Source organism: Pseudomonas sp. AK181, from assembly GCF_051122975.1.
Classification (GTDB): Bacteria; Pseudomonadota; Gammaproteobacteria; order Pseudomonadales; family Pseudomonadaceae; genus Aquipseudomonas; species Aquipseudomonas lactis.
In genome coordinates, this window is the sequence record NZ_CP146348.1 from 5,029,858 (window position 1) to 5,145,200 (window position 115,343).

General features: G+C 60.6%; 92 protein-coding genes and 2 tRNA genes (2 of these 94 only partly in view). 40 read left to right on the top strand and 54 right to left on the bottom strand.

What is annotated here, in order from left to right:
- The 4 genes from V8689_RS23005 to edd form a co-directional block, all read right to left on the bottom strand.
- Positions 1-442, bottom strand: the beginning of a protein-coding gene (locus tag V8689_RS23005) for an ATP-binding protein (protein ID WP_056789187.1). It extends 1,028 nt beyond the left edge of the window; 442 of the gene's 1,470 nt are visible here — the first part of the coding sequence; its start codon is at positions 440-442; its stop codon lies off the left edge, out of view.
- Positions 432-1,166, bottom strand: coding sequence for a response regulator (locus V8689_RS23010; RefSeq protein WP_003193918.1), 735 nt, complete (start codon positions 1,164-1,166; stop codon positions 432-434). Before V8689_RS23010 ends, V8689_RS23005 begins: the two co-directional genes overlap by 11 nt.
- 138 nt (positions 1,167-1,304) lie before the next feature.
- The gene (locus V8689_RS23015; protein ID WP_060766102.1) at positions 1,305-2,261 is read right to left on the bottom strand and encodes a glucokinase; all 957 of its coding nucleotides are present in this window, start codon (positions 2,259-2,261) and stop codon (positions 1,305-1,307) included.
- Complete coding sequence (edd, locus tag V8689_RS23020; protein ID WP_056789179.1) at positions 2,258-4,084, bottom strand: phosphogluconate dehydratase; 1,827 nt, start codon at positions 4,082-4,084, stop codon at positions 2,258-2,260. Before edd ends, V8689_RS23015 begins: the two co-directional genes overlap by 4 nt.
- A 221-nt stretch (positions 4,085-4,305) precedes the next feature.
- On the opposite strand from edd, the gene gap reads away from it, so the two are divergent.
- From gap to V8689_RS23055, 7 genes are all read left to right on the top strand, one after another.
- Positions 4,306-5,307, top strand: coding sequence for a type I glyceraldehyde-3-phosphate dehydrogenase (gap, locus tag V8689_RS23025; protein WP_003193921.1), 1,002 nt, complete (start codon positions 4,306-4,308; stop codon positions 5,305-5,307).
- Positions 5,308-5,509: 202 nt separating this feature from the next.
- Positions 5,510-6,028 carry an RNA polymerase sigma factor gene (locus V8689_RS23030; protein WP_003193922.1) on the top strand — a complete coding sequence of 173 codons (519 nt, stop codon included), beginning with the start codon at positions 5,510-5,512 and terminating at the stop codon, positions 6,026-6,028.
- A 74-nt stretch (positions 6,029-6,102) separates the two neighbouring features.
- Entirely contained in the window at positions 6,103-7,071 is a 969-nt protein-coding gene (locus V8689_RS23035) for a FecR family protein (protein WP_056789177.1), read from the top strand.
- 115 nt (positions 7,072-7,186) lie between these two features.
- On the top strand, positions 7,187-9,751 hold the full coding sequence (locus tag V8689_RS23040) for a TonB-dependent receptor (RefSeq protein ID WP_056789174.1): 2,565 nt from the start codon (positions 7,187-7,189) through the stop codon (positions 9,749-9,751).
- A 138-nt stretch (positions 9,752-9,889) separates the two neighbouring features.
- Positions 9,890-10,498 (top strand): biliverdin-producing heme oxygenase, encoded by a 609-nt coding sequence (locus V8689_RS23045; protein WP_003193925.1) that lies wholly within the window; start codon positions 9,890-9,892, stop codon positions 10,496-10,498.
- A 169-nt stretch (positions 10,499-10,667) separates the two neighbouring features.
- Positions 10,668-11,069, top strand: a complete 402-nt coding sequence (locus tag V8689_RS23050; protein ID WP_056789171.1) for a YbaN family protein — start codon at positions 10,668-10,670, stop codon at positions 11,067-11,069.
- A 138-nt stretch (positions 11,070-11,207) separates the two neighbouring features.
- Positions 11,208-13,346, top strand: a complete 2,139-nt coding sequence (locus V8689_RS23055) for a methyl-accepting chemotaxis protein (RefSeq protein ID WP_056789168.1) — start codon at positions 11,208-11,210, stop codon at positions 13,344-13,346.
- 142 nt (positions 13,347-13,488) lie between these two features.
- Here the strand turns inward: V8689_RS23055 and V8689_RS23060 are convergent, their stop codons facing one another.
- Positions 13,489-14,052: an NAD(P)H nitroreductase gene (locus tag V8689_RS23060; protein WP_056789161.1), complete on the bottom strand. Its 564-nt coding sequence runs from the start codon at positions 14,050-14,052 to the stop codon at positions 13,489-13,491.
- A 140-nt stretch (positions 14,053-14,192) separates the two neighbouring features.
- On the opposite strand from V8689_RS23060, the gene V8689_RS23065 reads away from it, so the two are divergent.
- From V8689_RS23065 to V8689_RS23075, 3 genes are read left to right on the top strand one after another with little or no spacing between them, the layout of a single operon-like run.
- Positions 14,193-15,632 (top strand): di-heme oxidoredictase family protein, encoded by a 1,440-nt coding sequence (locus tag V8689_RS23065; protein WP_056789158.1) that lies wholly within the window; start codon positions 14,193-14,195, stop codon positions 15,630-15,632.
- A 31-nt stretch (positions 15,633-15,663) separates the two neighbouring features.
- Positions 15,664-16,728: an imelysin family protein gene (locus V8689_RS23070; RefSeq protein WP_003193930.1), complete on the top strand. Its 1,065-nt coding sequence runs from the start codon at positions 15,664-15,666 to the stop codon at positions 16,726-16,728.
- 2 nt (positions 16,729-16,730) lie between these two features.
- A complete protein-coding gene (locus V8689_RS23075; RefSeq protein ID WP_056789239.1) occupies positions 16,731-17,828 on the top strand; it encodes a DUF1513 domain-containing protein in 1,098 nt (365 codons plus the stop codon).
- A 272-nt stretch (positions 17,829-18,100) separates the two neighbouring features.
- Here V8689_RS23075 and V8689_RS23080 read toward each other — a convergent pair whose 3' ends face one another.
- From V8689_RS23080 to colR, 5 genes are all read right to left on the bottom strand, one after another.
- Positions 18,101-18,328, bottom strand: coding sequence for a hypothetical protein (locus tag V8689_RS23080; protein ID WP_003193932.1), 228 nt, complete (start codon positions 18,326-18,328; stop codon positions 18,101-18,103).
- Positions 18,325-19,044 carry a lipopolysaccharide kinase InaA family protein gene (locus V8689_RS23085; RefSeq protein WP_003193933.1) on the bottom strand — a complete coding sequence of 240 codons (720 nt, stop codon included), beginning with the start codon at positions 19,042-19,044 and terminating at the stop codon, positions 18,325-18,327. The genes V8689_RS23080 and V8689_RS23085 overlap by 4 nt, the downstream gene beginning before the upstream one ends.
- A gap of 4 nt (positions 19,045-19,048) precedes the next feature.
- On the bottom strand, positions 19,049-19,729 hold the full coding sequence (locus tag V8689_RS23090) for a class I SAM-dependent methyltransferase (RefSeq protein ID WP_003193934.1): 681 nt from the start codon (positions 19,727-19,729) through the stop codon (positions 19,049-19,051).
- Positions 19,730-19,917: 188 nt separating this feature from the next.
- Complete coding sequence (locus V8689_RS23095) at positions 19,918-21,198, bottom strand: sensor histidine kinase (protein ID WP_056789155.1); 1,281 nt, start codon at positions 21,196-21,198, stop codon at positions 19,918-19,920.
- A complete protein-coding gene (colR, locus tag V8689_RS23100) occupies positions 21,188-21,871 on the bottom strand; it encodes a two-component system response regulator ColR (protein WP_003193936.1) in 684 nt (227 codons plus the stop codon). Before colR ends, V8689_RS23095 begins: the two co-directional genes overlap by 11 nt.
- A gap of 200 nt (positions 21,872-22,071) precedes the next feature.
- On the opposite strand from colR, the gene V8689_RS23105 reads away from it, so the two are divergent.
- Both V8689_RS23105 and V8689_RS23110 read left to right on the top strand, forming a co-directional pair.
- The gene (locus V8689_RS23105) at positions 22,072-24,021 is read left to right on the top strand and encodes an LTA synthase family protein (protein ID WP_056789152.1); all 1,950 of its coding nucleotides are present in this window, start codon (positions 22,072-22,074) and stop codon (positions 24,019-24,021) included.
- A 49-nt stretch (positions 24,022-24,070) separates the two neighbouring features.
- Positions 24,071-24,784, top strand: coding sequence for a phosphatase PAP2 family protein (locus V8689_RS23110; protein WP_056789150.1), 714 nt, complete (start codon positions 24,071-24,073; stop codon positions 24,782-24,784).
- A gap of 905 nt (positions 24,785-25,689) precedes the next feature.
- Here V8689_RS23110 and ltrA read toward each other — a convergent pair.
- From ltrA to V8689_RS23140, 6 genes are all read right to left on the bottom strand, one after another.
- The gene (ltrA, locus tag V8689_RS23115; RefSeq protein ID WP_071534438.1) at positions 25,690-27,381 is read right to left on the bottom strand and encodes a group II intron reverse transcriptase/maturase; all 1,692 of its coding nucleotides are present in this window, start codon (positions 27,379-27,381) and stop codon (positions 25,690-25,692) included.
- 1,034 nt (positions 27,382-28,415) lie between these two features.
- Positions 28,416-30,059 (bottom strand): chaperonin GroEL, encoded by a 1,644-nt coding sequence (gene groL, locus V8689_RS23120; RefSeq protein WP_032895444.1) that lies wholly within the window; start codon positions 30,057-30,059, stop codon positions 28,416-28,418.
- Between the two features lie 50 nt (positions 30,060-30,109).
- Positions 30,110-30,403 carry a co-chaperone GroES gene (locus tag V8689_RS23125; protein WP_003193940.1) on the bottom strand — a complete coding sequence of 98 codons (294 nt, stop codon included), beginning with the start codon at positions 30,401-30,403 and terminating at the stop codon, positions 30,110-30,112.
- 247 nt (positions 30,404-30,650) lie between these two features.
- Positions 30,651-31,127, bottom strand: a complete 477-nt coding sequence (locus tag V8689_RS23130; RefSeq protein WP_044270904.1) for an FxsA family protein — start codon at positions 31,125-31,127, stop codon at positions 30,651-30,653.
- A 66-nt stretch (positions 31,128-31,193) separates the two neighbouring features.
- Positions 31,194-31,925: a HugZ family protein gene (locus V8689_RS23135; RefSeq protein WP_056789148.1), complete on the bottom strand. Its 732-nt coding sequence runs from the start codon at positions 31,923-31,925 to the stop codon at positions 31,194-31,196.
- 102 nt (positions 31,926-32,027) lie between these two features.
- Positions 32,028-33,035 (bottom strand): DUF481 domain-containing protein, encoded by a 1,008-nt coding sequence (locus V8689_RS23140; RefSeq protein ID WP_003193943.1) that lies wholly within the window; start codon positions 33,033-33,035, stop codon positions 32,028-32,030.
- A gap of 145 nt (positions 33,036-33,180) precedes the next feature.
- Between V8689_RS23140 and V8689_RS23145 the strand changes: the two genes are divergently transcribed.
- The 4 genes from V8689_RS23145 to V8689_RS23160 all read left to right on the top strand — a co-directional run bounded on the left by V8689_RS23145 (position 33,181) and on the right by V8689_RS23160 (position 38,032).
- The gene (locus tag V8689_RS23145; RefSeq protein WP_056789145.1) at positions 33,181-33,543 is read left to right on the top strand and encodes an MGMT family protein; all 363 of its coding nucleotides are present in this window, start codon (positions 33,181-33,183) and stop codon (positions 33,541-33,543) included.
- Positions 33,544-33,586: 43 nt separating this feature from the next.
- The gene (locus V8689_RS23150; protein ID WP_056789142.1) at positions 33,587-35,128 is read left to right on the top strand and encodes an AmpG family muropeptide MFS transporter; all 1,542 of its coding nucleotides are present in this window, start codon (positions 33,587-33,589) and stop codon (positions 35,126-35,128) included.
- Positions 35,129-35,342: 214 nt separating this feature from the next.
- Positions 35,343-37,058: a proline--tRNA ligase gene (locus V8689_RS23155; RefSeq protein WP_019817246.1), complete on the top strand. Its 1,716-nt coding sequence runs from the start codon at positions 35,343-35,345 to the stop codon at positions 37,056-37,058.
- 20 nt (positions 37,059-37,078) lie between these two features.
- Positions 37,079-38,032, top strand: coding sequence for a hypothetical protein (locus tag V8689_RS23160; RefSeq protein ID WP_056789139.1), 954 nt, complete (start codon positions 37,079-37,081; stop codon positions 38,030-38,032).
- 654 nt (positions 38,033-38,686) lie between these two features.
- Here V8689_RS23160 and dinB read toward each other — a convergent pair.
- Positions 38,687-39,745, bottom strand: a complete 1,059-nt coding sequence (gene dinB / locus V8689_RS23165) for a DNA polymerase IV (protein WP_056789137.1) — start codon at positions 39,743-39,745, stop codon at positions 38,687-38,689.
- 278 nt (positions 39,746-40,023) lie between these two features.
- Here dinB and V8689_RS23170 point away from each other — a divergent pair.
- The 4 genes from V8689_RS23170 to V8689_RS23185 all read left to right on the top strand — a co-directional run bounded on the left by V8689_RS23170 (position 40,024) and on the right by V8689_RS23185 (position 44,546).
- Positions 40,024-40,100, top strand: a tRNA-Met gene (locus V8689_RS23170).
- Positions 40,101-40,266: 166 nt separating this feature from the next.
- A tRNA-Met gene (locus V8689_RS23175) sits at positions 40,267-40,343 on the top strand.
- A gap of 280 nt (positions 40,344-40,623) precedes the next feature.
- Positions 40,624-43,266: a bifunctional lysylphosphatidylglycerol flippase/synthetase MprF gene (gene mprF, locus V8689_RS23180; protein WP_003193949.1), complete on the top strand. Its 2,643-nt coding sequence runs from the start codon at positions 40,624-40,626 to the stop codon at positions 43,264-43,266.
- On the top strand, positions 43,266-44,546 hold the full coding sequence (locus V8689_RS23185) for a virulence factor family protein (protein WP_056789135.1): 1,281 nt from the start codon (positions 43,266-43,268) through the stop codon (positions 44,544-44,546). The genes mprF and V8689_RS23185 overlap by 1 nt, the downstream gene beginning before the upstream one ends.
- Positions 44,547-44,767: 221 nt before the next feature.
- On the opposite strand, the gene recJ is transcribed toward V8689_RS23185, so the two are convergent.
- Both recJ and V8689_RS23195 read right to left on the bottom strand, forming a co-directional pair.
- On the bottom strand, positions 44,768-46,477 hold the full coding sequence (gene recJ / locus V8689_RS23190) for a single-stranded-DNA-specific exonuclease RecJ (RefSeq protein ID WP_056789133.1): 1,710 nt from the start codon (positions 46,475-46,477) through the stop codon (positions 44,768-44,770).
- A gap of 149 nt (positions 46,478-46,626) precedes the next feature.
- Entirely contained in the window at positions 46,627-47,169 is a 543-nt protein-coding gene (locus V8689_RS23195) for a YaeQ family protein (RefSeq protein WP_003193952.1), read from the bottom strand.
- Positions 47,170-47,306: 137 nt separating this feature from the next.
- Here V8689_RS23195 and V8689_RS23200 point away from each other — a divergent pair, with 137 nt between their 5' ends.
- A complete protein-coding gene (locus V8689_RS23200) occupies positions 47,307-48,506 on the top strand; it encodes a CaiB/BaiF CoA transferase family protein (RefSeq protein ID WP_056789130.1) in 1,200 nt (399 codons plus the stop codon).
- A 170-nt stretch (positions 48,507-48,676) separates the two neighbouring features.
- Here V8689_RS23200 and V8689_RS23205 read toward each other — a convergent pair whose 3' ends face one another.
- Positions 48,677-48,961 carry a DUF3509 domain-containing protein gene (locus V8689_RS23205; RefSeq protein ID WP_020301357.1) on the bottom strand — a complete coding sequence of 95 codons (285 nt, stop codon included), beginning with the start codon at positions 48,959-48,961 and terminating at the stop codon, positions 48,677-48,679.
- Positions 48,962-49,168: 207 nt separating this feature from the next.
- On the opposite strand from V8689_RS23205, the gene V8689_RS23210 reads away from it, so the two are divergent.
- Positions 49,169-49,831, top strand: coding sequence for a response regulator transcription factor (locus V8689_RS23210; protein WP_056789127.1), 663 nt, complete (start codon positions 49,169-49,171; stop codon positions 49,829-49,831).
- Here V8689_RS23210 and V8689_RS23215 read toward each other — a convergent pair.
- The 6 genes from V8689_RS23215 to xerD form a co-directional block, all read right to left on the bottom strand.
- Positions 49,800-51,044, bottom strand: coding sequence for an EAL domain-containing response regulator (locus V8689_RS23215; protein ID WP_056789125.1), 1,245 nt, complete (start codon positions 51,042-51,044; stop codon positions 49,800-49,802). The genes V8689_RS23210 and V8689_RS23215 overlap by 32 nt on opposite strands.
- Before the next feature lie 774 nt (positions 51,045-51,818).
- Positions 51,819-55,391, bottom strand: coding sequence for an ATP-binding protein (locus V8689_RS23220; RefSeq protein ID WP_056789237.1), 3,573 nt, complete (start codon positions 55,389-55,391; stop codon positions 51,819-51,821).
- A gap of 266 nt (positions 55,392-55,657) precedes the next feature.
- Positions 55,658-57,067 (bottom strand): threonine synthase, encoded by a 1,410-nt coding sequence (gene thrC / locus V8689_RS23225; RefSeq protein ID WP_056789122.1) that lies wholly within the window; start codon positions 57,065-57,067, stop codon positions 55,658-55,660.
- Positions 57,068-57,134: 67 nt separating this feature from the next.
- Positions 57,135-58,439, bottom strand: a complete 1,305-nt coding sequence (locus V8689_RS23230) for a homoserine dehydrogenase (RefSeq protein ID WP_003193959.1) — start codon at positions 58,437-58,439, stop codon at positions 57,135-57,137.
- A gap of 128 nt (positions 58,440-58,567) precedes the next feature.
- Positions 58,568-59,299: a thioredoxin fold domain-containing protein gene (locus V8689_RS23235; protein ID WP_056789118.1), complete on the bottom strand. Its 732-nt coding sequence runs from the start codon at positions 59,297-59,299 to the stop codon at positions 58,568-58,570.
- 148 nt (positions 59,300-59,447) lie between these two features.
- The gene (xerD, locus tag V8689_RS23240; RefSeq protein WP_047711700.1) at positions 59,448-60,344 is read right to left on the bottom strand and encodes a site-specific tyrosine recombinase XerD; all 897 of its coding nucleotides are present in this window, start codon (positions 60,342-60,344) and stop codon (positions 59,448-59,450) included.
- Positions 60,345-60,451: 107 nt separating this feature from the next.
- On the opposite strand from xerD, the gene V8689_RS23245 reads away from it, so the two are divergent.
- Positions 60,452-62,260 carry a cation:proton antiporter gene (locus V8689_RS23245; protein WP_056789116.1) on the top strand — a complete coding sequence of 603 codons (1,809 nt, stop codon included), beginning with the start codon at positions 60,452-60,454 and terminating at the stop codon, positions 62,258-62,260.
- Here V8689_RS23245 and V8689_RS23250 read toward each other — a convergent pair whose 3' ends face one another.
- From V8689_RS23250 to ffh, 6 genes are all read right to left on the bottom strand, one after another.
- Positions 62,261-62,674 (bottom strand): acyl-CoA thioesterase, encoded by a 414-nt coding sequence (locus V8689_RS23250; RefSeq protein WP_003193963.1) that lies wholly within the window; start codon positions 62,672-62,674, stop codon positions 62,261-62,263.
- A gap of 82 nt (positions 62,675-62,756) precedes the next feature.
- Complete coding sequence (gene rplS, locus V8689_RS23255; protein ID WP_003175895.1) at positions 62,757-63,107, bottom strand: 50S ribosomal protein L19; 351 nt, start codon at positions 63,105-63,107, stop codon at positions 62,757-62,759.
- A 45-nt stretch (positions 63,108-63,152) separates the two neighbouring features.
- Positions 63,153-63,926: a tRNA (guanosine(37)-N1)-methyltransferase TrmD gene (gene trmD, locus V8689_RS23260; protein WP_153475158.1), complete on the bottom strand. Its 774-nt coding sequence runs from the start codon at positions 63,924-63,926 to the stop codon at positions 63,153-63,155.
- Positions 63,908-64,444, bottom strand: coding sequence for a ribosome maturation factor RimM (gene rimM / locus V8689_RS23265; RefSeq protein ID WP_003175898.1), 537 nt, complete (start codon positions 64,442-64,444; stop codon positions 63,908-63,910). The genes trmD and rimM overlap by 19 nt, the downstream gene beginning before the upstream one ends.
- 5 nt (positions 64,445-64,449) lie before the next feature.
- Positions 64,450-64,701, bottom strand: coding sequence for a 30S ribosomal protein S16 (gene rpsP, locus V8689_RS23270; protein ID WP_003175899.1), 252 nt, complete (start codon positions 64,699-64,701; stop codon positions 64,450-64,452).
- A 250-nt stretch (positions 64,702-64,951) separates the two neighbouring features.
- Complete coding sequence (gene ffh, locus V8689_RS23275; protein ID WP_003193965.1) at positions 64,952-66,328, bottom strand: signal recognition particle protein; 1,377 nt, start codon at positions 66,326-66,328, stop codon at positions 64,952-64,954.
- A 232-nt stretch (positions 66,329-66,560) separates the two neighbouring features.
- On the opposite strand from ffh, the gene V8689_RS23280 reads away from it, so the two are divergent.
- The 3 genes from V8689_RS23280 to V8689_RS23290 all read left to right on the top strand — a co-directional run bounded on the left by V8689_RS23280 (position 66,561) and on the right by V8689_RS23290 (position 70,333).
- Positions 66,561-67,373, top strand: coding sequence for a cytochrome C assembly family protein (locus V8689_RS23280; protein ID WP_003193966.1), 813 nt, complete (start codon positions 66,561-66,563; stop codon positions 67,371-67,373).
- A 12-nt stretch (positions 67,374-67,385) separates the two neighbouring features.
- Positions 67,386-68,633, top strand: coding sequence for a transporter associated domain-containing protein (locus tag V8689_RS23285; RefSeq protein WP_434520634.1), 1,248 nt, complete (start codon positions 67,386-67,388; stop codon positions 68,631-68,633).
- Between the two features lie 389 nt (positions 68,634-69,022).
- Positions 69,023-70,333, top strand: coding sequence for an MFS transporter (locus V8689_RS23290; protein WP_056789110.1), 1,311 nt, complete (start codon positions 69,023-69,025; stop codon positions 70,331-70,333).
- Positions 70,334-70,378: 45 nt separating this feature from the next.
- Here the strand turns inward: V8689_RS23290 and purT are convergent, their stop codons facing one another.
- From purT to V8689_RS23315, 5 genes are all read right to left on the bottom strand, one after another.
- On the bottom strand, positions 70,379-71,560 hold the full coding sequence (purT, locus tag V8689_RS23295; RefSeq protein WP_017139720.1) for a formate-dependent phosphoribosylglycinamide formyltransferase: 1,182 nt from the start codon (positions 71,558-71,560) through the stop codon (positions 70,379-70,381).
- Positions 71,561-71,630: 70 nt separating this feature from the next.
- Complete coding sequence (locus V8689_RS23300) at positions 71,631-72,098, bottom strand: preQ0 transporter (RefSeq protein ID WP_003193971.1); 468 nt, start codon at positions 72,096-72,098, stop codon at positions 71,631-71,633.
- Positions 72,099-72,246: 148 nt separating this feature from the next.
- Positions 72,247-72,462 carry a DUF1289 domain-containing protein gene (locus V8689_RS23305; protein WP_003193973.1) on the bottom strand — a complete coding sequence of 72 codons (216 nt, stop codon included), beginning with the start codon at positions 72,460-72,462 and terminating at the stop codon, positions 72,247-72,249.
- The gene (locus V8689_RS23310; protein ID WP_044272404.1) at positions 72,459-72,983 is read right to left on the bottom strand and encodes a gamma carbonic anhydrase family protein; all 525 of its coding nucleotides are present in this window, start codon (positions 72,981-72,983) and stop codon (positions 72,459-72,461) included. Before V8689_RS23310 ends, V8689_RS23305 begins: the two co-directional genes overlap by 4 nt.
- Positions 72,984-73,018: 35 nt before the next feature.
- Complete coding sequence (locus tag V8689_RS23315; RefSeq protein ID WP_032895425.1) at positions 73,019-73,621, bottom strand: CoA pyrophosphatase; 603 nt, start codon at positions 73,619-73,621, stop codon at positions 73,019-73,021.
- A 147-nt stretch (positions 73,622-73,768) separates the two neighbouring features.
- On the opposite strand from V8689_RS23315, the gene V8689_RS23320 reads away from it, so the two are divergent.
- From V8689_RS23320 to nagE, 7 genes are all read left to right on the top strand, one after another.
- The gene (locus V8689_RS23320; RefSeq protein WP_003193976.1) at positions 73,769-74,317 is read left to right on the top strand and encodes an NUDIX hydrolase; all 549 of its coding nucleotides are present in this window, start codon (positions 73,769-73,771) and stop codon (positions 74,315-74,317) included.
- A gap of 36 nt (positions 74,318-74,353) precedes the next feature.
- Positions 74,354-74,857, top strand: coding sequence for a L,D-transpeptidase family protein (locus V8689_RS23325; protein ID WP_014719790.1), 504 nt, complete (start codon positions 74,354-74,356; stop codon positions 74,855-74,857).
- A gap of 262 nt (positions 74,858-75,119) precedes the next feature.
- Positions 75,120-75,866, top strand: coding sequence for a GntR family transcriptional regulator (locus V8689_RS23330; protein ID WP_056789109.1), 747 nt, complete (start codon positions 75,120-75,122; stop codon positions 75,864-75,866).
- Between the two features lie 22 nt (positions 75,867-75,888).
- The gene (gene nagA, locus V8689_RS23335) at positions 75,889-76,995 is read left to right on the top strand and encodes an N-acetylglucosamine-6-phosphate deacetylase (RefSeq protein ID WP_056789105.1); all 1,107 of its coding nucleotides are present in this window, start codon (positions 75,889-75,891) and stop codon (positions 76,993-76,995) included.
- Entirely contained in the window at positions 76,976-77,998 is a 1,023-nt protein-coding gene (locus V8689_RS23340) for an SIS domain-containing protein (RefSeq protein ID WP_155717281.1), read from the top strand. Before nagA ends, V8689_RS23340 begins: the two co-directional genes overlap by 20 nt.
- Positions 77,999-78,028: 30 nt before the next feature.
- Positions 78,029-80,539 (top strand): phosphoenolpyruvate--protein phosphotransferase, encoded by a 2,511-nt coding sequence (ptsP, locus tag V8689_RS23345; protein WP_056789099.1) that lies wholly within the window; start codon positions 78,029-78,031, stop codon positions 80,537-80,539.
- Positions 80,540-80,565: 26 nt separating this feature from the next.
- The gene (gene nagE / locus V8689_RS23350) at positions 80,566-82,263 is read left to right on the top strand and encodes an N-acetylglucosamine-specific PTS transporter subunit IIBC (protein ID WP_056789097.1); all 1,698 of its coding nucleotides are present in this window, start codon (positions 80,566-80,568) and stop codon (positions 82,261-82,263) included.
- Positions 82,264-82,488: 225 nt separating this feature from the next.
- Here nagE and V8689_RS23355 read toward each other — a convergent pair whose 3' ends face one another.
- The 5 genes from V8689_RS23355 to purL form a co-directional block, all read right to left on the bottom strand.
- Positions 82,489-82,752: a DUF6124 family protein gene (locus V8689_RS23355; protein ID WP_032895417.1), complete on the bottom strand. Its 264-nt coding sequence runs from the start codon at positions 82,750-82,752 to the stop codon at positions 82,489-82,491.
- Between the two features lie 481 nt (positions 82,753-83,233).
- On the bottom strand, positions 83,234-83,680 hold the full coding sequence (locus tag V8689_RS23360) for a hypothetical protein (protein ID WP_056789094.1): 447 nt from the start codon (positions 83,678-83,680) through the stop codon (positions 83,234-83,236).
- Between the two features lie 227 nt (positions 83,681-83,907).
- Complete coding sequence (locus tag V8689_RS23365) at positions 83,908-84,171, bottom strand: DUF6124 family protein (protein ID WP_056789092.1); 264 nt, start codon at positions 84,169-84,171, stop codon at positions 83,908-83,910.
- A gap of 475 nt (positions 84,172-84,646) precedes the next feature.
- Positions 84,647-84,958: an NGG1p interacting factor 3 protein, NIF3 gene (locus V8689_RS23370; protein ID WP_044268045.1), complete on the bottom strand. Its 312-nt coding sequence runs from the start codon at positions 84,956-84,958 to the stop codon at positions 84,647-84,649.
- Between the two features lie 4 nt (positions 84,959-84,962).
- A complete protein-coding gene (gene purL, locus V8689_RS23375; RefSeq protein ID WP_056789089.1) occupies positions 84,963-88,859 on the bottom strand; it encodes a phosphoribosylformylglycinamidine synthase in 3,897 nt (1,298 codons plus the stop codon).
- 286 nt (positions 88,860-89,145) lie between these two features.
- On the opposite strand from purL, the gene mltF reads away from it, so the two are divergent.
- On the top strand, positions 89,146-90,606 hold the full coding sequence (gene mltF, locus V8689_RS23380) for a membrane-bound lytic murein transglycosylase MltF (protein ID WP_032895413.1): 1,461 nt from the start codon (positions 89,146-89,148) through the stop codon (positions 90,604-90,606).
- Between the two features lie 140 nt (positions 90,607-90,746).
- On the opposite strand, the gene V8689_RS23385 is transcribed toward mltF, so the two are convergent.
- From V8689_RS23385 to treP, 5 genes are all read right to left on the bottom strand, one after another.
- On the bottom strand, positions 90,747-91,025 hold the full coding sequence (locus V8689_RS23385) for a PTS transporter subunit EIIB (protein ID WP_056789088.1): 279 nt from the start codon (positions 91,023-91,025) through the stop codon (positions 90,747-90,749).
- A 2-nt stretch (positions 91,026-91,027) separates the two neighbouring features.
- Entirely contained in the window at positions 91,028-93,562 is a 2,535-nt protein-coding gene (ptsP, locus tag V8689_RS23390) for a phosphoenolpyruvate--protein phosphotransferase (protein ID WP_056789085.1), read from the bottom strand.
- 221 nt (positions 93,563-93,783) lie between these two features.
- Positions 93,784-95,004: a maltoporin gene (locus V8689_RS23395; protein WP_056789083.1), complete on the bottom strand. Its 1,221-nt coding sequence runs from the start codon at positions 95,002-95,004 to the stop codon at positions 93,784-93,786.
- Between the two features lie 164 nt (positions 95,005-95,168).
- Positions 95,169-96,815 carry an alpha,alpha-phosphotrehalase gene (gene treC / locus V8689_RS23400; protein ID WP_056789080.1) on the bottom strand — a complete coding sequence of 549 codons (1,647 nt, stop codon included), beginning with the start codon at positions 96,813-96,815 and terminating at the stop codon, positions 95,169-95,171.
- Positions 96,816-96,937: 122 nt separating this feature from the next.
- A complete protein-coding gene (treP, locus tag V8689_RS23405; RefSeq protein WP_056789077.1) occupies positions 96,938-98,380 on the bottom strand; it encodes a PTS system trehalose-specific EIIBC component in 1,443 nt (480 codons plus the stop codon).
- A 254-nt stretch (positions 98,381-98,634) separates the two neighbouring features.
- On the opposite strand from treP, the gene treR reads away from it, so the two are divergent.
- The gene (gene treR, locus V8689_RS23410) at positions 98,635-99,339 is read left to right on the top strand and encodes a trehalose operon repressor (RefSeq protein ID WP_032895407.1); all 705 of its coding nucleotides are present in this window, start codon (positions 98,635-98,637) and stop codon (positions 99,337-99,339) included.
- A gap of 3 nt (positions 99,340-99,342) precedes the next feature.
- On the opposite strand, the gene V8689_RS23415 is transcribed toward treR, so the two are convergent.
- Together V8689_RS23415 and V8689_RS23420 are read right to left on the bottom strand one after the other, a co-directional pair.
- Positions 99,343-99,654, bottom strand: coding sequence for a hypothetical protein (locus tag V8689_RS23415; RefSeq protein ID WP_081089432.1), 312 nt, complete (start codon positions 99,652-99,654; stop codon positions 99,343-99,345).
- The gene (locus tag V8689_RS23420; RefSeq protein ID WP_150073500.1) at positions 99,647-100,444 is read right to left on the bottom strand and encodes a hypothetical protein; all 798 of its coding nucleotides are present in this window, start codon (positions 100,442-100,444) and stop codon (positions 99,647-99,649) included. Before V8689_RS23420 ends, V8689_RS23415 begins: the two co-directional genes overlap by 8 nt.
- Before the next feature lie 72 nt (positions 100,445-100,516).
- Here V8689_RS23420 and V8689_RS23425 point away from each other — a divergent pair, with 72 nt between their 5' ends.
- The gene (locus tag V8689_RS23425; RefSeq protein WP_056789071.1) at positions 100,517-101,287 is read left to right on the top strand and encodes an APH(3')-II family aminoglycoside O-phosphotransferase; all 771 of its coding nucleotides are present in this window, start codon (positions 100,517-100,519) and stop codon (positions 101,285-101,287) included.
- Between the two features lie 61 nt (positions 101,288-101,348).
- Here V8689_RS23425 and V8689_RS23430 read toward each other — a convergent pair whose 3' ends face one another.
- The 5 genes from V8689_RS23430 to V8689_RS23450 form a co-directional block, all read right to left on the bottom strand.
- Entirely contained in the window at positions 101,349-102,803 is a 1,455-nt protein-coding gene (locus tag V8689_RS23430; protein ID WP_056789068.1) for a TrkH family potassium uptake protein, read from the bottom strand.
- Positions 102,804-103,046: 243 nt separating this feature from the next.
- A complete protein-coding gene (gene guaA / locus V8689_RS23435; protein ID WP_003193997.1) occupies positions 103,047-104,624 on the bottom strand; it encodes a glutamine-hydrolyzing GMP synthase in 1,578 nt (525 codons plus the stop codon).
- An 80-nt stretch (positions 104,625-104,704) separates the two neighbouring features.
- Positions 104,705-106,174 (bottom strand): IMP dehydrogenase, encoded by a 1,470-nt coding sequence (gene guaB / locus V8689_RS23440; RefSeq protein WP_034128014.1) that lies wholly within the window; start codon positions 106,172-106,174, stop codon positions 104,705-104,707.
- A 271-nt stretch (positions 106,175-106,445) separates the two neighbouring features.
- Positions 106,446-106,994 (bottom strand): hypothetical protein, encoded by a 549-nt coding sequence (locus tag V8689_RS23445; RefSeq protein ID WP_005791157.1) that lies wholly within the window; start codon positions 106,992-106,994, stop codon positions 106,446-106,448.
- 137 nt (positions 106,995-107,131) lie between these two features.
- The gene (locus V8689_RS23450) at positions 107,132-107,899 is read right to left on the bottom strand and encodes a sulfite exporter TauE/SafE family protein (protein WP_056789066.1); all 768 of its coding nucleotides are present in this window, start codon (positions 107,897-107,899) and stop codon (positions 107,132-107,134) included.
- A gap of 100 nt (positions 107,900-107,999) precedes the next feature.
- Between V8689_RS23450 and V8689_RS23455 the strand changes: the two genes are divergently transcribed.
- The 4 genes from V8689_RS23455 to V8689_RS23470 all read left to right on the top strand — a co-directional run.
- On the top strand, positions 108,000-108,890 hold the full coding sequence (locus tag V8689_RS23455) for a LysR family transcriptional regulator (protein WP_056789064.1): 891 nt from the start codon (positions 108,000-108,002) through the stop codon (positions 108,888-108,890).
- A 10-nt stretch (positions 108,891-108,900) separates the two neighbouring features.
- Entirely contained in the window at positions 108,901-110,280 is a 1,380-nt protein-coding gene (xseA, locus tag V8689_RS23460) for an exodeoxyribonuclease VII large subunit (RefSeq protein ID WP_056789061.1), read from the top strand.
- A gap of 3 nt (positions 110,281-110,283) precedes the next feature.
- On the top strand, positions 110,284-111,105 hold the full coding sequence (locus V8689_RS23465; RefSeq protein WP_056789059.1) for a peptidoglycan DD-metalloendopeptidase family protein: 822 nt from the start codon (positions 110,284-110,286) through the stop codon (positions 111,103-111,105).
- 140 nt (positions 111,106-111,245) lie between these two features.
- Positions 111,246-115,343, top strand: the 5' portion of a protein-coding gene (locus tag V8689_RS23470) for a membrane-targeted effector domain-containing toxin (protein ID WP_056789056.1). The gene runs 42 nt beyond the window's last position; only the first 4,098 of its 4,140 coding nucleotides appear in the window; the start codon lies at positions 111,246-111,248; the stop codon falls past the right edge of the window.

The window sequence follows — 115,343 nt, forward strand, 5'->3', positions numbered from 1 at the left end:
TGCGCAAGTCTTCGGCGCTGACGAACTCCACCGAGATATGCACGTCGGCCCCCAGGGTCTGGCGCAGCACTTCATCCACCGCCACCAGCACCGCTTGTTTGCGCGGGGTTTCGGGCAGTATTTGCATGTCCAGCGGGCGATCGTTGAGGGTCACCACAAAACGCGTGCCGCCCATGCTGCGCAATTGGTCCAGCACCAAGGGGCGATAGGCCACCGGCAGCGACCGGAAATAACTCACGCTGGCGGTCATTGAATGCGCCAGGCTGCGGGCGCTGGTGACCAGGCCCTCAAGCTGGGTGGCGCGCAGTTGCGACACCCAGATCACGCTGGACAGCGCCTGGGCGAACAGCACCGCCAGCAAGGTCAGCAGTAACATGCGCCCCAGCAGCGAGCGGGGTACCGGCAAGCGGCGCCGGCGTTCGTTCAGCGGTTCAGTGGGCATTGCCGGCAACCACGCTGGCTGCCAGTTGATAGCCGCTGCCGCGCACGGTGCGGATCAGTCGCGGTGGTTTCTCGGTGTCGCGCAGGCGCTGGCGCAGGCGGCTGACGGCCATGTCGACGATACGGTCCAAGGGCATCAGGTCGCGGCCACGGGTGGCGTTGCCGATGGTGTCGCGGTCGAGGATCTGTTGCGGGTGGTCGAGAAACAACTTGAGCAAGGCGAAGTCGGCACCGGAGAGGATCACCTCTTCACCATCCACATGAAACAAGCGGTGGCTGATCATATCCAGGCGCCATTCATCGAACACCCACACATCACCGCCGCTGCTGCGCTCCTGGCCGAATTGGCAGCGGCGCAGCAGTGCCTTGATACGCGCCTGCAATTCGCGGGGGCTGAACGGCTTGCCGATATAGTCATCGGCGCCCAGCTCCAGGCCGATCACGCGGTCGGCTTCGTCGGAACTGGCGGTGAGCATGATGATCGGCACCTGCGCCTGGCGCGGGTGCTGGCGGATCCAGCGGCACAGACTGAAGCCGTCTTCGTCTGGCAACATGACATCGAGGATGACCAGGTCGCACGGCGCCTCGTTCATGGCCTGGCGGAACCCCGCACCGTCGGACACGCCACGGACCTGGAAGCCGGCGCGACTGAGGTAAGTTTGCAGCAATTCGCGGATTTCCTGGTCGTCGTCGACGAGGAGAATGGATTTACTGATTACGCTCACGGGGGCCTCCTTGTTGTTATGGCCTGGCTTAAATCATCGGGTGCCCTTTAGGCCGCCATCGCAGGCAAGCCAGCTCCCACACTTGGAATGCATTCCAGACGGTGGGAGCTGGCTTGCCTGCGATGGCGCCATTATGACCTATGCAAAGGCTTGCTCAAGCGCCACACCCGCCCCAGTCAACCCGGAATATGGCGCCGTCACTAACCACACCGGAATACCTTTGAAGTAGTCGCTCATGCAGCCTTTATCCGCAAAGCTCTTGGCGAAACCGCTGTTGATAAAGAAGTCGGCAAACCTCGGTATCACACCGCCCACGATATACACACCGCCACGCCCGCCCGTGGTCAGCACGTTGTTACCCGCCACCCGGCCCAGCCAGATGCTGAACTGGTCCAAAACTTCCATAGCCACCGAGTCACCGGCCAGGCCCGCCGCCGTGATGGCTTCGGGGGTGTCGAGCACCGGCTCGTGCCCATCCACCGCACAAATCGCCCGGTACAGCCGTGGCAGGCCGCCACCGCTTAACGCGGTTTCGGCGCTGACATGCCCGATCTCGCTGTAGATGTGTTGCCACAGCTGGGTTTCCCGTGGGCTGCTCAGGGGCAGGTCGACATGCCCACCCTCCCCCGGCAATGCTGCCCAACGGCCTGCGCCGAGGTCCAGCAAGGTGCCGACGCCAAGGCCAGTGCCCGGGCCGATCACCACGGCCGGGCGCAAGGGTTCCGGCGTGCCTTCGCAGACCACGCGAAATTCGTCGGGCTTGAGCCGGGTCATGCCCAGGGCCATGGCTGAGAAGTCGTTGACCAGTAACAGTTCATCCACCTGCAGGGCCTGGCAAAACGCGGTTTTGCTCAGGCGCCAGTGGTTGTTGGTGAACTTGAATTCATCGCCGCTCACCGGCCCGGCCACCGACAGGCACACCGCACCGATGTCGCCGATTTGCAGGCCTTCTTCTTTGAGATAGACCTTGATCGCCTCTTCAGGGCTGCCATGATCCGCCGTGGCATGCACGCGGATCGAATGCAGTTCCTGATCCCGCCATAACGCAAAACGGGCGTTAGTCCCCCCGATGTCACCGACCAGCGCAAGCTTCACTTAAGCGTCTCCAAGGCAGAGGTAAAGGCGCTGGCGCCCTGCTCTGCGGAGCTTGCGGCCAAGCGCATGAATGCAAACAGCTCGCGACCGGCCCCCACGTTATTGCCCAACAGGCCCGTGGCAGGCGTGCGCGCTGCAAATACTTCGGCGTCCACCTTAAGCTCCAGGGTGCCGGTAATGCCATCCACACGGATGATATCGCCATCCTGGACCCGCGCCAGCGGCCCGCCGCTCTGGGCTTCGGGGTTGACGTGGATCGCGGCAGGGATCTTACCCGACGCGCCGGACATTCGCCCATCTGTCACCAGCGCCACCTTGAAACCACGGTCCTGCAACACGCCCAGGAACGGGGTCATCTTGTGCAGTTCCGGCATGCCGTTGGAGCGCGGCCCCTGGAAGCGCATCACCGCGACAAAGTCTTTTTCCAACAGGCCAGCCTTGAAGGCATCGGCCAGGTCCTGCTGGTCCTGGAACACCACCGCCGGCGCTTCGACAACCTGATGCTCCGGGGCCACCGCCGACACCTTCATCACGCCACGGCCAAGGTTGCCTTCCATCACGCGCAAACCGCCTTCCGGCGAGAACGCACGGGCCACGGGGCGCAGGATGGTTTCGTCGAGGCTTTCGATCGGGCCGTCGCGCCAGACCAGTTCGCCATCCACCAGGAAAGGTTCCTGGATATAGCGGCTCAGGCCCTTGCCGGCCACGGTGTTGACGTCTTCGTGGAGCAGGCCGGCTTCCAGCAGTTCGCGGATCAGGAACGACATACCGCCCGCCGCCTGGAAGTGGTTGATGTCAGCCTTGCCATTTGGATACACGTGGGACAGGGTCGGCACCACCTCGGAGAGGTCGGCCATGTCCTGCCAGGTCAGGATGATGCCTGCCGACATGGCAATGGCCGGCATGTGCAGGGTGTGGTTGGTGGAGCCGCCAGTGGCGTTGAGCGCAACGATGGAGTTGACGATGGACTTCTCGTCGACAATCTCGCCAATCGGCGTGAAGTTGCCATTGGCCTTGGTCAAGCGCGTGACCTGGTGCGCAGCTTCACGGGTCAACGCATCCCGCAGCGGCGTGTAAGGGTTGACGAACGAAGCGCCGGGCAAGTGCAGGCCCATGACTTCCATCAGCAACTGGTTGGTGTTGGCGGTGCCGTAGAAGGTGCAGGTGCCGGGGCTGTGGTAGGACTTCATCTCCGATTCCAGCAGCTCTTCGCGGCTGGCCTTGCCTTCGGCATAGCGCTGGCGCACATCGGCCTTCTGCTTGTTGGAGATGCCCGACGGCATCGGCCCGCCCGGCACGAAGATCATCGGCAGGTGGCCGTAGCGCAGCGCGCCCATCATCAGGCCCGGGACGATCTTGTCGCAGATGCCCAGCATCAGCGCGGCGTCGAACATGTTGTGGGACAGCGCTACCGCCGTGGACATGGCGATGACTTCACGGCTGAGCAGGCTCAGTTCCATGCCCGGCTCGCCCTGGGTCACGCCGTCGCACATGGCGGGGGTGCCGCCGGCGAACTGGCCGACCGAGCCGACTTCGCGCAGGGCCTTTTTGATTTGTTCGGGGAAATGCTCGTAGGGCTGATGCGCCGAGAGCATGTCGTTATAAGAAGAAACAATTGCCACATTGGCGGCATTCATCATGCGCAGGCTGTTTTTGTCTTCGGTGCCGCAACCGGCCACGCCGTGGGCGAAGTTGGCGCATTGCAGCTTGCCGCGCATCGGACCGTCGCTGGCTGCGCCGCGAATGAGCGCAAGGTAAGCCTCGCGGGTGGCGCGGCTGCGGGCGATAAGCCGTTCGGTGACCTCAAGAACGCGGGGATGCATGTATAGAACTCCAGGCTAACGGATGTGGCGACCTGAGAGTCTATGCTGATCAAACGCCCACGGCTCATGGGATGGCAGGGGGTCGTTTGGATCATCGGACCAGTTGATTCAGGTCACTCGTTGTAGATTGAACAAAATATTGCCACTAAAAAGGCTTGTTTTCTATTTTTATGCGAATAATCTTGTAATTCTTACAACAAATCGACGACAGGCACTTTCCGATGACTCTTCGAATCGCAATCAATGGTTTTGGCCGTATCGGCCGTAATGTCCTGCGCGCACTGTATACCCAAGGCTATCGCCAGGATTTGCAGATCGTCGCCATCAACGATTTGGGCGACAGCTCGATCAATGCCCACCTGCTCAAGTACGACACCGTACACGGCACTTTCGACGCAGAGGTTGCCCACGATCAGGAAAGTCTGACCGTCAACGGTGACCGGATTGCCGTGAGTGCCATTCGCAACCCCGCCGACCTGCCGTGGGCTGCGCACAAGATTGACGTGGTGTTCGAATGCACCGGCCTGTTCACCGACCGTGACAAGGCTGCCGCGCATATTAGCGCCGGCGCGCGCAAGGTGATCATCTCCGCCCCGGCCAAAGGCGCTGACGCCACGGTGGTTTACGGGGTAAACCATGACATTTTGCGTCAATCCCACCAGATCATTTCCAACGCATCGTGCACCACCAACTGCCTGGCGCCAGTGGCACAGGTGCTGCATCGCGAACTGGGCATCGAAAGCGGGCTGATGACCACCATCCACGCCTACACCAACGACCAGAACCTCACCGACGTCTACCACACCGACCCGTACCGCGCGCGTTCGGCCACCCAGAACATGATCCCGAGCAAGACTGGCGCCGCTGAAGCGGTGGGCCTGGTGCTGCCGGAACTGGCAGGCAAGCTGACCGGCATGGCGGTGCGTGTACCGGTGATCAACGTGTCCCTGGTGGACCTCACCGTGCAGCTGAAAAAAGAAGCCACGGCCGATGAGGTCAACGCCCTGCTCAAACACGCCAGCCAGCATTCGAAAATCCTCGGCTACAACACCCTGCCGCTGGTTTCCAGCGACTTCAACCATAACCCGCTGTCGTCGATCTTCGACGCCAATCACACCAAGGTCAGCGGCAAATTGCTCAAAGTGCTGGCGTGGTATGACAACGAGTGGGGCTTCTCCAACCGTATGCTGGATAACTGCCTGGCGCTGTGCAACGCCGAATAAGCCCACAGTATCGTTCCCACGCTCTGCGTGGGAATGCCGCCTAGGACGCTCCGCGTCCTGCTGTTAAAACCGTGACGCAGAGCGTTACAGGATGCGTTCCCATGCAGAGCATGGGAACGAGCGGCAATCCGCAGAAATAGCCACTTGCCATTTCAGTTGATGATAAGCATTATCATTCACTGCAAATCGGTCTGGTATCACTGTGAGCCAATCTCGCTTCAACCACGTCTTCCTCACCCAACGGGTGATCCTGCTACGAACTCTGCAACGCATGGTGCATAACCACAGCACTGCCGAGGACCTGTTGCAGGAAACCTACCTGCGCGTGACTCGGGCCCTGAGCGAGCGGCCAATCGACCACCTTGAACCTTTTGTCTACCAGACAGCCCGTAACCTGGCGCTGGATCATTTGCGCTCGCGCAGGATTCAGGCGCGTACCCTGCAGGAGGATGTGCCACTGGATGTCCTGCAAAGCGTCGCCGCGCCGGCCAGCACGCCCGAGGAAGCCACCCAGGCCGAGCAACTGCTGGAGCACCTGAGTGTCAGCCTCGGCCAGTTGAGCGCCCGCCAGCAGCGGATTTTCATCCTCAGCCGCCTGCACGGTTGCAGCTATCAGGAGATTGCCGATCAGTTGGGTGTGTCCTTGAGCACGGTGCAAAAGGAACTCAAATTGATCATGGCTATCTGTGTGGGTGTGGCCGAACGGCTGGATCAGCCTTAAGCTTCACCCGACAGAGGTGTCGATCCAAGCTGTAGGAAAAATGAATAGAACGTGGCGAAGACCCGAGGAACACCGTGACGGACCCGAATAAACTGCGCCCCCATGCGTTGGCTCATGAGGTGTTGCAAGACGCGGCCATGGACCAAGCCCTCGATTGGCTGATCGCCTTGCAGTGCCCGCAACCTGGGCAGCAGGCCGCGTTCGACGCCTGGCTGGCCCAGGACCCGGCGCATGTCCACGCCTTCAGCAAGGCCCAGGCCGCCTGGGGTGACGCGCCGGTACACAGCGCCGCCGTGGCCCTCGCCGCACCGCGCAAGCCCAGCGGCTGGCGCCGGATCAAACCGCACTGGAAACCCCTGGCCACCGCCGCCGTGTTGCTGGTCGGCCTGTTCAGTTTCAGCAACCTGCCGGTGCGTTTACAGGCCGACCATCTGACGGTGGTGGGCGAGCGCCAGCGCCTGCAACTGGACGATGGCTCCAAGGTGCTGCTGAACACCAACTCGGCATTTTCCAGCACTATCAAGGACCATCAGCGCATTGCCCGCCTGTACCAGGGCGAAGCATTCTTTGAAATAGCGCCCACCCGTGGCCTGCCCTTGGAAATCGACGCCGGCCCGGTGCGCGCCAGCGTGCGTGACACCGCCTTTGCCGTGCGCTACCTCAATGGCGAAGCCCAGGTTCAAGTGCAGCGCGGCGATGTCGACCTGAGCAACACCTTCGACGATGCCCGTGTGCGCCTGAGCGCCGGTGAAAGCATCCGCATCGGCCCCAAGGGTTTCGGCCAACCGGCCAAGCTCGATGCCAGCAAAGACCTGGCCTGGGTCCAGGGCCGGCTGGTGTTCGAAAACTGCCCGATGAGCGAAGTGCTGGCTGAGCTTCGCCGCTATTACCCCGGCTGGATCGTCAACAACAACGAGCAGTTGGCCAGCGTCGCCGTCACCGGCAACTACCGCCTCGACCAACCTCTGGACGTGGTGCGCTCCCTGGCTCACATCACCTCGGCCAAGCTGTCGGAGTACCCGGCGCTGGTGATCCTGAACTAAATGAGAATTATTTTTACTCGATGTTAACCGGCGATACGTCTCGTTATAGCCAATGCAACTGATTCCTATTTGGTTCGGTTCGCAACTATAAGATTCGTATCCCGGAGCGCTCTCGATGTCCTCTCGTTTCAACCGCCGGTCTGCTTCGCCCGTTTTGTCATTGCTGACCGCTGCAATCCTGCTGGCTGGTGCGCCCGTCATGAGCGCCAGCGCCGCCGAACCTGCCGCTCGCAGCCACGCCAATTACACCTTCAGCATTGAACAGCAGCCGCTGGTATCGGCACTCAACGCCTTTACCGCAGTGACCGGCTGGCAAGTCGGCCTGCCGGCCGAACTGGGCCAGGGCGTGTCGTCCCCGGGCGTGCGCGGCCCGCTGCCGGCGGAAAAAGCCCTGGAGCGGCTGTTGGTGGGGACCAACCTGAGCTATCGCAAACTGGGCAACAACAACATCGTGCTGGAAAAACGTAGCGCCGGCAGCGCCCTCGCCCTGCAACAGGTGACCATCAGCGCCACCCGCAATGAACAGGATGTGAACAGCGTACCGAGCACCGTCAGCGTGCATGATCGCGAAGAGCTGGACCGCCAGAACGTCAACAACATCCGTGAACTGGTGCGCTACGAACCCGGCGTCTCTGTAGGCGGCGCTGGTAGCCGCTCGGGTAACGCCGGCTACAACATTCGTGGTATCGACGGCGACCGCGTCCTCACCCAGGTGGATGGCGTCGAAGTGCCGGATAATTTCTTCAACGGCCCTTACGCCAAGACCCGTCGCAACTACGTCGACCCGGAAATCGTCAAGCGCGTGGAGATCCTGCGCGGCCCGGCCTCGGCCCTGTACGGCAGCAGTGCCATCGGCGGCGCGGTGAGTTATTTCACCCTCGACCCGGACGACATCATCAAGCCAGGCCAGGACGTCGGCGCCCGCCTGAAGACCGGCTACAGCTCCGCCGACGAGAGCTGGCTGACCTCCGGCACCTTCGCCGGGCGTGTGCAGGACTTCGACGGCTTGCTGCACCTGAGCCAGCGCAATGGCCACGAAACCGAATCCCACGATGGCAACAACGCCACCGGCCTGGCCCGCACCGGCGCCAACCCGGAAGATGCACGCACCACCAACGTGCTGGCCAAGCTGGGCTGGAACTATGGCGATGACAACCGCCTGGGCCTGACCTACGAGAAGTTCAAGGATGACCGCGACGTCAATCTGAAAAACGCAGTGGGCGGCCCGTTCATCGGTGGCCGGGGCATGAACCTGTACCGCGACCGCCGGGGTAATGACACCATCACTCGCGAGCGCTTCGGCCTGGAAAACACCTTCGCCCTGGAATCGCCGATTGCCGACCGCATCAAGACCAGCCTCAACTACCAGATCGCCAAGACCGACCAGACCACCGCCGAAATCTACCAGGCCGGCCGTCGCGTCTTGCGTACCCGCGACACCCTTTACGAAGAAAAACAGTGGGTCTTCGACGCGCAACTGGACAAGGCTTTCAGCTTCGGCGAAACCGACCACCAAGTGACCTACGGCACCACCCTCAAGCAGCAGAAAGTCACCGGTTCACGCGAAGGCTCGGCCTCGTGCCTGGCCATTGGCGCCGGCTGCACCGCCATCGGCGGGCCCAGCCCGTCAGCCGGCGACAGCGTGAAGAAGGCCAGCGACTTCCCCGACCCGACCATCAACACCTACTCGCTGTTCGCCCAGGACCAGATCACCTGGGACAAATGGACCTTCCTGCCCGCCGTGCGTTATGACTACACCCGGCTCAAGCCCAAGCTGACCCAGGAGTTCCTCAACACCGTCAACCCGACCGGCGAGTATGCCGTCGACGGCAAGGACAAAACCTGGAACCGCGTCACGCCCAAGTTCGGCCTCACCTACGCCCTGACCGACAACTACACCTGGTTCGGCCAATACGCCGAGGGCTTCCGCACGCCGTCGGCCAAGGCCCTGTATGGTCGCTTCGAAAACCTCAACATCGGCTACACCGTCGAACCCAACCCCGACCTCAAGCCCGAAACCAGCAAAGGCATCGAAACCGGGATTCGCGGCAAATTCGACGAAGGCTCCTTCGATATTGCGGTGTACTACAACAAGTACCGTGACTTTATCGACGAAGACAACGCCGTGGTCGGCGGCACCGTGGAGCAGTTCCAGGCCGTCAACATCAAGCGCGCCACCATCAAGGGCGTGGAAGCCAAGGGCCGCCTGAACCTGGATACCTTCGGCGCGCCGAAGGGCCTGTATACCCAAGGCTCGGTTGCCTACACCTACGGTCGCAACGACGACAATGGCGAACCGCTGAACAGCGTCAACCCACTCAAGGGCGTGTTTGGCCTGGGCTACGACCAGGACAACTACGGCGGCCTGCTGAGCTGGACCTTGGTGAAAAAACAGGACCGCGTCGACAGCACGACCTTCCACGCGCCCGACGGCGGCACTGATGGCCCGTTCAAGACCCCGGGCTTCGGCATCCTCGACCTGACCGCCTACTACAAGGTGAGCAAAGACGTGACCGTCAACGGTGGCCTCTACAACCTCACCGACAAGAAGTACTGGAACTGGGATGACGTGCGCAGCTACGACAGCGTCGGCGAGGCCGGTGTGACCGGCCCGGCCAACCTCGACCGCCTGACCCAGCCCGGTCGCAACTTTGCGATCAACGTGATCTGGGACATCTGACCCATCCGCCTCACTTCGCCGCCCGTGCATCTGCGGCGAGGTGAGGATTTTTTACTGTGCCGCGTCTTCTTGTTCGTCTAGTTGATAACAGCTCTCTTTAAGGGCACCCAGGCGCTTCTCTTCTCAAGGACTTTTTTCATGACCGCTTCTTCCACCGCAGAACGCCCAAGCCTGCGCTCCCAACGCCTGAACCAGATCACCAACGAGCCGCACACCAAGCTCGACGCATTGGTGAAGGCTCACGCGCCGTTCGAAACCCAGGCCAACTTCGCCCGCTTCGTCGTGGCCCAATACCTGTTCCAATCGGAACTGGTAGCCCTGTACAACGATGCCGAGCTGAACCAGATCATCCCGGACCTGGCCGCCCGCTGCCGCGCCGAAGCCGCCAAGCTCGACCTGGCAGACCTGGACACCGAAATCCCGGCCCCGGTTGCCGGCGCGGTGAACAATCCCAGCAAAGCTGAAGCTTTGGGCTGGCTGTTCGTCTCCGAAGGCTCCAAGCTGGGCGCTGCGTTCCTGATCAAGCGCGCCGTGGGCTTGGGCCTGAGTGAAACCTTCGGTGCCCGCCACCTGGGCGAGCCAGCCGGCGGTCGCGCCGAGGGCTGGAAGAGTTTCACCCGTACCCTCGACGGCCTGGCATTCAGCGCCGAGGAAGAAGCCGCCGTGGAAAAAGGCGCGATTGATGCGTTTGTGCGCTTCACCGTGTTGCTGGAACAGGCGTACGCTAGCGCCCCGGAACTGGCGTAAGTATTCCGGTAGACAGCGGTTCAATGTGGGAGCTGGCTTGCCTGCGATGGCGGTGAGTCAGCTCCACATGTTTAACCTGATGCACCGCTATCGCAGGCAAGCCAGCTCCCACATTTGAGTGCATTTCATGGCTGACGATGTGTAAACCTTCCCACCAGAAAATTGCAACATGACCGGCAAACCCCAATCCTCCTCCAAAATCGCCCAGCTCCTGTTCGGCCTGCTGGCCTACGTCAGCCTGGGGATCGGCTTGGTGGCGATTGTCATACCGGGGTTGCCCACCACCGAATTCATCCTGCTCGCCGCCTGGGCCGCCACCAAAAGCTCGCCGCGCCTCAGCGCCTGGCTGGAAAACCACCGCCTGTTCGGGCCGATCCTGTCCAACTGGCGCAATGGCAAGATCATCGCCCGCCGCGCCAAAGTCAGCGCCACCGTGAGCATGTTGCTCTGCGCCGGGTTGATGCTGGTGATGCTCGATCACGGCTGGCCGGTATACCTGGCGATTGCCGGGATGAGCCTGGGCAACCTGTGGATCTGGTCCCGCCCCGAGCAGCTGGCACGGCCTGTCTAAGGCGGCGTGTAGGCGTTTTCCTACCGCTCATCGCCTATTTCTCATGAATTGATTTGTGACGCCGATGTTTCAGGCATGACGCCGAAGGGACTTGGCGCGTTTGCGTGCATTCCAACAAGTCCATTCGTGAGTGAACCTATGTTCGACACCCTCTCCATCCGCTTGAAAATCGTGTTGCTGTCCGGCCTGTGTCTGCTGGGTGTGATTGCACTGGTGGTCGGCATCAATATCTACAACACCAACCAGAACGATCGACTGGTCAGCGATTCAAGCTCACGAATGCTCACCGCCAGCGTGGAGCAACTGCTGCAATCCAAAGCGGCCGAACAGGCCACGCAACTGCAGAAGACCTTCGGCGAAAACCTGCTGGTAATCACCGCCCTTGCTGACCAGATCAAAGACTTGCGTCAGTTGGGCACCCAGCGTTCCCTTGAAGCCGGTGCCCTGCGTGAAGAACTCAACCGCAGCGTCAAAACCGCGTTCGAGCGCAACACCAAGGTGCTGGGCATCTGGCTGTCGTTCGAACCCAACGGGCTGGATGGCAAGGACAGCGAATTCATCGACGACAAGGCGCGCGTCTCCAATGAAAAAGGCCGGTTTTCCAGCTACTGGAGCCGGGCTGGCGGCGAAGGCCAGAACACCATCATGGTCGAAGATGACCTGACTAAGACCACCCTCAACCTCAGCGGTACGCCCTACAACATCTGGTACACCTGCCCACGGGACACGCGCAGCACTTGCCTGCTGGACCCGTACGAAGACACGGTGGCCGGCAAACCGGTACTGATGACCACCATTTCCTTGCCGCTGATCGTCGACGGCAAAGTCATCGGTGTGGTCGGCGTAGACATCGCCCTCACCGCCCTGCAAGCGACCACCGATGCGGCGCAAAAAGACTTGTTCAACGGCGCCGCCCACCTGGAGATTCTGTCCAGCACCGGCCTGATCGCCGCCTACAGTGGTGAACCAGGCAAAGTCGGCAAGAACCTGATCGACAGCATTGGCGCCGAAGGCAAGGAGATCGTGCAACTGCTGGCCAATGACCGCCCGGTTATCCGCGAACAGGACGACACCATTCGTGCCGTGTACCCGCTCAAGCCGATTGCCGGTGCCAAATCCTGGGGCGTGGTGATCAAGCTGCCCAAAGCGGTGATGCTGGCCGACAACGAAAAACTGCAAGCCGTGCTCGACGAAGCCCAGGCCACGGGCACGCTCAAAGCCTTGCTGGTGGCCGCCGCCGCTGGCCTGCTGGGCTTGCTGCTGATCTGGCTGACCGCTACTGGCGTGACCCGCCCTATTAATAGCGTGGCCGCCATGCTCAAGGGCATCGCCAGCGGTGACGGCGACCTCACCCAGCGCCTGGCCTACGCCAAGAAGGACGAACTGGGCGAGTTGGTGAACTGGTTCAACCGCTTCCTCGACAAGCTGCAGCCGACCATTGCGCAGATCAAGCAAAGCATCACCGAAGCCCGCGGGACGGCTGATCAGTCGTCCGCCATTGCGCGCCAGACCAGCGAAGGCATGCAGGTGCAGTTCCGTGAAATCGACCAGGTCGCCACCGCGTCGAACGAAATGAGCGCCACCGCCCATGACGTGGCCAACAGCGCCTCCAATGCCGCCAGCGCGGCACGCGGCGCTGACCAGTCGGCACGCGAGGGCATGTCGATCATCGAGCAGAGCACCCGCGATATCACCACCCTGGCCGACGAAGTCAGCAAGGCCGTGGGCGAAGTCGAAGCCCTGGCGGTCAACAGTGAGCAAATCGGTTCAGTGTTGGAGGTGATCCGCAGCATTGCCGAACAGACCAACCTGCTGGCATTGAACGCAGCGATTGAAGCGGCGCGCGCCGGGGAAAGCGGGCGTGGTTTTGCGGTGGTGGCCGACGAAGTACGCAACCTGGCCAAGCGCACCCAGGACTCGGTGGAAGAAATCCGCCTGGTGATCGAGCGTATCCAGAGCGGCACCCGTGGCGTAGTGGCGACCATGCACTCCAGCCAGCATCAGGCGCAGAGCAATGCCGGGCAGATCCATCAAGCCGTGCAAGCCCTGGGCAAGATCAGCGACGCGGTCACCGTGATCAGCGACATGAACCTGCAAATCGCCAGCGCGGCCGAACAGCAGAGCGCGGTGGCCGAAGAGGTCAACCGCAACGTCTCGGCGATTCGCACCGTGACCGAAACCCTCACCGGCCAGGCTACCGAATCAGCGGCGATCAGCAGCCAGCTCAATGCGCTGGCCAGCCAGCAGATGAAGTTGATGGATCAGTTCAGGGTCTGACGGTCCTTAAAACATTGCCCCCTGTAGGAGCGAGCTTGCTCGCGAAAAACGTCAACGATAACGCGTGCTTCCTGAATAAACGCGGCGCCTTTGAGTTCTTCGCGAGCAAGCTCGCTCCTACATAGAGCAGGACAGTGGTGAATTACCGGCCAAGCCAGGCCTGGACGAACGGCGTGAGGTCTTCCTTCGGCGCCGTACGCGGCGGGTTCTGCGGTGTGCCCAGGTAGAGAAAGCCAATCACTTCTTCATTCGCCGCCAGCCCCAGGCCTTTGGCAACGTGAGCCGAGTAGGACAATTCGCCGGTACGCCACACCGCGCCAATTCCCTGGGCATACGCCGCCAGCAGAATGCCGTGGGCCGCACAGGCGGCGGCCAGCAATTGCTCGGACTTGGGCACTTTGAAATGCTCTTGCAAACGTGCAATCACCACCACCACCAGCGGCGCACGCAGCGGGCCGTTCTGGGCTTTATCGATGGCGGCTTGCGGTGCTTCCGCGTCCTGCAGGCGGGCGGCTTCGGCCAACAGCGTGCCCATCTGCTCACGCGCTGCACCTTCCACGGTAAGGAAACGCCACGGCCGCAGTTGGCCGTGATCGGGCGCGCGCATGGCGGCGGCGAACAGCAGGTCGCGCTGCTCCTGGGTCGGTGCCGGGTCGAGCAAACGGGGCACGGAAACACGGTTGAGCAAAGCGTCGAGAGCCTGCATTGGCCACCTCCATAAAAAAATGTGCGGTCATTCTAACGGGAAAGAATCGGGATGCCACCAAACGATAATTGCTCTTATTCAATCTGCCCTGCCCTGTTAGACTTTGCGCCTTAATTTTCTGCCCTCGTCCAGGAATCTCGATGTTCCGTGCGCTTTTTTACCTGCCTGCAGCGTTGATGGCTTTAAGCCTGACTGCTTGCGATGACGCCCCTCGCTTCACGAAAGCAGAGCCGGGTGAATCGCGGGCCGGTGGCGCGGCGACGGTAAACAAGCGCGACCAGAACGCCTTTTCCCTGCCCTCGGCCAACCTGGCGCCCACGCGGCGCTTGGATTTCAGCGTCGGCAACAGCTTCTTTCGCAACCCATGGGTGATTGCGCCGTCCACCACCACGGCGCGCGATGGCCTGGGCCCGTTGTTCAATACCAACGCCTGCCAGAACTGCCATATCAAGGATGGCCGTGGCCACCCGCCACTGCCTGACGCGCCCAATGCCGTGTCGATGCTGGTGCGCCTGTCCATCCATCCTTCTAATACAGAGCAGCCAGCCTACGCCAAGCTCATCGAACAGATCGGCGTGGTGCCCGAGCCGGTCTACGGCGGGCAATTGCAGGACATGGCCGTGCCCGGCGTCGCGCCGGAAGGCAAGGTGCGGGTCGACTACACACCGGTCAACGTCCGGTTCAAGGACGGCATGCTGGTCGAGTTGCGCAAGCCCGACCTGCAGATCACCCAACTCGGCTACGGCCCGATGCACCCCGACACACGCTTCTCGGCGCGTATCGCCCCGCCGATGATCGGCCTGGGCCTGCTCGAAGCGATCAGCGATGCCGATATCCTGCGCAACACTAACCCCAAGACCGCCGACAAAGAGGCCATCGTGGGCCGCGCCAATTGGGTCTGGGATGACGCCCAGCACAAAACTGTCCTCGGGCGTTTTGGCTGGAAAGCCGGGCAGCCCAACCTCAATCAACAAAACGTTCACGCGTTTTCTGGTGATATGGGCCTCACCACGTCCCTGAGACCCTTCGATGACTGCACCGACGCCCAAGTGGCCTGCAAACAGGCGCCCAACGGCAATGGCCCCGAGGGTGAGCCGGAAGTCAGCGATAACATCCTGCGCCTGGTGCTGTTCTACACCCGCAACCTCGCAGTGCCCGCACGTCGCGACGTTGATACGCCGCAAGTGCTGGCCGGCAAGAACCTGTTCTACCAGGCCGGTTGCCAAGGCTGTCACAAGCCCACGTTCACCACGGCCGCCAACGCCGCCGAACCTGAACTGGCCAACCAGGTGATCCGCCCTTACAGCGACCTGCTGCTGCACGATATGGGCGAAGGCCTGGCCGACAACCGTAGCGAGTTCAAAGCCACCGGCCGCGACTGGCGCACCCCGCCGCTGTGGGGCATCGGCCTGACGCAAACCGTGAGTGGCCACACCCAGTTCCTGCATGACGGCCGCGCCCGCAACCTGCTTGAAGCCGTGCTGTGGCATGGCGGTGAAGCCCAAGCGGCGCAGCAACATGTGTTGTCGTTCAATGCCGAGCAGCGTGCCGCGTTGCTGGCGTTCCTGAATTCTTTATAAGCTTTGCCTCACTTACAGAAGGGAGCTCGACATGTTTCGTCCCAAGTTGTTGTTCACCAGCCTCGCCGCCCTGGCCTTGGGCGCTTGCTCGCCCCAAGACCCGCAAGCCGTGACCTCGGCAGCCATCGCCAAGCAAGTGATCCTGCCAACCTATAGCCGCTGGGTTGAGGCCGACCGTCAACTGGCCGTCAGCGCCCTGGCCTACTGCCAAGGCAAGGAAAGCCTGGACACCGCCCGCGCCGACTTCCTGCACGCACAAAAAGCCTGGGCCGAGTTGCAACCGCTGCTGATCGGCCCGCTGGCCGAAGGCAACCGGGCGTGGCAGGTGCAGTTCTGGCCAGACAAGAAGAACCTGGTAGGCCGCCAGGTCGAGCAACTGGTCAGCGCCCAGCCGCAGATCGACGCCGCCGCCCTGGCGAAATCCAGCGTGGTGGTGCAAGGCCTGTCGGCCTACGAATACATCCTCTACGACGCCAAGCCTGACGTCGCCGACGACGCCCAGAAAGCGCGCTATTGCCCGCTGCTGATGGCGATCGGTGAGCGCCAGAAAGTCCTGGCCGAAGAGATCCTCGCCAGTTGGAACAGCACCGACGGCATGCTCGCGCAGATGACCAAGTTTCCGAACCAGCGCTACGCTGATTCCCACGAAGCCATCGCCGACTTGCTGCGCGTGCAAGTGACCGCCCTGGACACCCTGAAGAAAAAACTCGGCACCCCAATGGGCCGCCAGACCAAGGGCATCCCGCAACCGTTCCAGGCCGATGCCTGGCGCAGCCAGTCGTCCCTGCAAAGCCTGGAAGCCAGCCTTGCCGCCGCTCAAACCGTATGGGTAGGCGTCGATAACAAAGGCCTGCGCGGCCTGCTGCCGGCGGACCAGAAGCCACTGGCCGAGAAAATCGACGCCGCCTACGCAGCGTCCCTGAAACTGTTCGCCAGCAACCAGCGCACTCTCAACGAACTGTTGAATGACGACGCCGGGCGCCAGCAACTCAACGACATCTACGACAGCCTCAACGTGGTCCACCGCCTGCATGAAGGCGAACTGGCCAAGGCGCTGGGCGTACAACTGGGCTTTAACGCCAACGACGGTGACTGATGATGCTCAGGCGACAGGCTTTGGCGGTGGGCAGCGTGCTGCTCAGCGCTATCACCTTGGGTGGCTGGACGCTGTTCAAGCACAAAGACAAAGGCCCGCTGCTGCTATCGGCGCGTGATGATGCCGACGGCAAGCACTACGCTGTCGGCTATCGCCTGGACGGCAAGCCGGTATTTGCCACCCAGGTCGGCCAGCGCTGCCATGACATCATCAACCACCCGACCTTGCCGATTGCGCTGTTCGTCGCCCGTCGCCCGGGCACCGAGAGCTACCTGATCGACCTGCGCGATGGCAGGCTGCTGCAAACCATCACTTCCAACGCCAACCGCCATTTCTATGGCCATGCGGTGATCCACAAGAGCGGTGACTGGCTGTACGCCACCGAGAACGACACCTCCGACCCCGGCCGTGGCCTGTTGGGTGTGTATAAGTTCGAAGGTGAGCGGCTGGTGCACAGCGGCGAAATTTCCACCCACGGCATCGGCCCGCATCAGGTCTCGTGGATGCCCGACGGCGAGACGCTGATTGTGGCCAACGGTGGTATTCGCACCGAAGCCGAAAGCCGGGTAGAGATGAACCTTAATGCCATGGAGCCGAGCCTGGTGCTGATGCGCCGCGACGGCAGCCTGATCAGCAAGGAAACCCTGGCCCAGCAGATGAACAGCGTGCGGCACATGGGTATCGCCAGCGATGGCACCATCCTCACCGGGCAGCAGTTCATGGGCCCGTCCCAGGAGCGTTCCGAGTTGCTGGCGATCAAACGCCCGGGGCAGCCGTTCGTGGCGTTCCCGGTGGCCGATGAGCAGTTGCAGGCCATGGGGCATTACACCGCCAGCGTGGCGGTGCACAGCGAACTGCGCCTGGTGGCGTTGACGGCACCGCGGGGCAACCGCTTTTTTATCTGGGACATGGACACCGCCGAACTGCGCCTGGATGGGCCCTTGCCGGACTGTGCGGGGGTGGGCGCTGTGACGGATGGGTTTGTAGTGACATCCGGCCAGGGGCGTTGCCGCTTCTATGACTGCCGCCAGGAAAAGTTACTGGCAACCCCCCTGGAGTTACCGGCGGGGTTCTGGGATAACCACCTGCACCTGGTCTGAAACTACCCTTTTGTAGCTGATCGTTCCCACGCTCTGCGTGGGAATGCAACCCGTGACGCTCTGCGTCACTGGCGCTAACGGACGAGACGCAGAGCGTCTCAAGAGGCATTCCCGCGCAGAGCGTGGGAACGATCATGAACGATAATGCGCCTATCCTGAATGAACGTGTCGTCTGCGGGTTTTTCACGAGCAAGCTCGCTCCTACAACAGTTGAGGTGTCAGGCATAAAAAAAGGGCCTTGCATCGCAAGGCCCTTTTCGGGGTCAATCGTTTCAACTTTGCGGCCTCATCGCTTGAGACATGCCGAACATGAATAACAGCAATTCATGGTCGGGCTTGGCCGCCACACTCGTCTTGGCAATGCGTGGCAGCAGGCATTGCCCGCCACCGTCTACCGCACTCAACACTTGTGTACGAGGTTGTTCCCATACCGCCAGGGCCAAGGCTGCAACACCCAATGCCCCGACCAGAAACAAACCTCGTGCTATTTCTAGCTTCATCTGGTTAAACCCTTGATAGCGCTGCCAAACGCCGTCTCGTAAAAATAGCTGAGTTTTTTCCAGTCGGTATCATTCCACGACGAATGGCGGCGCAATTGCAGCATGTCGTGGGACGCGGCCCGATAAGCGGTCAAGCGCTGGCGGCATTTCTCAAAGTCCAGCAGGGCCACTTCCACTGTCGCCGCATCAGGCTCACCGGTCACCCGCACGAAAATGTGCTTGATATACAGGCAACCGTGTTGCCAGCGGCCTTTGTGCATACGGGCCAAGGTGCCAGCCAACTCTTGCAGCAGGCGCTCATGGACCGCCTCGCCATACTGTTGGCGGCCACCGGCGGCGTACCAGTTTTCGATCTCGTCGAAACCGTCCAGGGACGCGGTCACCAACAGGGCTTTCCACTGGTGCTCGGGGTCGCGACGCGCCTCGCAAAACACCAGTTCCGGCACACGCACATCCAGCAAACGCAGGCCTTTGAGGGCATCACGTTCACGCAGCACGGTCGGACGCCCGAAGGGGTGCAGCCAACTGCGGTAAATGTGCCCGGTCTGGCGCTTGCAATAGAGCAAGCGACCGTTAGGGCTGATCACCCGCTGCACGCCACTTTCACCACCACGGCGACGGTTGGGTTCTTCCACCCATTCACCTTGCTGACGCCAGAAAAAATCAAATCGTTCTTCGGGAGCTACATGACTGCCTACTACGCACTCAACTGCCATCCTGTTACCTCTTGCGCAATACATACACTCGCCACATGGCGTAGAGCGGTATGAAGTCCAGGGATTCCTGAACACGGAAACCGGCCTGCTCGAACTCTGCCTCGACAGTAGCAGCCGGTAACACAAACCGGTTTTGGTAACCTTCCTGCTCACCTTTTTTGCGACGACGCACTTCGCTGCGCTTGCGCTTCCAGGCCTTGAAATTGCCGTCTACCCACAGCGAAATAATCACGCTGTCGCGGGTAACACGTTGAAACTCGCGCAGTATTGTCAGCCTGTGCTCCGGCTCACCAATGTGGTGCATCAAGCGCATGCAGAAAATACTGTCGACGGAATTATCTGGCAAATCGATATCAAAGGCAGACGTCTGCAAAGGGCGTACCCGTTTCACCACCTCTGCCGGTTGGGCAGCGGTGGCGATCTTCAACATCGACGCCGAATTGTCAGCTCCGATAATCACACGGTTGGGTTTTTCGGCCAGTAACGGCCAGAAGCGTCCAGCGCCACACGGCAGGTCCAACACCAGGCCCGGCTCACCGGCCATGGCCAATGCGCCGCGCGCCAACTGCTCGTCGCGTTTGTGGGACAACCGGCGAGCCAGATTGTCCTGATGCTTGAGCAAATATTTCTGCGCGTGTTGATCGTCGTACTTGTCAGAAAATTCCAGCTTGATCGGGGAAGGCATCTTACGTCTCCAGTAACTGATGCCTACGACCTTAAGCAGCGAACTGTGATCAACAGGTCAACTCGTTGTGAAAATCTTGTCCTGTCCAACCGCATACATTTCAAGACTTTACAGAAACATTCAGTAGCACCGGGCCATCTTCGCCGAAAAGCAGGCAGTCTGCATCAGCAAAACGACAGACTGAAGGGTCAGGTTTTGACTGGGTTAAGCTCCACATGAAAACGGCAGCCATTGGGCTCCATGGTACTCAGGCTTACGCTCCAGCCCTGGCTTTCGCAGATCCGTTGCACCAGCGACAGGCCGAGGCCAAGGCCCTCGCCACGTTTCTCGCTACCGCGCACGAACGGCTCGAACATCGCTTCGCGCTTCTCTTCGGGGATGCCGACACCGGAGTCCTCCACCAGGAAGCCACTGGGCTCCAGCGTCAGGCGGATAAACCCGTGTTCGGTGTAATGCAGTGCGTTGCGCAGCAAGTTGCCCATCACCGCATGCAAGAAGGTGGTGTTGTAGCGGGTGTCCAGGGGGTTACCCGGCAGGTAGATCAACGCCAGGCCTTTTTTCTCGATGGGCTCGCGCCAGATACCGAGCAGGTCTTCGGCCACCTGGGTGAGGTTGCCCTGGGGCGAACTGGCAGCGTCGTCGTGTTTGGCGCGGGCCAGCATCAGGAAAGTCTGCACCAGCTCGCGCATTTCTTCACAGGCACGGGCAATGCGCTCGACCTGGTTGCGACCACGCTGATCGATGGCTGGGTTTTCGCGCAACAGTTCGCAGGAGCTGGCCAGGACCATCAAGGGCGTGCGCAACTCATGGCTCACGTCACTGGTAAACAACTGCTCGCGTGACAACGCCTGGCGCAAGCGGCCGAGGGTGGCGTCGAACGCCACCGCCAGTTCGCCCACTTCATCGGCGGCGTAATCCGGCGCCAGGGGCGGTGCCAGGCCCAACAGTTGGTCACGATGACGGACCTGGCGGGCCAGGCGTACCACCGGCGCCATCACCTTGCGGGCCAGCACCCAGCCGAGGAACGCCGCCAGCGCCAGGCTGAGCACGAAGCCCACCAGCACCACCGCAAACAGCACGCGCTCACGCTCTTCAAAATCGCTCTGGTCTTGCAGCAACACATAACGCCGGCCATCGACCACTTCAACCATGGCGTGGTACGACAGCGCCTCGCGAAACACCTCATGAAACCCTGGGTCCAGATGGCGCAGGTCCTTGGGCAGTTCAAAATCGCCACGCCCACCGCTGAAATAAAACAGCTGGTCCGGCTCTGGCCGGTGGCTCCAGTCTTCGACATTGTCCATCAACAGCAGGCGCTGCAGGTCACCGCCCAGGCCCGCCGAGATCAACTTCTCTTCCACCAGGTGCACCGTCGCAATGATGCCCACGGCGAAGGCCCCCGCCACCAACGCACTCATCAAGGCAAAAGCGATGATGATCCGCTGGGCAAGGCTTTGCTTAAACTCCATCACGACCCTCGGCCAGGCGATAACCCACACCGTGCACCGTTTGCAGTAGCGGTTTGGCGAAAGGTTTGTCGATCACTTGGCGCAGTTGATGAACGTGGCTGCGCAGGCTGTCGCTGTCCGGGCAGTCATCGCCCCACAGGGCCTCTTCGAGAACTTCCCGGCGCAAAACATGCGGGCTTTTCTGCATCAGCACGGCGAGCAGCTTCAGGCCCACCGGGTTGAGCTTGAGCAGACGCCCTTCGCGGGTGACTTCCAGCGTATCGAGGTCGTAGTTCAGGTCACCCACTTGCAGGGCACGACGCCCGCCGCCTTGGGCACGGCGCAACACCGCTTCGATACGCGCGGCCAGTTCCGACAAGGCGAAGGGCTTGAGCAGGTAATCATCGGCGCCAGACTTGAAGCCCTGCAGCCGGTCGTCCAATTGGTCACGCGCGGTGAGCATGATCACCGGTGTGTCGCGGCGCGCGTCTTCACGCAGGCGTTTGCACAGGGTGTAGCCATCGATGCCGGGCAACATGATGTCGAGCACGATCAGGTCGTAGTGTTCGGTGGCTGCCAGGTGCAGGCCCGACAAACCGTCCTGCGCACAGTCCACTGTGTAGCCTTTGAGCCCCAGGTAGTCGGCCAGGTTGGCGAGGATATCGCGGTTGTCTTCAACCAATAGAATTCGCATGGGCAGTGTCTCCGTACGCAGTAACGGCCGTGTTGGCTCGCGCAGCTTAAGGCCAAGCGGGGCTCAGGGATAGAGGTGAGAGCCCCGTCGATAAAGGTTTTCAACTGTTTGTAAAGCCAAACAAGTTTTTCACTATAGCTTCACAAACTAACTACAGTGTCAGGACGAAGATCGCCCCCATTGATATAAGGAACTTGGACATGGGTTTTTTCAAAACAGCGCCAATGCGCTATTTGCTGTTGATCACCGGTGCCTGGTTACTGGTTTTCCTGCTCACCCGCAGCGTGCTGCTCATTACCCACCTGGATGAAGTCAGCGGCAACCTGTTGCCGGTGTTTGGCGTGGGTTTGCTCTACGACTTGGGTTTCCTGGCCTATGCAGCCTTGCCGCTTGGCCTGTATCTGCTGCTCTGCCCGCCGGCCCTGTGGCGCCGCCGTGGCCATCGCTGGTTCCTGCAAGCGGTGCTGACTGTCAGCCTGTTCGCCATGCTGTTCACCTCGGTGGCCGAATGGCTGTTCTGGGATGAGTTTGGCGTGCGCTTCAACTTTATCGCCGTCGATTACCTGGTGTACTCCGATGAGGTACTGAACAACCTGCTGGAGTCTTACCCGATCGGCAAGCTGCTGAGCCTGCTGGCGATGCTGGCGCTGATTTTGAGCGTAGCGTTGCGCAAGCCCTTTAATGCCGCGATGGCAGCGCCGTTGCCTGCACTGCGCGGCCGTTTGGTCAACGCCCTGGGCCTGCTGGTGCTCGCCGGCCTCAGCCTGCAACTGGTCAGCCAGGACAGCCCGCGCACCCAAGGCGGTAACGCATACAACAACGAGTTGGCCAGCAACGGCCCCTATCAGTTCTTTGCCGCCTTCCGTAACAACGAATTGGACTACACCCAGTTCTATAAAAGCCTACCGACCGACGTCGTCGCCAAGCAGTTGCGCGCCGAACTCAGTGAGCCCAATGCCCGCTTTATCGACCAAGACCCGCTGGATATTCGCCGTGCCATCACCAACCCCGGCACACTGCGCAAGCCCAACATCGTACTGGTGACCATCGAGAGCTTCAGCGCCAAATACATGGGCAGCAATGGCGATGCGCGCAACCTCACGCCCAATCTGGACGCATTGCGCCAACAGAGCCTGTACTTCAATAACTTCTATGCCACCGGTACGCGCACCGACCGTGGCCTGGAGGCTATTACCCTGGCAATCCCGCCGACGCCGGGGCGTTCGATCGTCAAGCGAATCGGCCGCGAAAGCGGGTTCGCCAGCCTGGGTCAACAGCTCTCGGCCATCGGTTACGACAGCGTATTTGTCTACGGCGGGCGCGGTTACTTCGACAATATGAACGCGTTCTTCAGCGGCAACGGTTATCGGGTGGTGGACCAGAGCAGCGTGCCCGAAGCAGAAATCTCATTCAAAAACGCCTGGGGCATGGCCGACGAAGACCTGTTCAAACAGACCTTGAAACTGGCCGACGCCGATTACGCCAAGCAGCAGCCGTTCTTGCTGCAACTGATGACCACCTCCAACCATCGCCCCTACACCTACCCGGACGGGCGTATCGACATCAAGTCCGGCAAGGGCCGCGACGGCGCGGTTAAATACACCGACTACGCCATCGGCCAGTTCCTCGAAGCTGCACGCCAGAAGCCCTGGTTCGATAACACCATCTTCGTGTTCGTCGCCGACCACACGGCTGGCAGCGCGGGCAAGGAAGACCTGCCGATCACCAACTACCAGATTCCGCTGTTTATCTACGCGCCCAAGCTGATCGACGCACGGGAGTCCGCTCAACTGTCCAGCCAGATCGACCTGGCGCCGACCTTGCTGGGCCTGCTCAACCTGAGCTACGAATCGACATTCTTTGGCCGCAACCTGCTGCAAGACAACCCATTACCGCCACGGGTGGTGGTGGGCAATTACCAGCACCTGGGTCTGTTTGATGGCAAGGACCTGGCAATCCTCAGCCCGCGCCAAGGCTTGCGTCGCCATGACCAGGCCCTGGGCGAGAGCCAGGAGCTGCGCGTCGGTAGCGATGACCCCTTGATCCAACGGGCGATCACCTACTACCAGGCCGCCAGTTATGGCTACAAACAGCAACTGCTGAGCTGGAAAGCGCCCAAGGAAGAGGCTCCCGTCTTAAGCAAACGCTAATCAAAAAGCCCCGCGCAGGTAGCACGGGGCTTTTTCACCAAGGTTCGAGATGAAATCCCCCTCCTCTTTACCGGTTTCCAAACCGCTTGATTTTTGGCTATGCCTGGGCCTGCCTGCCAGCGCTGCAGTGGCCTTGCTGTTGCTGGAACTGACATCCCTGGACATGGACCTGGCCAGACATTTCTACAGCGCAGAGGCGGGCGGCTTCATTGGCCGCTATAGCTTCTTTCTTGAAGACATCCTGCATGACCGTGCCAAGCAACTGGTGATCCTGTTTTCGGTACTGGCGATTCTGGGCCTGGTCGGCAGCTTCATCCTGCAGCGGCTCAAGCCTTACCGCCGTGAACTGGTGTGCCTGGTGCTATCGCTGGGCATGGCGACGGCGTTCGTGTCGCCATTGAAAACCGTCACCGCCGTGCAATGCCCCTGGAGCCTCAAGGAGTTCGGCGGCCAGGAAACCTACAGCGAACTGCTCAGCCCGCGCCCGCCTACCGATAAACCCGGCCGCTGCTGGCCCGGCGGGCATGCAGCCACCGGGTTTGCCTTGTTCGCCTGGTTCTTCGCCCTGCGGGATCGACGGCCACGGCTGGCGCGCTACGCGTTCATCTTTGCTGTCAGCCTGGGCAGCGTGTTTTCAGTCAGCCGTATGCTGCAAGGGGCGCACTTTTTTTCCCACAATGTGTGGACAGCGATCTTTTGCTGGCTGATCTGCCTGGGGCTGTACTGCTTGTTGCTGTACCGGCCTGCACGGCAACGGTCATAGCTTTCTGTAGGAGCGAGCTTGCTCGCGAAAAGCCTCAACGATAACGCGTGCTTGCTGAATGAACGCGGCGCCTTTGAGTTTTTCGCGAGCAAGCTCGCTCCTACAAAAAAGCCATTAGGGCTGCCTGCGAAAGCCAACGGTAACAACGATGCGAAGCGAGTCGCTCTTGATCTGCTCTTGATCTGCTCTTGATCTGCTTTTGATCTGCTTTTGATTTTGATCTTAAGCGCCCCGTTAAACCACGCTGGCCGGAATTCGACAGGGATTTGGGGGGTAAACCGGCAGGGATGCCGGTTTAGCCGCCCCGCGCCATGGATGGCGCGTGGCGGCGGCCCCCCAAATCACTGGCGGATTACGGGCACACCGAGCCTAGGCGAGGTGCCGAGTGGTGGGGCAAGAGCGCTTTGCTTACTTTCGCGCTTTTCGAAAGTGAGCCGCCGTCAGGGCGGAACCCTAGGTGGCCGTTACCGCAGGAATGGATATGTACACAATCCAACTGTGTCGCCTGTCAGGCCGCCTTCGCGAGCAAGCCCGCTCCCACATTGGGACCGAGGGGCGTCAGGTAGATAGGCGTCGGCTGGCAGGGCGTTATCGCAGGCAAGCCAGCTCCCACAGTTGGATCGCGGGGGTGTCAGGGAGATAGGCGTCGGCTGGCAGGGCGTCATCGCAGGCAAGCCAGCTCCCACAGTTGGATCGTGGGGGTGTCAGGGAGATCTGCGCCAGTCACGGGAGCAAGCTCCCTCGCCACAGGTCCAGCATACAGCCGTGCATAAAAAAGCCCCGCCTGCATCACTGCAGGCGGGGCTTTTTATAGTGCTGGGTAAGGCTGGCTGTCGGGTAAGAAACGGCCATTACTGACCGTCCCTCCCCTAAGAACTGTACGTGCGAGTTTCCCCGCATACAGCTCAAGCCTTTGTAAGCCCTTTCTCAGTTGAAAGAGCCGGTGCCGCACTGTGTAACTGTCGATGACAGTTGGGATGCAACAACACCAGATTGCCCAGCTCGTCGCATCCGCCCTTGTGCCGCTCGATAACATGGTGAATGTTCCACCCGCTTTCGAACGTAATCAACTGCTTGCACATCGGGCAGCGCTTGCTCTGGCCAAGCCACAGCGTCAGCGTCTTCCGCTTCCCCTCGTCCGAGCTTCGCCACGCATATTCCAGCCGTTGCTCGAAGTACATCTCGTCCTCTGGGGCGTATGGGTTAGCCTCCGCCTTGATCTTGGTGTGCCGCTTGATCGGCGTATCGCTGGCGTACAACAAGTGGAGCAGTTTGCCGCTGGGGTGTAGCCCGGAGAATACCCAACTACGTGTTCCCACGCGCTTGAAGTATTTTTCCTTGATCCAACGTTTGCAGCGATTCAGATGTCGCCGCCTGCACCATCGCCATAGCAATTTCCAGATCCTGTAATCCACGTAGTTGAAGGTCTGCTTGGCGACAATCGGCCGATGATAATTGGCCCAACCCCGAATAACTGGATTGAGCTGCTTGATCAACAGGCTGGCCGGTGCCGCTTTGTTCGCTTCAACCAACGCCTTAACCTTGGCCAGAAATGCTTTCACGTTCTTGTGGGCTGGCTTTATCAGCAGCTTGTCACCGTACTTGCGAATATTCTGACCGAGGAAATCGAACCCATCCGATACATGCGTGAACAACGTTTTCTCCACCGCAAGGCTCAACCCCCGCTCGGCCATGAAGGCTTCGACGAGTGGCTTCACCTCGTTTTCCAGCAGCTCTTTCGAGATGCCGGTGATGACGAAATCATCTGCGTATCGCACATAGTTGACCTTGGTCTTGTAGCTGGCTTTGGTATTACGCTGCCCGAACCGAGATTCGAGCTCCTTTTCCAGTCCATCAAGGGCCAGGTTGGCCAATACGGGCGAGATGATCCCTCCTTGCGGAGTTCCCGCCCCTGTCGGATTCAATCGACCGGATTCCAAATATCCCGCTTTCAGCCATTTCCTTAGAACCACTTTGTCCATCGGGACGTTAGTGATCAGCCAGTCGTGACTGATGTTGTCGAAACATCCCTTTATATCGCCCTCCATGACCCACTGCGCAGAATGCTTGCGACCGAGATTGACGAACAATTGCTCGATTGCATCTGCCGTGGAACGGTGAGGGCGAAAGCCATAGGAATTTCGGTCGGCTGTGGTCTCAGACACCGGTTCAAGTGCCAGCAGGTATAACGCCTGCATCGCTCGATCCAGCATCGTCGGAATCCCCAGCGGTCTACGCTGGCCATTTGCTTTGGGAATGTAAATCCGCCGCAGTGGCCGGGGCTTGTAGCCCCTGCGCTCTAACCGAAAAACTGCCTTCCATTTGCTTTCAGGCGTGCTCCAGGTTTCCCCATCGACGCCGGGAGTCCTGCGACCCCGGTTTTCAGTGACCCGTTTAACCGCCAATACCTTGGCGGCAAACGAGCGAACCAGCATACGCTGCAAGGTTTTCACCTGCCGCCATTGCTGATTCTTGGCTGCCTTCGCGATCCGTACCTGTAGCCCTCGCACCTGTCGATGACCTGTTTCCCAGTCTATCGAATGCCAACTGATGGCCAGATGGGAGGACGCAGGTACTTCTATTTCAGACGCACTCATCTTGCTTTTCCTCCAGAGAAGATTTCCCCAGAGGGCAGTAGACGCACGTCGCCCTTGTGGGGGAGTGAGTACACTGCCCCGCAAGGGATTTCTATGAGTTAGACGCAGCCGGTCAAACCGACAAACGTCTGTTCTTGATGGCTTTACAGGCCTTCTCGCGATCAAAGACCAGTCGGAAGTCAGCACCGTTTCCAGTCAGGGCAGAGCCCTTATCCAACCCCATTACAGGGAGGCATTCGCTTTTTCCGACATCCTCTACCCGCATTTTCAACAGTCTTCCTCACGGTCGACCTGCCTTGCCATACAGGCCAATGGCGAAAATACGGGCTTACCGAGTTCCATAACCGTCACAAGGATGGGTTAGGCCCTGCCTATTCACCGATGACTCAATGTCAGCGTGCCCCCAGATGTAAAAGGGACAACCAGTCATGCACCATTTTGGTCAAAGCCTATCAGCAACTTTGGCTCCATGCGGTTGACGGTGTTTATCAGCAGTTCACTTACGTTGGCCATACCAACCAGCCTAGCGTCTCACCCGCGTGTTGCTCGCAGGGTCTGCATGGTGCCTCGCGGCGACCACACACCACAGAATCATGGGACTACATTGTCAGGAAGCTTCGCACCCCGCCGTTACCAGCGACGCACTATCCCTAGGCTACTTTTGGCTGAACAAAAGGTCTCGCGCCCCTCTACCTTGCGGTTTCCGGGTGAGACAATGACAGCTATGGCTTGCGCCCTATAGATAGGAGCAGGCCAGCTCTTTGGACACGATTTCCCATACCTCCCTCGCAGTGATTCAAAATCTGCAAGCTCAGTACGCATATCGTTCTGATGATTTCCAGAGAGAAAATCACGATATATAGGCGACATTACGCCGAATTCTAAGCACCTTGTGAGTGCCGGAAATCCGGGTTTTGACGCCCGGACTTCGGGTTTTTTAAGCTGTTTCTGCGGGAAAGTGATCACCGGTTCAACCGGTGATCACCTAAGATGTAGCCCGCTAGGTGCTTCTACCTATAGCGACTCTCGTCGCACTACATCATGCCGCCCATGCCACCCATGCCGCCCATGTCTGGCATACCGCCGCCAGCGCCTTCAGCCTTAGGCTTGTCGGCAATCGCAACTTCGGTGGTCAGCAACAGACCAGCGATCGAAGCGGCTGCCTGCAGAGCCGAACGAGTCACCTTGGTTGGATCCAGGATGCCCATTTCGACCATGTCGCCGTATTCGCTGGTAGCAGCGTTGTAACCGTAGTTACCTTTGCCGTTCTTCACTTCGTTGACCACAACACTTGGCTCGTCGCCGCTGTTGGAAGCGATCTGGCGCAGCGGTGCTTCAACGGCACGACGCAGTACAGCGATACCGACGTTCTGGTCAGCGTTGTCGCCGGTCAGGCCAGTCAGGGCTTCCAGAGCACGGATCAGCGCAACGCCACCGCCAGGTACCACGCCTTCTTCAACGGCTGCACGGGTTGCGTGCAGGGCGTCTTCAACGCGGGCCTTCTTCTCTTTCATTTCAACTTCGGAGCCAGCGCCAACCTTAATCACTGCAACGCCGCCAGACAGCTTGGCCAGACGCTCTTGCAGTTTTTCACGGTCGTAGTCCGAGGAAGTCTCGGCAACCTGGGCACGGATCTGAGCGATACGGGACTCGATGTCGCCTTCAACGCCAGCACCGTCAACGATGATGGTGGCTTCCTTGGACAGGGTCACGCGCTTGGCGCTACCCAGGTTTTCCAGGGTGGCGCTTTCCAGGCTCAGGCCGATCTCTTCGGAGATAACGGTACCGCCGGTCAGAACGGCGATGTCCTGCAGCATGGCCTTGCGACGGTCGCCGAAGCCTGGCGCCTTGACGGCTGCAACCTTGACGATGCCACGCATGTTGTTCACAACCAGAGTCGCCAGGGCTTCGCCTTCAACGTCTTCAGCCACGATCAGCAGTGGGCGGCCGGCTTTGGCAACGGCTTCCAGTACTGGCAGCATTTCGCGGATGTTGGAGATCTTTTTGTCGACCAGCAGAATCAGCGGGCTGTCCAGCTCGGCAACCATGGTGTCTGGCTTGTTGACGAAGTACGGGGACAGGTAGCCACGGTCGAACTGCATGCCTTCTACAACCGACAGTTCGTTTTCCAGGCCCGAGCCTTCTTCAACGGTGATCACGCCTTCTTTACCGACTTTTTCCATGGCTTCGGCAATGATGTCGCCGATGGAGCTGTCGGAGTTGGCAGAGATGGTACCTACCTGAGCGATGGCCTTGGTGTCGGCGCATGGCTTGGACAGGTTCTTCAGCTCTTTGACGATGGCGATGGTCGCCTTGTCGATGCCGCGCTTGAGGTCCATCGGGTTCATGCCGGCAGCAACGGACTTCAGGCCTTCATTGACGATCGACTGAGCCAGTACGGTCGCGGTGGTAGTACCGTCACCTGCGTCATCGTTGGCACGGGAGGCAACGTCTTTGACCAGCTGCGCGCCCATGTTTTCGAAACGGTCTTCCAGTTCGATTTCTTTGGCTACGGAAACGCCGTCCTTGGTGATGGTCGGAGCGCCAAAGCTCTTCTCGATGATCACGTTACGGCCTTTCGGGCCCAAGGTCGCTTTTACTGCGTCAGCCAGTACGTTGACGCCAGTGAGCATTTTCTTGCGGGCGGAGTCGCCGAATTTAACTTCTTTAGCAGCCATGATCGATATTCCTTAAATACTTTGTAGTAACGGGAAAATGAGCGAGGAAATCAGTCTTCCAGAACGGCGAGAATTTCGTTCTCAGCCATTACCAGCAGGTCTTCGCCGTCTACTTTCACAGTGTTGCTGCCGGAGTAAGGGCCGAAAACAACCTTGTCACCCACTTTCACGGCCAGTGCGCGTACATCACCGTTCTCCAGGGTTTTGCCTGGGCCAGCAGCGACGATGACACCGTGGTTGGCTTTTTCAGCAGCCGAACCTGGCAGAACGATCCCGCCAGCGGTTTTCTTTTCTTCTTCGCTGCGACGGATTACGACGCGGTCGTGCAGAGGACGAAGCTTCATTGTCGATCTCTCCTAATTGTGTTTTTCATCGGCCGGTATCAATTCCGGCGGGTTAAATTCCGGCGGTGCCGGTCGCGGCTCGCTGGGCGAGACGCGGAAGTCTGTCTAGTGTCACCACCAGAAACCTTGCGGTGACCGTTACATAAGGGCGCCCAGGCTTATTACAAGGGGCCGGGGATGAAATTTTTTGTGCCTGCGCAAGGTTAAATGCAACACGGCACCCGAAGGTGCCGTGCCAGTGAAGCGGTTACTTGGGGTCGCGGTGTTCGAATTCGCCTTCGATCACATCACCTTCACGCCCAAGCGGTTGGCGCGGAGCCGGGCCGCCACGGGGTTGCAGGTCGTCGGCGAACGCACGCTGGCGCATCGCGGCCTCTTCGGCACGCTGGCGCATCTTGCCGGCCAGCAGCTTGCGGGTGAACGGCAGCAACAACACCAGGCCGAGCACATCACTGATAAAGCCCGGCAGGATCAGCAGGCCACCGGCCAGGGCCATCATCAGGCCCTCAAGCATGGTCTGGGCCGGCAGTTCGCCGCGGTTCAGGCTTTCACGGGCACGCAGGGCGGTCGCCAGGCCGGCGACACGCAGCACCAGCACGCCAAGCATGGAGCCGGCGATGATCAGCAGCAGCGCCGGGAAGAAACCGATCGCACCGCTGACTTTAACGAATACGAACAGCTCCAACACCGGGAACAGCAGAAAGAGCAATAAAAAAGGGCGCATCAAATGGTTCCTCAACGCAAGAATGCCTTGCCAGTTCACCTTAGATGACGTCGCCATTGCGTGAATTCAAGCAGTAGCCACGGTTTTTTTCGGCCAGACCTCGGCGTGCGCCAATGAAACCAAGGCTTCGCGTACTTGTGTCGGCGTATTGCAGGGCTCGGCAAACCCTAGCCAATGCAACGATTGGCCAATGCGCAGGTGCATGCCTTCGCTGTCGATACCGGCCAACTGTGCAGGCTCAGTGGTGGGCAGGCCGCCCAGCTCGACGTAATGGGCGATGGCCTTGGTGTGATCGCTGTTCATGTGCTCGATCATGCTGCGCTCGGCCTTGCCCGCAAACGGGTTGGCCAAGGTCAACTGGTCGATCCAATGGATCGCGCCAAACCCACCGATATAACGGTGGCGCACCGGCTTGAGCACCCAGAAATCGAAATCGTGGGCCTTGTGGTAGTTGGCCGAATCAGGGAAGTAGCGGTAGTAGCGCTCGGCAGCGGCTTCGATGGCGGCGGGGTCTTCCAGCTTCTCGGCTTCGGCCAGGTAGGTCAGGCGCCCGACGGCTTGCACATCATCGGCCTCGCGCTCACCCACCAGCAGCGAACACTTGGGGTCTTTTTGCAGGTTATGGGTGTGCTGGGCAATGCGGCTGATCAGGATAAGCGGGCGGCCCTGCTCGTCCAGGCAGTAGGGCACCACCGAGCCGAAGGGAAAGCCGGGCATGGCTTTGGACTGTGTGGCGAGCGCCCCACGGTATTCCTTGAGCAACAGCTCTCGGGCGTTCTTGGCAACCTGCGTGCTCAATATAGGATTCCTCGGATGTTCCGCGCCCCATGGCATATGGGAATGGATCTCAACACAAGGTAATCAATATCTGCGCAGGTTGCCAGAGGGGCCGACGCCGGGTTACCAGGCCACGCCAAAGCCTGCGGTGTAGCGGGTCTTGCTCAAGCTGCTGTCGGAGTCGCCGCTGATCACGTCACGCTCGGCCTTGAGGTTGAGCGATGCCCATTCGGTGACTTTGTAGCGCAGGCCCATCTCGGCATCCAGGGAGTAATCGGCCGGGCCATCCAGGGGCTTGCCCAATTCGCCGTTGGTGAAGAACTCCACGGTCTTGCCCACCAGGTAGCGGTTGTAGTTCCACTTCATGGCCAGGGAATAGAAGTTGTCCTTGCCGCCGTCGGCGTATTCGTAATCGGTGCGGTTGACCAGCGAGCCGAGGGAGAACGCGCCCAGTTCATCGTCCCAGAACTGGTAGCCAGGGCCGGTACCGACGGTGCGCTGGCGCGCCAGGTCTTCGACCTTGTCACGCTTATAGGTCAGGCGCCCCTGCCAGAACCAGTGCTCGGTGATAAAGCGGTCCAGGTCGTATTCCAGGGCCCAGTTGTCGGTGGTGGTGACGTCGTCCTGGAACTCGCGGTTGTATTCGCCCTTGCCCGTATGACGCCACTGGCCGTGACGGGCCGAGGTCTTGAAGTCGATGTCGTAGTCGTTGGTGTCTTTGTCCGCGCGCTTGTAGTCCAGCGCCAGGTCGACGTTACCCTTCCACACCAGGTCTTCGATCACCGGCTTGGGCTTCATGATCTGTTGGATACTTGCCAGTTCCACCGTCTTGGGCGCCTCGCCATTGGCCAGCACCACCTTGCCGTCATCGGCGGCCTGCAAGGACTTGGCCTTTTCACCGGTGTAGGCGTCCTGCTTGACCAGCAGTTCCTGGTCGCTTTCCAGGGTTTTGACCTGTTTCCAATCCACCGGGATGGAGCCTGCGTAGGTGGTTTGGATCAGCAACTTGCCACCGTCGAAGACTTTGATCTTGCCGGTGAGCCGGTCACCGTTTTTCAACCAGACGGTATCGGCAAGCAAGGGCGTGGAAGCACTGAGAACAGCAAGGCACAACAGGGTTCTGGACAACATAAGCAAGTACGGGGCTCAGGGTAGGCGAAAAAAGGGGCGTTATAGTGTTACATGGCTAGAACTGACTCAAGGATTTATATTGAGTTCAATGCTCGTCGCCATGTTTACAGACGTTTCTGACAAAACAACGACGATCTCAACGGATATGCCCATAGTGATCTCACCCGCCGATACGCCACAAAGCCCCGCCGAGATGCGCCGCACTGCCCTTTACCTGACGCTGTCGCAGGTGCCCGAAGGCTGCGTGGTCAGTTACGGCGAGCTGGCGCACCTGGCGGGTTTGGGGCGGGCTGCCCGCTGGGTCGGGCGCACCCTCAGCCAGTTGCCGCAGGACACGCGATTGCCCTGGCATCGGGTGCTGGGTGCCGGCGGTCGGATAAGTCTGCCGGTGGGCAGTGCCTCGGGTGACGAACAACGTGCGCGTTTACGTAGCGAAGGCGTCACTATCCTGAACAATCGTGTTGATATTCAGCGTCATGGCTGGCGCCCGGTAGAGCACAGCGGTTAGAGTGCGCGCTTTGTTTCCGCAAATCTGAGGCAGACTCCAGCCCATGCCCCGTAAAACCTGGCGCGCCGCGCTCGCCGCCTATGCCAGCCCTTCGACGTTAGTGCTGTTGTTGCTCGGTTTCGCCGCCGGCATGCCTTACATGTTGGTGTTTTCGACGCTTTCGGTGTGGCTGCGTGAAGCCGGTGTGGCCCGCGAGACCATCGGTTATGCGAGTTTGATCGGCCTGGCCTACGCCTTCAAATGGGTCTGGTCGCCGCTGCTCGACCAATGGCGCCTGCCGTTGCTGGGTAAACTGGGGCGTCGTCGCTCGTGGCTGGTGCTGGCCCAATCGCTGGTGATCCTCGGATTGATCGGCATGGGTTTTTGTGACCCGCAAAAACACCTGTCCTGGTTGATCGCCATTGCGGTGGTGGTCGCCTTCGCGTCGGCCACCCAAGACATCGCCGTGGATGCCTACCGCCTGGAAATCGCCGACGACAGCCGTCAGGCCGCCCTGGCGGCAAGCTACATGTCCGGTTATCGCATCGCCGCCCTGCTGGCCACGGCCGGTGCGCTGTTCTTTGCCGAAGGCTTCGGCTCCACCGGCTTCAACTATAAACACTCGGCCTGGACCGGCACCTATGTGCTGTTCGGCGTATTGATGGTGCCGGCGCTGCTCACCACGTTGTTTATGCGTGAACCCGATGTGCCACTGCGCACCCAACTGCAGGCTGGGCGCTACAGCTTCGCGCACCAGTTGGTGTCCGTGTTTGTACTGATCGTGCTGTTGGTCTCGGTGCCGGCGATGTTTACCCAGCTGTATAACACCGACTTTGCCAGCGTACTGTTCCAGGGCGTGAGCCTCTGGGAACTGCTGATGGAAGACCGCGCCTTCCTGCGTGCCATCCTCTATATCACCCTCACTGCGCTGTGCCTTTCGGCCATGGGCCGCCGGGGCCTGGCGCCGGTGCTGACGCCGGTCAACGACTTTATCCTGCGCTACCGTTGGCAGGCGCTGCTGCTGCTCGGGCTGATTGCGACCTATCGCATGTCCGACACCGTGATGGGCGTCATGGCCAACGTGTTTTATATCGACCAGGGTTTCACCAAGGACCAGATCGCCGGGGTGAGCAAGATCTTCGGCCTGATCATGACCCTGCTCGGTGCCGGCATGGGCGGGCTGTTGATCGTGCGGTTCGGGATATTGCCGATCCTGCTCATCGGCGGCATAGCCTCGGCCGGCACCAACCTGCTGTTCGTGATGCTCGCCGACATGGGCCCCGACCTGCAGATGCTGATTGTCACCATCTCCCTGGACAACTTCAGCTCGGGTATGGCCACCTCGGCGTTCGTGGCTTACCTGTCGAGCCTCACCAACCTCAAGTTTTCTGCCACCCAATATGCGTTGCTCAGCTCGATCATGCTGTTGCTGCCACGTTTGATCGGTGGGTATTCGGGGGTGATGGTGGAGAAGTTCGGGTATCACAACTTCTTTATGATCACTTGCCTGATGGGCGTGCCGACGCTGTTCCTGATTGCGCTGCATTGGTTCCAGGAGAACCGCCGCGCCCGGCTGAATCCCCCTGAAGAAACGGACCCCTTGTAGGAGCGAGCTTGCTCGCGAAAAACGTCAACGATAAAGCAGGCTTCCTGAATGAACGCGGCGCCTGTGAGTTTTTCGCGAGCAAGCTCGCTCCTACAGGCATCAGGGCCAGTCACGCTACAGTCAGATCCCCCGCAACGTCACGCCTGTACTCCGGCGACAAGCGCCCGTACAATCCCAAGTCATTTCAAGTCCAAGCAACCGACAACGGCCTACCATGCGTACCAGTCAATATTTGCTCGCCACACAGAAAGAAACGCCTTCCGACGCGGTTGTGATCAGCCATCAGCTGATGCTGCGCGCCGGTATGATCCGCAAACTGGCCTCGGGCCTGTACACCTGGTTGCCCATGGGCTTGAAGGTGATGCGCAAGGTCGAAGCCATCGTTCGTGAAGAAATGAACGCTGCCGGCTCTCTGGAAGTGTTGATGCCGAGCACCCAACCGGCTGAGTTGTGGCAGGAATCCGGGCGCTGGGAAGAGTACGGCCCTGAGTTGCTGCGCTTTAAAGACCGTCATGGCCGCGATTTCTGCGCCGGCCCGACCCACGAAGAAGTCATCACCGACCTGATGCGCAATGAGCTGAGCAGCTATAAGCAGTTGCCGCTGAACCTTTATCAGATCCAGACCAAGTTCCGTGATGAAATCCGCCCACGCTTCGGCTTGATGCGTGGCCGCGAATTCATCATGAAGGATGCCTATTCGTTCCACGCCGACCAGGCTTCCCTGCAAGCGACCTACGACCGCATGCACCAGGCCTACTGCAACGTGTTCACGCGCCTGGGCCTGAAGTTCCGCCCGGTTGAAGCGGACAACGGCTCCATCGGCGGTGCCGGCTCCCACGAATTCCACGTGCTGGCCGAGTCCGGCGAAGACGATATCGTGTTCAGCAACGGTTCCGACTACGCGGCGAACATCGAGAAGGCCGAAGCCATACCACGTGAAACCTCACGCCCTGCTCCCACCGAGGAGCTGCGCCTGGTCGACACCCCAGACACCAAGACCATCGCGGCCCTGGTGGAGAAATTCAATCTGCCGATTGAAAAGACCATCAAGACCCTGATCGTGCGCGCCGAAGAAGAAGGCAAGCTGATCGCCCTGGTGATCCGTGGCGACCACGAGCTCAACGAAATCAAGGCCGCCAACCAGCCTGGCGTAGCCAGCCCGCTGGTCATGGCCACCGATGCCGAACTGCGCGACGCCATTGGCGCCGGTGCCGGCTCCCTCGGCCCGCTGAACCTGCCGCTGCCGATCATCATCGACCGTTCGGTGGAGCTGATGAGCGACTTCGGTATCGGCGCCAACATCGATGACAAGCACTACTTCGGCGTGAACTGGGAGCGTGACCTGCCGGTTCCGACCGTGGCCGACCTGCGCAACGTCGTGGCCGGCGACCCGAGCCCGGATGGCAAGGGCACCCTGGAGATCAAGCGCGGCATCGAAGTCGGGCACATCTTCCAGCTGGGCAACAAGTACAGCAAGGCGATGAAGTGCGAAGTGCTGGGTGAGAACGGCAAGCCGATCACCCTGGACATGGGCTGCTACGGCATTGGCGTGTCCCGCGTGGTTGCCGCTGCCATCGAGCAGAACAACGACGAGAAAGGCATCATTTGGAGTGACGCCCTGGCACCGTTCCAGGTGGCCCTGGTGCCATTGCGTTATGAAACCGAGCAAGTGCGCGAAGCCACTGACAAGCTGTACGCGGAACTCACCGCTGCCGGTTTTGAAGTGCTGCTCGATGACCGGGACAAGAAAACCAGCCCGGGCATCAAGTTCGCTGACATGGAACTGATTGGCATCCCCCACCGGATCGTGGTCAGTGACCGCGGCCTGGCTGATGGCAATCTGGAATACAAGAGCCGGACCGAAGCCGAAGCCCAACCGTTGCCGGTGGCTGACGTGCTGTCTTTCCTCCAGGCGCGTATTCGTCGCTGAAAACCAGATCAAGAGAAGTCATGTTCAAGCGAAACACCAGAGCCCTGGGGGGCGCCGCCTTGTGCGGCGCCCTGCTGGTCAGCGGCTGCGCCAATCAGATGTCGCAACGCAGTGAGCACGAGGAGCGGGTCGAGCGTAAGTTGCTCGACCACAGCCTGCAGATCGATGTAGGCGAACCCAAAGTGCTGGAGCTGCCGCAACGCCGGGTTCGCATTCATGAGCAGAAGACCTTCGAGGTCACCGAATTCGAAGTCACCCGTCGTTACGACCGCTACACGCCCTACCAACCCTGGCGCAAACTCTATGAGATGCCGTTGGGTGCCGTGGCGCTGGTGGCGGGCGTGGGTGCCAACGTGGTGAATATCTTCGCCCTCGGCAACCTGCCCACAAGCGTGACCCGTGACTGGCTCAGCTACGGCGTGGACGGCATCAACCCGTTCATGAACGTGCAATCCCACGGCCGCGCGCAACAGAACCTGGCGGCTATCGATGAAGTCCAGCGTGACAAGCGCCTGGAGTATTCGAGCCTGCCCTGGAGCGAGCGCCCGGTACAAGTCACCGCCGGCAAGCAGACCCACGAGCTGACCACCGACCGTAACGGCATACTGCGCCTGAACCTGTTGGACAGCCCCTTTGCCGAGCAGGACCTGAACCGCGTCACCACCTTGAAGATCAGTGTGCAAGATGGCCAGGACGACGTGCATACCGACTCGACCCTGGCGGTCAGCAACACGCTGCGCAGCAAGCTGCTTGAGGCCCATGCCCTGATCTACGACGATCTGGAGGATGACGAGGTGAACCAGTGGGTGCACCGAGTCAAACGCCTGTCAGAGCTGGGCCTGGAAGAAGAAGCCAGCGAGCTGGAACAAAGCCTGATCGAACTGACGCGCAATGACCCGGAGTTGCAGCAAGAGTTTGTGCAGGCGCTGACCAAGGATGCGGGGCGGTTGGTGGCAGATCCTGGCGCACGCTGATCGCTCAATGCTTGTGAAGATCAAACTGTGGGAGTTGGCTTGCCTGCGATAGCCATAGGTATCTACACAACCTTGGTGCGACGCTGGAACTGTGGCGAGGGAGCTTGCTCCCGTGACGACCGGATAGCCAACGCTGTTCTAACTGACGCACCGCGATCCAAATGTGGGAGCTGGCTTGCCTGCGAAGACGGCCTGACAGGCAACACAGTTGGACCGGGTACATATCCGTTATTTAGGTAACGGCCACTTAGGGTTCCGCTCTGACAGCGGCTCACTTTTGAAAAGCGCAAAAGTAAGCAAAACGCTCTTGCCCCACCACTCGGCACCCCGCCTAGGCTCGGTGTGCCCGTAATCCGCCAGTGATTTGGGGGGCCGCCGCCACGCGCCATCCATGGCGCGGGGCGGCTAAACCGGCATCCCTGCCGGTTTACCCCCCAAATCCCTGACGAATTCCGGCCAGCGTGGTTTAACGGGGCGCCTAAGATCAAAAGCAAGATCAAGAGCGACTCGCTTCGCATCGTGGTTACCGTCTACCGTTACAACCCACAAAGTTGTTTAGATACCTATGCTGCGATAGCGGTGTATCAGTTACAACATTCGCGACTGACACTCCGCTATCGCAGGCAAGCCAGCTCCCACATTTGTTTCGGGTTTTTACCAGGAAAACTCGAGCTGTTCGTTGCCGCCACTCAGGTCCAGCAACCGTACGCCTATCCCCAGCAATCGCACCGGCTTGCCCCCGCGATTGAACGCCTGGGTCATCAACTGCTCATAACTCTCCAGATCCCGCCCTGCCCCGGCCTGCTCCAGCGTCGTCTGGGTAAAGTCATGAAACTTCACTTTGACGAACGGCTTACCCGCACGGTAGCTGCTGTCGATACGCTCCATGCGCCCGGCCAGGGTTTCCATCAGTTCCGGCAGTTTCGCCAGGCAACTCGGAAGGTCTGGCAGGTCCACGTCGAAGGTATTTTCCACACTGATGGATTGCCGCCGGCTGTCGTTTTGCACCACGCGGTCATCAATCCCACGGGCCAGGCTCCAGAGACGCTCGCCAAAACTACCGAATTCGCGCACCAGCGCCAGTTTGTTCCAGTCGCGCAATTGCAGGCAGTCTTCGATGCCCAGACGCGCCAGCTTGTCGGCGGTGACCTTGCCCACGCCATGCAGCTTGCTGACACGCAACTGCGAGACAAAGTCTTCGACTTGGTCCGGTGTGATCACAAACAGGCCGTTGGGCTTTTTCCAGTCGCTGGCGATCTTGGCCAAAAACTTGTTGGGCGCCACGCCGGCAGACACGGTGATATGCAGCTGGTTGGAGACCCGGCGCCGAATGTCCTGGGCAATACGTGTGGCGCTGCCGCCAAAATGCGGGCTGTCGGATACGTCGAGGTAGGCCTCATCCAGCGACAACGGCTCGATCAAGTCGGTGTAGTCGCGGAAAATCAGCTGGATTTCTTTTGATGCTTCTTTATAGGCATCCATGCGCGGCTTGACGATGGTCAAGTCCGGGCACAGCTTCAAGGCATGACGTGACGACATCGCCGAACGCACCCCATACGCCCGCGCCTCGTAGTTGCAGGTGGCGATCACGCCGCGCCGATCTGCCGAGCCACCGACGGCCAAGGGCTTTTGGGCCAGGCTCGGGTCATCGCGCATCTCGATAGCGGCGTAGAAGCAATCACAGTCGACGTGGATGATTTTGCGCTGCGTCATATAAACGGGGTGTTAACTAACGGGTGGCCAGTATCGCACTCACCCCTGTATATAGCACCAGTAGTTTGAATCTTCTGCCTGAGCGGTAGGAAATTTCGTAGATGAATATATTTTCTCAATCGAATCCAGCATCCCAATAGAGCTGAAAGCCTTGCCCTGCCTGGCTTCAAGCCTTCAAGAGGCTCCTCATCAAGCGCTAACCGATTGAAGCACAAGCGCTTTTCTTCAGTTTACGGGTTGACACACTCGCGTTCCTCTGTAGAATGCCGACACACAGACGCGGGATGGAGCAGTCTGGTAGCTCGTCGGGCTCATAACCCGAAGGTCGTCGGTTCAAATCCGGCTCCCGCAACCAAACATCAAAAAAGGCTACTCGAAAGAGTGGCCTTTTTTGTGCGCGCTTGTTTTCCCTTATACAAAGCGCCCAACACCTTGATTTCAGAATAATTAGCGCTTATTTCAGCGATCGACTCATTAACGGTTGACACCCTGCCGTTGGGCTGTAGAATGCCGCCCACAGACGCGGGATGGAGCAGTCTGGTAGCTCGTCGGGCTCATAACCCGAAGGTCGTCGGTTCAAATCCGGCTCCCGCAACCAAACATCAAAAAAGGCTACTCGAAAGAGTGGCCTTTTTTGTATCTGGCAAAAAAGTTCTTCTGAAACAATGGCATGGCATCTTTCATGAAACCGTAGACGGTTTGCAGAGTCCATCTCATTGCACGCTATGCTCACTGCTCAAGCGCTACCCCTCTACGACCAATGGCCGCAGTCGCCGCGCCCGGTGATCCGCGTTAATATTTGTAATTATTTTGTCCATAGGGATTGGTAACTTGGCTGGATACCTCCATCCTGTCGCGCACAATCCACGAGGTGATTGATGCGCGCCAACTCGTCTGAACCACAAGACACCGTTACAGCAGAACAACCGATCACTCCCACCCGTTTGCGGTGGCTGGACCTGTTGAGCAAGTACCGCCAGCCCATCGGCCTGGCCGTGACGCTCCTGCTGTTTGCAATCGCCCTGATCGCCTGCCGGCACCTGTTGCTGGAGCTGGACCTCTACGCCCTGCACGATTCGATCCTCGAAGTGCCCAAGCCCGCCCTGTTGGGTGCCTTTGCGGCAGCGGTTGCCGGCTTCATTATCCTGCTCGGCTATGAGTTCTCCGGTGCGCGGTATGCCGGCGTGCAATTGCCCGCCAAAACCCTGGCCCTGGGTGGTTTCACTGCCTTTGCCATTGGCAACGCTATTGGTTTGTCGATGCTCTCGGGCGGTTCGGTGCGCTACCGTTTATATGCACGCCATGGCATCGGCGCCTCGGAAGTGGCGCACATGACCGTATTCGCCAGCCTGGCCCTTGGCTGTGCCCTGCCGCCGCTGGCCGCGCTGGCCACGTTGAGCAACTTGCCGGCCGCGTCCACTTACCTGCATTTATCGCAAAGCCTGCTCGGCGGCATTGCCGGCGCCGTGCTGCTGTTGTCGGTGCTGCTGTGCATCGGCATCTATCGCCGCCGCCTGCCGGAGCAACCCTACCCCGACAACCTGTTGGTCAAGGCTGGGCGCCGCACCCTGCGCCTGCCTGGCCGACGCCTGACGTTCCTGCAACTGATCATCACCGCTCTGGACGTCGCCGCAGCCGCTACCGTGCTGTATCTGCTGTTGCCGGAAGCACCGCCCTTCGGCCCGTTCCTGTTGGTGTACCTGCTGGCCCTCGCCGCCGGTGTGCTCAGCCATGTGCCGGGCGGCGTCGGCGTATTCGAAGCGATCCTGCTGGCGGCCTTTGCCGACAAACTCGGTGCCGCCCCCCTGGCTGCGGCCTTGTTGCTGTACCGCATGATCTACGTGGTGCTGCCGCTGCTGATCGCCTGTGTATTCCTGCTGGTCAACGAGGCCCAGCGCCTGTTCCAGACCCAGCAAAGCCTGCGGGTGGCATCAGGGCTGGCAGCGCCAGTATTGGCCGTCCTGGTTTTTTTGTCCGGCGTGGTCCTGCTGTTTTCCGGCGCCACGCCAGAGATCGACTCACGCCTGGAAAACATCGGCTTCCTGATCCCCCATCGTCTGATTGACGCGTCGCACTTCGGTGCCAGCCTGATCGGCGTGTTGTGCCTGTTGCTCGCCCAGGGCCTGCGTCGGCGCTTGTCAGCCGCCTGGATGCTGACCATGGTGCTGCTGCTGGTCGGCGCGCTGCTCTCGCTGCTCAAAGGCTTCGACTGGGAAGAAGCCAGCCTGATGACCATGACCGCAGTGCTGCTGGCTATCTTCCGCCGCTCGTTCTACCGCGCCAGTCGCCTGACGGAGTTGCCGTTTTCACCGCTGTACCTGGTGGCCAGTGTGTGCGTGCTCGGTGCCTCGATTTGGCTGCTGCTGTTTGCCTATCAGGACGTGCCCTACAGCCATCAACTCTGGTGGCAGTTCACCCTCGACGCCAACGCCCCGCGTGGCTTGCGTTCGCTGCTCGGCGCCGCCGTGTTGCTGGTGATCGTGTCGCTGACCTGGCTGCTGCGCACGGCACGCCCGGTCATCCACCTGCCGACCCCGGAAGAACTGGAGCGCGCCAGCAAGATCCTGATGGCCTCGTCCCAACCCGACGGCGGCCTGGCGCTCACTGGCGACAAGGCGCTGCTGTTTCACCCCAACGATGAAGCCTTCCTGATGTATGCCCGTCGCGGGCGCAGCCTGGTGGCCCTGTATGACCCGATCGGCCCGACCCAACCGCGCGCCGAGATGATCTGGCAGTTCCGCGACCTGTGCGACATCCACCACGCCCGCCCGGTGTTCTACCAGGTACGCGCCGAGAACCTGCCGTACTACATGGACATCGGCCTCACCGCGATCAAGCTGGGTGAAGAAGCCCGCGTCGACCTGAAACGCTTTGACCTGGAAGCCAAGGGCAAGGAAATGAAGGATTTGCGCTACACCTGGAACCGTGGCACCCGGGACGGCCTGTCCCTGGAGATCTGCGAACCGGGCAAGGCGCCGATGGATGAATTAAAAGTCATCTCCGATGCCTGGCTTACAGGTAAGAATGTGCGGGAAAAGGGCTTCTCCCTGGGCCGTTTCAGCGATGACTACCTCAAGCACTTTCGTATTGCGATCATTCGCTTCGAAGGGCGCCCGGTGGCCTTCGCCAATTTGCTCGAAACCTACAATCATGACCTGGCCAGCCTCGACCTGATGCGTGCCCACCCGGACGCGCCCAAGTTGACCATGGAATTCATGATGGTGGGCCTGATTCAACATTATAAGAGCCACGACTACGCGCGCTTCAGCCTCGGCATGGTGCCGTTGTCGGGCTTGCAACCGCGCCGTGGCGCACCGCTGACCCAACGCCTGGGCTCGATGGTGTTCCGCCGTGGCGAGCAACTGTATAACTTCCAAGGTTTGCGCCGCTTCAAAGACAAGTTCCAGCCCGACTGGGAACCCCGTTACATGGCCGTGCCCGCAGGACTGGATCCGCTGGTGGCATTGGCCGATACCGCCGCCCTGATCGCGGGCGGCTTGACTGGATTGGTGAAACGCTGATGATTCGACGCTCCTGGCGGTATGTATTGGCTTTAGTGGTGCTGCTTGCGCTGATCGCGGCGGGTGGCTTCTGGTACTGGAACCGCCCTGCCCCGCAGCCGACCCTGGAGCATTTGCCCCAGGCCGACGGTTCGGTAATGACCCGCGTGACCCCGGCCAGCAACGCAAAAGCCCGCGTGGCCGTGGCGGTGATGGCCGACGAAACCTTGACCGACAGCCAACTGATGGCCCTGAGCCAGGGCGGTGCTGCGCAACTGGTTCAGGTGGTGCTGCCCAAAGATGACTGCGCATTGCAGGAAAAAGCCCTGCAAGGCGCCCTGGCCCAGCTCAAAGGCCCGGCGACCCTGGTCAGCGGCATCGGCCCTGGCGCCGCACTTGCCTGGCGCTGGCTGGCCACCCAGAGCGACGACAAGGCTAACGCCATTTCTGTAGGCTTCGCCCTGAAACAGGAAGGCTGTAACGACCCGCTGCCGAAAACCGCCGCCCATGGCAGTTGGCTGGTGGCGTGGAACGACAACCCCGACGATGAAAGCGCCAGTTTCGTACGTGACACACCGCGCGCTACTACCAGCATCAGCGACTACGACATTCATTACCCGCAAGTACTGAACAACGAACTGCGCAAGCAACTGGTCGGTTCGGACAACGGCGGCCTGGCGATTCCGGTGGTGGAAGTTCCCGCCGGCCAAGCCAAGGACACCGTGACCCTGTTCCTCTCCGGTGACGGCGGCTGGCGCGACCTGGACCGCGACGTGGCGGGCGAGATGGCGAAGATCGGCTACCCGGTGGTGGGCATCGACACTCTGCGCTACTACTGGCAGCACAAGACACCAGAGCAAAGCGCCAAGGACCTCACCGAGCTGATGCAACACTACCGGCAAAAGTGGGGCACCAAGCGCTTCGTGCTGACCGGTTACTCGTTCGGTGCCGACGTACTGCCGGCGATCTACAACCGCATGCCAGAGAACGAACAGCAACGGGTAGACGCAATCATCCTGCTGGCCTTCGCCCGCACCGGCAGCTTTGAAATCGAAGTGGAAGGTTGGCTGGGCAACGCCGGCAAAGAAGCCGCCACCGGCCCGGAAATGGCCAAGCTGCCGCCTGAAAAAGTCGTGTGCATCTACGGTGCCGAAGAAGTCGACGAGAGCGGCTGCACCGACAAGACCGCCGTGGGTGAAGCCATGAAGCTGCCGGGTGGGCATCACTTCGATGAGAACTACCCGGCGCTGGCCAAGCGTTTGGTGGATATTATCGTCAAGCACCAGGCCAAAGCCGAGTAACTCAGGCTTAACCTAAGGCCCAATGTGGGAGCAACTGTCTTTAAGGCTTTTTTGTAGGAGCGAGCTTGCTCGCGAAAAACTCACAGGCACCGCGTTTATTCAGCAAGCACGCGTTATCGTTGACGTTTTTCGCGAGCAAGCTCGCTCCTACAGAAGGCGATGATCGCTTAACTGACTGGTATTAGGGCAAGCCCCACAATGGTCTGTAGTGTTGATGAAAACTAACGCGGTTCGATGTGGGCAATCATCAACTGCACCGTCTCATTGCCACGAAACTCATTCACATCCAGCTTGTAGGCCAACTCCACCCAACGCACGGTCGGGTTCGGCCACACTTCGCGGTCTACGCCAAAGGCGATGCCATCGAGCTTCACCGACCCGCATTCGCTCTTGAGCACCACTTTCAAATGCCGCTCGCCCACCACCCGCTGCTCCACCAACTGAAATACCCCATGAAACAACGGCTCGGGAAAGTGCTGCCCCCACGGGCCGGCATGGCGCAGGGCGCGGGCCAGTTCCAGGTGAAACTCTTCCACGGCCAGGGTGCCGTCTGAAAGCAGGCGGCCGGTGAGGTCTTCTTCGCGCAGTTGCCGACGCACTTCGGCATCAAAGGCTTCGGCGAACAATGCGAAGTTGGCCTCGGGCAAGGTCAGCCCCGCCGCCATGGCGTGGCCACCGTATTTGGTGATCAGGTTGGGATGCTGGCTGGCGACGACTGCCAGCGCATCGCGGATATGAAAGCCCTGCACCGAGCGTCCAGAGCCCTTGAGCAGACCATCGCCGGCATCGGCGAAGGCGATAGTCGGGCGAAAATAACGCTCTTTCATACGCGACGCCAGGATGCCGATCACCCCTTGGTGCCACTCCGGGTCGAACAGGCACAAGCCGTACGGCATCGACTCCACCGGCAAGTCCTTGAGCTGGGCCAGGGCCTCGCGCTGCATGCCTTGCTCGATGGATTTACGGTCCTGGTTCATGCCGTCCAGTTGCGCGGCCATTTCCCGTGCGGCGGCGAAGTCGGTGGTGAGCAGGCATTCGATGCCCAGGCTCATGTCATCCAGGCGCCCGGCGGCATTCAAGCGCGGGCCGAGGATAAAACCCAGGTCGGTGGAGGTGATACGCGCATGATCACGCTTGGCCACTTCCAGAATCGCCTTGATCCCCGGCCGTGCCCGACCGGCCCGAATACGCTCCAGGCCCTGGTGCACGAGGATGCGGTTATTGGCGTCCAGCGGCACCACGTCGGCGACGCTGCCCAGGGCCACCAGATCAAGCAGTTCACCGATATTCGGCTGGGGCTTGTTGTCATACCAACCCAGGCTGCGCAACCGCGCGCGCAGGGCCATCAACACGTAGAAGATCACGCCGACCCCGGCCAGGGCCTTGCTGGGAAACCCGCAGCCCGGCTGGTTCGGATTGACGATGGCGTCGGCGGCCGGCAGTTCATCACCGGGCAAGTGGTGGTCGGTGACCAGCACCTGCAACCCCGCCGCCTTCGCCGCCGCCACGCCTTCGACGCTGGAGATACCGTTGTCCACGGTGATCAGCAACTGCGGCTCGCGCTGCAGGGCCACTGCGACGATTTCCGGGGTCAGGCCATAGCCGTATTCGAAGCGGTTGGGCACCAGGTAGTCAACATGGGCCGCCCCGAGCAAACGCAGGCCCAGGGTGCCCACGGTGCTCGCCGTGGCGCCATCGGCGTCGAAGTCACCCACGATCAGGATGCGCTGGCGCTGCTCCAGGGCCGTCACCAGCAAGTCCACCGCGGCGTCGATGCCCTTGAGCTGCTGATAGGGAATCAACCGCGCCAGGCTCTTGTCCAGCTCGGCTTCCGATTGCACCCCACGTGCGGCGTAAAGGCGGGTCAACAACGGCGGCAGTTCACCGAGAAAAGGCAGGACGGCGGGCAATGGGCGGGGATCGATACGCATACGGTGGTGATAACTTCTCTTTAATCATTGTAGGAGCGAGCTTGCTCGCGAAGGTGGTTAACGATGACACGTGTGCCTGGGTGATCGAGGTGCCCTGGAGTTTTTCGCGAGCAAGCTCGCTCCTACAGGGAGCCGGGCTCAGCCAAGGTTCAACCGCGTTCGCCGACCAGCCATTGCAGTTGCACTTCATGCTGGCCACGGTCGTCGGTCACAAAGATCGTGCCTTCGCTGATCATCACGTCCCACTTGATCACGCGGGGCATGTCCTTGGCCAGGGTCTCCAGCACTTCCTGGGGCACGGCGGCGATGTGTACGTTTTTCAGGTTGTTGGCCACCGGCACCACCTTGCCTTCCCACACGCGCAGGCTGCCATAGGCCAGCAGGCTGGTGCGTTCGGTGCGGCGCGAGCACCAGGTGAGGCGGTCGGCATCCGGCTGGCCGACTTCGATCCAGTGCAAAACCCGATCATCTAGGCTCTTTTCCCACAGGGCCGGTTCGTCCACATCCGACAGGCCACGCCCGAACGCCAATTGCTCGTTGTACCAGAGGGCGTAGGCCAGCAGGCGCACGGTCATGCGCTCTTCGGTTTCCGAAGGGTGGCGGGCGATGGTCTGTTTGACGCTCTCATACACCGAGCGGTCGAGGTCGGTGAGGTTGAGTTCGAATTTGTAGGTCGTGGACGGCTGGGCCATGAACGGGCTTCTAAAGACAAGGAAAGGCGGCCAGTCTAACCGATGGCGAGGGCATTGAACGAATACTGCGCTGCATCCGCGCGTCTCGCCTATGTTAAAAAGCAGTACATCATCGTCCCGCGCTTGTAAGGATCCCCATGTCGCTTAATGCCAAACCACTTGCCGGCCTGAAAGTCATCGAACTGGGCACTCTGATCGCCGGTCCGTTTGCCTCACGCATCTGCGCCGAATTCGGCGCCGAAGTGATCAAGGTCGAATCCCCGGACGGCGGCGACCCGCTGCGCAAATGGCGCAAGCTGTATGAAGGCACTTCGCTGTGGTGGTTCGTACAGGCGCGCAACAAGCAGTCGCTGACCCTCAACCTCAAACACCCTGAGGGGCTGGCGATCCTCAAGCAACTGTTGGCCGACGCCGACATCCTGATCGAAAACTTCCGCCCAGGCGTGCTGGAGAAACTCGGCCTGAGCTGGGAAACCCTGCACGCCCTCAACCCCAAGTTGGTGATGGTGCGCCTCTCGGGCTTCGGCCAGACCGGGCCGATGAAGGACCAGCCGGGGTTTGGCGCGGTGGGCGAATCCATGGGCGGCTTGCGCTATATCACAGGCTTCGAAGACCGCCCGCCAGTGCGCACCGGGATTTCCATCGGCGACTCGATTGCCGCGTTGTGGGCGGTGATCGGCGCGCTGATGGCGCTGCGTCACCGAGAGGTCAACGGCGGCCTTGGCCAAGTGGTGGATGTGGCACTGTATGAAGCCATCTTCGCCATGATGGAAAGCATGATCCCCGAGTTCGATGTGTTCGGGTTTATCCGTGAGCGCACCGGCAACATCATGCCCGGCATCACACCCTCCTCGATCCACACCACCGCAGACGGCAAGCATGTACAGATCGGCGCCAATGGCGATGCGATCTTCAAGCGCTTCATGCAGGTGATCGGCCGTGACGACTTGGCGAACGACCCAGCACTGGCCAGCAATGACGGGCGTGACACTCGCCGCGACGAGCTGTATGGCGTGATCGATCGCTGGGTCAATTCGCTGTCGCTCGACCAGGTGATTGAGCAACTGAATAAAGCCGAGGTACCCGCCAGCCGTATCTACAGCGCCGAAGATATGCTGGGCGACCCGCAATTCCTGGCCCGGGAAATGTTCCTCAATGCGCAGTTGCCAGGCGGCAAGGACTTCAAGATGCCCGGCATCGTGCCCAAGCTCTCGGACACTCCGGGCAGTTGCGAATGGGTTGGGCCGCAATTGGGTGAACACAACAGCCTGGTGCTCAATGCCCTGGGCTACGACGCCGCAGCTATCACCCGCCTGCGCGAGAACGGGGCGATCTGACAAATTGCAGGCAAAAAGAAACCCCGAGCAGTGGGGAGACAACTCGGGGTTAAACGTGGCCTACAAAGACCAGTACAGCAAGCTACAGACACCGGAGCACAATGCCTGCTCTTGCTGTTACAAACTCTGACTGAACACCTTGTAGGAAGGTTCCGAAGAAAAATAATGTTTCATGCCAGTGCGCCGCCACGGGTCTGGGAGGCATTGCGCAAGGCAGCGATGACTGAAGGTTCCAGGCGGCCTTCGGCAATTTTCAGGTCGCGAAGCAGGCAATCCACCACATCCACCAGCGCACGCTTGTCGCTCAATTGCGCACGATCAACTTCACGTTCAACCACGATGGCGCCACCGGGGTTCTTCACGGTTACCAGGCAGTCGTCGCGCATACCGGCAGAGGTCAGCGTAACCTGATAAGGGCTCAGTGCTTGGCTGAGCAATAGGTTGATACTTTCCATCTCGATCACCACTCAATCATTCGAAAAAGGTTCGAAAAACAAAAATGTCACGAAGAGGCTGACATTCAAGTGACCCGTGCTCAAAGCAGAAAGTTCTACCTTTTGTGTAATCCACTGCTTGAGGAAAACGAGCATGCACGGAAAAGATGACAGAGAAAAAACAACGGCGCACAGGCTAGAATCCCTGGATTATCCCGGGAGCCTGACTTGAGAGCTGCGTCTGAACCGCCTTTGCGTATCGTGATTGCCGACGATCACCCGATTTTCCTGATCGGCTTGCGCGCCGTGCTCGAACGGGACCCGCAGATCAGCATCGTCGGCGAGGCCAATTCACCTCAGGCCCTCAGTGCAGTGTTGCAACACTGTGCCTGCGATGTGGTGGTGACGGACTTCATGATGCCCGTCGAGCCCCAGGCCGACGGGCTGCGCTTGATCGAGCAACTGCGCCGGCACTATCCGCACCTGCCCATTGTGGTGGTGACCATGCTCAACAACGCCGGCTTGTTTCATTCCATCCTGGCATTGGGTGTGATGGGTTTGCTGAGCAAGGCCAGCCTGGCCGATGAGCTGCCCCAGGCGATCCGCCAGGTGCGCCAGCAACGTACCTACGTGGCCCAGACCATCCGCCAGGCGCTGAGCCTGGCCGGGGAAGTCGGCGCTGATCGCCTGCATTCCCAGGAGCACCTGTCACCCCGGGAGCTGGAGGTGATTCGCCTGTTGGCCAGTGGCATGACGGTGGGCGAGATCGCCGCGCACCTGCACCGCAGCAAGCAGACCGTCAGTGCACAAAAAGTCAGCGCCATGCGCAAGCTCGGGCTGGCCAACGATGCCGCCCTGTTTATTTACGTGCAGGAACACGGGCTGGCCTAGCCTGGAACGCGATCCATTGCTTGAGCGCCTTGGCCTCCATCGGCCGGGCGATAAAGCAGCCTTGCAGCCACGCCGCGCCCAGTTCGCCCACGGCGTGATAGTCGGCGGCGGTTTCCACGCCGGTGACCACTACCGCAACGTCCAGGCGCGCCGCCATGCTCATGGCGCCCGCCACCACCGCGGCCTTGCGGTCATCATTGGCCATCCCGCAGGCAAACGCCGGGGGGATTTTCAGTTCGGTAAAAGGCAGTTCCAGCAAATGCTGCAGGCTGGTGCCGCCCATGCCGAAGTCGCCGATGGACAACTGGCAACCCAACATGCGCAAGCGCAGCAAGCCGGTGACATGGGCGCTGTCGGTTTTCAGCGTCGAGGTTTCCACCAACTCCAGGGTCAGGCTATGGGCGGGCACACCGTGCAGTTGCAGCAAACCTTGCAGCACCTGGGGGAAGTGCTCGCGCTCCAGCATGCGCCCGGGAATGTTCACCGCTACCGGCAGCACCTGGCCGCTTTCGCCCATCACCTGGTTCGCCAGGCCAAGCGCCTGCTCCAGCACGTGCCAGGTAAACGCCTCTTCCATGCCGGCAAACTCCAGCACCGGCAGGAATTCGTCAGGCAGCAACAGTTCACCGCCCTGCAACTGCCAACGCGCCAGCGCCTCCACCCCTTGCAACACACCGGCCTGACTGACGATGGGCTGATACCAGACCCTGCCACACGCCGCGATAGTCGCCTGGCTGACATCCGCCGAGGGCGGCAGTTGCTCCTGCTCGCTCAAGCTCAGCAGTTGACGGACGCGCTCCCAGGACAGCACAGGTGGCCCCGGTCGCAAGTGCTCCTGGCAATCGCTCAGCACTTGCCCTATCAGCTTGGCCGAAGCCGGCTTGGGCAAGCACGCCAAGACCTTGAGCCCCAATTGCCGAGCCATGTTCGCCACGCCTTCCAGCACGTCGGGCTCGGCGTTGCTGAGCAGGATCAACACCTGGGCCAGGCGGCGCTCGGCCAACTCACGGATCAACGCCAGGCCATCGCCCTGCTCCAGGTACAGATCACAGATGGCGATATCCACCGGGCCTTTGCTGTCCAGGGACTGGCGGGCGATTTCGACCGTTTCCGCGGCGCGTACATTGAACACGCCGTTGGCATTGAGCATCTGGTGCAGGGCCATCAGTTGAAACGGGTTGTCTTCGAGGATCAGGACGTTCAGGGATCGCATGGCTAAGGGTGTCGATACAGGGAAAGTCCTGCACAGTAGCCATACGCTGCGGTGTGCCCCATAGGACGTGTCCTAAAAGCGTCCTTAAATGTGGGAGGGGCAGATCCCCTGTGGGAGCTGGCTTGCCTGCGAAGACGGTGTGTGAGTCGCTACATCTGTTACTGCACTACCGCATCGCAGCATAGGTATCTACACAATTTTGCGACGACACTGGACCTGTGGCGAGGGAGCTTGCTCCCGTGACGGCCTGACAGCCGGCGCCTATCTTTCTGACGCACTTGATTCAAATGTGGGAGCTGGCTTGCCTGCGAAGACGGCCTGTCAGCCGACCGGGATATTGGATTTGACCGAATACATATCCATTATTTAGGTAACGGCCACTTAGGGTTCCGCCCTGACGGCGGCTCACTTTTGAAAAGCGCAAAAGTAAGCAAAACGCTCTTGCCCCACCACTCGGCACCTCGCCTAGGCTCGGTGTGCCCGTAATCCGCCAGTGATTTGGGGGGCCGCCGCCACGCGCCATCCATGGCGCGGGGCCGCTAAACCGGCATCCCTGCCGGTTTACCCCCCAAATCCCTGTCGAATTCCGGCCAGCGTGGTTTAACGGGGCGCCTAAGATCAAAAGCAGATCAAGATCAAGAGCGGCTCGCTTCGCATCGTGGTTACCGTACCCACAAATTTGTGTAGATACGGCTATCGCAGGCAAGCCAGCTCCCACAGAGGATCTTCGTTGCCTTGAGCATTGCGCTCGCTAAGCTGATCGGCATTGAGGTATTAGGCATCCAGGTAGGGCTGCAGGTCTCGACGAAACGCCTTGAGCACCTCGGACAAGCGCAACCAGGGTGCTTCAAGCTCGGCGCCGCGTTGCTCACGGGCGCATTGTTCAAGGGCGACGCAGGCCTTGGCGAGTGGCAGTGCATCCACCAGCGAGCAAATGCCCTTGAGCCGGTGCAGCGAAGCATTCAAGCGTGCCATGTCACGCTCGGCCAGGGCGCCCACCAATACCTCGTGTTCGTGGTCCAGGCTTTTGGCCAGTTCCTGCAACATGCTCTGCAGCACCGGCCCGTCGGCCTGGGTCATGGTGCGCAGGGCCTGGATATCGAACGAACGCTGGGGCGCCACGCGGGCCAGTACTTGGGTCCAGTGTTCCAGGGTCACGGGCTTGACCAGCAGTTCGTCCATACCGGCGTCCTCGCAGCGGCGTTGTTCATCTTTCATGGCGTTGGCGGTGCAACCCACCAGCGCACTCCGGGGCCGTTGCTCCTCTGCCTCCAGGCGCCGGATCGCCGCACTCAGGGCATAACCGGACATGCCGGGCATCTGGCAATCGGTGACCAGCACGTCAAAACGCTGCTCACGCCAGCGTTGCAACGCGGCCTCGGCCGACTCCAGGACGACCACCTGGTGACCGAGGAACTGCAACTGCTGCGCCAGCACCAGGCGATTGGCCGCCAAATCATCCACCACCAGCACCGACAGGCTACGCCCCGTCGGTGACAACGTCGCGGTGGGCGTTGCCGGCACATCATCGGTGCTGACCCGGTCCAGGCGCAGGTCAATGCACACCACCGTCCCCTCGCCCACCACGCTGTCGAGGTGAATGCTCCCGCCCATCAATTCCACCAGTTGCTTGCAGATACTCAGGCCCAGCCCGGTGCCGCCATGCTGCGCGGCGGTCAAGGCGCTTACCTGGGTAAACGGCTTGAACACCCGCGGCTGTTGCTCGGCGCTGATGCCCGGGCCGCTGTCCTTGACGCACAGGTGCAGGTATTCGGTATCGCGCTCATCCCGCTGGCAGGTCACGCTGAGGTGAACCCCGCCCCGCTCGGTGAATTTGAGCGCATTGCCCAACAGGTTGTGCATCACCTGGCGTAACCGCAGCGGGTCGAACCAGTAATAGCCCTGAGCGGCCGGATCAAACGCCAGGGTCAGATGCAGGCCCTTCTTTTGCGCCGTGGCTTCGAACAGGCTCTGGATACCCTCGAAAAAACTCTTGAGCTCAGTGGTCTGTGGTGCCAGTTGCAGGTGACCGGCCTCGATCTTGGCCAAGTCCAGGCTGTCGCCCATCAGCGCAATCAACTCGCGCGCTGAACGATGGGCCACTTGCAGCGCCTCGGAAACCGGCTGGCCGCTTGCCAGACAACGCTCTTGCTCCAGTTCGAGCAAGCCAATGATGGCGGTCATGGGGGTGCGAATCTCATGGCTCAACGCCGAGAGAAATGCACTTTTGGCGTAGTTCGCTTCATCGGCGGCCTGGCGGGCGTCCATCAGTTGGCGCTCCAGGTCTTTGCGTTCGTTGATATCGATCCAGCCGCCCAACAACCCCTGCAAGCGGCCCTGGGCGTCGAAAAAGGGCACGGTCCACTGATAGACGTGATAAGTGCCGCCGTTGAGTTCCAGTTGCCGGTCGACAAACAGAGGCTGTTGCGTGGCCAATTGTTCCATGTGCCCGGCGTGCAGGCGCGCCGCTGTGGCGTCAGGCACGACCTTGCTCTCCATCAGCGTCAGGCCCTGGATCAGCTCCAGCCGGGTCGCCAGTTGCTGTTCATAGCTTTTGTTGCAGGTTACCAGCCGCCCATCCAGGTCGCGGACGAACAGCGGGTTGGGCATACCGTCGAGCAATGCGCGCTTGAACGCCAGCTGGTCATTGAGCCGTTGCTCGGCCTCCAGCCGTTGGCGAATCTGGCGCTTGAGCCGGCTATTCCACACTAACGACACCAACACAAACAGCAGCGCCGTGGCAACCGTCCAATAGGCCCAGGGCGGTACACGCTGCCAGACGGGCGGCGGGATCACCACGGCACCGATCCAACGCAGGCGCAAGGCACTCAACTCAGCCACCGGCAACGCCTCCAGAGCTTTGTTCAGAATGGTCAGCAATTCAGGCTGGTCCTTACGCACCGACAGGCAGTTGGACGACCACTGGCCGTCGACACTGCGGCCCATACGCAGCCCCTCCTCTGCGTAACTCTGCACTTCCACTTCAGTCTGTAGGGTGGCGGCGGCCTCGCCCCGTCGTACCAGCTCACGGGCCTGGGTGTAATTGTCCACCAGGCGCAACTTGATGCGTGGATGTTCATGGCGAATCTGGCTTTCCATGACGTGGCGCGCCGGCAATGCCAGCACCTTGCCGTCCAACTGGTTCAAGCCCGTCAAGGGCGCGGCATCGGCCCGTTCGATAAACACCCAGCCGGAGCCGCCAAAACCATGGCTGAAGTTGAGCAGCGCACTGCGCTCCTGATTCACCGCCAGGGTGGTGTTCATCTGCGCCCGGCCGGTTTCCAGCCATTCCAGGGTTTGCGCGGTAGAACCCACCTCTTCATAAATGAACTGCAAACCGGTCATGCGCGAGATGCGATTCAACAGGTCGACATTCAAGCCAACCCAGTGGCCGTCCTTGTCCCTGAAGATATAAGGCGACATTTGCTGGGCCACCACCACGACATGGGGATGCTCGCGCACCCAGGCCCGTTCCGATGTCGACAACGCAATGCGCTCACCACTGATGCCGACGCCGAGACCCGTGGTCCAGCGTGCGAGGATTTCGCGCTGCACCGACTCGTCGAGGCTTGCCAGCGCGCGGTTCATCATGGCCCCCAGCAACGGATCAGCCTGGCGGGTGGCAAAGGCAAAACCGATGGGCGCCAGCCGGCTTTGCTCCTTGATCTGCAACCCCAGGTAAGGCCGCAGCGATTTATACGCGCGCACGATCACTTCATTGCCGATAAACGCATCGACGTCGCCCTGCTTCAAGGCTTCGAGGCCGCTGTAGAGGTTGGGCGCGAGCATGATGTGGCTGTCGGGATACGCCGCGTGAACCTTCTGCACGTTGGCGTAGCCGTCGAGCAACACCAGCTTCTTGCCGGCAAGGTCGTCGCCTTGGGTATCGTCGCGGCGCAGCACCACCACTGAACGGTCGGGCATGTAGTCCGGGGTGAACTGCAGGCCGGGCACGTCACGCTCGTAGCCATTGGCACTGGTGAGAATATCGATGGTGCCGTTGCGCAGCGCCTCGACCGCCTGGGCCCGCTCGGAGAAGCCCAGCACTTGCATGGGCACGCCCAGCCGCGCGCCGACCAGGCTCAAGTAATCGGCGCTGATGCCCTGGTAGCGATTGCGGTCGCGGGTGATGTCGATCGGCTGGTAGTCATCGATCGAAATGCCCACCTTCAACGTACGATGCGCCGTCAGCCACTGCTGCTCGTTCGGCGCCAGGGGCATCGGTTCAAGCGCGATAAACGCTGGCACCAGTTTGAACGGCAGGCTGACGGCGGCCAGGCTCATGGGTACCTGGGTGAGCCACAACAGGCCCACCAGCTTCAACGTCCATTGGATCAACACCTGCACCGGTTGGGTTTCCTTGATTGGGCGAATGGGCAAGTATGGCTCGCCAGAATGAAAAAGCCCGTCACGAGGACGGGCTTGGCCGACTGCAAAAAAGCTGAATGCATACCTGTAGCAGCCTGATATCCGCCGCATGGTTAGCGGGTGAGTTAGCTGAATGTGGGAGCCGGGCTTGCCCGCGATGCAGACGCCTCGGTATTCAGTCGTACCGAGGCGCCCGCATCGCAGGCAAGCCAGCTCCCACACAAACCCGCTACCACATTCTTAAATTAGAGCGGTTTACCCCGATTGCCATGCTGGCTGACAAACGCCTGCACCGCCTTCAGGTCGTTGGCCAACACGGTGCAGCGCTCTTCGCGCTCGAACAGGTCGGTCAAATGTTCCGGCAGTTCCAGCGCCTTGCCAATGCCGGCCTTCTCCACCGCTTCCGGGAACTTGACCGGGTGCGCGGTACCAAGGATCACCATTGGAATATCCAGGCTGCGGCGGCACTCGCGGGCGGCTTTCACGCCGATAGCCGTGTGCGGGTCGAGCACTTCGCCGGTCTCGGCATAGACCTGCGCGATGGTTTCGCAGGTCTGTGCGTCGTCCACGGCCAGGGAATCGAACAGCTTGCGGGTTTCGGTCCAGCGCTCTTGCTCGACGCTGAAGCCGCCACCTTGCTTGAAGCTGTTCATCAACTCGGCCAGGGCTGCGCCGTTGCGACCGTGCATGTCGAACAGCAGGCGTTCGAAGTTCGACGACACCATGATGTCCATGGACGGCGACAGCGTGGCGTGCAGGGTTTCCTTCACGTACTGGTTGCCGCTCATGAAGCGATGCAGGATGTCGTTGCGGTTGGTGGCGACGATCAACTGGTTGATCGGCAGGCCCATGTTGCGCGCCAGGTAACCGGCAAAAATGTCGCCGAAGTTGCCGGTCGGCACCGAGAACGACACCGAACGCGCCGGGCCACCCAACTGCAGCGAAGCGTGGAAGTAGTAGACAATCTGGGCCATGATCCGCGCCCAGTTGATCGAGTTCACCGCCACCAGGCGCGTGCCCTTGAGGAAGCTCTGGTCAGCGAAGCTGTTCTTGACCATTTCCTGGCAGTCGTCGAAGTTGCCTTCGATGGCGATGTTATGGATGTTCTCGCCAAAGATGGTGGTCATCTGCCGACGTTGTACTTCCGACACGCGCTTGTGCGGGTGCAGGATGAAGATGTCGACGTTTTCGCAGTGCTTGCACCCTTCGATGGCCGCCGAGCCGGTATCGCCGGAGGTGGCGCCGATGATCACCACGCGCTCGCCGCGCTTTTCCAGCACGTAGTCGAGCAGGCGGCCCAGCAGTTGCAGGGCGAAGTCCTTGAACGCCAGGGTCGGGCCGTGGAACAGCTCCAGCACCCACTCATTGCCGTTCAGTTGGCGCAGGGGCGCGATGGCGTTGTGGGAAAACACGCCGTAGGTTTCTTCCAGAATCTTTTTGAAGTCCGCATCCGGAATGCTGCCGGTCACGAACGGGCGCATCACTCGGAAGGCCAGCTCGTAATACGGCAGGCCGGCCCAGGAAGCGATTTCTTCCTGGGTGAAGCGTGGCAGGTTTTCCGGCACATACAGGCCGCCGTCGGTGGCAAGGCCTGCCAGCAGAACGTCTTCGAAATTCAGGGCCGGTGCCTGGCCGCGGGTGCTGATATAACGCATGACTGGCTCCTCTAAAACATTCTCGAACAGGGGCCGCCGAATGGACGGGGCCCCTGGAACAAATCGGTTAGTTCAAGTGTTCGACGCGAATCCGCACCACCGGGCCCACTACGCCTTGCAAGGCTTCCAGGGCGTGGATGGCATCGTTGATGTGCTGTTCGAGCACGCGGTGGGTCAGCAGGATCATCGGCACCTGGCCGTTTTGCTCCTCGACTTCCTTCTGCATGATCGACTCGATGTTGATACCGCGCTCCGACAGGATGCTGGCCACCTGGGCCAACACGCCTGGATGGTCCTGGGCCTGGATGCGCAGGTAGTAGGCACTTTCGCAGGCTTCGATCGGCAGGATCGGATGGGCCGACAGCGAGTCCGGCTGGAAGGCCAGGTGCGGCACGCGGTTTTCCGGGTCGCTGGTCATGGCGCGAACCACGTCCACCAGGTCGGCGATCACCGACGACGCGGTCGGCTCCATGCCGGCACCGGCGCCGTAGAACAGGGTGGAACCGGCGGCGTCGCCGTTGACCATCACCGCGTTCATCACGCCGTTGACGTTGGCGATCAGGCGATCGGCCGGGATCAGCGTCGGGTGCACACGCAACTCGATGCCTGCCGGGGTGCTGCGCGCCACACCCAGGTGCTTGATGCGATAGCCCAGGGCTTCGGCGTAGTTGACGTCGGCGGTGGTCAGCTTGGTGATGCCTTCGGTGTAGGCCTTGTCGAACTGCAGCGGGATACCAAAGGCGATGGAGGCCAGGATGGTCAGCTTGTGGGCCGCGTCGATGCCTTCCACGTCGAAGGTCGGGTCGGCTTCTGCGTAACCCAGGGCCTGGGCTTCGGCCAGCACGTCTTCGAAGGTACGGCCCTTCTCGCGCATTTCGGTGAGGATGAAGTTACCGGTGCCGTTGATGATGCCGGCCACCCAGTTGATGCGGTTGGCGGACAGGCCTTCACGGATCGCCTTGATCACCGGGATACCACCGGCCACCGCGGCTTCGAACGCCACGATCACGCCCTTCTCGCGGGCCTTGGCGAAGATCTCGTTGCCGTGCACGGCGATCAGCGCCTTGTTGGCGGTGACCACGTGCTTACCGTTCTCGATGGCCTTGAGCACCAGCTCGCGGGCCACGGTGTAGCCGCCCACCAGCTCGATGACGATGTCGATCTCAGGGTTGGTGGCCACGGCGAACACATCGTTGGTAATCGCAATACCGGTCGTTTCGAACTGAGGCTTTGGCGAACGCGTGGCAATCTGCGCCACTTCAATCCCGCGACCTGCGCGGCGGGAAATTTCTTCAGCGTTACGCTGAAGTACGTTGAAGGTACCGCCACCGACGGTCCCTAACCCACAGATGCCTACTTTGACCGGTTTCACTGAAGAACTCCCCATGAAACGGCCGACGCTAGGTCGGCCGTGAAAACAGCCGCACAACTGCGGCTCTCAATTAATGACCCGCCGACGGTTCGGCGGGCCATGATCGTCAAAGGCTCAACGATAAATGCTTACTTGCTACCCAGTGCCAGTTTGGCAACTTGCGGCGCCGGCTGGTAGCCCGGAATCACCTGGCCGTCGGCCAAAACGATGGCCGGTGTACCGTTCACACCAATGGACTGGCCCAGGGCGAACTGCTTGGAAACCGGGTTGGCGCATTTGGCCGACTTGATTTCCTTGCCATCGACCATCTTGTCCATGGCCGCTTTCTTGTCGGCCGAGCACCACACTGCCTGCAACTGCTCGTCACCCGGCGAACCCAGGCCCTGGCGCGGGAAGGCGACATAGCGCACTTCCACACCCAGCTTGTTCAGCGCCGGGATCTCGGCGTGCAGCTTGTGGCAGTACGGGCATGTGGTGTCGGTGAACACGGTGATGTGGGTCTTGGTTTCGCCAATGGCGGGGTAAACCACGGTTTCAGCCACCGGGATGCCGTTGATCAGCTTGGACACGCCCAGGCGCTCGGCCTTCTCGGTCAGGTTGACCGGCTTGCCGTCCTTGAGCTGGAACAGGTAGCCCTGGACGATGTACTGGCCATCGGCACTGGCGTACAGCACGCGGCTGCCCTTGAGCTTGACTTCATACAGGCCGGCCATGGGGCTGGCGCTGATGCTTTCGATAGGCGTGTCGAGCGCCAGGTTGGCCAGGCTCTTGCGGATGGTCTGCTCGGCCGCATCATCGGCGAGCGCAAAGGTGGAAACCAACGCAATGGCTGCGGCGGCAATAATCTGGGTCAAGCGCATGGGAACTCCTGAAGGCAGAGGCAGGGACGGGAGCAGAATACTGATCTGGACCACAATGGATGCCGTCCCCTTTGCGAACCGGCAAAGCCTACCACAGTTGGGCGGGAGGGCAGCCCGCGACAGGTAAAATGGGCCATTTCTGACGGTTTTATCCGCGTGGGTGATGCTTGGCGTGCATGTCCTGCAAACGTGCGCGCGCCACGTGGGTGTAGATCTGGGTTGTGGATAAGTCGCTGTGCCCAAGCAGCATTTGCACTACACGCAAATCCGCACCGTGGTTGAGCAAGTGGGTGGCGAAGGCATGGCGCAAGGTGTGGGGCGACAGCGCCTTGCCGATCCCGGCCACTTTGGCTTGGTGCTTGATGCGGTGCCAGAAGGTCTGGCGGGTCATCTGCTCGCCGCGCTGGCTGGGGAACAGCACGTCGCTGGGGCGTCCACCGAGCAGTTCGTGGCGCGCATCGCGCATGTAGCGCTCGACCCACACAATCGCCTCCTCGCCCATGGGCACCAGCCGCTCCTTGCTGCCCTTGCCCATCACGCGCAATACGCCCTGGCGCAGGTTGACCTGTTCCAGCGTCAGGCTGATCAGTTCGGTGACGCGCAGGCCGCAGGCATACAGCACCTCCAGCATGGCGCGGTCGCGCTGGCCGATGGCTTCGCTCAGGTCCGGGGCCGCGAGCAAGGCCTCGACGTCGGCTTCCGACAAGGATTTGGGCAACGGCCTGCCGAGTTGCGGCATGTCGATTTGCAGGGTCGGGTCGACGGCGATGAGTTTTTCCCGCAGCAGGTAGCGATAAAAGCCACGCACGCCGGAAAGGAATCGCGCAGTGGAGCGCGGTTTGTAGTTCTGCTCCAGGCGCCAGGCCAGATGATCGAGGATCAGCTCGCGCCCGGCATTGATCAGCTCTAGGTTTTTCTCCTGCAGCCAGCCGTTGAACAGCGCCAAGTCACTGCGGTACGCCTGGCGTGTGTTGTCCGACAGGCCTTTTTCTAACCAAAGGGCGTCGAGGAAGCGGTCGATCAGGGGATGGTCAATGGCAGGCATGGGCACTCAAGCGACTTAGCACAAGGCAATACGCGTATTATTTAAGGAACTGTGACAAGAGCCATTAGTCTTTCATAGCCCGCTATTTCAAGGAACAGGAAGCTTTAATGAACGAACAACAGATTTTGTTGGCTTTTGGCGGTATTGGCGTGGCCGCACTCGGCTGCCAGTGGCTGGCCTGGCGCCTGAAACTGCCAGCGATTCTGTTTCTTCTGCTGAGCGGGATTCTGGCAGGGCCGATACTTGGATGGCTCGACCCGCAGGAAATGTTCGGCCCTCTGTTGATGCCGTTGGTGTCGTTGGCAGTGGCGCTGATCCTGTTTGAGGGCAGCCTGACCCTGCACCTGTCGGAATGGAAGGAAATCGGCAGCGTGGTGCATCGCCTGGTCACGGTTGGCGCCCTGTCAACCTGGGCAGTGATCACGCTGGCTACCCACTGGCTGCTGGGTTTTGACTGGATGCTGGCGCTGCTGTTCGGCACCCTGACACTGGTCACCGGCCCAACGGTGATCGTGCCCATGCTGCGTGTGGTGCGCCCCAAAGCCTCCATCGCCAATATCCTGCGTTGGGAAGGCATCGTCATCGACCCGATTGGCGCACTGCTGGCGGTAGTGGTGTATAGCTTCATCATCGCCAGTGCATCAGGCGACGGCTTGAGCCACAGCCTGCTGACCTTCGGCGGCGTTATCCTTTGCGGCAGCCTGTTCGGCATCGCCGGTGGCTGGGTACTGGGGCAGATCATGCGCCGCCAGTGGTTGCCGGAATACCTGCACAACCTGGCGACACTGGCGGGCGTGCTGGGCATCTTCATCGCCTCCAACCAGGTGATGCATGAGTCCGGCCTGCTGGCGGTCACGCTGATGGGCATGTGGATGGCGAACATGAAAGGCGTGGATGTACGGCACATCCTGCACTTCAAGGAAAACCTCAGTGTCTTGCTGATTTCCGGGCTGTTCATCCTGCTGGCGGCACGCCTGGACCTGAACGCCATGATCGCCCTGGGCCCGTTCGTGTTGATCCTGCTGTTGATCATCCAATTCATTGCACGCCCATTGAACGTGGCGCTTTCGACCTTTGGCTCCGGGCTGAACTGGCGCGAGCGCGCGCTGCTGGCCTGGATCGCCCCACGGGGAATCGTGGCGGCGGCGGTGTCAGCGATCTTTGCGATCCGCCTGGATGAGGCCGGCCACGAAGGTGCGTTGTTGCTGGTGCCGCTGACCTTCGCGGTGATCATCGGCACCGTGGTGCTGCAAAGCGCCACGGCACGCCCCTTGGCTCGCCTGCTGAAAGTCGCTGAGCCGGCGCCCAGCGGCTTCCTGATCGTGGGTGCGAACGGCCCGGCGCGGGCGCTCGGCAAGGCCTTGCAGCAACTGGGCAGCCGCGTGTTACTGACGGATTCCAGCTGGGAAAACATTCGCGCCAGTCGTATGGAAGGCTTGCCTACGTACTTCGGTAACCCGGCCTCCCAGCATGCCGAGTCCCATCTGGACCTGGTCGGCCTGGGGCATCTGCTCGCGCTCTCGCCTTCCGGCGAACTGAATGCCTTGGCCACCATGCGTTTTCGCCATGATTTCGGCCATCGCCTGTTCGCCCTGGCCAGCAGCCAGGAAAACCGTCGCACCGACAAGCACAAGGCCAGCCACGAACATCGCGGGCACTTGCTGGGCAGCCAACCCTTGAGCTACACCAAATTGGCCAGCCTGCTGGGCCAAGGCGCCGAGCTGTACAGCACCAGCCTCACCGACGGCTTTGGCTGGGAGCAGTACCAGGCGTTGCACGGGGAGCGCGCTACCTTGCTGTTTGCCCGGGACACCAGCGGCTGGGTGCACGTGGTCTCGCCAGAGAGCAACTTGAAGCCTGTAGCGGGCTGGACCTTGCTGGCAGTGATTCAACCGCAGGCCAACACCGCCGAGTAGTCAGTCAACAAACCCAGGCAGAACCGGTACAGGGCGTTTATCTGCGTCAATCGCGACGAAGCTGAACACGCCCTGGATCGCCTTTTCACGGCCATCAGCGCTCATGCTCTCGACGAACACCTCCACTTCGACCTTGAGGCTGGTGTTGCCGACTTTGATCACCCGACCGATCAGCTCAACGATAGAGCCGGCCGGGATCGCGTGGTTGAAGTCGATACGGTCGGTGGAGACCGTCACCAAAGGTAAGCGGCAGAAACGCGTGGCGGTGATGAACGACACTTCGTCCATCCACGCCAAGGCGGTGCCGCCGAACAGGGTGTTGTGGTGGTTGGTGGTGGGCGGGAACACGGCCTTGGTCACGTGGGTGACAGACAGGTCGGTGCGGCGCTGGATTTCTTCGAGGCGGGTGGTCATGGGTCAATACCAACAGATAGGCAAATTTCAGGCACAAAAAAGCAGCCCGTAGGCTGCTTTTTTCTGCATCGGGAAGCTGGACTTAAGCCAGTTTTTCCTTGATGCGAGCTGCTTTACCGGACAGGTCACGCAGGTAGTACAGCTTGGCTTTACGTACGTCACCGCGACGCTTAACGGCCATGCTGTCGATTTGCGGGCTGTAGGTCTGGAAAGTACGCTCTACGCCAACACCGTTGGAGATTTTACGAACAGTGAAAGCACTGTTCACACCACGGTTACGCTTGGCGATTACCACGCCTTCGAACGCTTGCAGACGCGAACGGTCGCCTTCCTTCACTTTCACCTGAACGACAATAGTGTCGCCCGGGGCAAAGGTAGGGATCTCTTTGGTCATCTGCTCTGCTTCGAGTGCAAGGATGATTTTGTTAGTCATGCTGTGCTCCTAAGGTAAGTCAATGGACCTACCATCGATACGTTGTTAACTATCGTCCCGCGCGAGGATGTATTCCTCGAGCAGCTTCTTCTCTTCTCCAGAAAGCGAGCGGCTTTCCAGAAGATCGGCGCGTCGTTCATAGGTCCGACCAAGGGACTGCTGTAAACGCCAACGCCGGATGTGTGCGTGATTGCCACTTAGCAATACGTCGGGAACACGCTGATCCACATACACCTCCGGACGGGTGTAGTGCGGGCAATCCAGCAAACCATCCGTGAAGGAATCTTCCTCCGCGGAGTCCGCATGCCCTAAAGCTCCGGGCAGCAGTCGTGTAACCGCATCTATCAGGACCATCGCCGGCAGCTCGCCGCCAGACAGGACATAGTCCCCAATCGACCACTCTTCATCGACATGAGCTTCAATAAAACGCTCGTCAATGCCTTCATAGCGACCGGCAATCAGGATCAAACTTTCCTCATTCGCCAGTTCGCGTACCGCCGCCTGTTTCAGCTGACGGCCTTGAGGGGACAGGTAAATTACCTTCGCCTTCTCCCCGGCGGCTGCCTTGGCCTGAACCAACGCATCTTCCAGGGGCTTGATCTTCATCACCATGCCCGGGCCACCGCCAAATGGGCGATCGTCCACAGTGTGATGTCGATCCGTCGTGTAGTCTCGCGGGTTCCAACAGGTGAGCTGCAACAGCCCCTGTTTCACCGCCCGACTGGTGATGCCGTACTCGCTGATGGCGGAAAACATCTCGGGAAACAAACTGATCACTTCAATGCGCAAATTAGCCACGCTTAGAAGTCCGCGTCCCATTCCACCTTCATCTCGCCCGCTGCCAGGTCGACGGCCAACACGCATTGCTCGGTATAGGGCAACAGGCGTTCACGGTCATCCAGGCTGCCAGCGCAAGGCTTGACCACCATTACATCATTGGCGCCGGTTTCCAGAAGATGATCGATTTTCCCCAGCAATTGCCCGAGTTGATCAATAACCTTCAGACCTTCCAGCTGGTACCAGTAGTACTCGCCGTCGGTCAATTCAGGGAACAGGTTGCGCGGCACGCAGATCTCATAACCGGCCAGAAGACGAGCTTCTTCACGGTCATCAAGACCCTTGAGCTTTGCGACCAGGAACTTGTCGCTCCCGCGTCCACTGACCAGCTCTACCTGTTTCACACTCCCTTCGCGCTTGAGCGTCCAGGTCTTGTACTGCAACAGGTTTTCAGTCGGATCAGTAAAGGAATACACCTTCACTTCGCCGCGAACGCCATGAACAGAGTAAATCTTGCCGATAACGATCAAATCATCAGCAACAGCTGGCGTCGCGTTCATATTGCTCAGGCTGCGGCCTTAGCCGAGTCCTTCAACAGTTTTGCAACGCGCTCGGATGGCTGTGCGCCAACGCTCAGCCAGTAGGCTACGCGCTCTTGGTTCACGGACAGACGAACTTCTTGACCACGAGCAACAGGGTTGAAGAAACCAACCTGTTCCTTGTGCGAACCGTCACGCGGGTTGCGGCTGTCGGTTACGGTCAAGTGGTAAAACGGGCGCTTTTTGGAGCCGCCAAGGGCAAGACGGATTGTTAGCATGTGAACATCGTTCCTGTAGTCGGTGCTGCAAATCTAAATGCACAGCGGGCATAGGTGCCCGAAAGGCCGCATATTCTAAGGAATATCCGGACTTTTGCAAATGTCTTTTTCTGGCGCCTATCAGCGTGCCATTCAGATCTGCTATAGAGCCGTCGGTTAAAACGGCGAGTCAGCGCCCGCCAACGGCGGGTTTGCTGGAGATCCCACATCCTTGTGGGGCGGAGCAAAAGCAGGCTTTTGCTCGAATTCTTTACATTTTAGGCATGCCGCCGCCGGGCAACATACCGCCCATGCCGCGCATCATCTTGGCCATACCGCCCTTGGCGGAGAATTTCTTCATCATCTTCTGCATCTGCTTGTGTTGCTTGATCAAGCGACCGATGTCCTGCACCTGGGTGCCGGAACCCATGGCGATCCGGCGCTTGCGCGAACCGCTGATCAGCTCAGGGTCGCGGCGCTCGGCCGGGGTCATGGAGTTGATGATGGCTTCCATCTGCTTGAACTGCTTCTCTGCCGCGCCCTGGGCGTTGCCCATTTGCGCCAGGTTCACACCGCCGATGTTGGGCAGCTTGTCCATCAGGCCGCCGAGGCCGCCCATGTTCTTCATCTGTTGCAGCTGGTCGCGGAAGTCTTCGAGGTCGAAGCCCTTGCCCTTCTTCAGCTTCTTGGCCAGTTTGTCGGCCTTGTCCTTGTCGAGCGTGGCTTCGGCCTGCTCGATCAGGCTGAGCACGTCACCCATGCCGAGGATGCGCGAGGCGATACGCTCAGGGTGGAACGGCTCGAGCGCTTCGCTCTTCTCACCCATACCGATGAACTTGATCGGCTTGCCAGTGATGGCACGTACCGACAGCGCGGCACCGCCACGGGCGTCGCCGTCGACCTTGGTGAGGATCACGCCGGTCAGCGGCAGTGCGTCACCAAAGGCCTTGGCGGTGTTGGCCGCATCCTGGCCGGTCATCGCGTCGACCACGAACAGCGTCTCGACCGGGTTGATCGCGGCATGCAGCGCCTTGATCTCGCCCATCATCTCTTCGTCGATGTGCAGGCGACCGGCGGTATCGACGATGACCACGTCGATGAACTTGAGCTTGGCTTCTTTAATAGCCGCGTTGGCGATGTCGACCGGCTTCTGGCTCAGGTCGGACGGGAAGAAGGTCACGCCCACTTCGCCCGCGAGCATTTCCAACTGTTTGATGGCCGCCGGACGGTACACGTCGGCCGACACCACCATCACGGATTTCTTCTTGCGCTCTTTAAGGAAGCGCGCCAGTTTGCCGGCGGTGGTGGTTTTACCCGCACCTTGCAGGCCCGCCATCAGCACGACGGCTGGCGGCACGGCGCTGAGGTTCAGGTCTTCGTTGGCCGCGCCCATCAGGCTTTCGAGTTCGGCCTGGACGATCTTCACAAAGGCCTGGCCCGGGGTCAGGCTGCGGGACACTTCGGTGCCGACCGCGCGTTCCTTAACCGAGTTGACGAAGTCCTTCACCACCGGCAAAGCCACGTCGGCTTCCAGCAACGCCATGCGCACTTCACGCAGGGTGTCTTTAATATTGTCCTCGGTCAGCTTGGCCTTGCCGGTAACGTGGCGCAGCGTCTGCGAGAGACGGTCAGTCAAGTTTTCAAACATGCGCGATCCTTTCAGGCCCTATTCATCGAAATGCAGGTAGACCGAGGTAATGGCGGCCCAGGCTGGGGGAAATAGCTATTGAAAACAGCGTTCGCCGAGCCTGCGGCGTGGGCAGGTCGCGGATTATAGCGAAGACTGCGCCCATGCACACCCGCTGTCTGGCCCGGGAGTCTTTCTTGCAACGCAGGTGTGTGCCAAACTCAACGCCTTTCGGGCTTGCCTACCAGGATTTATGCTCCCTTTGTCACCCAGTTTGCTACCCAGCCTCGCCGCCGCCATTTTGTATGCCGCTGCGACCCTCTATCAGGGCACTCGTCTGGCCCAAGGCGCCAAAGCGGACAAACGTCTGCTCGTCGGCCTTGGCGTGCTGGCCCTGCTGGCCCATGCCGCCAGCCTGTTCACCCACCTGATGACCCCGGTCGGCCTGGGCCTGGACTTTTTCAGCGCCGCCAGCCTGATCGCCGCGGCCGTCATCGCGCTGACGCTGCTGGCCTGCTACCGGATCCCGGTGGAGAACCTGCTGGTGCTGTTATTCCCCTTGGGAATGCTGACGGTGCTGCTCGCCCAGTTCACCCCCACTGGCACCGTACAGGTGATCGACGAGGAACCGGGCATCCTCGCCCACATCCTGTTGTCGATTCTCGCCTACGGCATGTTCACCATCGCGGTGTTCCAGGCCCTGCTCCTGCTGCTGCAGGATCACCAGCTCAAGCACAAGCACCCGTCCGGGCTGATCAAGAACTTCCCGCCGCTGCAAACCATGGAAAGCCTGCTGTTCGGGTTCCTGTGGGCCGGTTGGACCCTGCTGTCGCTGTCGCTGATCTCCGGCTGGCTGTTCGTCGAAAACCTGTTTGCCCAGCACCTGGTGCATAAAACCTTGCTGGCGTGCCTGGCGTGGGTGGTGTTCAGCGTGCTGCTGTGGGGGCGCAACCGCCTCGGCTGGCGTGGGCACAAGGCCATCCGCTGGACCCTGGCCGGTTTCTGCCTGTTGATGCTGGCCTATTTCGGCAGCAAGCTGGTTCGCGAATACATCCTGCATATCTGACGGGCAGTGATCATGGACAACTTGCCCTTAGGGCCGATGCTCGCCGTAATTGCCCTGCTGATTTTGTGGGCGGCGCTGTTTACTGCCATAGAAGCTGCACAACAACACCTGCTGGCCCTGCGCCCTGGCACACGTCAGGGCGACAAGGCGGCTGCGCGCCTGAGCTTCCCGCGCCATAGCCTGATCCTGTGCAACAGCCTGTGCCGCGCCGCCGTGGTGATTCTTTGCACCCTGCTGGCGATCTATGCCTGGGCAGAGAACGGGCCCTGGCTGGGCTGGCTGATTTCTTGCGCAGGGCTGCTGGTGCTGGCCGACTACTTGCCCCGCACCCTGGCCACCCGTCACCCCCAAGCAGTGCTGGGCTTTGGCAATACGTTGCTCGGCGTACCGCTGAAAATCCTTTACCCCCTGGCCTGGCTGCTCAATGGTATCAGCCTGCTGCTATTGCGCCCGTTTGCACGCAAATCCGGCGTGGTCAAAAACAGCGACGAGCCGCTGCCCGACCATGACGACGACCCAGAACCCGACACCGACGCCGACCGCACGCCCGGCCTGCCCGGCCTGCCCGGTATCCATGCCCTGGACAACATCACGGTCAACGACATCCTGGTGCCGCGCAGCGAAGTGGACGGCATCAACCTCGATGAGCCAATAGAAGACATCATCGAACAGTTGCGCACCTCGCAACGCACCCGCTTGCCGGTGTTCCACAGCGACATCAACCAGGTGCAGGCCGTGCTCAATACCCGGCAGGTCCAACACCTGCTGCCCGACGCCAGCCTGACCAAAGAGGCCCTGCTCGCCGCCTGCCACGAGCCTTACTTCGTGCCGGAAAGCACGCCATTGCAGCTGCAACTGCTGAACTTCCACAAACAGCAGCGGCGCCTGGGCATGGTGGTGGACGAGTACGGTGAAGTGCTGGGCATTGTCACCCTGGAAGATATTCTGGAAGAGATCGTCGGCGAATTCGAAAGCGATCAGGCGGTGGATAACCCGCATATCGAAGCCCAGCCCGATGGTCGCTACATCATCGACGGCGCCGCCTCGATCCGTGAACTGAACAAGAGCCTGGGCTGGCACCTGCCCAGCGACGGCCCCAAGACCCTCAACGGCCTGGTCACCGAAGCACTGGAGACCATTCCCGATTGCGCGGTGTGCCTGAAAGTCGGGCGCTATCGCCTGGAAATCCTCGAGACCGAGGACAACCGGGTGAGCAAGGTGTTGATCTGGCATACCAGCCACGTGCCAGTGGCCGCCTGACCTCAACCCGGTCAATGTGGGAGCTGGCTTGTGTGGGAGCTGGCTTGCCTGCGATAGCATCACTGCGGTGTGACTGACACACCTAAGTGCCTGCATCGCGGGCAAGCCCGGCTCCCACACAAGCCAGCTCCCACATTGATCCAGTTCCAGACCATAGATCCTCGCCAGCCCCTTGTTGGATCCTTAGCCCCCTTCCTATAATCCCTGCGGCTTACCCAAGCCCCGCCCGACCGCGTGCTATCCGCACCCAGCGTGTCCTGGCACCGCCTTACCATGTCCGACCGGTGTTTGCTCCCATCCCGAGCCGCCCCGCGCACAGCCCTGATCCATGGGTGTTCGACCAATAATAATCCGCGTCCAAACGCGCAATAACCGTCAGGGATAACGTCATGAGCACCACCTACCCAGAGGCCGCGAGCGCCGCCCCAGCCAACTCGACTGCCCGCGTCGCCACCGCGAGCATCGTCGGCACCGCCATTGAGTTCTACGATTTCTACATCTACGCCACGGCTGCCGCCCTGGTGATCGGCCCGGTGTTCTTTCCGCAGACCTCCGGTACCGCGCAGATGCTGGCGTCGTTCCTGACCTTCGGCATCGCCTTTATCGCCCGCCCGTTGGGGTCGGCGTTGTTCGGCCACTTCGGCGACCGTATCGGCCGTAAATCCACCCTGGTGGCTTCGCTGCTGCTGATGGGCGTGTGTACCACCTTGATCGGCTTGCTGCCGGGCTACGACAGCATCGGCGCCTGGGCGCCGATTCTCTTGTGTGTCTTGCGCTTCGGCCAGGGCTTGGGCCTAGGCGGGGAATGGGGCGGTGCGGCCTTGCTGGCGACCGAGAACGCGCCCAAGGGCAAACGCGCCTGGTTCGGCATGTTCCCGCAACTGGGCCCGTCGATTGGCTTCCTGGCGGCCAACGGCTTATTTCTGATTTTGGCCATGAGCCTGAATGACGAACAGTTCCGCAGCTGGGGCTGGCGCATTCCGTTCATTCTCAGCGCCGCGCTGGTGATGGTGGGCCTGTATGCGCGCCTCAAACTGCATGAGACTCCGGTATTCGCCAATGCCGTGGCCAAGGAAAAACCAGTGAAGGTGCCGCTGGTGGAACTGTTCAGCCAGCATTGGCTGCCGGTACTGCTGGGCGCCGCGTCGATGGTGGTGTGCTATGCGCTGTTCTATATCACTACGGCGTTTTCGTTGAGCTACGGCGTTTCCACCTTGGGCTACAGCCGTGAAACCTTCCTCGCCCTGCTGTGCTTTGCGGTGTTGTTCATGGGGCTGGCAACGCCATTGGCCGCCTTGGCCAGCGACCGTTACGGGCGCAAGCCGGTGCTGATCGTCGGTGCGGTCCTGGCGATTCTATCGGGCTTTACCATGGAGCCGCTGCTGACCCATGGCTCCACCTGGGCCGTGGCGCTGTTTCTGGCGTTGGAGCTGTTTTTGATGGGCGTGACCTTCGCACCGATGGGTGCCCTGCTGCCGGAATTGTTCCCAACGCGTGTGCGTTATACCGGCGCTTCGGCGGCGTATAATCTGGGCGGAATCGTCGGCGCATCGGCGGCACCCTTCTTCGCGACCAAGCTGGTGGCGATGGGCGGGCTGAGTTATGTCGGGGGGTATGTGTCGGCGGCAGCGTTGCTGAGTTTGATTGCGGTGCTGTGCCTGAAAGAGACGCGAGATAATGACTTGAACAAGGTCGCCTGACCCCATGCTCGTTCCCACGCTCTGCGTGGGAACGAGCGTGGCGGCTTAGAGTTCTACAACAACAGCCTTGGAAGCGCGGGTCGCCTTGGCCCGAGCCGCTTCAATCGACTCATCCCGCGCCAGTGCCACGCCCATGCGGCGCTGGCCGTTCACTTCAGGTTTGCCAAACAGACGCAACGCTGTATCCGGCTCGCTCAGCGCGGCGCCGAGGTTGGCGAATGCGGTCTGGGTGGACTGCCCTTCCACCAGAATCACCGCCGACGCCGAAGGCCCGAACTGACGGATCAACGGGATCGGCAGGCCGAGGATGGCGCGAGCGTGCAAGGCGAACTGCGACAGGTCCTGGGAAATCAGGGTCACCAGGCCAGTGTCATGGGGGCGTGGAGACACTTCGCTGAACCACACCTGGTCGCCCTTGATGAACAATTCCACGCCAAACAAGCCACGGCCACCCAGTGCTTCGGTCACGGCTTTGGCAACGCGTTCGGACTCTGCCAGGGCAATCGGGCTCATGGCCTGCGGCTGCCAGGATTCCTGATAGTCGCCCTTCTCCTGACGATGGCCCACCGGCGCGCAGAAGGTGGTGCCGCCGATGTGGCGCACGGTCAACAGGGTGATCTCGTAGTCGAAATCGATAAAGCCTTCGATGATCACCCGGCCCTTGCCGGCACGCCCGCCCTCTTGGGCGTAGTCCCAGGCTTTCTGCACGTCGTCGGCGCTGCGCAACAGGCTCTGGCCCTTGCCCGACGAACTCATCACCGGCTTGACCACGCACGGGAAGCCCAGGTCCTGGACGGCCTTGCTGTAGTCTTCGAAGGTGTCGGCGAAGTGGTACGGCGAGGTCGGCAGGTCCAGCTCTTCGGCGGCCAGGCGACGGATGCCTTCACGGTTCATGGTCAACGACGTGGCGCGGGCGGTGGGGATCACGGTGAAGCCTTCGGCCTCCAGCTCAACCAATGTCGCGGTGGCGATGGCTTCGATTTCCGGCACGATGAAGTGCGGCTTCTCCGCCTCGATCACCGCACGCAATGCGGCACCGTCGAGCATGTTGATCACATGGCTACGGTGCGCCACCTGCATGGCCGGCGCGTTGGCGTAGCGATCCACGGCAATCACTTCAACGCCCAGGCGCTGCAGTTCGATTACCACTTCCTTGCCCAGCTCACCGCAGCCACACAGCAAAACGCGGGTCGCGGTTGGCGACAATGGAGTTCCGATTCGGGTCATCTCAGGTCCTCAGGGGAGCGGATCATGGGGGAGAAAGGCCGGCATTTTACATGAACTGTAAAAATTGGCCTCAGTTGGCGACGGCCCGCCGGCGGATGCGCCAGGCCATGATCAGCCAGACCACGGTGACACCGGCGAACTTGGACACCAGTGCCGTGCCCGCCACCGCCGGCGTCAGTGCGCCGATCAGGCCGAAAAAGATAAAGGTATCGAGGGGAATGCTCAGCGCCGAACTTATCCACAGGCGGTCATGCAGCGGGCGCTTGGTGATGCTGAACACCAGCCAGTCGATGCACTCGGACACCGCAAACGCCGTGGCACTGGCCAGGGCGATGGACGGGTCGGAGGTGATATAGGACAGCACCAGCGCCGCCAGCATGGCGATGATTGCGCCATGGCCGAAGCGGGTTTGCACCATATCGCGCAGGATAAATACCAGGCCGCCCCAGGCGGACCAGATAACGTCCAGGTGTGGGGCGGTGGAGAAGGCGAAGTTGATCAGCACGACGCTGCTGATGTAGGCGATCAGGAAAAACATGGAGGATGGACCTGTGGGCAATGCCGCACAGGGTACACAATTACAAGGATGTCGTCTGGCAGGGCCTCATCGCAGGCAAGCCAGCTCCCACAGTTGAAGGTATTCACACATCAAGGGTGGGAGCTGGCTTGCCTGCGATGGCGGCCTGTCAGGCGCCAGATTTCCCAGGGGTCATCCACATCATCCCACTCGCCACCGCCCGTTCATGGCACAACCCCAGCACCACCCGGCGCTCGGCGTTGTCCATACGGCTCCAGCGCGTGATCTCATCCACATTGCGCTGGCAGCCGGTGCAGATATCGTCATCGTCCAGCGCGCAAATGCTGACGCAGGGCGAGGCGACCGGTCGTTCAATCGTGCTCATTCCTGCTGCTCAGCCAGGTCACGGGCATAACGCTGCGCGTTATGCACATAGTGCGCGGCGCTGGCTTCGAGCATGCGCTTTTGCGCCTCGGTCAGCTCGCGCACCACTTTGCCCGGCGAGCCCATGACCAGCGAGCCATCGGGAATTTCCTTGCCTTCACCGATCAGCGAGTTGGCGCCGATGATGCAGTGCTTGCCAATCTTGGCGCCGTTGAGGATCACCGCGTTGATACCGATCAGGCTGTAGTCGTCGACGGTGCAACCGTGCAGCATGGCGTTATGACCAATGGTCACGCCGGTGCCGAGGGTCAGCGGGTAGCCCATGTCGGTGTGCATCACGCTGCCGTCCTGCACGTTGCTGTTCTTGCCGATCAGGATCAGCTCGTTATCGCCACGCAACACCGCGTTGAACCAGACGTTGGCGCCCTCCTCCAGCTTGACCTTGCCCACCAGCGTGGCATTGGGTGCCACCCAGCTGTGGGGGTGCGTCTCGACGCGGGCGTCGCCCAGGCGGTATTTCATGGTTTTTCCTCACGGCATGCCATTTAAGCGATGGCTTATAGATTGATGAAGCTCTTTGGCGGCTGGTGCAGGCTGATCTTGGCATCGTCATAGAGCAGGTTGATCAGCTCGACGATCATGATCGCCGTCAGCCCCCAGATTTTGTATTCGCCGAACCTGTAGCTGGGCACATACCAACTGCGGCCCTGGTAATCAATGCGGTGGGTATGTTCGCGTGGGTCCTGTCGGAAAAAGTCCAGAGGCACGCTGAAAACCGCGGCGATCTCGGCGTCGTTGGCCAGGTATTCGACGTAATCGGGGATCACGCCCACATAGGGGGTCACGCGGATGCCATGCAGGGAAATCAGCGGGCTCAACGGGCCGATGACTTCAACCAGCCCCGGCGGCAGGCCGATTTCTTCTTCGGCTTCGCGCAAGGCGGTAAAGATCAGGTCCGGGTCTTCGGGGTCGCGGCGCCCGCCGGGAAAGGCCACTTCGCCACCGTGGGTCGACAGGCCGCTGGCGCGCAGGGTCAGGATCAGCTCGGGTTCGTCACTGCGGGTAATCGGCACCAGCACCGCCGCCTCGGGGAAACGCCCGTCGGTTTCCAGGGTGTGGGGGGTGTGATTGCTTACCCGGCGAAGTAGCTCGTCCAGCATGAGTCATCTCGGTCTGTTGGCTACCTTGCATCATGCACCAAAGCGTGCGAGCGCCCAACCCCAAAACCGCAGGGCTGTCGCGAAACGACAACTTGCAGGAACGCCCGGCACCGAGCCAAGATGTGCCCATTGTCCAGGAACCCCAGCATGAATTTCTGCAGCCAGTGCGGCAAACCGGTGACCCAACGCATTCCCGAAGGCGACGCACGCCTGCGCTATGTATGCGACCACTGCTCGACCATTCATTACCAGAACCCCAATATCGTCGCCGGTACCGTGCCGGTGTGGGGCGACCAAGTGCTGCTGTGCCGCCGCGCCATCGAGCCACGCCTGGGTTACTGGACCCTGCCCGCAGGCTTTATGGAAAATGGCGAGACCGTCGAACAGGCGGCCATGCGCGAAACCCTGGAAGAAGCCTGCGCCCGCGTGCGTAACCTGAGCATCTACACTCTGATCAATGTGCCGCACATCAGCCAGGTGCATATCTTCTACCGCGCCGAACTCATCGACCTGGACTTCGCCGCAGGCCAGGAAAGCCTGGAAGTGAGGCTGTTCGATGAAGCCGACATCCCTTGGTCCGAGCTGGCTTTCCGCACGGTCGGGCGTACCTTAGAATGCTTCTTCGCTGACCGTCGCCAACAGGCGTACCCGGTACGTAGCGAGTCCGTACCACCGCTGTCCAAGCCCGCCCAATAACAAGCCGGCCAATGTCGCCAAAGGGATACCGTTTCAATGCGTTGGTTGCTTGCTCTGATCTGCCTGTCGTTCGCCACGCTGTCCCCGGCCTCCACGGTGCAAACCCTTGGCGGTAAAACGGTCGAGAAAGTCCTGGTCCTCAAGTCCGCCCACCAGTTGCAGCTGATCAACGACGGCAAACCGTTCAAGACCTATCGCATTTCCCTGGGCAAGAACCCCAAGGGCCACAAGCTGATCGAAGGCGACCGCCGCACGCCCGAAGGCCTCTACTGGATCGACTGGCGCAAGACCAGCGACCGCTTCAACCTGGCCATGCACATTTCCTACCCCAACATCAGCGACGCCGCCCGCGCCCGCCGCGAAGGCGTGAAGCCGGGCAGCATGATCATGATCCACGGCACCCCCGACACCGAAGACTACCCGGAACAGTGGTTCCACACCCTGGACTGGACCGACGGCTGCATCGGCATGCGCAACGTGGATATGCGCGAAGTGTGGAACCTGGTCAAAGACGGCACCCTCATCGAGATTCGGCCGTAATCCCACGCTGTTCGTAAAATAATTCGAAAATAATTCCTGCCCCAGGCAGCGCCTGCCGGTGAATACCAGTTCACCGCGCGGGACCCTGCACTTGTGCGCGCCATAAAGACCTCTCTAATACCACTTGATGCCAAGCCCCATTAAAGCGCCCTGAAACCGGGATTCGCACCGTTTTGGTAGCATTGACATGGTATTTAAGTGGTATTAGTTTTCGGCCATTACCGGGCGACAACACTCCAATAACGCATCGGAAACCTGACAGATGAACCCCATCCTGGCCCTGCGCCCCGACGACAAGCAATCCACGCCGCTGTACCTGCAACTGGCCCGCAGCCTTGAAGCCGCGATCCATGCCGGCCAATGGAAATCCGAACAGGCCCTGCCTTCGGAACGCGTCCTCAGCGAGCAGTTGAGCATCTCGCGGGTCACCGCCCGGAAAGCGCTGGAAGTGTTGCTGGCCCAAGGCCTGATCCGTCGCAGCCAAGGCTCCGGCACCTTCATTACGCCGCGCCTGGAACAACCCTTGTCGCGCCTGTCGGGGTTCAGCGAAATGCTGCGGCTCAAGGGGTTTGTGCCCACGTCCCAGTGGCTGGAGCGCGACATCACCCCGCCGACCCATGAAGAACTGATCCGCCTGGGCCTGTCGCCCACCGACAAAGTGGCGCGCCTCAAGCGTCTGCGCAAAGCCGATGACACGGTGATGGCGATTGAAATGACCGCCATGCCGGCGTCGGTGTTGCCCCACCCCCAGGCCATCGGCAATTCGTTGTACGAATACCTGGAAAGCATCGGCAAGCCCATCGTGCGCGCCTTGCAGCACATCCAGGCGATCAATGCCTCGGACGAGTTTGCCGCGCTGGTGGGCATCGCCCCCGGCACCGCCATGCTGCTGATGACCCGCGTGGGCTACACCGCCGACAACACGCCGATCGAGATCACCGACACCTACTGCCGCAACGACTACTACGACTTTGTCGCAGAGCTGCGCCGCCATGACTACTCCGCCTGAATGCGAACTTAGAGAACTGCCCATGACTGAAGACAATATCCTCACGCCCAGCGGCTGGATGCGCGGTCGCCTGGTGCATGAACACGGCAAGGTGGTCGCCATTGACGGCACGCCGTGCGACCCGGCCGACAACGACCTGCCCTACCTGCTGCCGGGCTTTATAGACCTGCATGTGCATGGCGGTGGCGGTGCCGACATCATGGAAGGTGCCCACGCCTTCGAGACCATTACCCGTACCCACGTGCGTTTTGGCACCACCTCGCTGCTGGCCACCACCATGACGGCGCCGGTGGAGGAAATCTCCCACGTGCTCGGTGAGCTCGGCACGTTCTGCGAACAGCGCCCAGCCGGTAGCGCCCGGGTACTCGGCGTGCACCTGGAAGGCCCCTACATCAATCCGGGAAAACTCGGCGCCCAACCCAACTTCGCCCACACCGCGTTGATGCAGGAAGTGGAAGCCTACCTGCGCCTGGCGCCAATCCGGGTGATCACCATCGCCCCGGAAATCGCCGGCCACGACGGCCTGATTCGCGCCCTCAGCCAACGCGGCGTGCGCATGCAGATCGGCCACACCCTGGGCAGCTATGAAGAAGGCGTTGCCGCCCTGGCCGCTGGCGCCACCAGTTTCACCCATTTGTACAACGCCATGAGCCCGCTGCATCACCGCGAACCCGGCATCGTCGGCGCCGCGCTGGCCCACGCCCAGTACGCCGAGCTGATCCCGGACCTGCTGCATGTGCACCCCGGCGCCATGCGCGTGGCGTTGCGCTCGATCCCCTGCCTGTACTGCGTCACCGACTCCACCGCCGCCGCCGGCATGCCCGATGGCGAATACAAGCTGGGCAGCCACACCGTGACCAAATGCCTGGGTGGCGTGCGCCTGGCCGACGGTACCCTGGCCGGCAGCACCCTGACCATGGACCAGGCGCTGCGCAACCTGGTGAAAATCGGCCTGCCTATCAGTGAAGCCTCACAACGCCTGTCGCAATTTCCTGCGGACTACCTGGGCCTGGAAGAACGCGGCCGCCTGCAACCCGGCAGCTTTGCCGACTGCGTGCGCCTGGACCGCTCCCTGACACTCACCGACGTAATGGTCGAAGGAGACACCATTGACTTCAAAAATGCTTGAAGAGGCCCTGGCCTCCTGCGACGCCGTCGCGGCCCAACTGCAGCGCCTGGACCCGATGCTGGAAGAAGTTGCCGGCCGCCTGCGCCGCCAGCCGCCGCAAGTGGCGATGACCATCGCCCGCGGCAGCTCCGACCATGCCGCCAGTTACTTCGCCTACCTGGCCATGCAGCACGTGGGCATTCCGGTGGCGTCGCTGCCGATGTCGGTGGTGACCCTGTTGCAGGCGCCGATGAAAGTCAGCGGCCAGGTGGCGTTTGGTTTCTCCCAGTCGGGGCAGAGCCCGGACTTGGTCAACAGCCTGCGCCTGTTGCGCAAACGTGGCGCCCTGAGCATCTCACTGGTCAACGCCGAAGACTCGCCGCTGGAAGCCGCCTGTGAATTCCACGTGCCGCTGTGCGCCGGGCCGGAACTCAGTGTGGCCGCCACCAAGAGTTTTATCGCCACCCTCAGCGCCAGTGCACAGTTGATCGGCCACTGGAATCAGGAAGCCGACTTGCTGCAAGCCTGTAAGGCCTTGCCCGAGGGCCTGCGTGACGCCGCCAGACAGGATTGGCGCACAGCCATCGACGCCCTTAAAGACAGCCAGCGCTTGATGGTAATCGGCCGTGGCGCCGGGTTTGCCATCGCCCAGGAAGCCGCGCTCAAGCTCAAGGAAACCTCGGCGATCCAGGCAGAAGCCTTCAGCAGCGCCGAAGTGCGCCACGGCCCGATGGCGCTGATCGACGAAAACTACCCCCTGCTGGTGTTCGCCCCACGCGGCGCCGAACAGGCCGGCCTGCTGAGCCTGGCCGCCGATATGCGCCAACGCAGTGCCCGTGTGCTGCTGGCTGCGCCGGATGACATCGCCGAACGCGACCTGACGCTGAGCCGCGCCGAACACCCAAGCCTGGACCCGATCCTGGCGATCCAGAGTTTCTACGTGATGGCCGCCGGCCTGGCTGAAGCGCGTGGCATGGACCCGGACCAGCCGCGCCACCTGAGCAAAGTCACCCGCACGCACTAAAGCGGCGTTTTCCTGATGAGTACCGTGCCCATGCCCAACAACAATAATCCATTGACCCTTAGCGCCCCCTTGAGTGGGCCGGTGCTGGCCCTGAACCGCGTCCCCGACGAAGTGTTCGCCAGCGGCGCCATGGGCGACGGTCTCGCTATCGACCCGCTGAACGATTGCCTGCAGGCGCCCTGCGACGGCGTGATCATCCATGTCGCCCGCACCGGGCATGCCCTGACCCTGCGCGCCGACAACGGTGCCGAAGTGTTGATGCACATCGGCATCGACACCGTGCAACTCAATGGCGAAGGCTTTGCCTTGCTGGTGAAGGAAGGCGCACGGGTGAGCCAGGGCCAGGCGCTGGTGCAGTTTGACCTGGACCGCATTGCGCGCCAGTGCAAGAGCCTGGTGAGCCTGATCATCCTCACCAACAGCGACCGTTTTGCGCTGACGCCTCTGGCAGTGAAAACCGTCAAGGCCGGTGAGCCGTTGATGCAACTGGCCCCGCGTTCGGCCACCGCCGTGCAAACAGCTGTGGATAACTCCAGCGCCGAAGCCAGCGCAAGCGTACGTATCACCCACCGCGGCGGCCTGCATGCGCGCCCTGCCGCGCTGGTGCGCAAGACGGCGCAAGGTTTCAGCAGCCAATCGCAGTTGCACAGCGGTGATAAATCAGCGCCGTGCGACAGCCTGATCGGCCTGATGGGGCTGGGCATTGGCGAGGGCGATGAGGTACGGGTGACCTGCCGTGGCACCGATTGCGAAGCCGCGTTGCAGGCACTGGTCGCCGCGCTGTCTGTGGTGGTGCACGAGGAACATCAGGCGCCGGTCGTGGCCACACCCCGCCGCGTGAATACCGAAGCCAATGTACTGCAAGGCGTATGCGCGGCACCGGGCCTGGTGTGCGGGCCGTTATTCCGCCTGACGGGCATCGAGCTGCCGCAAGACACCGGTTCACATAACGTCGACGAGCAACGGCAACAGCTGGATGCGGCCCTTGAGCAAGTGCGCGGCGAAATCCGCAGCACCCTGGACCACGCTCGCCAACGCAAGAATGTCGAGGAAGAAGAGATCTTCGCCGCCCACCTCGCCCTGCTGGAAGACCCTGCATTGCTCGACGCGGCCACCGCCGCCATCGCGCAGGGCAGCGCCGCCACCCACGCCTGGCGCGATGCGATCCAGGCCCAATGCGCTGTGCTGTTGGCATTGGGCAAGCCGCTGTTCGCCGAGCGCGCCAACGACCTGCGCGACCTGCAACAGCGGGTATTGCGTGCGTTGCTGGGTGAAGCCTGGCATTTCGAATTGCCGGCCGGTGCGATTGTCAGCGCCCATGAACTGACGCCCTCGGACTTGCTGCAATTGAGCACGCAAAACGCAGCAGGCATCTGCATGGCCGAAGGCGGCGCGACTTCCCATGTGGCCATTTTGGCCCGCGGCAAAGGCTTGCCCTGTGTGGTGGCGTTGGGCGATGAAGTGCTCGACGTTCCCCAAGGCCAACGGGTGGTGCTCGACGCCGCCAATGGCCGCCTGGAACTGGCGCCCAGCGAAGCGCGCCATGCCGAAGTCCACCAGATTCGCGAAACACAAAAATTGCGGCGTCAGCAGCAACAGGCTCAAGCCCAGCAGGCGGCGAGTACCCGCGATGGCGTGACCATCGAAGTGGCCGCCAATGTCGCCTCCAGCAGCGAGGCCCAACTGGCGTTTGCAAACGGCGCCGATGGCGTCGGCCTGCTGCGCACCGAATTCCTGTTTGTCGACCGTCGCACCGCGCCGGATGAGCAGGAACAACGCCAGGCTTATCAGGCCGTGCTGGATGCCATGGGCGACAAGTCGGTGATCATTCGCACCATCGATGTGGGCGGCGACAAGCAGCTCGACTATTTGCCGCTGCCGATCGAGGCCAACCCGGTGTTGGGCCTGCGCGGCATTCGCATGGCTCAGGTGCGTCCGGAATTGCTCGACCAGCAACTGCGTGCCCTGCTGCAAGTCTCGCCGCTGGCGCGTTGCCGCATTCTGTTGCCGATGGTCAGCGAGGTGGATGAACTGCTGCAGATACGTCAGCGCCTGGATGAGTTATGCGTGGAGTTGGCACTGACCGAGCGCCCCGAACTGGGGGTGATGATCGAAGTACCCGCCGCCGCGCTGATGGCCGAAAAGCTCGCCGAGCATGCGGACTTTTTGTCCATCGGCACCAATGACCTGTCCCAGTACACCCTGGCCATGGACCGCGACCACGCAGGCCTGGCCGCCCGTGTCGACGCGCTGCACCCGGCGTTGTTGCGGCTGATCGCGCAAACCTGCGTCGGTGCGGCCAAACACGGGCGTTGGGTCGGCGTGTGCGGTGCCCTGGCGTCGGACCCGCTGGCCACCCCGGTGCTGGTCGGCCTGGGTGTGAGTGAGCTGTCGGTAAGCCCGCCGCAGATCGGCGAAATCAAGGACCGCGTTCGCCACCTGGACGCGGCGCAATGCCGGCAACTGAGCCAGGCACTGCTCGACCTGAGCAGCGCCAAGGCCGTTCGCCAAGCCTGTCAACACCACTGGCCGCTGAGCTGAAAACAACAAGAACAAGGAGACACGCCATGTACCAACACTTTATCGAAGGCCTGCAACGCCTGGGCCGCGCACTGATGCTGCCGATCGCGATCCTCCCGATCGCCGGCTTGCTGCTGCGCCTGGGCGACACCGACTTGCTCAATATCGCGGTGATGCACGATGCCGGCCAGGCGATCTTCGCCAACCTGGCGCTGATCTTCGCCATCGGCATTGCCGTGGGGTTTGCCCGCGACAACAACGGCACTGCGGGCCTGGCCGGCGCAATTGGTTACCTGGTGATGATCTCCACGCTCAAGGTGATGGACACCACCATCAACATGGGCATGCTCGCCGGTATCGCCAGCGGCTTGATGGCCGGCGGGCTGTACAACCGCTTCAAGGACATCAAGTTGCCGGAGTACCTGGCGTTCTTTGGCGGGCGACGGTTTGTACCGATTGTCACCGGCTTTTCGGCGGTGGGCCTGGGCGTGATCTTTGGCCTGATCTGGCCGCCGATCCAGCACGGCATCAACAGCTTCGGCGTGCTGCTGATGGAAAGCGGCAGCCTGGGCGCGTTCGTGTTTGGCGTGTTCAACCGCCTGCTGATCGTCACCGGCTTGCATCACATCCTTAACAACATGGCCTGGTTCGTGTTCGGCAGCTTTACCGACCCGGTAACCGGCGCGGTCGTCACCGGCGATCTGACCCGCTACTTTGCCGGCGACCCCAAAGGCGGCCAGTTCATGACCGGCATGTTCCCGGTCATGCTGTTCGGCCTGCCCGCGGCCTGCCTGGCGATGTACCGCAATGCGTTGCCTGAGCGGCGCAAAGTGATGGGCGGGATTTTCCTGTCGATGGCGCTGACCTCGTTCCTCACCGGGGTGACCGAGCCGATTGAATTTGCCTTTATGTTCCTGGCGCCGTTTCTGTACTTGATCCACGCGTTGCTCACCGGCCTGTCGATGGCGGTCACCGACCTGCTGAATATCCACTTGGGCTTTACCTTCTCCGGTGGGTTTATCGACATGGTGCTGGGCTGGGGCAAGTCCACCAATGGCTGGCTGGTGGTACCGGTGGGCCTGGCCTACGCGGTGATCTACTACAGCGTGTTCAGCTACTGCATCCGCCGCTTCAACCTGAAGACACCGGGCCGGGAAGATATCCAGGTGGTGCAGGCTGAAGCGATGAGTGATAACCAGCGGGCTACGGCTTATATTCAGGCGTTGGGTGGGGCTGAGAATTTGCTGAGTGTCGGTGCCTGCACGACGCGTCTGCGTTTGGACATGGTGGATCGCAACAAGGCGGTGGATACAGAGTTGAAAGCGCTGGGTGCCATGGCTGTGGTTCGGCCAGGTAATGGTGGGAGTTTGCAGGTGGTGGTTGGGCCGATGGCCGATAGCATTGCTGATGAGATTCGCTTGGCAATGCCGGGGTTTGTTGCCGTAACGCCTGTAGCCGTTGCGCCTGTGGATAAGCCGGTGACGGTGAATGTGCAAGAGGCTGAAAAGTGGCTGAATGCCCTAGGTGGTCGGGAGAATGTGCGGCATCTGGAAGCGGTAGCGATGACCCGGTTGCGGGTGGAGTTGGGGGATGATTCGCGGTTGTCCGAGGCTCAGCTGACTGTGCTCGGCTGCCAGGGTGTGAGTCAGCTTGAGAGCGGTGTTTGGCACCTGTTGATGGGTGACAAGGCATCGGGGTTGGGTGAAGCGCTGGAGCGGTTGGTGAGTCGTCCGATCAACGCCTGACGGTGCTAGATCGTTCCCACGCTCTGCGTGGGAATGCCGCCCCGGACGCTCCGCGTCCCGCCCTGCGCGAGGGTGACGCGGAGCGTCACAAGATGCATTCCCACACGGAGCGTGGGAACGATCAGAAGCGCTGGAGCGGTTGGTCATTGGCGTTGAGGTCGGTGCCAGGCTCTAGAGATGTTGTGGCTATTCTGGCCTATTCGCGAGCAAGCCCGCGAATGGGTTTTAACTGGCGCCGGAAGGTTTAAGCTCGGGCACTTCGTTCAAGTCCAACACCCGATCCACCATGAGCTGAATACCCTCCAGCATCCGGCAAATCGCCAAAACAACATCACGCTGCGCGCCAGCGACTTCAAACGCCAGCTGGCTGGTTAGCGCCTGCAGCGAAGCGATGTCCTGCGAGGTATTGGCGAGCAAGGTTTCGCTATCGATACTGCGTCGTACGCTGAATAACTGATCTGAAGGGGGATTGGGACTGTCTTTGATCATGGTAATGCTCCTCAAAAAATGGGAACTACCAACATCACTTGCAGATGATGGGTGGCAGCTGTGTGCGGGCCTGCAAGACCAAGGAAGGAGCATCCCGGGTAGACCCAAAGGTCTCCCGCACACAGCCACCATAAAGCGATGACCATGAAAAGCGCCACGATTATAGCGGCGCTTATGAGCTCCAACATAATTTCGGCGGGCTTGCAGTCCCGGTCGCTGAATTGGCAGCGACTGACGAAGGTTAGTGGTACCCGTTCTGAGGGACAACCTGAAAGGCTTGTCGGAAAGTTCTGAGGCGCCTGCACCGGCGTCATCGCAGGCAAGCCAGTTCCCACAGTGGGTTGATGCATGACAGGACAACACGATCAAACTGTGGGAGCCGGGCTTGCCCGCGATGAGGCCCTCACAGCCAACAAAAAACCCGCCGGCCAAACTGGCCCAGCGGGTTTCTTGTTTCACACACTTGTCATTTGACGTCCGCCTAGGCAGACGCTGCGCGTTGCTGCGCTTCGTAATGACGGGTCTGAAAAGGCATCAAGGCCTGAACCTTCAAACCCAGTCCCTCACTCAACCCCCAAGACATTGCCAGCTCGTCACGACGACTGCGCAACGCAACAGCGCCTTGTGGTTTCACGTATTGCTTGGACGCAGAAAACAGTTCAAGCGCCTTCAACGCTTCCTTTACCCGACTATCTGTCGCGCACGAAAAGCGCGTGAATCGCTCAAGCAAATAACCCGCGCGACGAAGCTCCAACTCACTGGAGTGTTCCTCCATGAACACCCTCACCTCGCCCACAAGATTCGTATCCGAATACCACACAGCCTTCGCTGCACTGACCAGGGCAGCATCATCAGCCTGGTTCAAAGGGCTTTTGACCAGTGTGTCCAAGGCGGACGAGAGGACTGAAACGTTAAAAGGCTTCGCCATCCGCTGTCTCCAGATAATCATGCAAGATATGTCGATCGTTCCCACGCTCCGCGTGGGAATGCATCCTGTGACGCTCTGCGTCACCCTCGCGCAGGGCGGGACGCGGAGCGTCCGGGGCGGCATTCCCACGCGGAGCGTGGGAACGATCAGAGGCGTCCGGACTGGGTGAGGCATTGGAGCGGTTGGTTACCTGCCCGATCAACGCCCTCGCCACAGAGTGAGTGTACTCAGTTACTGATGGGTACTTCCTGGAGATCCAGTACTCGATCCACCATCAACTGAATACCCTCCACCATCCGATGAATCCCCAGCACCGCATCACGGTGCGGGCCGTCGATTTCAAAAGCCAGATTACCCGCCAGTGCCTGTACGGAAGCCAGGTCTTGGGAGGCGTTGGCGAGCAGGGTTTCGCTGTTTAGGTTGGTTAGGACAGTGAAGATTTGGTCGGTAGGCTGGGAATCTGATGGGGGATTGGGACTGTCTTTGATCATGGTAAACCTCTGGTGTGAAGTAAGAACTACCAGCATCACTTGCAGATGATGGGTGGCAGCTGTGTGCGGGCCTGCAAGACCGAGAATCACCAGCAAGTCTCGGTAGACCCGAAGGTCTCCCGCACACAGCCGCCATAAATAGCGACCATGAAAAAGCGCCGCAATTATAAAGGCGCTTGTAACTAACTGGTGAGGTTTCGGCGGGCTTGCAGTCCCGGTCGCTGAATTGGCAGCGACTGGCGAAGGTTAGTGGTACCCGTTCCGAGGGACAACCTGAAAGGCTTGTCGGAAAGTTCTGAGGCGCCTGCACCGGCGCCATCGCAGGCAAGCCAGCTCCCACTCTGGGTTGATGCATGACAGGACAACACGATCAAACTGTGGGAGCCGGGCTTGCCCACGATGAGGCCTTCACAGCCAACAAAAAACCCGCTGACCAAACTGGCCCAGCGGGTTTCTTGTTTATGCAGCCTGCCGATCAAAAATCCGCCAACTGCCACACCTCATACGCCGGTGTCTCATACGGGTGACTGAGTTTCAAAGCAGCCACGACAGCCGCAATCAACTCATCCGCCACCACCAGCTCAACCTTCCACTCCTCGACCACTTCAACCTGACCCACCTGCCCGATAAACGGCTGGCTGCCGTCCAACGCACGGAATTGGCCCTGGCCCAGCACTTGCCAGGCGCAGCTGTCGTAGTCGCCGATGCGCCCGCCGCCAGCGGTGAAGACGGCGGTTTTCACCGTCTCTACATGGCTGTCGGGCACGAAGAAGGCGAGCTTGTACACGGCCTTAGTTCACCCACACGCGGGCGTTGCGGAACATGCGCATCCAGGCGCCGTCTTCGTTCCACTCTTCCGGGCGCCACGAGTTTTGCACGGCGCGGAATACGCGCTCCGGGTGCGGCATCATGATGGTCACGCGGCCGTCGCGGCTGGTAAGGCCGGTGATCCCGCGTGGCGAGCCGTTCGGGTTGGCCGGGTAGCTCTCGGTGACCTTGCCGTGGTTATCGACAAAGCGCAGGGCCACAGTGCCGGACAGGTCGGCTTCAAGCAGCGCTTCTTCGCTGCTAAATTCGGCGTGGCCTTCACCGTGGGCGATGGCGATTGGCATGCGCGAACCGGCCATGCCCTGCAGGAAGATCGAGTTGGATTCCTGCACCTGCACCATGGCGACACGGGCTTCGAACTGCTCGGAACGGTTGCGCACAAAGTGCGGCCAGAACTCGCTGCCCGGGATCAGTTCGCTGAGGTTGGACATCATCTGGCAACCGTTGCACACACCCAGGGTGAAGCTGTCGTTGCGTTCGAAGAAGCCCTGGAACGCATCGCGGGCACGGCTGTTGAACAGGGCCGACTTGGCCCAGCCTTCACCGGCACCCAGCACGTCGCCGTAGGAGAAACCACCGCAGGCCACCAGGCCTTTGAACTCGTTGAGGTCAACGCGACCGGCGAGGATGTCGCTCATGTGCACGTCAATCGCATTGAAGCCGGCGCGGTCGAACGCGGCCGCCATTTCCACCTGGCCGTTGACGCCCTGCTCACGCAGTACGGCAACCTGTGGGCGGATGCCCTTCTTGATGTAAGGCGCGGCGATGTCCTGGTTGACGTCGAAGCTGAGCATGGTGCTCAGGCCCGGGTTGTCTTCTTCCAGGATCACGTCGAATTCCTGCTCGGCGCAGTCGGCGTTGTCGCGCAGACGTTGGATCTGGTAGCTGGTCTCGGCCCACTGGCGTTGCAGCAAGCGGCGCTGACCGGTAAAGACCGTGTCGCCGTTGAACGAGATATTGACTTCGCCGTTGTTGATCGGCTGACCAATCACCGCCACGCACTCGGCCAGGCCAGCGGCGCTGAACTGCGCGAGTACGTCTGGGGTCGCGTCCTGGCGCACCTGGATCACTGCACCCAACTCTTCGTTGAACAGGATGCCGTTGATTTCGGCAGCATCCTCGGCAACGCTGTCGAGCACGATGTTCAGGCCGCAGTGACCAGCGAAGGCCATTTCGACAACGCTGGTCAGCAAACCACCGTCGGAACGGTCGTGGTAAGCCAGCAGGTGGCCGTCGGCATTCAGGCCCTGGATCACGGCGAAGAAGGCTTTGAGGTCTTCGGCGTCATCGACGTCCGGGGCCTGCTTGCCGAGCTTGCCGTGGGTTTGCGCCAGGATCGAGGCGCCCATGCGGTTCTGGCCACGGCCCAGGTCGATCAGGATCAAGTCAGTGGTGCCCTTGTCCATGCGCAGTTGCGGGGTCAGGGTCTGGCGGATGTCGGTGACCGGCGCAAAGCCGGTGACGATCAGCGACAGCGGCGAGGTGACGCTCTTGTCGGTGCCGTCTTCGTTCCAACGGGTGGCCATGGACATGGAGTCCTTGCCCACCGGAATGGTGATACCCAGCTCCGGGCACAGCTCCATGCCCACGGCTTTGACCGTGTCGTAAAGGCGCGCATCTTCACCCGGGTGGCCGGCAGCGGACATCCAGTTGGCCGACAGTTTGATGTCGGACAGCTTGCCGATACGCGAGGCGGCGATGTTGGTGAGGGTTTCACCAATGGCCATGCGGCCCGACGCCGGAGCGTCCAGCAAGGCCAGCGGTGTGCGCTCGCCCATGGCCATGGCTTCACCGGTGTACACATCGAAGCTGGTGGCGGTGACGGCAACGTCGGCCACCGGCACTTGCCATGGGCCGACCATTTGGTCACGGGCAACCAGGCCGGTGATGGTGCGGTCGCCGATGGTGATCAAAAAGCTTTTGCTCGCCACGGCCGGGTGGTGCAGCACGCGTTCGATGCTGTTGGCCAGGTCCAGCGTGCTTGGGTCGAAATCATCGCCAAGTTCGGCTTCACGGTTGGCCGAACGGTGCATGCGCGGGGCCTTGCCCAGCAGCACTTCCAACGGCATGTCCACCGGGCTGTTGCCGAAGTGGCTGTCGGTGACCGTCAGTTGTGGCTCGGCAGTGGCTTCGCCAACCACGGCAAACGGGCAACGCTCGCGTTCGCAGATGGCCTGGAAGCGTGCGAAGTCTTCAGGGCCGACGGCCAGTACGTAGCGTTCCTGGGATTCGTTGCTCCAGATTTCGTGCGGGGCCATGCCCGGCTCGTCGTTTGGAATGTTGCGCAGTTCGAAACGGCCACCGCGGTCGCCGTCGTTGACCAGTTCCGGGAAAGCGTTGGACAAACCACCGGCGCCGACGTCGTGGATGAAGCTGATCGGGTTCTTGTCACCCAACTGCCAGCAACGGTCGATGACTTCCTGGCAGCGGCGCTCCATCTCAGGGTTTTCGCGCTGTACGGAAGCAAAATCCAGGTCTGCCGAGCTGGTGCCGGTAGCCATGGAGGAAGCCGCGCCGCCGCCCAGGCCGATCAGCATCGCCGGGCCGCCGAGCACGATCAGCTTGGAGCCGACCAGAATTTCGCCTTTCTTGACGTGCTCTTCACGGATGTTGCCCATGCCGCCGGCCAACATGATCGGCTTGTGGTAACCGCGCACTTCATCGCCACGCGGGGTGGTGATGGACTGCTCGAAGGTCCGGAAGTAGCCGGTGAGCGCCGGGCGCCCGAATTCGTTGTTGAACGCGGCGCCGCCCAGCGGGCCTTCGATCATGATGTCCAGCGCGGTGACGATGCGCTCAGGCTTGCCGTACGGCACTTCCCACGGCTGTTCGAAGCCCGGGATCTGCAAGTTGGACACGGTGAAACCGGTGAGGCCCGCCTTGGGCTTGGCACCACGACCGGTGGCACCTTCATCGCGGATTTCGCCACCGGAACCGGTGGCTGCGCCCGGGAACGGGGCAATCGCGGTCGGGTGGTTGTGGGTTTCAACCTTCATCAGGATGTGCACCGGCTCCTGCACCGCGCCGTACTGACGGGTTTCAGGGTCCGGGAAGAAACGGCCGGCGACGGAGCCGACGATCACCGAGGCGTTGTCCTTATAAGCCGACAGAACGCCTTCGCTGTGCATCACGTAGGTGTTCTTGATCATGCCGAACAGGCTTTTTTCCTGGCTTTGGCCGTCGATGTCCCAACTGGCGTTGAAGATCTTGTGACGGCAGTGCTCGGAGTTGGCCTGGGCGAACATCATCAGTTCGATGTCGTGGGGGTTGCGCTTCAAACCGTTGAAGGCGTTGACCAGGTAGTCGATCTCGTCTTCGGCCAGGGCCAGGCCCAGCTCGGTGTTGGCCTTCTCGAGGGCGGCGCGGCCACCGCCGAGTACGTCAATGGCGGTGAGCGGCTTGGGTTCGGCGTGGCTGAACAGGCCGGCAGCCTGTTCCAGCTGGCTGACGATGATCTGGGTCATGCGGTCGTGCAGGCTGCTGGCGATCAGCTCGGCCTCGGCGTCGCTGAACTGGCCAGCCACGTAGAAGGCGATCCCACGTTCCAGGCGCTGGATTTTATCCAGGCCGCAGTTGCGGGCGATGTCGCTGGCCTTGCTCGACCAGGGCGAGATGGTGCCGAACCGTGGCAGAACCAGGAACAAGCGGCCAGTCGGCTCTTGAACGGGAACGCTTGGGCCGTACTTCAGAAGGCGTGCCAGCACTTGCTGTTCGTCGGCGGTCAAGACGCCGGTTACGTCGGCGAAGTGAGCAAATTCAGCGTACAGGCCTGTAACAGCTGGAACCTTCTGGCTCAGTTGCTCAAGGAGTTTGCTGTGGCGAAAGGCAGAAAGGGCAGGAGCGCCGCGCAGGATCAACATCTTCGGGACAGCCTCGGGAAGGGGTGTGCTTTGAGGCCGTGCATTCTAGCGTAAACCTTCGCCAACGGCACCCGAAACGCTACCGGTGGCCGCCGCCGAACGTCAGTTGGCACGCTTTGCCTGCGATCACGGCGTTATCCAGGGCATTGGGCGCAGTTATTTTAACCGTCACAAACGCTCGCCAAGCCCCGTTTCTGCGGGCTGCAGCACAGTTTTGCGCTGGCTAGCAGACAAGTGCGCCGCTGTCGAGATATGGCGCCGTGGGCCGTTTGCGTATACTGCGCAGATGTTCTTCCCAACTGTTTCGCGCCTGCGATGCGTCAAATGGCTCATCGCCACCTTGCTCTTCCTGATGCTCAGTGCCTGTGTTGATAAACCCAGCACACTGGAGCGAATCAAGGAGGATGGCGTATTGCGGGTGGTCACTCGCAACAGCCCCGCGACGTATTTCCAGGATCGCAACGGTGAAACCGGCTTCGAATACGAACTGGTCAAGCGCTTTGCCGACGACCTGGGCGTGAAGCTGGAAATCGAGACTGCCGACAACCTTGACGACCTGTTCAACCAGTTGAGCAAACCCAACGGCCCGGTGCTCGCCGCCGCTGGCCTGGTGAGCAGCGAGCAGCGTCAGCAGCAAGTGCGCTTTTCCCACCCGTACCTTGAAGTCACCCCGCAGATCATCTACCGCAACGGCCAATCGCGCCCCACCAACGCCGCCGACCTGGTGGGCAAGAAGATCATGGTGCTCAAGGGCAGCACCCACGCCGAACAACTGGCGGCGCTGAAAAAACAGAACCCGGCGATTGAATACGAAGAGTCCGACGCCGTTGAGGTGGTGGATTTGCTGCGCATGGTCGACGAAGGGCAAATCGACCTGACCCTGGTGGACTCCAACGAAGTGGCCATGAACCAGGTGTACTTCCCCAACGTGCGCGTGGCCTTCGACCTTGGCAATGCCAGCAACCAGAGCTGGGCAGTGGCGGCCGGTGAAGACAACAGCCTGCTCAACGAGATCAACAGTTACCTGGACAAGGTCGAGAAGAACGGCACCCTGCAGCGTCTGAAGGACCGCTACTACGGACACGTCGATGTCCTCGGCTATGTCGGCGCCTACACCTTTGCCCAGCACCTGCAACAACGCCTGCCCAAGTACGAAAAGCACTTTCGCGCCTATGCCAAGGCCGAGAAAGTCGATTGGCGGTTGTTGGCAGCCATTGGTTACCAAGAATCGCTGTGGCAACCCACGGTCACGTCCAAGACCGGCGTGCGCGGCCTGATGATGCTGACTCAGAACACTGCGCAAGCCATGGGCGTGTCCAACCGCCTGGACCCCAAGCAGAGCATCATGGGCGGCGCCAAGTACCTGGCGCGGATCAAGGATGAGCTGGACGACAAGATCGCCGAACCCGACCGCACCTGGTTCGCCCTCGCCGCCTATAACGTGGGCACCGGCCACCTGGACGACGCGCGCATATTGGCGAAAAAAGAAGGCCTGAACCCGAACAAGTGGCTGGACGTGAAGAAGATGCTGCCACGCCTGTCGCAGAAGCAGTGGTACAGCAAGACCCGCTACGGCTACGCCCGCGGCGGCGAGCCGGTGCATTTTGTGGCCAACATCCGGCGTTACTACGACATCCTCACCTGGGTGACCCAGCCGCAGCTGGAGGGTAACCAGGTAGTGGAAGGCAACCTGCATGTGCCGGGTGTGGACAAGACCAAGCCTGCGCAAGACACTCCGCAACTCTGATCACGACAGCCCGAACACTGCAAATCCCTGTGGGAGCCGGGCTTGCCCGCGATGGCGGCCTGACAGTCAAGGTATTTAGCGCCTGACACACCGCTATCGCGGGCAAGCCCGGCTCCCACATTTGATCATCGTCGCCTTCCTTATAGGCCGGTGAGCAGGTGGGCCACGCCGCCCGGCAGTACCATCACTGCGGGTATGCCCGCCGCCTTCAATGCAGACTCATCCAACCGCACGCCTTCCTTCAACTGCACGCGCACCCGCGTGAGTGCCACGCGCTGCTGTGACGTGACGTTGCCCTCCCCGCCCAATGCACTCAGCACCTCGGCCGACAACAGGCTGGGGGTCGACGCGGTAACCGTCTCGGCCACCAAATCAGGCGTCAGGGCTTTCCAGAACGCCCGCTGCAATTTCTCGAACATGCTCAGTGCTCCACGACAGGTGAGGTTTCAACGGTGGCCGCGTGGTACAGGCGCAGGGCCTCGCGCACTTGGTCGGCTTCTTCAAGGCCCAATACCTGGCGGGCGATGAGCTGGCAGTCGTGCAGGTCCAGCTCGCGCACGGTGGCCTTGATGGTGGGGATCAGCGGCACGCTGACCGACAGCTCATCCACGCCCAGGCCGATCAACACCGGCACCGCCATGGTTTCGGACGCCAGCGCACCACATACGCCCACCCACTTGCCGTGGGCATGGGCCGCTTTGACGGTGATGTCGATCAGGCGCAGCACCGACGGGTGAAAACTGTCGGCCTGGCTGGCCAGACGCGGGTGGTCGCGGTCCATGGCCAGGGTGTATTGGGTGAGGTCGTTGGTGCCGATGGAGAAGAAATCCACATGGGGCGCAAACACATCCGCCATCAGCGCCGCGCTGGGCACTTCGATCATGATGCCCAGCTTGGGCAGTTCGCTCAGGCCAAGGGCCTGTGCTTCCTCTTCGAGCATTTTGCGCGCCAGGTGCAGCTCCGACAGCAGGCTGACCATCGGCAACATGATATGCAGCCGCGCCAAGCCGGCGCTGGCAAGAATCGCACGCAACTGTTCACGCAACAGTTCGGGGCGTTCCAGGCACAAGCGGATCCCGCGCAGGCCAAGGAATGGGTTGGTCTCGCTGTCCATCGGCACATAGGCCAAAGGCTTATCGCCGCCCACATCCAGGGTACGCACCACCAGATTTCGTTCGGTGCCGAGGGCGCGGGCGATGGCGCTGTAGGTGTCGGCCTGCTCTTCTGCGCTCGGTGCACGGTTGCGTTCCAGGTAGAGAAACTCTGAACGCAGCAGGCCCACGCCTTCTCCGCCCAGGGTCAGGGACTGCTCCACTTCCTGCAACGAGGCGACGTTGGCCGTGACCTCGACGTGGTGACCGTCGCGGGTGACCGCTGCCCGTGAGGCCTGCGCCACTTCACGCTGCAGCCGCAGCTTTTGCTGTTGGCGCACCGCCTGCAGTTGCTCGATTTCGGCCAGGTTCGGCTCCAACTGCAGCTCGCCTTTGTCGGCATTGAGCAGTACCCGTTTGCCGTTGGCCAAGGCCAGTACTTGACTGGGTACACCGCAAAGAGATGGCAGGCCGAGGGCCCGGGCGAGGATGGCCACGTGACTGGTAGCGCCCCCGGCGACCGTGACAAAGCCCAGCACTTTACTGGTATCCAGGCCGGCGGTTTGCGAGGGTGTCAGTTGTTCAGCGACCAGGATGGCGCACTCCGGCAGTTCCATGGACCGCTCTGGCACGCCCAGGATCAACTTGAGTACGCGCTGGCCGACGTCGGCCAAATCCGCCGCACGCTCAGCCAGCAGCGTTTTACCCAAGCCTTCGAAGAGCCTGGCGGTTGCTACTGTGGCCGTGTTCCAGGCAAAGGCGGCGCTCTTGCCTTCGGCCAGCAGGCTATGGGCTTGCTCAAGCAGGGTCGGGTCTTCGAGCAATTCCTGGTGAGCGCGGAAGATCTCGGCCTGGGCGCTGCCGGCCGCCTTGGCCTGCAAGGCTTGCAACGCCTCGTTTGCCGCCCGCAGGCCACGGGCCAATGCGGTACGTTCGAAGGTTTCTCCCGCACCGGCTTCGGGAATCTCAAGCGCCGGTTCAGCCACTTGGACCACCTGGCCGAATGCCGAGCCAGGTGAGGCACAGATGCCTCGCAACACGGACGCCGAAGAAGCAGGCGCAGCGGGTTTGTTGATCGGCTCGACCGCTACCGGCAGCGTCTCGCCACAGCCGTCGAGCAACAACGCCACCAGCGCCTGGATCGCCGCCTCGGCATCTTCCCCCGCCGCGCTCACTTGCACGCTGTCGCCCTGGGAGGTCTGCAGCGCCATGATCGCTACAAGCGACTTGGCATTCGCGCTCAAGGTTTGCTTGTGCAGGAAAATGCTGGAACTGAACCCCTTTGCCGCCTGGGCAAACACCGCCGCAGGGCGGGCATGCAAGCCGCTGGCATTGGGCAGGGTCACTGGCTTGGAAAACAGCGCATTGCCCTCCTCCTCGTCCACCTCAGCTTTCATCTGCCCCGGTGAGACCTGCAACAGTGGCTGGCCAGACTCGACCAGCGCCTGACCGGCCACCAACGGCACAAACGGCTCGCCACTCACAATGAGCATCAAGGTCAGCAGGCTGCGTGCATTGAGCGCCACATAATCGGCATCGAACTCAATCAGCGGCTGCCCGGCCTCCACCCGTTGGCCCTCCTCGACCAGCCGGGTGAAGCCCTGGCCCGCCAGGTTCACAGTGTCCAGGCCAATATGCAGCAGCACCTGCACACCGTTATCGGCGGTGACACTGACCGCATGGCCGCTGTCCTGAATGTTGCTGATCACCCCGGCCAACGGCGCGCAGAGGGTTTGCGAGGTGGGGTCGATGCACAGGCCATCGCCAATCACGCGGCCGGAAAATACCGGGTCGGGCACCTGGTCCAACGCCAGCAAAACCCCGGACAAGGGTGCCAGCAGTTCCAGGGGTTGAGATGTGGTCATGACTTCACCTGTTTGTGTTGTTCTTTAAAAATCATTGAGTCGATGCAAGGTTGAAGATGACGAAGGTCAGTGTGGGAGCGGGCTTGCTGTGGCGAGGGAGCTTGCTCCCGCTCGACTGCGCAGCAGTCGCAGGCTTTTGGGGGCGCTTCGCACCCCAGCGCAAGCAAGCTTGCTCGCCACAACAAGCCCGCTCCCACATTAGCCCGCGTACTCCTTCCTGATTACTTCCACCAATATTCGACCTGCATGCCTATGTTCGACCCATGCCGCGCCGTGCCATAGGCGCCGGTGTCGGACAACGCCGAGCCCGCCGCCAGCTCATTGGCCGCGCGCTTGGCCGCTTTGTTCCAGGACGCATAGGTGTAATACAACCGCACCTCCGGCCGCGCCCAGAATTCAGGGCCTTTGGGCGACCAGGTCGGGGCGAAGGTAAATTTGCTCAACTTGCGCGTACCGCCGGTGGCCTCGACCTGATCGTGCCCCAGCTCAGTGACCAGTTTGAACTGCTCGCTGAGCGCATACGCCGGGCGCACACCCAGGGACATCCAGTTCTGGTCCTGACGCCCTGGGCGCACATCTTTCTGGTACACCGCCTCGACTTGCCCGCCGAAACGCGGGGTCAGCTGCCAATCAAAGAACTCCACCGCGCGGTAACTTTTGCTGCTCTTGTCCAGCGCGGTATTGCCGGTGTAGCCCAGGCCGGTGCCGGGGCCTTCGCCGTACTGCAGGGCAAACTTGTTCTTGCCACCCAGGAAGGCCGCTTGCACATGCTGCGCCGTCAGCGCCCAGCCGCTGTTGGTGTCACGGCCACCGGCCTTGGCGATGTAGCTCAAGCCCAGTTCCAGCTCGCCACCGGGGTTGGTCTTGAAACCTGCGACGTTGAAGTCGTGACGGGTGGCGTATTCCTTCTGGTACAGGTTGTCCTTGCGCGACAGGGCGTAGCTGTATTTCAAACCGCCGATCAGCACGTCCTCGATCCCGCCACCGGTGGCGCTCTGGTTCCAGTAGTAGAAGTCGGAGATATGGATATCGTTACGCTTGTAGTAACGCCGCCCGGCCCACAGCGAACCACCATTGAGGCTGGGCAGGTTGGACCACTGCGCATACATCTGCGGCATGCGCGCCGAGCCGTTGTTTTCGCCCTGGAACTTCAGGGCGCGGTCGTACTTGTTGTAGAGGGACGCCATGGCATCGACGCTGAGCACCGAACCGTCGTCGAGGGTCAGCAAATCCTGACGCAGTTCCAACTCGGCGTACTGCTCGCATTCGTTACCCAAGCGGTATTTGGTTTGCGCACCCGGCAGTTGGAAACATTGCTGCTTGCCGCTGCCCGTTGACGTGCCCACGCCGCTGCGCAAATACCCGGCAAACTCCAGGGCCTGGGCGCCGAAAGGCAGAGTGAGGCACGACGCTATAAGGCCCAGCTTTATTGTTGTTTTCATGAAGCGCTCCTTCTATTTTTATTGTTTTTCTTACAGTCTTGCGTGACGCGATCACCTGTAGGAGCGAGCTTGCTCGCGAAGAATTTGCAGCCTCCACGCCACACCTGGAGGGGCGCGTTTTCGTTGACGATCTTCGCGAGCGAGCTCGCTCCTACAGGGATGTTTCAATCAGTCAGGTGCAGCACGAAGGATTCATAAGGGCGTAGCACCAGCGTGCTTGTGTGCGGTGGGCAGTCCGCGTAGTTGCTGATCAGCAGGCGCTGCTCGCTCGCGGCATTGATCACGCCTTCGGGCAGTTGGATCTCGCACGGCGATCCATAGAAGTTGTTAAGAACCAACAGGCGCTCGCCGTGGCCTTCACGCAGGTACGCCCAGACCTGGAGATGGTCTTGTAGCAACGGGCGGTAAACGCCTTCCTGTATCAGCGGTTCGCGGCGGCGCAAGTCGATCAGCCTGCGGTAGTGATGCAGCACTGAATCGGGGTCATCCATCTGGCTTGCGACGTTGATCTGCGCGGCATTGGCGGGGATGCCGATCCAGGGTTCACCGCGGCTGAACCCCGCGTTCGCTTCGGTGCTCCACTGCATGGGCGTACGCCCGTTGTCGCGGGACTTCTGCATGATCGCCGCCATGCTCGAGGCTTCGGACTCGCCCGCATCGCGCTTGAGCCGGAAGATGTTCAGGGTTTCCACATCACGGTACTGCGAGATGCTGTCGAAGCCGGGGTTGGTCATGCCCAGCTCTTCGCCCTGATACACATACGGCGTGCCCTGCAGAAAGTGCAGCGCCGTGGCGAGCATCTTGGCCGAAACCACGCGGTGTTCGCCGTCGTCACCAAAACGCGAAACCACCCGTGGCTGGTCGTGGTTACACCAGAACAACGCGTTCCAGCCGCCACCGGCCTGCATGCCCATCTGCCAGTCGGAGAGAATCTGCTTGAGTTGCAGGAAGTCGAAGTCGGCCTTCACCCACTTTTGCAGGTTGGGGTAATCGACTTTCAGGTGGTGAAAGTTGAAGGTCATCGACAGCTCTTTCGACGCTGGATTCGAGTAGCGAATGCAGTGTTCCAGGCGGGTGGATGACATCTCGCCCACGTTGATCAGGTCATGACCTTCAAAGACTTCGCGGTGCATTTGCTGCAAGTATTCATGCACGTTCGGGCCGTCGGTGTAGAAGCGGCGGCCGTCGCTGTTGTCCTCGGGGAAATCGGCGGGCTTGGAGATCAGGTTGATCACATCCAGGCGGAACCCACCCACGCCTTTGTCGCGCCAGAAGCGCATCATCTTGAACACTTCGGCGCGCACCTGGGGTTTGTCCCAGTTGAGGTCGGCCTGGGTATGGTCGAACAGATGCAGGTAGTACTGGCCAGTCTGCGCTTCGTATTCCCAGGCCGAGCCGCCGAACTTGGATTCCCAGTTGTTCGGCTGGTCGCGCCAGATGTAGAAGTCGCGGTAGGGGTTGTCGAGGCTACTGCGCGCCTGCTGGAACCATTCGTGTTCGATGGAGGTGTGGTTGACCACGATGTCGAGCATCAGCTTGATGCCACGCTTGGCCGCTTCGCTGATCAGCAGCTCGCAATCGGCCATGGTGCCGTAGCTGGGGTCGATGGCGTAGTAGTCGCTGATGTCGTAGCCGTTGTCGCGCTGGGGCGAGCGCAGGAACGGGGTGACCCACAGGCAATCCACGCCCAGCCACTTGAGGTAGTCGAGTTTGTCCACGATGCCCAACAGGTCACCGGTGGCGTTACCCGCGTGGCTGTGGAAGCTTTTGGGGTAGATCTGGTAGATCACCGAGTGTTGCCAGGTTTGCATGGTGGGTTCCTTCAGTAGAGTTGGGGGCTGGCCCTTCTGGCCTCATCGCAGGCAAGCCAGCTCCCACACTTGAATGTGTTCACAAATCACTGTGGGAGCTGGCTTGCCTGCGATAGCGACCTTCAGGCGACCCGGTAACCAGGCCGAACGATCTTCATGCTCAACATGCACGTCAGCGCAAACGGCACGACCATCGCCACGACCATGCCAATCACGAACATCGGAATGGCGCTCGGCACGATCGAGATAAACCCGGGCAGCCCACCGACGCCGATGGCCGAGGCCTGCACTTTGTTCAACGACAGGAAAATGCTGCCCAGCGCCGAGCCCAGCAGCGCGGCATAGAACGGAAACTTGAAGCGCAGGTTCACCCCGAACATCGCAGGCTCAGTGATGCCGAAGTAAGCGGAAATCGCCGAGGTCGAGGCCATGCTTTTGTCCCGCGCATTGCGGGTCATGTAGAACACCCCGAGGGCGGCGCTGCCCTGGGCCAGGTTGGACATGACGATCATCGGCCAGATAAAAGTGCCGCCCTGGGTAGAGATAAGCTGCAGGTCGACGGCCAGGAACATGTGGTGCATGCCGGTGATCACCAGTGGCGCGTAGAGCAGGCCGAAAATCGCGCCGCCGATCATCGGGGCGATCTCGAACAGCGTCACCAAACCTTCGGTGATCAGAATGCCAAGGTGACGGGTCACCGGGCCGATGATCGCCAAGGCCAGCACGCCGGTGACGACGATGGTGGTGATCGGCACGACCAGCAGTTGAATGGCATTCGGCACCCGCGTCCGCAGCCACTTTTCGATCACGCTCATGACAAAGGCCGCCATCAGGATCGGCAGGATCTGCCCCTGGTAACCCACCTTCTCGATCTGGAACCAACCGAAGATATCGAAGTACGGCAGGCTCTGGCCGTCGAGGCCGGCGACCGCCTTGCCGTAGTTCCAGGCGTTGAGCAGGTCGGGGTGCACCAGCATCAGCCCGAGCACGATGCCGAGGATTTCACTGCCGCCGAACCGCTTGGCCGCCGACCAGCCCACCAGCGCCGGCAGGAACACGAAGGAGGTGTTGGCCATCAGGTTGATCAGGCTCCACAGGCCATCCAGGTTCGGGTAGGCCTCCAGCAGCGTCTTGCCTTCGATGAACATGCCCTTGGCGCCCATCAGGTTGTTCACGCCCATCAACAGGCCGGCGATGATCAGCGCGGGCAGGATCGGCATAAACACATCGGAGAACACCCGCACCAGACGCTGCATGGGGTTGGTCTTGTCGCCGCCGGCCTTCTTGACGTCGGCAATAGTCGAGGCGGCAAGGCCGGTCAGTTCGCGCAGGGCGGCGTAGACCTTTTCCACTTCGCCGGGGCCGATCACTACCTGGAACAGGCCACCGGTAAAGAACGACCCTTTGACCAGGTCGACCTGGTTCAGCGCACTGCTGTTGACCAGGCTGGGGTCCTTGAGCGCCAGGCGCAGGCGGGTCACGCAATGGGCAGCCTGCTCAAGGTTTTCGCGGCCCCCGAGGTTGTCGAGAATCTCGCGGGCAATCATTGAATAGTCGTGGCTCATGCTCGTTTTCCACTGTGATTGTTTTTATGGGTGGCAGTCGTTGGCAGCACGCCGAGGAGGGAAAAGTACTCGTCTGTACGAGTTAAATCAACAACTCGTCTGTACGAGTTACACTTTTGTTTATGCCTACGAGCTTTCTGTCAGATTTTTCCCAGAGTCGCACCGCTGTCCAATGGACAAACCCCACCTCTGCCACTATGGTTCCAGCCTTGAACGCGCCGTCCACCTTCATAACGCCGGGCAAGAGCCATCCCATGAGCAAATACAACCAGATCTATACGGATCTGCTTGCCAGCATCACTACCGAACGCCTGCAACGCGGTACGCGCCTTCCCTCCGAAACCGAACTGATGGACGCCTACCAGGCCAGCCGTGGCACCGTGCGGCGCGCCATCGAGCAGTTGCAGGAACGTGGCTTTGCGCAAAAAATTCACGGCAAGGGCACCTTTGTGTTGTCGCCCAACCCGATCGAGTTCCAACTGGGCGGCATCGTCAGCTTCCACGAGACCCACGCCGACCTGGGTGATGACGTACGCACCGAGGTGGTCGAGTTCACCCAGATCCCACTGGAAGGCTCACTGCTGCAACACATCGAGGCCGAGCCCGGCACACTGATCACGCGCATCAAGCGGGTACGCCGCATCGGCGGCAAACGGGTGATCCTGGACATCAACCACTTCATCAGCGACCTGATTCCCGGCCTGGACCGCGACATCGCCGAGCAGTCGATCTACGCGTTTATCGAGCAAACGCTGCAGCTGCAGATCAGCTACGCGCAACGCACCATCGAAGCCTTGCCGCGCAGCAAGGACGACCAGGCGCATCTGGATCTGGATGGGCAAAGCCATGTGATTGTGGTGAGCAACCAGACGTTTTTGCAGGATGGAAGGCAGTTCGAGTACACCGAGTCGCGGCATACGTTGGATAAGTTTTATTTTTCGGATGTGGCGCGGCGGTGAAACCTACCCAAAGGTTGGGTCGCTTGGGACGTACGGAAGGCAAAAGCAGGTGCCCGCTTTGGAGATCGCCAAGTCAGGGGAAGTCGTCATCCGGTCGCTGCCTGCCCACGGATAAAGATCACCAAACAGAAGCGCGTGGACCTTTAGAAAGTCGCGATACGTGATCGTGTTTTTCTTCGCCAAATAGGTCATCGCGTCAGCAAGGTTCGCCGTAAACAGATCATGTTCTAGTTGCTTGACGATATTGAGGTCTTTTTCACCCACAACGTTTCTGAGATAGCCCTTCGCGTCAAAGTCCTTGAATGGGTCAAACACGCTGCTTTTCCCTCAAATAGTTGGTAAGCAGGTGAACCGCTTCCAGACCGGTGACTTTTTTCTCTTTCTTAAGCGCGATGACCAAGTTCTCTATGACGTCAGTCTGAACATCATCTCCCGCCAACCGGGAAATATTTTCTGCCCACTCATCCGCGTAAGTCCGTATGTAAGCGACCTGGCATGCTTCCGCCAGATCCATCACGTAACGCCGTAGTCCAGACTTAGGAATGATCAAGGCCCCCGTTTTCGGATGACGCCGGACCGAACTTTTCGGTTTACGGGGAGAGGCGAGTTCATTGACATAAACCACTGACCGCCCACCGAGCGATAACTTGCGTCGAATTCGGCGGCTACCTTTTATGCAAATCCGTGCATCCTTTGACGCGACCAAACGCCCGGCGCCGGATTTGGCGACCTGCACCGAAGCACTCACGCCCAGCCGTTGCAATACCTCAACGGCGAGCGTTTCAAGGTTAGCGACGGGAGTCACAACGCCTGTAACAGGGTGACGAGAAGCTTTGGCGTAGATGCCAATGCCCATGCGGACGATCACGCCTTTGCGCATTAGCTCATCCAACGCTACAGAAACCTGTGAATGCCCACCAAGCGTTGCGATATCCATACGCAGGATCACGTTTCCCAGCATGCCATCAATGGCACTCTGCATACGCTCTTCCAGCTTCATGAACAGACCTCCATGATCGCGACCGCTCACAGTGAGCAATGGCATCAGCGTGTTAATTCGATCAGAAACAATAAGGTAGCTTTGCTTCATTTCGATTATGGTCAAGCTCAGGAAATTCTCCAACCCTTCCCGGCTTGAAGTAGAGTTTGTACGGGTCTCCATTGGAAAGAAAGCACCGTGAATATTCCCCAAAAATGGCGTGAACAATTCCCCCATGCGCTGATTGAACAACAGGCCATTGGTGAATCGCGCGCTGACGTCTTTCGCCTGCGCCAGGACGGCGGCACGGATCTGTTCGTGAAGTCCGAGCCCCTCGAGGAACACGGTGAGTTGGCAGACGAAATTGATCGGCTTAGGTGGCTGCAGCACATGGGTCTGCCTGCGCCTGCGGTCTTGGATGAAGTGACAGAGGCCCATCACCATTGGTTGCTGATGACCGCCGTACCGGGACGGGACCTGGCCAGCACCAACGAGCTTCCTGCCGGGCAAATCATTCACATCCTGGCGACCGCACTGCGTGCTTTACATCAGTTACCCGTGGCCCTCTGCCCCTTCGACCACTCCCTTGAGCTGCGTATTGCACGCGCGCAGCAACACGTCATTGCCGGCCTCGTGGACGAGACAGACTTCGACGACGAGCGACTGGGGCAAAGCGCTGAGGATGTGTTTGCCGAACTGGTGGCGACTCAGCCAAAGACTCATGATCTGGTAGTGACCCATGGCGACGCGTGCCTGCCGAACTTCATGGCGGCAGAGGGTTGCTTCAGCGGCTTCATCGACTGTGGACGCCTGGGGGTCAGCGATCGGTTTCAAGACCTTGCCCTGGCAGCACGAAGTATTGAAAGCAACCTGGGGCAGGAATGGGTGAAGCCATTTTTCGAGGTTTATGGCGTTGAGCCCGATGAGCAGCGTATGAAGTTCTATTGTCTGCTGGATGAGTTTTTCTGACGCTCTAAGCTGATATTCATACCTCGAGTAGTTTGTAGCCCCAGCACCTCCACTAGCGGGGTCAATACCTTCTGAAAACCGGAGTTACGAGTACCAGCACCGTCAGGATTTCCAGCCTTCCCAGAAGCATTCCGACGGTAAGTAACCATTTGGCCGCATCCGGCAATGATGAAAAATTGCCGGCCGGCCCAATGATTGTGCCCAGGCCTGGCCCGACATTACACACCGCCGTGGCGGCGCCGCTCAACGCGGTTATCCAATCAAGCCCAATGAGCGCCAGGCCCAAAGCGATAACGGCAATCGTGATGGTGAAGAAAAACGAGAAGGTCAAAAGCGAGCGCACAATCTCTTCGTCGATGGGATGGCCGTTGTATTTTTTCTGAATCACGGCTCGAGGATGGATCAACTGCTTCAAGCTGCTGACCAGCAGAGCGGCAGCCACCTGAAATCGGAAAATTTTAAGACCGCCTGCCGTTGAGCCGGAACAGCCACCGACAAAGGTTAAATAGAAAAACAGCAAGACCGCGAAGCTGCCCCACAAGGTGTAGTCGCCCACCGCAACACCAGTGGTCGTGACCACCGAGGTCACATTGACGGCCACGATACGAAACGCATCCCACCATCCATGATCGCTGTGAAAGTGCAGCCAGGTACCCACAGCCAGCGATGTGACGAGTAAGAATCCAATAAATCCGCGTACCTGGTGGTCCCTGATCAACGCACGCCGATTACCTCGCAATGTTGCAACGTACAAGGTGAATGGCAGGCTGCCCAGAACCATGATGGCTACTGCCACCCAGTGAATCGCTGGTTGCGTCCAATGCCCAAGAGAGGCATCCGACGTTGAGAATCCTCCGGTAGAGATCAGCGACATCGCATGGTTGACCGCTTCAAATGGCGTCATTCCAACGAGCCAGAGCGACAGAGTTCCGAGGCCCGTCAGCCCCAGATAGAGCAAAAGAATGTACTTGGCTGCCACATGGGAGCGAGGTGTCACTTTCTCTGACCAATCTGAGGACTCTGTCTGGAACAGACGCATCCCGCCGATGCGCAAAAGTGGAAGAATCGCCACAGCCATGCCGATAAAACCGATGCCGCCCAACCAATGGAGCATGGAACGCCAGATCAGCAATCCGGGAGATGCACTATCCAGACCGCTGAGTACGGTCGAGCCAGTGGTTGTGATGCCAGACATTGTTTCAAAGAAGGCGTCGGTGTAGCTGATATGACTGATGAACACCATGGGTAACGCGGCGAACGTGCACACAACTACCCAGCTTGCGGTAGTCAGCAAGTACATGTCCCTTGGGCGAAGATGGCCAGTATCGGGGCGCCCTCGCACGATCAACAGAAGACCGCAAATAAGCGTAATCAAACTCGCCCAGAGAAAGGCCGAGAGATCGTCGCTGCGCTCATAGACCACCAGCGTAATCATGGGAATGGCCATGCTGACGGCCAGCGTGATCAAAAAAATACCTAAGATGAAGCCGATAAGCCGAATTGCTGCGAGTGACATCACAGTAGCGTTCCGAAATGAGCACCGCGCAGTATCGGATACCCCCCAAACAGGCTGCGTAAATTCTGCGTAAAATCTTTACGCGCAATCCGTCAGGCGACGCGTGTCAAAGGGGCAGCCGCCCATAGCTGGCGATGCACAAAGCGTGCTGAAAGTGCCAACCCCAAAAAGCCAAAAGCCCGCAATTACGCGGGCTTCAGGGCATTTATTGCTAGTGGGTGCCGGGCAATGCCGGACGCCCAATCATTCCCACTCAATCGTCGCCGGCGGCTTGCTCGACACGTCATAAGTCACGCGGGAAATACCTTCGATCTCATTGATAATCCGGCCGCTGACCGTCTCCAGCAGTTCGTAAGGCAGGTGTGCCCAACGCGCCGTCATGAAGTCGATCGTCTCTACGGCACGCAGTGCAACAACCCACGCGTAACGACGGCCATCGCCTACAACGCCAACCGATTTCACCGGCTGGAACACCACGAATGCCTGGCTGACCTTGTGGTACCAGTCGGCCTTGCGCAGTTCTTCGATGAAGATGTGGTCGGCGCGACGCAGCAGGTCGGCGTATTCCTTTTTCACTTCACCCAGGATACGCACGCCCAGGCCCGGGCCTGGGAATGGGTGGCGGTAGACCATGTCGTACGGCAGGCCCAGTTCCAGGCCCAGACGGCGGACTTCGTCCTTGAACAGTTCGCGCAGCGGTTCTACCAGCTTGAGGTTCATTTCCTCAGGCAGGCCACCCACGTTGTGGTGGGACTTGATCACGTGGGCCTTGCCGCTCTTGGCGCCAGCCGACTCGATCACGTCGGGGTAGATGGTGCCTTGGGCGAGGTACTTGATGTTGTCCAGTTTGGTGGACTCGGCATCGAATACGTCGATGAAGGTGCGGCCGATGATCTTGCGCTTCTTCTCCGGGTCGGACTCGCCGGCCAGGTTGTTGAGGAACTGGTCCTCTGCGTTGGCACGGATCACCTTGACGCCCATGTTCTCGGCGAACATGGCCATCACTTGCTCACCTTCGTGCAGGCGCAGCAGGCCGTTGTCGACAAATACGCAGGTCAGCTGGTCGCCGATGGCTTTGTGCAGCAAGGCCGCCACAACCGAGGAGTCCACGCCGCCGGACAGGCCGAGCAGCACGTTGTCGGTGCCGACCTGGGCGCGCACTTGGGCGATGGCGTCTTCAGCGATTTTCGACGGGGTCCACAGGGCTTCACACTCGCAGATGTCGAGGATGAAACGCGACAGGATGCGCCCGCCTTGCTTGGTGTGGGTCACTTCCGGGTGGAACTGCACGCCGTAGTAGCGACGCTCGTCGCTGAACATGCCAGCGATCGGGCAGCTTGGGGTGCTGGCCAGGATGTGGAAGTCTTCCGGCATCTTGGTGACCTTGTCACCGTGGCTCATCCACACGTCGAGGCCGAACAGGCCGTCTGCGTCGATGTGGTCTTCGATGCCGTCCAGCAGGCGACTCTTGCCGACCACGTCCACACGGGCATAACCGAATTCACGCAGCTCGGAACCTTCAACCTTGCCGCCCAGTTGCTCGGCCATGGTCTGCATGCCGTAGCAGATGCCGAACACCGGCACGCCCAGGTCGAATACCGCTTGCGGGCAGCGCGGGCTGTTGGCTTCGTGAACGGACTCGGGGCCACCGGCGAGAATGACGCCTTTAGGTGCGAATTCGCGGATCGCTTCATCGTCCATGTCGAACGGGTGCAGTTCGCAGTACACGCCGATTTCACGCACGCGGCGGGCGATCAGCTGGGTGTACTGGGAACCGAAGTCGAGGATCAGGATGCGGTGGGCGTGAATGTCGAGGGCCATGAAGTCAGTCTCGTCTAATGAATCAGAAACAACTCGGGGCTGAAGAACAGCCCCGGTTACTTAACATTTTGCTGAAAGGCTCAACCTACGCGGTAGTTTGGCGCTTCCTTGGTGATCTGCACGTCGTGGACATGGGATTCAGCCATGCCGGCGCCGGTGATCCGCACGAACTCTGGCTTGGTGCGCATTTCTTCGATGTTGGCGCTGCCGGTGTAGCCCATCGAGGAACGCAGGCCGCCCATCAGTTGGTGGATGATCGCGCTCAGGGTGCCTTTGTACGGCACACGGCCTTCGATGCCTTCCGGTACGAGCTTCTCGGCGCCTGCCGAAGAGTCCTGGAAGTAACGGTCGGAAGAGCCTTGCGCCTGGGACATGGCGCCCAGCGAACCCATACCACGGTAAGCCTTGTACGAACGGCCCTGGAACAGTTCGATCTCGCCTGGCGCTTCTTCGGTACCGGCAAACATCGAGCCCATCATCACGCAGGAGGCACCGGCAACGATGGCCTTGGACAGGTCACCGGAGAAACGGATGCCGCCGTCGGCGATCAACGGTACGCCAGTGCCTTCAAGGGCAGCGGCGACGTTGGCGATGGCGCTGATTTGCGGCACGCCGACACCGGCAACGATGCGCGTGGTGCAGATGGAGCCTGGGCCGATACCGACCTTGACTGCATCGGCGCCAGCTTCGGCCAGGGCCTTGGCGGCAGCGCCGGTGGCGATGTTGCCGCCGATCACCTGCACCTCAGGGAAGTTCTGCTTGACCCAACGCACGCGGTCGATCACGCCTTTGGAGTGGCCGTGGGCGGTGTCGACCACCACCACGTCAACACCGGCAGCGACCAGGGCCGAGACGCGGTCACCGGTGTCTTTACCGGTACCGACCGCAGCACCAACGCGCAGACGACCTTGGTCATCCTTGCTGGCCAGCGGGTAAGCCTTGGCTTTTTCGATGTCGTTGACGGTCATCATGCCCTTGAGGGCGAATTTGTCGTCGACGATCAGCACGCGCTCGATGCGGTGCTTGTGCAGCAGTTCGCGCACATCGTTCTTGTCGGCGCCTTCCTTGACGGTGACGAGGCGCTCTTTAGGCGTCATCACTTCACGGACGGTGACTTCAAGACGGTTCTCGAAACGCACGTCACGGGAAGTGACGATGCCGACCAGGTCGCCATCGTGCAGCACCGGGACGCCGGAGATGTTGTGCATGCGAGTGAGTTCGAACAGGTCACGCACAGTGGCGTCAGCTTCGATGGTGATCGGATCTTTCACCACGCCGGCTTCGTAACGCTTGACCTTGCGCACTTCGGCAGCTTGCTGCTCGATGGTCATGTTCTTGTGGATGATGCCGATGCCGCCTTCCTGAGCCATGGCAATGGCCAGACGGGCTTCGGTGACGGTGTCCATGGCAGCGGAAACCAGGGGAATATTCAGCTCGATGCCACGGGTTAGGCGGGTCTTGAGACTGACTTCGTTAGGAAGCACCTCGGAATAACCGGGCACTAGGAGAATGTCGTCGAATGTCAGAGCTTCTTGGCTGATACGCAGCATCGCGGGGGCTCCCGAGCGGGAAAATGGAAGCGCGCCATTATATACATGCACCCTGCCGGGCTCAATGTAAAACTCTGACAAACTTGGTAATACTGATAGATGGGTAATTTCACCGCCCCGATCATTCCCATGCTCCGCGTGGGAATGCCTCTGGTGACGCTCTGCGTCGCCTTGAGGCAGGATTCAAAATCTTCGGCAACAACGGGACGCGGAGCGTCCCATGCGGCGTTGCCCACGCGGGAGCGTGGGAACGATCGTGTTAGGCAAAAAGTTACAGCTCGACTTTGACCCAGCTCATTTTTTGATCGAGCCAATCGGCAAACTCGTCGATAAAGCTCTGCTTGAAGCCCGCCTCCGCCCAGTTGTTGAAGATAAAGCCCAGGTTGGAAAACCCGCACTCCTGCAGGAATAGAAAGCCGTTGATGTCGTCTTCATGCCCACACAGCGGGCAGGTGAAGTTATCGGTGTGGCCGGGCATCCAGTCTTCCAGGCTTTCGAACAGCGCCTCGCCGACTTCCTTGAGGCACTCCGGGCAGCCGGCTTCTTCGAGAAAGCCCTTGGCCGGGGTATAGATGCAACGCTTGTAGATGATCTCCAAGCCGTTGACCGGCTCGTTGAATGGCAGCGCCTCGGGGTGCAGCACCACGGCGCGGGCACCATCGGCCAGGGCGTAGCCCATGCGGTTGCCGGTGCGGCCGCAGGTGGTGAGCTCTTCCTTGATGATGTTCTTGCGCACCAGCCAGCGCACAATCGCCCGGGCGCGGGGTTCGTGGACGGGTAAGGTGGAGATTTTCGGGACAAGGATGCTTTGGGAATTCATGGGAGTCCTGCGGTGTGGCTACTGGCGCCATCGCGGGCAAGCCCGGCTCCCACATTGGAATGCGATCAACTGTGGGAGCCGGGCTTGCCCGCGATGACGCCCGGGAGGACGGCAGCTTAATCCCTGAAAAAATGAGGTCAAGTACTCAAATACCGCCCGATCAACGCAATACCGCTGGCCAATACCAACCAGGTCACCAACCGCACGAACGCCTCACGGGACAGCCGCATCGTCAGCCTGCGCCCACACCACAGCCCCAGGGCCATTGCCGGCAACAGGCAAACCGCCAACATCAACAACGGCCAATCGGCATACACCCCGGCAATCAGGAACAGACTCAAACGCACCACCGTGCTGCAACTGATCAGCGCGCTTTGCGTGGCCCGCGCTGCGTCCTTGGGCAAACGGCTATTGAGATAGATCGCATATAAAAAGCCGCCACTGCCAAATAGCGCACCAAACAGACCACCCACAGTGCCCATGGGAATCGACCACCCCGCCGCCAATTGAGTCGGCCGTGCTTTCACCGCCAGGCTGTAAATCGCGTAGGCACTGATAAACAGCCCCATCAACAACTGCAACAGGTCCGAATGCAAGTTGAGCAAAAACACCACCCCCAGGGTGCAGCCGATGGCCATGCAGGGCAGCAACCGCAACAGTTCTGGCTTGTTCACATCGCGCCGCGTTTGTAGCAGGCCGCCAAACGCCGCGACAAAGTCCAGAAGCACCAGCAACGGGATGATCTTCGACAGCGGCATGAATAGAATCAGGATCGGCCCCGCCACCAGCGCGGTGCCGAACCCGGCAATGCCGAACACAATGTAAGCCACCGTCACGCCCACGCCGATCACCAGCCAATCAACACCGCCGAACGACCACTGGCTCATCAGCTCAACCGGGCTCATGACGTATTCCTTCTATTGAGATGCCACTCACTTTAGCCATCGACGAGCGTTGCGACTAATATCTTCAAAGCTCGCCACCCATCTCAAAAAGGCATGACTTGTGATCTCCACTCGCCAACTGCGTTATTTCGTCGAAATCGCCGACAGCGGCAGCTTCAGTGCCGCGGCCGAACGCCTGTTCGTGGCGCAATCGGCGTTGAGTCGGCAGATCAAAGAGCTGGAATCCCACCTGCAAACCCCGCTGTTCGAACGCACTGCACGCCAGCCACGGCTGACGGCCGCCGGCGATGCCTTCTACCCACGGGCGCGCAACCTGCTGAGTGAGTTGCTCAAGGCCAGCGACCTGGCGACACAAGTGGGCCACGGCCAACTCGGCACTCTGCGCCTGAGCCACTCAAGCACCGTGCCGATGAGCGGCGCGTTACTGCAAGGCATCAGCATGTGGCTGGAGCGCTGTCCGGGTGTGTCGATGGATATCGTCAAGCTCTCCTCCGAAGCCCAACTGGAGGAAATCGCCGAGGGGCGCCTGGACGTCGGCCTGCTGCGGTTGCCGGTGTTGCGCCAGCGCGAAGGCGTGCGCGTGGTGCCTTTGTACACCGAACCGTTGATGCTGGCGGTGCCGAAAGGTCATCCCTTGGCACGCAGCAACGCAGCGGTGGAGTTGGCGCAACTCAAGGACCAAGCGTTTATCTCGATCCCCCATCCTCAGCGCGGCGGGCTGAGCTACCTGTCGGCCGAATTGTGCATGCGTGCTGGGTTTTTCCCCAAGGCGGCGCGGGTGATGTCGCGCAAGACCACGCAGTTGCAATTGATCCAGGCCGGTTTCGGTATTGCCTTGTTACCAAAATCCATGCAGGACATTGCCCCGCCCAATGTGCATTTTTTGCCCTTGGCCGACCCGGACTGCCACAGCACCGTAGCGCTGGCCTGCGCGCAAGCGCCAAACGCGCTGGTGGAGCAATTCTGTCAAACCCTGCACGAATGCCTATAAACTGCCGCCCATGATTAAAGATCCTTTTGCCCGCTTGGGCCTGGACCGCGAAGTCCTGACTGTCAGCCAGCTCAACGGCCGTGCGCGGGTGTTGCTGGAAGACGTATTCACCAATATCTGGGTGGAAGGCGAGATCTCCAACCTCGCCCGCCCGGCTTCTGGCCATGTGTATTTCACGCTCAAGGACAGTGGCGCCCAGGTGCGTTGCGCGCTGTTTCGCAATAACGCGGCGCGGGTACGCCAGGCACTCAAAGACGGCCTGGCGGTGAAGGTGCGCGGCAAGGTCTCGTTGTTCGAGGGCCGTGGTGATTACCAACTGATCCTCGACACCGTGGAGCCAGCCGGGGATGGTGCACTGCGCCTGGCCTTCGATGCCCTGAAAGAAAAGCTCAGCGCCGAAGGCCTGTTCAGTGCCGAACGCAAAGTGGCGCTGCCGGTGCATCCTCGGCGCATTGGCATTATCAGTTCGCCCACCGGCGCGGTGATTCGCGACATCATCAGCGTGTTCCGCCGCCGTGCGCCGAGCGTTGAACTGACCCTGATCCCTACCGCCGTGCAAGGCCGCGAAGCGATCCCGCAGATTGTACGAGCGTTGAAACTCGCCGACGCCCGCGGTTTCGACGCGCTGATCCTGGCCCGTGGTGGCGGTTCGCTGGAAGACCTCTGGTGTTTCAACGAAGAGGCGGTGGCCCGCGCAATCGATGCCTGCGTTACGCCCATCGTCAGTGCCGTCGGCCACGAAACCGATGTGTCCATCAGCGACTTCGTGGCGGACGTGCGCGCCCCTACGCCTTCCGCCGCCGCTGAGTTGTTGGCTCCCGACGCCAGCCACCTGGTGCGCCAAGTGGAAAACCTGCAACGCCGCCTGGTGATGCTGATGCGCAACCGCCTGAGCCACAGCCGCCTGCGCCTGGAAGGCATGGCCCGCCGCCTGCGTCACCCTGGTGAGCGCTTGCGCCAGCAGGCCCAGCGCCTGGATGACCTGGACATGCGCTTGCGTCGTGCGTTTGAGCGCAGCCTCAATACCCGTCGCGAGCGCCTGATTCGCCTGGAGACCCGCCTCGCCGGCCAGCACCCGGGCCGTCAACTGGCACTCTTGCGCCAGCGCCTGGACAGCCTCGCCGAACGCCTGCCCCGCGCCATGCGCGAAGGTCTCAAGGCACGGCGCCTGCAACTGCAGAGCCAGGTGCAGACGTTGCAGGTGGTCAGCCCGCTGGCAACCCTGGGCCGTGGCTACAGCATCCTGTTGGACGAGCGCGGCCAGGCGATTCGCAACGCCGCACAAACCCACACCGGCCAGCGCCTCACCGCGCGCCTGGGCGAAGGCCAATTGCAAGTGCGGGTGGAAGACAACCACCTGACACCCGTCACCCTTTCATTATTGGATTGATCGATGCCACGCCTATTGAGCCTGTTGATGCTGTTGTGCCTCACGTTGAACGCCCACGCCGACAGCTACATCACGCGAACCCTGAACAAACCGGTGCCCGGCGGCGTGGCCGTCGTCGAGCTAGGCCCTTCGGCCACGGCGCCGAAAGCCACCTACCAGGGCAAGCCGGTGCTGGTGGTCAAGGAGCAGGACACCTGGCTGGCGATTGTCGGCATCCCGTTGACGGTCAAGCCCGGTAACGAGCGCATCAGCAGCGGTGGGCGCAACCTGCCGTTTATCGTCGGCTACAAGAAGTACCCGGAACAGCGCATCACCTTGAAAAACAAAAGCCAGGTCAACCCCGACCCGGCCCAGCTCAAGCGCATCGAAAATGAGCTGGCCGTGCAGATCAAGGCTTATCGCAGTTTCAGCCCGAACCTGCCGAGCAACCTGGTGCTGGATAAACCGGTGAGCGGGCCGCTGTCGAGCAAGTTTGGCGTGCGGCGCTTCTTCAATGGCGAAGAGCGCAACCCGCACTCGGGCCTGGACTTCGCGGTGCCGGCCGGTACGCCGATCAAGACGCCTGCGAACGGCAAGGTGATCCTGGTGGGCAACTACTTCTTCAACGGCAACACCGTGTTCGTCGACCACGGCCAGGGCTTTATCAGCATGTTCTGCCATATGTCCAAAATCGACGTGAAGGTGGGCCAGCAACTGGTGCGCGGCGCGGTGGTGGGCAAGGTCGGCTCGACAGGCCGTGCGACCGGGCCGCATATGCACTGGAACGTCAGCCTCAACGATGCCCGGGTAGACCCGGCGATATTCATCGGTGCGTTTCAGCCCTGATTTTTATCCAATGTCCTGACACCGGGCATACCTCTTTTCTTACATTTGCAGCCGGAACCAACCGACCATACCCCATCACTTAGCTGGCGACTTACAAGGACCGTAACGACACCATTTCCATTAAGTGATGAGGTTTTTCTATGCCTGCGCTAATCCGTTCTACAGTCAAAAACCCTTTGGATCAGCTTCAACCCCTTCCCCAACCTGTCCTAACATCCACACCCCAGCCAGAAAAAAGCCAGGCCGCCCCGGTCGTAGCGTCTTCGACCTACGCACCAGGCGATTTGCCTGTACCCGATTCGCCAAGTACGCCACCTGCCACCGTCACACCTCCACGCAATAGCAGCCTCATAGCGCAACACAACGAAGCCGCCCATGCGATACAGCAGCTCTACACAGAGCAACCGAACTTCAAGACTTTCCTGCAGCAACAACTGGCCACACTGTTTCCTGACCAGCCCCACCTCAATGTTGCAGACCTCACCTTCAAGCGTTGGCGCAAGCAAAACGATGGCAGTATAAAAACGCTGTCGGTAGAACCCTTTTTCGACGCACTGCATAAAGAAATCCAGGAACAGCTGCGTAATCCTGGGAAAAAAGCAGACGAAGGCAACAACGTATACGGAGATTTTTTCACCCGGGGCAGTACCGGTGTGCCGCCCACCCTGGTTACCCCTTCACACTCACTGCACACGATTGCCCAACGCATCGTCCAATACGCGACCACGCAACAGAAGTTCTGGACCACGCCTCGCCAAAGCCCGCACAACCCGCACGTGCGAACCACACCACAGAACGAACTGTTGGCCTTTTACAAGCAGCAACTGGCAACCGTGGCCGCAGCGCGCGCCAACGATGGCACCTTGAGCCCGGCCAGCAAACAACTGATCGACACGGCGCTGCAATACCCCACCTTGGCCGCGCGGGAAAAAGCCTTTGCTGACGGTGCCCGCCCTGGGGTGTACCCACTCACCGTGGATGACGGTACTGAACGGGGTGCACTGCTGGCGGGGTCCTTCCTCATCACTCAGACCGACGGCTCCTTCGCGACTGAGCCCGCATGGCCTAAAGGTCGGTCCTTGGCGCTCGACGACAGCCACGGCCCGGTGGTTCTGTATACCCCCAGTAAAGGGTTCGAGGAGTTCGCCACCCCCGCCCAAGCCCGCGAAGCATTGGCCAAGCGCCTTGATGAAGGTGGAGTAGAGGCCGAACTGTTGTTGCAAACGCTGCCGTTGGCGCTGCAAAACCGAACAGAACAGCCCTCGGGAGATGACCTGACATTGCGCGTTGAGCCTGTGGCTGCAGATGTACTGGCAGAGGGCATTCCGTGGATGCTCAAGCGCCAGCAAGAGGAAATCAATAAACAGCTCACCCAGACACTGACAGCCACTACGCCAGCTAACCCACTGACGGACCCGACGTCAGCCCAAGCCATAGATGACGCCGCCGACTGGTCGTACCAGCTCGACAGCACCAATGCCCTGTTGGCTTACAACGCCAAGTTGATCGAAAAACAACAACCGCAGTGGTTGAAAAACCTGACCCCGGATCAAGAAGCCATCTTCCTGAAACTGGAACAGTGGGAGAAAAAAAGCACTGACGCGTTACTGCCCCTGCTTGAAAAAATCCCCTCCCTGTCGGACTTTGCGCGCGACAGGATGAACGAGGCTATCAAGAAGCTGTACCCCACTGCGCAGATTGATGCCGATAAATTGAAGGTGCAGGTAGACGAAACCACAACCCAGGACAACTCGACCAGCTTCATCCTTGCAGACATGACCCTGGAAATATTCGGTAAACGCACAACGACCTCGTCAGGACAAACACAACTTTCACTGACGGATCTGGCGCTGAAAAACCCCACCGGTTTTCTTCCAAGAAGTCTCCAAAAAAAAACGACCATCACACTGACCTTGCCGTTGACTGACACCCAAGGCAACCCGATTCTCGATAGCAATGGCAAGCCGATCATACTCAATGATGAACAGCTTAAAGCCTTGATCAAGACTGCAGATGTGGGCGGCCAATACGACAAACTGCTTAAAAAAGAACTGGCACCTGATGCCCCTTCAAATCTAAGGGAGGCGTGGAAATCCAACCTGAGCGATGCCATGGAGAAAGACGCCTTTCTCGCGGAGCTCAACCCTACGGCCTATAAAGAGCAGGCCGCCGAAGACAAGAACAGCAAACGCGCAGCGCAATGGGTTACGGCAATCCTGGACCACCCCGACCCCGCCAACCGCCCCAAAGTCGATGGCCAGAACATTATCGCCAATGCCCTGTACGACTACGGACAGCCGGTTCATGGCGTGATGGTGATTGGCAACAAGGTCGATTCATCATTAGTGCTCTACACGCCCAAGGCGCCCGACGGCATCGCGTTTCGCGAAGTTGCGGGCCAGAAGGCAATGGACGACTTATTCAAAAAAGACGAGTGGAAAGCCTATATCGCGGACAGAAAATCACCGGTCAAGAAAGATGATGTGGCTGAACGCGACGAGGTCGTCAGGGGTATCCCCAACAATCCATTCACCGCCCTGGCACCCGATAAAGCCCTGGACATAGCCGAAAAAAGTATAAAGGTCATGCTCGGCGGCTCGGTACTCAAACCCATAGAGGGGAATGTTCAGGATCACCTGTACCAACAAAACGTTCAGATGATCGTCGACAAGGCAGACCATCAATCCGTCAGCAGTGCGGAAGTGGCCAAGCAATCGTTCATCAATATGGCGACGTATGGCGTCGAGGTGGGAATGGTATTCCTGGATTTTTTGCCAGGTGCCGGCAAGGTCGCAAGAACCGGTACTCATCTGAGTAAGGCCGCTTTAATCGCTTTGCGCGCTAACCGAAAACTCTTGCCCAAGCTGACCAAGCATCCCGGCCTGGCAAAAACGATCTTCGTTGACTTCCTGCTGGCTACAGCCGGTATCAAAGGTGTTCGTGCCGCCCCACTGCGCCCGGTCTTCAGGTCGTCGACTTCGGCGCGTACGCCGACGCCACGCCAACGCCCTACCACACCGACACCGACGCCGACGCCGACGCCACACACTCCTGCGCCAGCGACCGCCTCCACCAGCAGCGGCGCAGGCACTGTCGCCACGCGCCCTTCGACATCAGCCGCACCCCCAAGCCGGGACCTGAGCGCCTACACCGTGCCGAATGAGGTCATCAGCGGCCGCGCCTTGAGGCCCGACGGCACGTACAACGTGGGGGACAACTGGTACGTGCGCTTTACCGACAGTACCGGAGAAAACCGGGTTTACCAGATCGACTCGGCATTCCACGCCCGCAGCGGGCAAGTCAATATCATTGATCCAAATGCCCCAGCGACGGCGTCCAGAAGCAGCAGAACGGTGGCCTCTCTGCAATCGGCGGGCAATGGCGAATGGCGCATCAATCAACTGCCTGGTGGCAGGCGCGGTAAACGTCGTAAACAATTTCATATGTGGCCAATTAGCTATCCCGATTGGCTATTTCTGAATGGACCTGACCACACCTTGCATGTCGGCAAGAGGCGTTGGGCCAACCGGTGGTTCAAAGAAGGAATGAACGATAGTTATGTTCATCAGGCGCTAAACCCAACACCTCGCCCGAACATGCCCGCCCTTGGGCCCAACACATCCCCCGGAGAAATGGCACGTGACCTGCTCCGCGTCTCGGACGGTATCGTGTTTGGAGAGAAGCACGATCAGATTTCCACCAACGTCATGCTGATAAAGAACATGCAGGCCTATGCAGAGTCAGGCGTCACGACCCTGTACCTGGAGGGGGCCTACTGGGATATCGCCAACGGGGTGGGTGGGGTATGGCAGACGCCCGCTAATGCGAAAAAGTATAAACACGGCACGCCTACACGCAATGATGTGATCGCTACCGCGCAACAACATGGTATTAGAATCGTAGGCCTCGAACATGAACATCTGACGATGCACATAACCCGCACCGAAGAAATTGATGCGGCCAACGCGGAGCACACCCTTGATCGGCTGCGAGAGTTCAACTACTTTGCCAGCCAAGTCATTCAACAGACCCCCCCTGGGGAAAAGTGGATCGCCGTAGTGGGAAGAAGGCACATGAACACCACCCAAGGCGTCCCCGGCATCGCTGAGCAAACCGGGGCCGTCGGCGTAGGCGTGTATGACGCACCGCAAGGCGCCAGCAGTAATGCCGTCAAAAACACCGGCTCGCGTCCGGCAACTGAAGAAAGGTTCGCCGCCGATGCAACGGTGGGGGACTAC

Bases quoted from the DNA above. Each gene is read 5' to 3' on its own strand.
- edd (WP_056789179.1), bottom strand. From the start codon at position 4,084: ATGCATCCCCGCGTTCTTGAGGTCACCGAACGGCTTATCGCCCGCAGC.
- gap (WP_003193921.1), top strand. From the start codon at position 4,306: ATGACTCTTCGAATCGCAATCAATGGTTTTGGCCGTATCGGCCGTAAT.
- V8689_RS23040 (WP_056789174.1), top strand. From the start codon at position 7,187: ATGTCCTCTCGTTTCAACCGCCGGTCTGCTTCGCCCGTTTTGTCATTG.
- V8689_RS23045 (WP_003193925.1), top strand. From the start codon at position 9,890: ATGACCGCTTCTTCCACCGCAGAACGCCCAAGCCTGCGCTCCCAACGC.
- V8689_RS23050 (WP_056789171.1), top strand. From the start codon at position 10,668: ATGACCGGCAAACCCCAATCCTCCTCCAAAATCGCCCAGCTCCTGTTC.
- V8689_RS23055 (WP_056789168.1), top strand. From the start codon at position 11,208: ATGTTCGACACCCTCTCCATCCGCTTGAAAATCGTGTTGCTGTCCGGC.
- V8689_RS23060 (WP_056789161.1), bottom strand. From the start codon at position 14,052: ATGCAGGCTCTCGACGCTTTGCTCAACCGTGTTTCCGTGCCCCGTTTG.
- V8689_RS23065 (WP_056789158.1), top strand. From the start codon at position 14,193: ATGTTCCGTGCGCTTTTTTACCTGCCTGCAGCGTTGATGGCTTTAAGC.
- V8689_RS23070 (WP_003193930.1), top strand. From the start codon at position 15,664: ATGTTTCGTCCCAAGTTGTTGTTCACCAGCCTCGCCGCCCTGGCCTTG.
- V8689_RS23075 (WP_056789239.1), top strand. From the start codon at position 16,731: ATGCTCAGGCGACAGGCTTTGGCGGTGGGCAGCGTGCTGCTCAGCGCT.
- V8689_RS23080 (WP_003193932.1), bottom strand. From the start codon at position 18,328: ATGAAGCTAGAAATAGCACGAGGTTTGTTTCTGGTCGGGGCATTGGGT.
- V8689_RS23085 (WP_003193933.1), bottom strand. From the start codon at position 19,044: ATGGCAGTTGAGTGCGTAGTAGGCAGTCATGTAGCTCCCGAAGAACGA.
- V8689_RS23090 (WP_003193934.1), bottom strand. From the start codon at position 19,729: ATGCCTTCCCCGATCAAGCTGGAATTTTCTGACAAGTACGACGATCAA.
- V8689_RS23095 (WP_056789155.1), bottom strand. From the start codon at position 21,198: ATGGAGTTTAAGCAAAGCCTTGCCCAGCGGATCATCATCGCTTTTGCC.
- colR (WP_003193936.1), bottom strand. From the start codon at position 21,871: ATGCGAATTCTATTGGTTGAAGACAACCGCGATATCCTCGCCAACCTG.
- V8689_RS23105 (WP_056789152.1), top strand. From the start codon at position 22,072: ATGGGTTTTTTCAAAACAGCGCCAATGCGCTATTTGCTGTTGATCACC.
- V8689_RS23110 (WP_056789150.1), top strand. From the start codon at position 24,071: ATGAAATCCCCCTCCTCTTTACCGGTTTCCAAACCGCTTGATTTTTGG.
- ltrA (WP_071534438.1), bottom strand. From the start codon at position 27,381: ATGAGTGCGTCTGAAATAGAAGTACCTGCGTCCTCCCATCTGGCCATC.
- groL (WP_032895444.1), bottom strand. From the start codon at position 30,059: ATGGCTGCTAAAGAAGTTAAATTCGGCGACTCCGCCCGCAAGAAAATG.
- V8689_RS23125 (WP_003193940.1), bottom strand. From the start codon at position 30,403: ATGAAGCTTCGTCCTCTGCACGACCGCGTCGTAATCCGTCGCAGCGAA.
- V8689_RS23130 (WP_044270904.1), bottom strand. From the start codon at position 31,127: ATGCGCCCTTTTTTATTGCTCTTTCTGCTGTTCCCGGTGTTGGAGCTG.
- V8689_RS23140 (WP_003193943.1), bottom strand. From the start codon at position 33,035: ATGTTGTCCAGAACCCTGTTGTGCCTTGCTGTTCTCAGTGCTTCCACG.
- V8689_RS23145 (WP_056789145.1), top strand. From the start codon at position 33,181: ATGCCCATAGTGATCTCACCCGCCGATACGCCACAAAGCCCCGCCGAG.
- V8689_RS23150 (WP_056789142.1), top strand. From the start codon at position 33,587: ATGCCCCGTAAAACCTGGCGCGCCGCGCTCGCCGCCTATGCCAGCCCT.
- V8689_RS23155 (WP_019817246.1), top strand. From the start codon at position 35,343: ATGCGTACCAGTCAATATTTGCTCGCCACACAGAAAGAAACGCCTTCC.
- V8689_RS23160 (WP_056789139.1), top strand. From the start codon at position 37,079: ATGTTCAAGCGAAACACCAGAGCCCTGGGGGGCGCCGCCTTGTGCGGC.
- dinB (WP_056789137.1), bottom strand. From the start codon at position 39,745: ATGACGCAGCGCAAAATCATCCACGTCGACTGTGATTGCTTCTACGCC.
- mprF (WP_003193949.1), top strand. From the start codon at position 40,624: ATGCGCGCCAACTCGTCTGAACCACAAGACACCGTTACAGCAGAACAA.
- V8689_RS23185 (WP_056789135.1), top strand. From the start codon at position 43,266: ATGATTCGACGCTCCTGGCGGTATGTATTGGCTTTAGTGGTGCTGCTT.
- recJ (WP_056789133.1), bottom strand. From the start codon at position 46,477: ATGCGTATCGATCCCCGCCCATTGCCCGCCGTCCTGCCTTTTCTCGGT.
- V8689_RS23195 (WP_003193952.1), bottom strand. From the start codon at position 47,169: ATGGCCCAGCCGTCCACGACCTACAAATTCGAACTCAACCTCACCGAC.
- V8689_RS23200 (WP_056789130.1), top strand. From the start codon at position 47,307: ATGTCGCTTAATGCCAAACCACTTGCCGGCCTGAAAGTCATCGAACTG.
- V8689_RS23205 (WP_020301357.1), bottom strand. From the start codon at position 48,961: ATGGAAAGTATCAACCTATTGCTCAGCCAAGCACTGAGCCCTTATCAG.
- V8689_RS23215 (WP_056789125.1), bottom strand. From the start codon at position 51,044: ATGCGATCCCTGAACGTCCTGATCCTCGAAGACAACCCGTTTCAACTG.
- thrC (WP_056789122.1), bottom strand. From the start codon at position 57,067: ATGCGTTATATCAGCACCCGCGGCCAGGCACCGGCCCTGAATTTCGAA.
- V8689_RS23235 (WP_056789118.1), bottom strand. From the start codon at position 59,299: ATGCGCTTGACCCAGATTATTGCCGCCGCAGCCATTGCGTTGGTTTCC.
- xerD (WP_047711700.1), bottom strand. From the start codon at position 60,344: ATGCCTGCCATTGACCATCCCCTGATCGACCGCTTCCTCGACGCCCTT.
- V8689_RS23245 (WP_056789116.1), top strand. From the start codon at position 60,452: ATGAACGAACAACAGATTTTGTTGGCTTTTGGCGGTATTGGCGTGGCC.
- V8689_RS23250 (WP_003193963.1), bottom strand. From the start codon at position 62,674: ATGACCACCCGCCTCGAAGAAATCCAGCGCCGCACCGACCTGTCTGTC.
- rplS (WP_003175895.1), bottom strand. From the start codon at position 63,107: ATGACTAACAAAATCATCCTTGCACTCGAAGCAGAGCAGATGACCAAA.
- trmD (WP_153475158.1), bottom strand. From the start codon at position 63,926: ATGGGACGCGGACTTCTAAGCGTGGCTAATTTGCGCATTGAAGTGATC.
- rimM (WP_003175898.1), bottom strand. From the start codon at position 64,444: ATGAACGCGACGCCAGCTGTTGCTGATGATTTGATCGTTATCGGCAAG.
- rpsP (WP_003175899.1), bottom strand. From the start codon at position 64,701: ATGCTAACAATCCGTCTTGCCCTTGGCGGCTCCAAAAAGCGCCCGTTT.
- ffh (WP_003193965.1), bottom strand. From the start codon at position 66,328: ATGTTTGAAAACTTGACTGACCGTCTCTCGCAGACGCTGCGCCACGTT.
- V8689_RS23280 (WP_003193966.1), top strand. From the start codon at position 66,561: ATGCTCCCTTTGTCACCCAGTTTGCTACCCAGCCTCGCCGCCGCCATT.
- V8689_RS23285 (WP_434520634.1), top strand. From the start codon at position 67,386: ATGGACAACTTGCCCTTAGGGCCGATGCTCGCCGTAATTGCCCTGCTG.
- V8689_RS23290 (WP_056789110.1), top strand. From the start codon at position 69,023: ATGAGCACCACCTACCCAGAGGCCGCGAGCGCCGCCCCAGCCAACTCG.
- purT (WP_017139720.1), bottom strand. From the start codon at position 71,560: ATGACCCGAATCGGAACTCCATTGTCGCCAACCGCGACCCGCGTTTTG.
- V8689_RS23300 (WP_003193971.1), bottom strand. From the start codon at position 72,098: ATGTTTTTCCTGATCGCCTACATCAGCAGCGTCGTGCTGATCAACTTC.
- V8689_RS23305 (WP_003193973.1), bottom strand. From the start codon at position 72,462: ATGAGCACGATTGAACGACCGGTCGCCTCGCCCTGCGTCAGCATTTGC.
- V8689_RS23310 (WP_044272404.1), bottom strand. From the start codon at position 72,983: ATGAAATACCGCCTGGGCGACGCCCGCGTCGAGACGCACCCCCACAGC.
- V8689_RS23315 (WP_032895425.1), bottom strand. From the start codon at position 73,621: ATGCTGGACGAGCTACTTCGCCGGGTAAGCAATCACACCCCCCACACC.
- V8689_RS23320 (WP_003193976.1), top strand. From the start codon at position 73,769: ATGAATTTCTGCAGCCAGTGCGGCAAACCGGTGACCCAACGCATTCCC.
- V8689_RS23325 (WP_014719790.1), top strand. From the start codon at position 74,354: ATGCGTTGGTTGCTTGCTCTGATCTGCCTGTCGTTCGCCACGCTGTCC.
- V8689_RS23330 (WP_056789109.1), top strand. From the start codon at position 75,120: ATGAACCCCATCCTGGCCCTGCGCCCCGACGACAAGCAATCCACGCCG.
- nagA (WP_056789105.1), top strand. From the start codon at position 75,889: ATGACTGAAGACAATATCCTCACGCCCAGCGGCTGGATGCGCGGTCGC.
- ptsP (WP_056789099.1), top strand. From the start codon at position 78,029: ATGCCCAACAACAATAATCCATTGACCCTTAGCGCCCCCTTGAGTGGG.
- nagE (WP_056789097.1), top strand. From the start codon at position 80,566: ATGTACCAACACTTTATCGAAGGCCTGCAACGCCTGGGCCGCGCACTG.
- V8689_RS23355 (WP_032895417.1), bottom strand. From the start codon at position 82,752: ATGATCAAAGACAGTCCCAATCCCCCTTCAGATCAGTTATTCAGCGTA.
- V8689_RS23360 (WP_056789094.1), bottom strand. From the start codon at position 83,680: ATGGCGAAGCCTTTTAACGTTTCAGTCCTCTCGTCCGCCTTGGACACA.
- V8689_RS23365 (WP_056789092.1), bottom strand. From the start codon at position 84,171: ATGATCAAAGACAGTCCCAATCCCCCATCAGATTCCCAGCCTACCGAC.
- purL (WP_056789089.1), bottom strand. From the start codon at position 88,859: ATGTTGATCCTGCGCGGCGCTCCTGCCCTTTCTGCCTTTCGCCACAGC.
- mltF (WP_032895413.1), top strand. From the start codon at position 89,146: ATGTTCTTCCCAACTGTTTCGCGCCTGCGATGCGTCAAATGGCTCATC.
- V8689_RS23385 (WP_056789088.1), bottom strand. From the start codon at position 91,025: ATGTTCGAGAAATTGCAGCGGGCGTTCTGGAAAGCCCTGACGCCTGAT.
- ptsP (WP_056789085.1), bottom strand. From the start codon at position 93,562: ATGACCACATCTCAACCCCTGGAACTGCTGGCACCCTTGTCCGGGGTT.
- V8689_RS23395 (WP_056789083.1), bottom strand. From the start codon at position 95,004: ATGAAAACAACAATAAAGCTGGGCCTTATAGCGTCGTGCCTCACTCTG.
- treC (WP_056789080.1), bottom strand. From the start codon at position 96,815: ATGCAAACCTGGCAACACTCGGTGATCTACCAGATCTACCCCAAAAGC.
- treP (WP_056789077.1), bottom strand. From the start codon at position 98,380: ATGAGCCACGACTATTCAATGATTGCCCGCGAGATTCTCGACAACCTC.
- treR (WP_032895407.1), top strand. From the start codon at position 98,635: ATGAGCAAATACAACCAGATCTATACGGATCTGCTTGCCAGCATCACT.
- V8689_RS23430 (WP_056789068.1), bottom strand. From the start codon at position 102,803: ATGTCACTCGCAGCAATTCGGCTTATCGGCTTCATCTTAGGTATTTTT.
- guaA (WP_003193997.1), bottom strand. From the start codon at position 104,624: ATGGCCCTCGACATTCACGCCCACCGCATCCTGATCCTCGACTTCGGT.
- guaB (WP_034128014.1), bottom strand. From the start codon at position 106,174: ATGCTGCGTATCAGCCAAGAAGCTCTGACATTCGACGACATTCTCCTA.
- V8689_RS23445 (WP_005791157.1), bottom strand. From the start codon at position 106,994: ATGAATTCCCAAAGCATCCTTGTCCCGAAAATCTCCACCTTACCCGTC.
- V8689_RS23450 (WP_056789066.1), bottom strand. From the start codon at position 107,899: ATGAGCCCGGTTGAGCTGATGAGCCAGTGGTCGTTCGGCGGTGTTGAT.
- xseA (WP_056789061.1), top strand. From the start codon at position 108,901: ATGATTAAAGATCCTTTTGCCCGCTTGGGCCTGGACCGCGAAGTCCTG.
- V8689_RS23465 (WP_056789059.1), top strand. From the start codon at position 110,284: ATGCCACGCCTATTGAGCCTGTTGATGCTGTTGTGCCTCACGTTGAAC.